The organism is Pseudoalteromonas sp. CH_XMU1449-3, from assembly GCF_037027245.1.
In the GTDB taxonomy this organism is placed as follows: Bacteria; Pseudomonadota; Gammaproteobacteria; order Enterobacterales; family Alteromonadaceae; genus Pseudoalteromonas; species Pseudoalteromonas shioyasakiensis.
This window is the reverse complement of sequence record NZ_JAYMDY010000006.1, coordinates 1-115,343: the sequence shown is the minus strand read 5'-3', so window position 1 is coordinate 115,343 and position 115,343 is coordinate 1. Positions and strand designations below refer to the sequence as shown.

91 protein-coding genes, 1 pseudogene and 1 riboswitch (1 of these 93 running past the window's edge) are annotated in these 115,343 nt (G+C 42.1%); of the genes and pseudogenes, 51 read left to right on the top strand and 41 right to left on the bottom strand.

The genetic code is table 11. The features are described from left to right. Positions 1–1,710 carry the 3' portion of a winged helix-turn-helix domain-containing protein gene (locus WA256_RS09460; protein WP_335990807.1) on the top strand. Its footprint begins 453 nt before the window's first position, so the window shows 1,710 of its 2,163 coding nt (coding positions 454–2,163); the start codon falls outside the window, past its left edge; the stop codon is at positions 1,708–1,710. A 1-nt stretch (position 1,711) separates the two neighbouring features. Here the strand turns inward: WA256_RS09460 and mtnA are convergent, their stop codons facing one another. Continuing rightward, complete coding sequence (gene mtnA, locus WA256_RS09455) at positions 1,712–2,740, bottom strand: S-methyl-5-thioribose-1-phosphate isomerase (protein WP_335990805.1); 1,029 nt, start codon at positions 2,738–2,740, stop codon at positions 1,712–1,714. 145 nt (positions 2,741–2,885) lie between these two features. Here mtnA and mtnK point away from each other — a divergent pair, with 145 nt between their 5' ends. After that, positions 2,886–4,103: an S-methyl-5-thioribose kinase gene (mtnK, locus tag WA256_RS09450; RefSeq protein ID WP_269407817.1), complete on the top strand. Its 1,218-nt coding sequence runs from the start codon at positions 2,886–2,888 to the stop codon at positions 4,101–4,103. A gap of 51 nt (positions 4,104–4,154) precedes the next feature. Here mtnK and WA256_RS09445 read toward each other — a convergent pair whose 3' ends face one another. Both WA256_RS09445 and WA256_RS09440 read right to left on the bottom strand, forming a co-directional pair. Beyond that, positions 4,155–5,639 (bottom strand): FMN-binding glutamate synthase family protein, encoded by a 1,485-nt coding sequence (locus WA256_RS09445; protein WP_063527844.1) that lies wholly within the window; start codon positions 5,637–5,639, stop codon positions 4,155–4,157. Between the two features lie 112 nt (positions 5,640–5,751). Beyond that, positions 5,752–7,530 (bottom strand): DUF885 domain-containing protein, encoded by a 1,779-nt coding sequence (locus WA256_RS09440; protein ID WP_335990801.1) that lies wholly within the window; start codon positions 7,528–7,530, stop codon positions 5,752–5,754. A gap of 359 nt (positions 7,531–7,889) precedes the next feature. Here WA256_RS09440 and WA256_RS09435 point away from each other — a divergent pair, with 359 nt between their 5' ends. The 12 genes from WA256_RS09435 (at position 7,890) to WA256_RS09380 (ending at position 20,574) form a co-directional block, all read left to right on the top strand. Further along, positions 7,890–8,876, top strand: a complete 987-nt coding sequence (locus WA256_RS09435; protein WP_269407842.1) for a GGDEF domain-containing protein — start codon at positions 7,890–7,892, stop codon at positions 8,874–8,876. Between the two features lie 121 nt (positions 8,877–8,997). Next, positions 8,998–9,753, top strand: a complete 756-nt coding sequence (gene ubiE, locus WA256_RS09430) for a bifunctional demethylmenaquinone methyltransferase/2-methoxy-6-polyprenyl-1,4-benzoquinol methylase UbiE (protein ID WP_055020565.1) — start codon at positions 8,998–9,000, stop codon at positions 9,751–9,753. Between the two features lie 28 nt (positions 9,754–9,781). Continuing rightward, the gene (locus WA256_RS09425; protein ID WP_335990798.1) at positions 9,782–10,387 is read left to right on the top strand and encodes a ubiquinone biosynthesis accessory factor UbiJ; all 606 of its coding nucleotides are present in this window, start codon (positions 9,782–9,784) and stop codon (positions 10,385–10,387) included. Between the two features lie 17 nt (positions 10,388–10,404). After that, positions 10,405–12,006 (top strand): ubiquinone biosynthesis regulatory protein kinase UbiB, encoded by a 1,602-nt coding sequence (ubiB, locus tag WA256_RS09420; RefSeq protein ID WP_055198579.1) that lies wholly within the window; start codon positions 10,405–10,407, stop codon positions 12,004–12,006. 76 nt (positions 12,007–12,082) lie between these two features. Further along, positions 12,083–12,322: a Sec-independent protein translocase subunit TatA gene (gene tatA, locus WA256_RS09415; protein WP_054562924.1), complete on the top strand. Its 240-nt coding sequence runs from the start codon at positions 12,083–12,085 to the stop codon at positions 12,320–12,322. Positions 12,323–12,327: 5 nt separating this feature from the next. Then, positions 12,328–12,660, top strand: a complete 333-nt coding sequence (tatB, locus tag WA256_RS09410) for a Sec-independent protein translocase protein TatB (protein WP_054562925.1) — start codon at positions 12,328–12,330, stop codon at positions 12,658–12,660. A gap of 50 nt (positions 12,661–12,710) precedes the next feature. Then, complete coding sequence (tatC, locus tag WA256_RS09405) at positions 12,711–13,451, top strand: twin-arginine translocase subunit TatC (RefSeq protein ID WP_055198578.1); 741 nt, start codon at positions 12,711–12,713, stop codon at positions 13,449–13,451. Continuing rightward, positions 13,452–13,991, top strand: coding sequence for a hypothetical protein (locus WA256_RS09400; protein ID WP_062566300.1), 540 nt, complete (start codon positions 13,452–13,454; stop codon positions 13,989–13,991). Further along, positions 13,991–14,773 carry a TatD family hydrolase gene (locus WA256_RS09395; RefSeq protein WP_130167374.1) on the top strand — a complete coding sequence of 261 codons (783 nt, stop codon included), beginning with the start codon at positions 13,991–13,993 and terminating at the stop codon, positions 14,771–14,773. Before WA256_RS09400 ends, WA256_RS09395 begins: the two co-directional genes overlap by 1 nt. A 1-nt stretch (position 14,774) precedes the next feature. Further along, complete coding sequence (locus WA256_RS09390) at positions 14,775–16,631, top strand: sensor domain-containing diguanylate cyclase (RefSeq protein WP_082710960.1); 1,857 nt, start codon at positions 14,775–14,777, stop codon at positions 16,629–16,631. A 13-nt stretch (positions 16,632–16,644) separates the two neighbouring features. After that, positions 16,645–17,655: a porphobilinogen synthase gene (gene hemB / locus WA256_RS09385; protein ID WP_062566302.1), complete on the top strand. Its 1,011-nt coding sequence runs from the start codon at positions 16,645–16,647 to the stop codon at positions 17,653–17,655. A gap of 132 nt (positions 17,656–17,787) precedes the next feature. After that, positions 17,788–20,574, top strand: a complete 2,787-nt coding sequence (locus tag WA256_RS09380) for an ExeM/NucH family extracellular endonuclease (RefSeq protein ID WP_335990785.1) — start codon at positions 17,788–17,790, stop codon at positions 20,572–20,574. A gap of 85 nt (positions 20,575–20,659) precedes the next feature. Here the strand turns inward: WA256_RS09380 and WA256_RS09375 are convergent, their stop codons facing one another. The 13 genes from WA256_RS09375 to WA256_RS09315 form a co-directional block, all read right to left on the bottom strand. Then, complete coding sequence (locus WA256_RS09375; RefSeq protein WP_130167370.1) at positions 20,660–21,076, bottom strand: hypothetical protein; 417 nt, start codon at positions 21,074–21,076, stop codon at positions 20,660–20,662. Positions 21,077–21,509: 433 nt separating this feature from the next. Beyond that, positions 21,510–23,597, bottom strand: coding sequence for an elongation factor G (fusA, locus tag WA256_RS09370; protein WP_062566304.1), 2,088 nt, complete (start codon positions 23,595–23,597; stop codon positions 21,510–21,512). Positions 23,598–23,806: 209 nt separating this feature from the next. After that, entirely contained in the window at positions 23,807–24,535 is a 729-nt protein-coding gene (locus WA256_RS09365) for a response regulator (RefSeq protein ID WP_054552333.1), read from the bottom strand. A 37-nt stretch (positions 24,536–24,572) separates the two neighbouring features. Continuing rightward, entirely contained in the window at positions 24,573–26,195 is a 1,623-nt protein-coding gene (locus tag WA256_RS09360; RefSeq protein ID WP_062566305.1) for an ATP-binding protein, read from the bottom strand. 14 nt (positions 26,196–26,209) lie between these two features. Continuing rightward, positions 26,210–27,748, bottom strand: a complete 1,539-nt coding sequence (locus WA256_RS09355) for a tripartite tricarboxylate transporter permease (protein WP_054552331.1) — start codon at positions 27,746–27,748, stop codon at positions 26,210–26,212. Positions 27,749–27,751: 3 nt separating this feature from the next. After that, positions 27,752–28,216 carry a tripartite tricarboxylate transporter TctB family protein gene (locus WA256_RS09350; RefSeq protein WP_054562934.1) on the bottom strand — a complete coding sequence of 155 codons (465 nt, stop codon included), beginning with the start codon at positions 28,214–28,216 and terminating at the stop codon, positions 27,752–27,754. Positions 28,217–28,225: 9 nt separating this feature from the next. Then, positions 28,226–29,191 carry a Bug family tripartite tricarboxylate transporter substrate binding protein gene (locus WA256_RS09345; RefSeq protein ID WP_370316435.1) on the bottom strand — a complete coding sequence of 322 codons (966 nt, stop codon included), beginning with the start codon at positions 29,189–29,191 and terminating at the stop codon, positions 28,226–28,228. 12 nt (positions 29,192–29,203) lie between these two features. Then, a complete protein-coding gene (locus WA256_RS09340; RefSeq protein ID WP_054552329.1) occupies positions 29,204–30,445 on the bottom strand; it encodes an OprO/OprP family phosphate-selective porin in 1,242 nt (413 codons plus the stop codon). 227 nt (positions 30,446–30,672) lie between these two features. Then, positions 30,673–31,332, bottom strand: coding sequence for a 3-oxoacid CoA-transferase subunit B (locus tag WA256_RS09335; protein ID WP_054562936.1), 660 nt, complete (start codon positions 31,330–31,332; stop codon positions 30,673–30,675). A gap of 11 nt (positions 31,333–31,343) precedes the next feature. Further along, positions 31,344–32,051 (bottom strand): CoA transferase subunit A, encoded by a 708-nt coding sequence (locus WA256_RS09330; RefSeq protein WP_054552327.1) that lies wholly within the window; start codon positions 32,049–32,051, stop codon positions 31,344–31,346. 9 nt (positions 32,052–32,060) lie between these two features. Then, positions 32,061–32,822, bottom strand: coding sequence for a 3-hydroxybutyrate dehydrogenase (locus tag WA256_RS09325; RefSeq protein WP_335990776.1), 762 nt, complete (start codon positions 32,820–32,822; stop codon positions 32,061–32,063). A gap of 4 nt (positions 32,823–32,826) precedes the next feature. After that, entirely contained in the window at positions 32,827–34,014 is a 1,188-nt protein-coding gene (locus WA256_RS09320) for an E22 family MetX-like putative esterase (protein ID WP_335990772.1), read from the bottom strand. Between the two features lie 9 nt (positions 34,015–34,023). After that, complete coding sequence (locus tag WA256_RS09315) at positions 34,024–35,325, bottom strand: GntP family permease (protein ID WP_054562937.1); 1,302 nt, start codon at positions 35,323–35,325, stop codon at positions 34,024–34,026. Positions 35,326–35,620: 295 nt separating this feature from the next. On the opposite strand from WA256_RS09315, the gene WA256_RS09310 reads away from it, so the two are divergent. The 7 genes from WA256_RS09310 to WA256_RS09280 all read left to right on the top strand — a co-directional run bounded on the left by WA256_RS09310 (position 35,621) and on the right by WA256_RS09280 (position 46,032). Further along, on the top strand, positions 35,621–37,912 hold the full coding sequence (locus WA256_RS09310; RefSeq protein ID WP_335990766.1) for a TonB-dependent receptor: 2,292 nt from the start codon (positions 35,621–35,623) through the stop codon (positions 37,910–37,912). 112 nt (positions 37,913–38,024) lie between these two features. Continuing rightward, on the top strand, positions 38,025–38,687 hold the full coding sequence (locus WA256_RS09305) for a response regulator transcription factor (protein ID WP_054552322.1): 663 nt from the start codon (positions 38,025–38,027) through the stop codon (positions 38,685–38,687). 153 nt (positions 38,688–38,840) lie between these two features. Further along, complete coding sequence (locus tag WA256_RS09300) at positions 38,841–40,118, top strand: efflux RND transporter periplasmic adaptor subunit (RefSeq protein WP_335990762.1); 1,278 nt, start codon at positions 38,841–38,843, stop codon at positions 40,116–40,118. After that, positions 40,115–40,867: an ABC transporter ATP-binding protein gene (locus tag WA256_RS09295; protein ID WP_335990760.1), complete on the top strand. Its 753-nt coding sequence runs from the start codon at positions 40,115–40,117 to the stop codon at positions 40,865–40,867. The genes WA256_RS09300 and WA256_RS09295 overlap by 4 nt, the downstream gene beginning before the upstream one ends. Beyond that, the gene (locus WA256_RS09290) at positions 40,867–43,317 is read left to right on the top strand and encodes an ABC transporter permease (protein WP_063529423.1); all 2,451 of its coding nucleotides are present in this window, start codon (positions 40,867–40,869) and stop codon (positions 43,315–43,317) included. Before WA256_RS09295 ends, WA256_RS09290 begins: the two co-directional genes overlap by 1 nt. 57 nt (positions 43,318–43,374) lie before the next feature. Then, complete coding sequence (locus WA256_RS09285) at positions 43,375–44,751, top strand: sigma-54-dependent transcriptional regulator (RefSeq protein WP_335990756.1); 1,377 nt, start codon at positions 43,375–43,377, stop codon at positions 44,749–44,751. Then, positions 44,752–46,032 (top strand): sensor histidine kinase, encoded by a 1,281-nt coding sequence (locus WA256_RS09280; protein ID WP_335990753.1) that lies wholly within the window; start codon positions 44,752–44,754, stop codon positions 46,030–46,032. A gap of 1 nt (position 46,033) precedes the next feature. On the opposite strand, the gene WA256_RS09275 is transcribed toward WA256_RS09280, so the two are convergent. Then, positions 46,034–46,558, bottom strand: a complete 525-nt coding sequence (locus WA256_RS09275) for a DUF2569 domain-containing protein (protein ID WP_063529420.1) — start codon at positions 46,556–46,558, stop codon at positions 46,034–46,036. Positions 46,559–46,690: 132 nt separating this feature from the next. Between WA256_RS09275 and WA256_RS09270 the strand changes: the two genes are divergently transcribed. From WA256_RS09270 to WA256_RS09260, 3 genes are all read left to right on the top strand, one after another. Further along, positions 46,691–47,860 (top strand): DUF547 domain-containing protein, encoded by a 1,170-nt coding sequence (locus tag WA256_RS09270; RefSeq protein ID WP_063530479.1) that lies wholly within the window; start codon positions 46,691–46,693, stop codon positions 47,858–47,860. Positions 47,861–48,043: 183 nt separating this feature from the next. Continuing rightward, positions 48,044–49,153 (top strand): DUF547 domain-containing protein, encoded by a 1,110-nt coding sequence (locus WA256_RS09265; RefSeq protein WP_335990749.1) that lies wholly within the window; start codon positions 48,044–48,046, stop codon positions 49,151–49,153. 170 nt (positions 49,154–49,323) lie between these two features. After that, positions 49,324–52,296 (top strand): DUF3857 domain-containing transglutaminase family protein, encoded by a 2,973-nt coding sequence (locus WA256_RS09260; RefSeq protein WP_335990747.1) that lies wholly within the window; start codon positions 49,324–49,326, stop codon positions 52,294–52,296. Here the strand turns inward: WA256_RS09260 and WA256_RS09255 are convergent. Then, a complete protein-coding gene (locus WA256_RS09255) occupies positions 52,293–55,742 on the bottom strand; it encodes a PAS domain-containing hybrid sensor histidine kinase/response regulator (RefSeq protein WP_335990745.1) in 3,450 nt (1,149 codons plus the stop codon). The two genes, WA256_RS09260 and WA256_RS09255, sit on opposite strands and share 4 nt — an antisense overlap. 728 nt (positions 55,743–56,470) lie before the next feature. Then, the gene (ylqF, locus tag WA256_RS09250; protein WP_335990743.1) at positions 56,471–57,415 is read right to left on the bottom strand and encodes a ribosome biogenesis GTPase YlqF; all 945 of its coding nucleotides are present in this window, start codon (positions 57,413–57,415) and stop codon (positions 56,471–56,473) included. A 91-nt stretch (positions 57,416–57,506) separates the two neighbouring features. Here ylqF and WA256_RS09245 point away from each other — a divergent pair, with 91 nt between their 5' ends. Continuing rightward, entirely contained in the window at positions 57,507–58,043 is a 537-nt protein-coding gene (locus tag WA256_RS09245) for a YaeQ family protein (protein ID WP_063529591.1), read from the top strand. 8 nt (positions 58,044–58,051) lie between these two features. Then, the gene (locus tag WA256_RS09240; protein WP_062566321.1) at positions 58,052–58,657 is read left to right on the top strand and encodes a PGAP1-like alpha/beta domain-containing protein; all 606 of its coding nucleotides are present in this window, start codon (positions 58,052–58,054) and stop codon (positions 58,655–58,657) included. 4 nt (positions 58,658–58,661) lie between these two features. Here WA256_RS09240 and WA256_RS09235 read toward each other — a convergent pair whose 3' ends face one another. Further along, on the bottom strand, positions 58,662–58,871 hold the full coding sequence (locus WA256_RS09235) for a hypothetical protein (RefSeq protein WP_054562952.1): 210 nt from the start codon (positions 58,869–58,871) through the stop codon (positions 58,662–58,664). Between the two features lie 377 nt (positions 58,872–59,248). Here WA256_RS09235 and WA256_RS09230 point away from each other — a divergent pair, with 377 nt between their 5' ends. Further along, positions 59,249–59,722 (top strand): Dps family protein, encoded by a 474-nt coding sequence (locus WA256_RS09230; protein WP_054562953.1) that lies wholly within the window; start codon positions 59,249–59,251, stop codon positions 59,720–59,722. A gap of 58 nt (positions 59,723–59,780) precedes the next feature. Here the strand turns inward: WA256_RS09230 and WA256_RS09225 are convergent, their stop codons facing one another. The 5 genes from WA256_RS09225 to WA256_RS09205 all read right to left on the bottom strand — a co-directional run bounded on the left by WA256_RS09225 (position 59,781) and on the right by WA256_RS09205 (position 67,817). Next, the gene (locus tag WA256_RS09225; protein WP_063529592.1) at positions 59,781–60,182 is read right to left on the bottom strand and encodes a hypothetical protein; all 402 of its coding nucleotides are present in this window, start codon (positions 60,180–60,182) and stop codon (positions 59,781–59,783) included. Between the two features lie 66 nt (positions 60,183–60,248). Beyond that, on the bottom strand, positions 60,249–62,327 hold the full coding sequence (locus WA256_RS09220) for a S9 family peptidase (RefSeq protein ID WP_335990733.1): 2,079 nt from the start codon (positions 62,325–62,327) through the stop codon (positions 60,249–60,251). Between the two features lie 275 nt (positions 62,328–62,602). Continuing rightward, on the bottom strand, positions 62,603–63,172 hold the full coding sequence (locus WA256_RS09215) for a hypothetical protein (RefSeq protein ID WP_062566323.1): 570 nt from the start codon (positions 63,170–63,172) through the stop codon (positions 62,603–62,605). Between the two features lie 107 nt (positions 63,173–63,279). After that, a riboswitch (cyclic di-GMP riboswitch) is annotated at positions 63,280–63,363 on the bottom strand. Between the two features lie 134 nt (positions 63,364–63,497). Beyond that, a complete protein-coding gene (locus WA256_RS09210; protein ID WP_335990729.1) occupies positions 63,498–66,635 on the bottom strand; it encodes an efflux RND transporter permease subunit in 3,138 nt (1,045 codons plus the stop codon). 9 nt (positions 66,636–66,644) lie between these two features. Continuing rightward, positions 66,645–67,817 carry an efflux RND transporter periplasmic adaptor subunit gene (locus WA256_RS09205; RefSeq protein WP_054562957.1) on the bottom strand — a complete coding sequence of 391 codons (1,173 nt, stop codon included), beginning with the start codon at positions 67,815–67,817 and terminating at the stop codon, positions 66,645–66,647. Positions 67,818–68,082: 265 nt separating this feature from the next. Between WA256_RS09205 and WA256_RS09200 the strand changes: the two genes are divergently transcribed. Beyond that, a complete protein-coding gene (locus WA256_RS09200) occupies positions 68,083–70,593 on the top strand; it encodes a zinc-dependent metalloprotease (RefSeq protein ID WP_335990725.1) in 2,511 nt (836 codons plus the stop codon). Positions 70,594–70,637: 44 nt separating this feature from the next. Here the strand turns inward: WA256_RS09200 and WA256_RS09195 are convergent, their stop codons facing one another. Beyond that, a complete protein-coding gene (locus WA256_RS09195; RefSeq protein WP_130167355.1) occupies positions 70,638–71,252 on the bottom strand; it encodes a PQ-loop domain-containing transporter in 615 nt (204 codons plus the stop codon). A 271-nt stretch (positions 71,253–71,523) separates the two neighbouring features. On the opposite strand from WA256_RS09195, the gene WA256_RS09190 reads away from it, so the two are divergent. Beyond that, positions 71,524–72,663, top strand: a complete 1,140-nt coding sequence (locus WA256_RS09190; protein WP_335990720.1) for a tetratricopeptide repeat protein — start codon at positions 71,524–71,526, stop codon at positions 72,661–72,663. Between the two features lies 1 nt (position 72,664). On the opposite strand, the gene WA256_RS09185 is transcribed toward WA256_RS09190, so the two are convergent. The 5 genes from WA256_RS09185 to WA256_RS09165 all read right to left on the bottom strand — a co-directional run bounded on the left by WA256_RS09185 (position 72,665) and on the right by WA256_RS09165 (position 78,873). After that, positions 72,665–75,487, bottom strand: coding sequence for a TolB family protein (locus tag WA256_RS09185; protein WP_335990719.1), 2,823 nt, complete (start codon positions 75,485–75,487; stop codon positions 72,665–72,667). An 85-nt stretch (positions 75,488–75,572) separates the two neighbouring features. Then, complete coding sequence (locus WA256_RS09180) at positions 75,573–75,815, bottom strand: hypothetical protein (RefSeq protein ID WP_054562962.1); 243 nt, start codon at positions 75,813–75,815, stop codon at positions 75,573–75,575. Between the two features lie 79 nt (positions 75,816–75,894). Continuing rightward, complete coding sequence (locus WA256_RS09175; RefSeq protein WP_335990717.1) at positions 75,895–77,427, bottom strand: PH domain-containing protein; 1,533 nt, start codon at positions 77,425–77,427, stop codon at positions 75,895–75,897. Then, entirely contained in the window at positions 77,420–77,953 is a 534-nt protein-coding gene (locus WA256_RS09170; RefSeq protein WP_335990716.1) for a PH domain-containing protein, read from the bottom strand. Before WA256_RS09170 ends, WA256_RS09175 begins: the two co-directional genes overlap by 8 nt. Positions 77,954–78,021: 68 nt before the next feature. Next, positions 78,022–78,873, bottom strand: a complete 852-nt coding sequence (locus WA256_RS09165; protein WP_335990714.1) for a D-hexose-6-phosphate mutarotase — start codon at positions 78,871–78,873, stop codon at positions 78,022–78,024. A 329-nt stretch (positions 78,874–79,202) separates the two neighbouring features. Between WA256_RS09165 and WA256_RS09160 the strand changes: the two genes are divergently transcribed. The 12 genes and pseudogenes from WA256_RS09160 (at position 79,203) to WA256_RS09105 (ending at position 89,930) form a co-directional block, all read left to right on the top strand. Beyond that, positions 79,203–79,688: a MarR family winged helix-turn-helix transcriptional regulator gene (locus WA256_RS09160; RefSeq protein ID WP_054562966.1), complete on the top strand. Its 486-nt coding sequence runs from the start codon at positions 79,203–79,205 to the stop codon at positions 79,686–79,688. A gap of 105 nt (positions 79,689–79,793) precedes the next feature. Continuing rightward, on the top strand, positions 79,794–81,113 hold the full coding sequence (locus tag WA256_RS09155; RefSeq protein WP_335990711.1) for a porin: 1,320 nt from the start codon (positions 79,794–79,796) through the stop codon (positions 81,111–81,113). Positions 81,114–81,268: 155 nt separating this feature from the next. Further along, entirely contained in the window at positions 81,269–81,739 is a 471-nt protein-coding gene (locus WA256_RS09150) for an RNA polymerase sigma factor (protein WP_062566333.1), read from the top strand. Positions 81,740–81,750: 11 nt separating this feature from the next. Further along, a complete protein-coding gene (locus WA256_RS09145) occupies positions 81,751–82,695 on the top strand; it encodes a FecR family protein (protein WP_335990708.1) in 945 nt (314 codons plus the stop codon). 77 nt (positions 82,696–82,772) lie between these two features. Continuing rightward, a complete protein-coding gene (locus WA256_RS09140) occupies positions 82,773–85,406 on the top strand; it encodes a TonB-dependent receptor plug domain-containing protein (protein ID WP_335990706.1) in 2,634 nt (877 codons plus the stop codon). 69 nt (positions 85,407–85,475) lie between these two features. After that, positions 85,476–86,066, top strand: coding sequence for a biliverdin-producing heme oxygenase (locus WA256_RS09135; protein WP_335990704.1), 591 nt, complete (start codon positions 85,476–85,478; stop codon positions 86,064–86,066). Further along, positions 86,063–86,452 (top strand): YbaN family protein, encoded by a 390-nt coding sequence (locus tag WA256_RS09130; protein ID WP_058586044.1) that lies wholly within the window; start codon positions 86,063–86,065, stop codon positions 86,450–86,452. The genes WA256_RS09135 and WA256_RS09130 overlap by 4 nt, the downstream gene beginning before the upstream one ends. A 329-nt stretch (positions 86,453–86,781) precedes the next feature. After that, complete coding sequence (locus WA256_RS09125) at positions 86,782–87,360, top strand: biliverdin-producing heme oxygenase (RefSeq protein WP_335990700.1); 579 nt, start codon at positions 86,782–86,784, stop codon at positions 87,358–87,360. Continuing rightward, positions 87,360–87,749: pseudogene (locus tag WA256_RS09120) on the top strand (YbaN family protein); the annotation flags it as partial. The gene WA256_RS09125 and the pseudogene WA256_RS09120, both read left to right, overlap by 1 nt. Before the next feature lie 196 nt (positions 87,750–87,945). Beyond that, positions 87,946–88,578, top strand: coding sequence for a PepSY-associated TM helix domain-containing protein (locus tag WA256_RS09115; protein ID WP_274167910.1), 633 nt, complete (start codon positions 87,946–87,948; stop codon positions 88,576–88,578). Continuing rightward, positions 88,578–89,078 (top strand): DUF2271 domain-containing protein, encoded by a 501-nt coding sequence (locus WA256_RS09110; protein ID WP_055198551.1) that lies wholly within the window; start codon positions 88,578–88,580, stop codon positions 89,076–89,078. Before WA256_RS09115 ends, WA256_RS09110 begins: the two co-directional genes overlap by 1 nt. 9 nt (positions 89,079–89,087) lie before the next feature. Next, positions 89,088–89,930, top strand: a complete 843-nt coding sequence (locus WA256_RS09105; protein ID WP_175079643.1) for a DUF4198 domain-containing protein — start codon at positions 89,088–89,090, stop codon at positions 89,928–89,930. A gap of 26 nt (positions 89,931–89,956) precedes the next feature. Here WA256_RS09105 and WA256_RS09100 read toward each other — a convergent pair whose 3' ends face one another. Further along, positions 89,957–90,493, bottom strand: a complete 537-nt coding sequence (locus WA256_RS09100; RefSeq protein ID WP_335990694.1) for a hypothetical protein — start codon at positions 90,491–90,493, stop codon at positions 89,957–89,959. A 128-nt stretch (positions 90,494–90,621) separates the two neighbouring features. On the opposite strand from WA256_RS09100, the gene WA256_RS09095 reads away from it, so the two are divergent. From WA256_RS09095 to WA256_RS09085, 3 genes are read left to right on the top strand one after another with little or no spacing between them, the layout of a single operon-like run. Beyond that, on the top strand, positions 90,622–91,047 hold the full coding sequence (locus WA256_RS09095) for a DoxX family protein (RefSeq protein ID WP_054562973.1): 426 nt from the start codon (positions 90,622–90,624) through the stop codon (positions 91,045–91,047). A gap of 60 nt (positions 91,048–91,107) precedes the next feature. Next, the gene (locus WA256_RS09090) at positions 91,108–91,974 is read left to right on the top strand and encodes a pirin family protein (protein WP_335990691.1); all 867 of its coding nucleotides are present in this window, start codon (positions 91,108–91,110) and stop codon (positions 91,972–91,974) included. Positions 91,975–92,028: 54 nt separating this feature from the next. Continuing rightward, positions 92,029–92,916: a LysR family transcriptional regulator gene (locus WA256_RS09085; RefSeq protein ID WP_054562975.1), complete on the top strand. Its 888-nt coding sequence runs from the start codon at positions 92,029–92,031 to the stop codon at positions 92,914–92,916. On the opposite strand, the gene WA256_RS09080 is transcribed toward WA256_RS09085, so the two are convergent. From WA256_RS09080 to WA256_RS09065, 4 genes are all read right to left on the bottom strand, one after another. After that, a complete protein-coding gene (locus WA256_RS09080) occupies positions 92,911–93,795 on the bottom strand; it encodes an SMP-30/gluconolactonase/LRE family protein (protein WP_304635948.1) in 885 nt (294 codons plus the stop codon). The two genes, WA256_RS09085 and WA256_RS09080, sit on opposite strands and share 6 nt — an antisense overlap. A gap of 27 nt (positions 93,796–93,822) precedes the next feature. Then, on the bottom strand, positions 93,823–94,530 hold the full coding sequence (locus WA256_RS09075; protein WP_062566342.1) for a sulfite exporter TauE/SafE family protein: 708 nt from the start codon (positions 94,528–94,530) through the stop codon (positions 93,823–93,825). A gap of 128 nt (positions 94,531–94,658) precedes the next feature. Beyond that, entirely contained in the window at positions 94,659–95,438 is a 780-nt protein-coding gene (locus WA256_RS09070; protein ID WP_054562977.1) for an SDR family NAD(P)-dependent oxidoreductase, read from the bottom strand. 45 nt (positions 95,439–95,483) lie between these two features. Further along, entirely contained in the window at positions 95,484–96,206 is a 723-nt protein-coding gene (locus WA256_RS09065; RefSeq protein ID WP_063527568.1) for a FadR/GntR family transcriptional regulator, read from the bottom strand. Positions 96,207–96,467: 261 nt separating this feature from the next. Between WA256_RS09065 and WA256_RS09060 the strand changes: the two genes are divergently transcribed. After that, positions 96,468–98,096 (top strand): sodium:solute symporter, encoded by a 1,629-nt coding sequence (locus tag WA256_RS09060; protein ID WP_055020596.1) that lies wholly within the window; start codon positions 96,468–96,470, stop codon positions 98,094–98,096. Between the two features lie 43 nt (positions 98,097–98,139). On the opposite strand, the gene WA256_RS09055 is transcribed toward WA256_RS09060, so the two are convergent. Beyond that, positions 98,140–99,168: a glycoside hydrolase family 43 protein gene (locus WA256_RS09055; protein ID WP_130167342.1), complete on the bottom strand. Its 1,029-nt coding sequence runs from the start codon at positions 99,166–99,168 to the stop codon at positions 98,140–98,142. A gap of 103 nt (positions 99,169–99,271) precedes the next feature. Between WA256_RS09055 and WA256_RS09050 the strand changes: the two genes are divergently transcribed. Then, complete coding sequence (locus WA256_RS09050; protein WP_442961425.1) at positions 99,272–100,276, top strand: arabinan endo-1,5-alpha-L-arabinosidase; 1,005 nt, start codon at positions 99,272–99,274, stop codon at positions 100,274–100,276. A gap of 83 nt (positions 100,277–100,359) precedes the next feature. On the opposite strand, the gene WA256_RS09045 is transcribed toward WA256_RS09050, so the two are convergent. From WA256_RS09045 to WA256_RS09030, 4 genes are all read right to left on the bottom strand, one after another. Beyond that, the gene (locus WA256_RS09045; protein WP_054562982.1) at positions 100,360–100,785 is read right to left on the bottom strand and encodes an FKBP-type peptidyl-prolyl cis-trans isomerase; all 426 of its coding nucleotides are present in this window, start codon (positions 100,783–100,785) and stop codon (positions 100,360–100,362) included. 10 nt (positions 100,786–100,795) lie between these two features. Beyond that, positions 100,796–103,240 (bottom strand): glycoside hydrolase family 127 protein, encoded by a 2,445-nt coding sequence (locus WA256_RS09040; RefSeq protein ID WP_269408177.1) that lies wholly within the window; start codon positions 103,238–103,240, stop codon positions 100,796–100,798. A 77-nt stretch (positions 103,241–103,317) separates the two neighbouring features. Next, positions 103,318–104,655, bottom strand: coding sequence for an MFS transporter (locus tag WA256_RS09035; RefSeq protein ID WP_063528792.1), 1,338 nt, complete (start codon positions 104,653–104,655; stop codon positions 103,318–103,320). 272 nt (positions 104,656–104,927) lie between these two features. After that, on the bottom strand, positions 104,928–107,744 hold the full coding sequence (locus WA256_RS09030; RefSeq protein ID WP_063528794.1) for a TonB-dependent receptor: 2,817 nt from the start codon (positions 107,742–107,744) through the stop codon (positions 104,928–104,930). A 598-nt stretch (positions 107,745–108,342) separates the two neighbouring features. On the opposite strand from WA256_RS09030, the gene WA256_RS09025 reads away from it, so the two are divergent. The 5 genes from WA256_RS09025 to WA256_RS09005 all read left to right on the top strand — a co-directional run bounded on the left by WA256_RS09025 (position 108,343) and on the right by WA256_RS09005 (position 115,098). After that, positions 108,343–109,305: a glycoside hydrolase family 43 protein gene (locus WA256_RS09025; RefSeq protein WP_054562986.1), complete on the top strand. Its 963-nt coding sequence runs from the start codon at positions 108,343–108,345 to the stop codon at positions 109,303–109,305. Positions 109,306–109,659: 354 nt separating this feature from the next. Next, positions 109,660–113,079: a LamG-like jellyroll fold domain-containing protein gene (locus WA256_RS09020; protein ID WP_335990674.1), complete on the top strand. Its 3,420-nt coding sequence runs from the start codon at positions 109,660–109,662 to the stop codon at positions 113,077–113,079. Positions 113,080–113,131: 52 nt separating this feature from the next. After that, a complete protein-coding gene (locus WA256_RS09015; RefSeq protein ID WP_335990672.1) occupies positions 113,132–113,629 on the top strand; it encodes a hypothetical protein in 498 nt (165 codons plus the stop codon). 465 nt (positions 113,630–114,094) lie between these two features. Further along, positions 114,095–114,529 carry a DUF4019 domain-containing protein gene (locus WA256_RS09010; RefSeq protein WP_335990670.1) on the top strand — a complete coding sequence of 145 codons (435 nt, stop codon included), beginning with the start codon at positions 114,095–114,097 and terminating at the stop codon, positions 114,527–114,529. Between the two features lie 173 nt (positions 114,530–114,702). Beyond that, positions 114,703–115,098 (top strand): DUF4019 domain-containing protein, encoded by a 396-nt coding sequence (locus tag WA256_RS09005; RefSeq protein WP_335990668.1) that lies wholly within the window; start codon positions 114,703–114,705, stop codon positions 115,096–115,098. Positions 115,099–115,343: the final 245 nt, after the last annotated feature.

The window sequence follows — 115,343 nt, the reverse complement described above, 5'->3', positions numbered from 1 at the left end:
CGCTGGCCATGGCCTTTTGCAGCGTTAGTGCTTGGTTTATTGATTACTGCTATTTGGTTATTTTCACAACAGCCTAAAGCAAATGATGAAGTACAAAACGAAGCGCCATTTTTAGACCTGCAAGCTGAAACCATTTCATGGCATAAAGGCTCTCACTATCGTTTAATGCTAAGCCATGACAAAACTAAGCTTGCTTATATTCTAGAAAATGATGGTCAAAGTCTTTTTGTCGTCGACCTAACTACTAAAAAAGAATACGTGATTGCCTCTGGCAATATCTTTTTACAGGGTTGGTCTGAGGATGGAGAGAGATTATTTTACGGCTCTTGTGAAAACAAAGACTACAGCGATTGCATCACTTGGCAAGCAAGCAACCTGTTATCAAGTGAAGCGTTAATAAAGCCACGTATCAACCAATCTTTACTTAATTCTCAGCCAAGTCAGTACATTGAAGTGGGTGATGTCGCAATTTCAAGGCGTAATAATTACCGTGGCTTAACTCATTTATATGCTTTATATGCACAAGATTTAAAAACCGGTGAAGAAATTCGCATCAGCACACCCAATATCACTGGCACTGGGGACTTTATTTTAACAACTATAAAAAACCCGAGCCGCATCATCTTTGAGCGCCATAATGTTGGCCAAGTAGAGATATACATGGCGAATTTAGATGGCAGCTCGCTAAAGCTTTTAACTACCAACGATTACCGTGCATGGGTAGCCACATATGATGAGCAGACCAACTCACTAATTTGGTATAGCCGCGGCACCTCAACTATTGAATCATTTTCTTTTGATAGTATGAGTCGACAACCCGCTATAACAGCGCCAGTAAAACGAGCAAATTATGCTTACCCTTTAAGCAAAGAAAGTGTGTTGATCAGTACTGACCTTCACGATAAAGATGCCGCAGTCTTTGACCTTAATTCAAAAACAATGAGCTACATCGCCACAGCGAATAAGCATGAAGACGACTTAGTCGCATTAGCCAATAATGATGTGTACTTCTCTGACTTTGAGTTTTCAGAACGACAACACTGGCTCAGAAAAGCAAACCAATACATCAATATCACTGGCAAAATTGGTGAAGATAGTTCAGTAATTGCAGCAAATAGTGACAGTAGCCGACTTGTTAGCTTCAATAAAGCCGATCAGCAATTAACATTATTAAATGCTGCTGATTTCTCCGAAATTAAGCACTGGACACTTCCTGGTAGTACCAAGCTGGCAGCTATAAGGGGTAACAAGATTGCCGTGCTATATACCGATCTTAGCAATCAGCTAAATCAAATAATGATTCTTCACACCAACAGCGATGAAGTGATTAAAAGCACTATAGATACACCCCTAGCTATTGCATGGTATGACGATACACAGCTGATTGTGCATTCTAAATACGATAAATACCTGCTTTTAGACAGCGATAACAACACCTATAGTGAGCTGACTACACCAGACAAACTAACTGAGTTAAAGCCTTCTATTGTGTCGATGGCAAGTAACCTACATAGTTTGTATATCGCCACTGATACTGAAGTTTTCAGAATTAATTTAGCCACAATGCAGGGCGTTGAGTCAGTACTTCAAATGAAGCCTTCTCACTATATATCGCGCCTTAATGCTAAAAACGACAAGCTGGCAGTGACCTTCTTAACTGCCAACAATCAAAATAGCATTGAGCTCTACACTAAAAAAAGCGCAGAGTAATTTACGACTTTAACTGTTTTAGAATACCTTGCTCGATATCGGACTGGTTATAAACGCCGCTATCGAGCACCCAGCCTGTGACTAGGCTCGCCGGTGTCACATCAAATGCCGGGTTATAAACCTTCGCGTTAGTCGGTGCCCACATCGCTTCACCAAAACTACCACTAACACCGCGCACTTCATTAGGACTGCGTTGCTCAATTTCGATATCTGCACCACACAACGTTTGTGTATCAAGTGTAGTAAGTGGCGCAACGACATAAAATGGAATGTTATGGAAATGCGCTAACACAGCGAGATTATAAGTGCCGACTTTATTGGCAAAATCACCGTTTGCAGCAATACGGTCTGCCCCTACAAAGATTTTATCTACTTTGCCCGCAGCCATTAAGCTCGCCGCCATGTTATCGCAAATCAAGGTATAAGGAATTTGCCAGCGCTCAAGCTCAAAAGCCGTTAAGCGGCCACCTTGCAGTAACGGCCTTGTTTCATCAACCCAAACATGAATGTCACCATGGCGTTGCTGAGCTTTATAAATAACCCCTAATGCAGTGCCGACACCCGCAGTCGCTAAAGCACCGGTATTACAATGGGTTAAAATATTATCTCCCTTATTTACCAAAGCCGCACCACGTTCTGCCATGCTATCGCAAAGGGCAATATCTTCTTTAAATAACTGCTCAGCAGTTGCGACAACAGCTGCAACATAATCAGTCTCTGTTAGCGCTACGCGTAACTTGGCCATGCAGTGCATAAGGTTTACCGCTGTTGGGCGTGTTGCTTCTAGTTCATCTATAGCAACCGCTAGTGCTGATTGACTCATGCCCTGCTCGGCTAGGTGTGCAACCAATAAGCTAGCACCTAAGCCGATTAAAGGCGCTCCCCGGATTTTCAAAGTCAAAATCAAATCTTTCATCGTTTCAACATCGTTACATACATGCCAATGCTGTTGATGTGGCAACAAATACTGATCAAGCACGGTTAGCGTACCTTGCTGATATTTAATACTGCTGGCGATGAGATCTTGCATACTGAATCCGAATAACTAATGAATAACTAATTTAAGTGAATAGTTATTTTACATCAGTTTTGACAACTAACAAGCTAGATGTATGGACATCTAAACGGTTACAGGTATAGAATGCTCAAAGTTAATTGTATTACGAGATAGAGCCATGGCTAAATACACTGCCTTTAATGCAGAGCATGCTGTTGATTACATTAAAGAACTTGTTAAAAGTGAACTAATTTCAGTCTTCCCTGCTGATGCAACACTGACTGCATACGAGTTTGGAGACGGAAACTTAAACTTAGTTTTTCGGGTTGCTGATCAGCACAACAACAGTGTAATTCTAAAGCAAGCACTCCCTTATGCCCGCTGCGTAGGTGAGTCATGGCCATTATCGTTAGACCGCGCCAGAATCGAAGCCGAAGTATTGATTAATCATGGTAAGTTGTGCCCAGAGCATACCGTGGCGATATTGCATCACGATGTCGAGCTGGCATTAACCGTGTTAGAAGATTTAGGTGAGTTACAAATTTTACGTGGTGCACAAATCAACGCAGAGCAATTTCCATTATTGGCCAGCCATGTTGCGCTGTATTTAAGCCGTACAGGCTTTTATAACTCAGACTTTTACTTATCTGCTGAAGATAAAAAAGCCAAAGTCAGCCAATTTATTAATCCTGATTTATGTAAGATCACAGAAGACTTATTCTTTACTGATCCGTACATTGAGCATGAGCGCAATAATTTCCCAACTGAGCTTAGTGAGCACGTCGAAAGTATTCGAAATAATGATGGTTTAAAACTGGCCGCAGCGAAATTAAAAGCTAAATTTTTATCTTGCCCGCAAACTTTATTGCATGGCGATATGCACAGTGGCAGCATTTTTGTTGATAGCAAAACCACTAAAATGATCGACCCAGAGTTTGGTTTTTTTGGCCCTGTTGGCTTTGATATCGGCTCATTTATGGGTAACTTGCTACTAAATTACTGTGCCCAAAACGCCCGTATTACAGAGCAAGCAAAACGCCGTCAGTATCAAACCCATTTATTAACCTGCTTACAAGACTGCTATAGCCAATTTGAGCAACACTGGCTAAACCTAGCAAGCAGCGAAGCAACTGATATTAGCTTTGCAAACCGCGCCTTTAGCGAAGATTACTTACGACACGTATTGCGTGATGCGATTGGCTACTGTGGCGCTGAACTTATTCGCCGTACTATTGGTTTAGCCCATGTTGCAGATATAGACGGTATTGAAGATGCACAAGCTCGTTTAGCAGTACAACAGCAAACGCTCGTACTTGGCGAGCAACTGATGCTCAATGCCACAAGCTGTAACAATAAAGACGAGTTCTTTTCTTTATTAATCAGTTTATTAAACTGATAGTCAAAAAGTAAAAAGGCGCTCAATGCGCCTTTTAATTATTCAACAAGATTATTTATTGTAGTGCTCATACATTTTATCGAGCGGCTCTGATAAACCATTTTCTTGTACCACTCGCACATGCTGGCGAGCTAACTCGCGGGCACTTGATACACCACATGAATGAGCAATCAGCCCTGCACCATAATGAATAAACTTATTATAATTAGCGACACGTTGTGCCTTATCGGTCACATCTAGGCCTCGCTGTAAGCGTTCATTATGAGTCGTAATACCGGTCGGGCAGGTATCTTTATTACATTGTAGAGCCTGAATACAACCAAGCGAAAACATATGACCACGCGCCGACACAATAAAATCAGCACCCAATGCAAGTGCCCAAGCCACTTTTGACGGTACGATTAGCTTACCTGATGCAATCACTTTCACTCGTTCTCTGAGACCATGTTTTTTTAGCAGATCAACAACCAAAGGCAGGCTCTCGCGCAGCGGTAAACCAACTGAATCCATCAAGGGTTGAGGAGCTGCGCCCGTACCGCCGTCGGCACTATCAATAGTGATGAAATCAGGCGCTGATTCAATACCACGATTATTAATTTCACTGAACAAGGTTTCGAGCCAAGTGTATTCACCAATCACCGCTTTAAAACCGGTTGGCTTACCTGTGGTACTGCGTACCGTTTCAATCATATCGAGTAAATCTGCTGGGCATTTAATTTCTGGATGACCATTTGGACTAATCGAGTCATGCCCTTCGGGAATACCCCGAATTTTTGCAATTTCAGCGGTCACTTTGCGCCCTGGTAACATACCCCCTTTACCGGGTTTAGCACCTTGACTCATTTTAATTTCGAACATTTTAACTTGTTCGTGATCAGCAATCGCTTTGAGTTTTTCGGTGCTTAATTTACCGTGCTCATCTCGAACACCATATTTTGCCGTGCCAATCTGAAACACAATATCTGCACCACCTTCAAGGTGGTAAGGGCTGAGCCCTCCTTCACCTGTATTCATCCAACAGCCCGCTAACTTTGCACCTCGCGATAGTGCGCGCACCGCTGGCTTAGATAAGGCACCAAAGCTCATGCCAGAAATATTAAATAACGAGTTTGTTGTATAAGGAGCTTGGCAATAAGGCCCTAACGTGACTTCGCTCGGGTCGAGTGCATCTTCATCTAAAGTTGGGAACGCACAGTTCATAAACATCACAGTGCCCGTTGCTTCAAGACTCTGGGTTGAACCAAAGGCCGTAGTGCGGTCAACATTTTTCGCAGCGCGGTAAACCCAGCTTCGCTCAGCACGATTAAATGGTAGCTCTTCCCTATCCATGGCAAAAAAGTATTGTCTGAAGAATTCACCTTGGCGTTCAAAAAAATAACGAAAGCGGCCGATCACCGGGTAATTACGGCGAATCGCCTGCTTAGATTGCGTCACATCACTAATGTAAAAGCACACAATCACCAGCAAACCTATGCCGAGTGCAAAAATAAACAAGCTGGCAAAAACATCGATACTAAAAATTATAAAATCACTCATCCAAGGCCCCTTTGTGAAATGACATCCTTCAAAGCATATAAGGTGTTTATATTACGTGCAATAAACAAAAAAGGCGTGATGTAAGTCACGCCTTTTCGTTTCTTTTATGCCGCTATGCTGCTCGTTTGGCTAATTCAGCTTTAATATAAAGTTGAATTTGCTCTTCGAGCACTGACATTGGCACTGAGCCATGACGTAATATTTGATGGTGGAATTCGCGAATATCGAAATCTTGACCAAGTGCTTGCTCAGCTTCGTGGCGTAAACGTTTAATTGTTAGCTCACCTATTTTGTATGACAACGCTTGTGCAGGCCATGAAATATAACGGTCGGTTTCGGTCTTCACGTTATGTAATGAAAGCGCGGTATTTTCGCTCATAAACTTCATTGCGCGTTCGCGGCTCCAGCCATACATATGCATACCTGTATCAACCACTAAACGTGCTGCACGCCACATTTCATAGGTTAAACGACCAAAATCACTGTATGGGTCTTGATAAAAGCCCGCTTCGATACCTAAAAACTCCGAATATAAGCCCCAACCTTCACCAAATGCCGACAAATATGCATTACGGCGATAACTTGGTAATGACTCAAGTTCAGCATTTAGCGAGATTTGTAAATGATGCCCTGGTACAGCTTCGTGCAAAGTTAATGCTTCAAGTACATACAACGGGCGCTTATCTAACGCATAGGTATTAACCCAGTAATAACCCGCTTGATCATCACGGCGAGAACCTGAGTAACGGCCGGTTGTATATTTAGGGGCAATACTCTCTGGCACTGGCGCAACACCGTACGGCATTCTTGGCAAGGTGTGGAATAACTTAGGTAACTGCGCATCCATTTTCTTGGCGATGTAAGACGCTTCTTTTAGTAAATCTTTTGGTGTTTTTGCGTAAAATTGCGGATCAGTACGTAAAAAGTGCACAAAATCAGCAAACGAGCCTTCAAAGCCTACTTTCTCGATAATTTTTTCCATTTCTGCACGAATACGCGCGACTTCTTGAAGGCCCAGCTCATGGATTTCTTTTGGCGTCATATCTGTGGTGGTGTAGTACTTAGCGCGATTTTCGTAAAACGCTTTGCCATTCGGCGTACTTGAAATACCAATATCTGTACGTGCACCCGGTTGATACTCATTGTTAAAGAAAGTTAAGTAACCTTGATATGCCGGAATAACTTGTTCTTTGATAATGGTTTGCGCTTGCTTTTGTAGCGCTGCAAACTCGCTATCACTTACACCTGCAGTGTTATTTAAAAATGGTTTGTAAAATTCAGACTGTGTCGCATCATCAACAATATAAGCCGTGATTGAGTCTTGATAGCCCTCTAAAACAGCCTTTGGTTGAGTTAAACCTACTTCAAGACCTTTACGCATCCAGCCGATATTTTGCGAAAAATAGCGGGGAATTTGCTGTAATTTAGCAAGATATAGCTGGTAATCTTGTGGTTTTGTGTAATCTGAGCTTGATATCATAAATGATAGACTAGAGTGGAAACCATACTCAGATGTCAGCGGCATATAGTGCGCATTAAACACATATTCATCGACACTATTTTGCACTTGGCCACGCAAAATAGTCAGGTTAATGCGATTTTCTTCCGATAACTTATCACGGTCGATTGCGTCTAGCTCGGCAAGTAACTCAGTATTCTTCTTGTATTTTTGTTCTAAAAATTCAGCCGATAGATTTTCTAATAAATAACCATCAACGCCATTTTCTTTACCATATGGGCTGATGCTTTGGCGGTAATTAACAATATTTTCGGCTACTTGAGTAAATTGCTGATCAGCATCAATATTTGTTACCTGACAAGCGCTTAAAGTACAAGCTAAAGCAACCGCAATAACAGAACGGTTTAAAGTTCGCGACAGTGTTTGTTTCATAGCATTCTTTTTAGTTTTAATCAGTATCGCTAAAGTAGCGCAGCACTGGCTAAAACCCAAGCAAATGCGACCAAGCTCAGGTTAAATACGCTCAAATTAACAGCGTTGTGTAAATAAGAATGAGCAAGGTTTAAGCAATTTTTAATTACACTTGTTAAAGTTGTTGAGAAAATCAGCTAATAGACACAAACGAAACAAATTTAAGTTCCAAAATTAGCGATTTTGCTTTTAAATAGACTGATTACAGATTACTGTAGACTCAGTATTTATGCTTGGAAGCAAATAAACTTTACGGAAGAGATGATTAATTGGTTGATATGCGTATTTAGTGGTATTGAAAAATGATGTTCCATGATCCCATGGCTATTGCTCAAGAAAAAATGACAAAGGTATGTATCTTTTTAGAACATCATGCATTACCGCCGTCACCACTTAACTACCAAGTTGTTTACACCTACGTCAGTCAGTCTAACCCAAAACTTAACGCCGCTATTGACCGTGCCATCGCACAAAGAAAAACCATCGATTGTGTCTATGTAGAACAGCTTTATTTCGATTTTATAGAGCAAGGCCATAAAATGAAAACCGCCATTGTTCGCAACGTTGACTCAGTAATTAACACTCTTTCGCGTAATGCTAGCAATAACGAACAAAATATTGTGCGCTTTGCTGATCAAGTTAGTGACTGTGTGCATTCAATCGATGAAAACAATATTGAGCAAACGCGTCACGCATTAAAAATGCTCAGTAAACAATCAGAAGTACTGCTCAGCCAGCATCGTCAATTTAAGCAAGAAATAGCAAAAGCCAAATCGCTGCAAGAAAAAACTCAAAAACAACTCACTCAATTACGCAAACAACACATTACCGACCAACAAACTGGCTTATATAAGCGCCACTATTTGAATCAACAAACCCAACTCTGGGTCGGCCAAAATAAAGCGGTTTGTGCTATCTCTATTCACATTGAGAACTTAAATCATTTTATTGAAAACTATGGCGATGTCATTGGTGAAGTCATTTTGAGTAAAGTCGCCAAGCAAGTGCAAAAGTACGTACAAGAAAGCGGTTTACCTGGGCGCACAAGTAAAGATGAATTTACCATCTTACTTGCTGATATAGAGCCTGAAACTGCAAACTTAATTGCCGAAAAAGTACGAAATGGCGTAGAAAAGCTGCGCTTTGTCAGCTCAAAAAATGGCACCAAACTTCCTGCTATCACTCTTGCTTTAGGGATCGCTAAACATGAAGGCGATGGCGACTTTAACAGTTTAGCCCGTAAAGCCTCTTTAGCAGCCGCTAAAGCCAAGTCGCTAGGGCAAAGTAGTTTTATTGCCGGCCAATAAAGTTTAAAACTGCGCTAAGTCATGAAAAGCCACGCTAATCTGATGATTTAGTTATAATCAAATTGCACCCCACAGCTACAATCAAGTACACTAGTCTTTATTGCCACGATAGAGATTAATCATGAACGAGAATCAAGAAAAGACCACGCATTTTGGCTATAAAACCGTTGCTGAAAACGACAAAGCATCAATGGTTGCAGATGTATTCCACTCAGTCGCTGCAAAGTATGACGTAATGAATGATCTTATGTCGTTCGGTATTCATCGTTTATGGAAACGCCAAACTATTGCAAGTTCAGGTGTTCGCAAAGGTCACTATGTATTAGATCTTGCCGGCGGTACAGGTGATTTAACCGCTAAATTTAGTCAGCTAGTGGGTGAAACCGGTCAGGTTATCTTAGGCGATATTAACTCTTCAATGCTGAAAGTTGGCCGTGAGAAACTGCGTAACCTAGGTCGTGTTGGCAATATCGAATATGTTCAAATGAATGCCGAAGCATTACCATTTCCTGATAACAGCTTTGACTTAATTACGATTGCCTTTGGTCTTCGTAACGTGACCGATAAAGATAAAGCTCTGCGTTCAATGTATCGTATTCTTAAGCCAGGTGGCCGTTTACTCGTGCTTGAGTTCTCAAAACCAGAACAAGAAATATTAAGTAAAGCCTACGATTTCTACTCATTTAATATCTTACCTAAGATGGGTGAGCTGGTTGCGAATGATGGCGAGTCTTATCAATATCTTGCTGAATCAATCCGTATGCATCCAGATCAAGAAACATTAAAAGGCATGATGGAAGATGCTGGTTTTGAACAAACCAGTTATCAAAACCTTACTGGCGGTATTGTTGCCCTTCACCGTGGTTTTAAATACTAAAAATTCTGTAAATTAAGTAGGTAACGCGATGTTAGCAAACGCTCTGTTATCACTAGTCGAACGAATCATTAATCAACTGCTGCAGTTAGACCCTCAGTTAAAGGGTAAGCTTGCAGCAATTGCTGATAAACAGCTGTTGATTGAGATACGTGATTGGCAACAGTCAATTTTGTGTGTTTACAGCGACGAGAAAATTCACTTATACAGTACGCAAGAGCGTAGTTTTGGTTGCATGATCAGCGCCGATATCGACACCTTGTTGGCGCTTAAAGATCCATCAATGCTCACGCAACTCATTCGCCAAGATAAGCTCGACTTACAAGGCGACTTAAATCTTGCACAAGGTTTCAGTAATGCCTTTGCTGAGCTTGATATTGATTGGCCAGAACATTTTTCTCGGTACATTGGCGATGCCCCAGCACAACAGTTGTGGCTCTCTATTCAAGCTTTAAAGCGTCGTGGCTCACAAACGAAAAGCAAGTTAGAAAACACCTTAACAACGCTTTGCCAAGATGAGTTAGCAGTGACTATACACCCTCTTGAGCTTGCTGAATTTAAACAGCAAAACCGCCAATTAAAAAGCCAAGTATCTCAATTAGAGATGCGAATTAACGCGCTGTTACAGTCTCGCTAATGCGCTAAGGAACTTGTGTGTCGTCTGCTCGTCTTTATTACATCACTAAAACCCTACTGAGCTATGGCTTAGACGAATTAATTCCACGTAAACGAGTGCCTTGGTTTGCCAAACTCGCCCGTGGCAGCTTATTTTGGTTACGTAACCAACATAAAGATAAACCTGCAGGTATGCGCTTACGACTTGCTCTGCAAGAGCTTGGCCCTGTATGGATCAAGTTTGGCCAAATGCTTTCAACACGCCGTGATTTACTCCCTCATGATGTCGCATTAGAACTTGCCTTATTGCAAGATCAGGTTGAACCTTTTGAAGGTGAACTTGCCCAGCAGCTTATTGAAAAAGCGCTGGGTATTAATGATATTAGTGAATTGTTTAGTGATTTTTCGCAAACACCTTTAGCATCAGCCTCAATTGCACAAGTTCACACGGCAACCTTAATTGATGAGCATGGCGCACCACAAGATGTGGTGATTAAAGTCATTCGCCCTAACATTAAAGAGCAAATTGATGCCGACTTAATGCTAATGCAAAAAGTCGCACGCTTAGTGGCTAAGTTATTAAAAGAAGCGAAACGTTTACGCCCTATTGAGGTAGTAAACGAGTACAAAAAAACCTTGCTCGATGAGCTCGACTTAATGCGTGAAGGGGCGAATGCGATTCAGCTACGCCGTAACTTTGAAGACTCAGATTCACTCTACATTCCTTTTGTTTACAGTGACTACAGCCGCAGTAACGTATTAGTAATGGAGCGCATTTACGGTATTCCAGTATCTGATACCGAAGCATTGCTGGCACAAAATACCAATATGCAGCTACTAGCTGAGCGTGGTGTCGAAGTGTTTTTCACACAAGTATTTCGTGATAGTTTCTTCCACGCTGATATGCACCCGGGTAATATTTTCGTTTCTCGCGAAAACCCTCATAACCCAAAATATATCGGTATTGATTGCGGTATTGTTGGCACCCTTAATCGTGAAGATAAGCGCTATTTAGCTGAAAACTTTATTGCCTTTTTCAATCGTGATTACCGCCAAGTAGCACAGCTACACGTTGATTCTGGCTGGGTACCCGCCGATACCAGCATTGAAGAGTTTGAATTTGCCATTCGTACTGTGTGTGAGCCAATTTTCAATAAACCACTGGCCGAAATCTCGTTTGGCCATGTGTTAGTCAACCTGTTTAATACGGCTCGTCGCTTTAATATGCAAGTTCAACCGCAATTAGTGTTACTGCAAAAGACGCTGTTGTATGTTGAAGGCCTTGGCAGACAACTGTATCCACAGCTTGATTTATGGAAAACCGCTAAACCTTTTCTAGAAGATTGGGTCAAAGAACAAGTTGGTCCGCTTGCAGTAATGAAAAAAATGTATGCGAACTTGCCATTTTGGGCAGAAAAAATGCCTGAATTACCTGATTTAATTTATCAAAACTTAAAGCGTCAACAACAACCTGTACAATTGCCAGCGCCGCAATCTGCTAAACCTTTGTTACTCAGCATCTTTGCTGGCAGCTGCTTGATTGTTTCAGGCTTATGTTATTTGCAGCATGACTTAGTTGCCAGTGCAATTACCGCAGGCTTTGCTGTAGCAGGCTTTATTGCAGCATGGCGTAGCGCATAAACTAAGTGCTATTTATGTTTTGGTGAGTATAATCGAGACAAGTCTATTCGATAAATTTGAAAAAACGGAGTAACCCATGGGTTTTGGTGGTATCAGTATTTGGCAATTAATCATTATTTTGGCAATCATCGTGTTGTTATTTGGCACAAAAAAACTTCGTGGCATCGGCGGTGATTTAGGTAGCGCAGTAAAAGGCTTTAAAAAAGCCGTGTCTGATGATGACCAAGCTAGCGCTAAAAGCGAGCAAATAGAACAAGCTTCTAACACGCAAAACAAAGAAACCGTAGAGAAAAGCAAAGACGACCATAAGGCTTAATCAACATGGGGATGTGGGAACTTGTTGTCGTACTGATCGTGGGTCTAATTGTATTAGGCCCAGAGCGCTTGCCTGTGGCAATTCGCACGGTTAGCCGCTGGGTAAAAACCTTAAAGTCAGTCGCCAACTCAGTGAAAGCAGAAGTGAACGAAGAACTCCGTATCCATGAGCTTCACGAAAACTTAAAAAAAGCAGAGCAACAAAACTTGCAAGAACTATCTCCAGATCTGCAAGACTCTGTAAACGAACTTCAAAAGGCTGCTCAGTCAGTCACCCACAGTTACAAAAAAGACACGCCTGAAAAAGCAGAAAGTAACAATAATGACGAAAAAAAGTGAATTTAATCTCTGCTTTTGTGGTCAATAACAATGATGATGAATAGTAAACTATGACCGAGCAAGCTCACACAGGCTTTGTTGGCCACTTAATTGAGTTACGAAATCGACTCATGAAAGCTTTGTTAAGCATTTTGCTAATATTTATCGCCTTGGTGTACTTTGCCAACGATATATATAGCTTTGTTGCAGCACCACTTATTGCAAACTTGCCTAGCACTGCCACCATGATCGCAACGGATGTAACGGCACCTTTTTTTGCACCGTTTAAACTCACCTTATTTGTGGCGTTATTTGCTGCTATTCCTATGATACTGCACCAAGTTTGGAGCTTTATAGCACCTGGCTTATATCAACATGAAAAGCGTATGCTAATGCCAATTTTGGCCTCTAGCATCTTGCTATTTTATAGTGGTATCGCTTTTTGCTACTTTGTGGTGTTACCTATTATTTTAGGGTTTTTCACTAACACTGGCCCTGATATGATGACATTAGCGCCTGATATTAGTAGCTATTTGAGTTTTGCTTTAAAACTGTTTTTTGCTTTTGGTATTGCGTTTGAAATACCTGTTGCCATCATGCTGTTATGCTGGAGTGGCGCAACAACAACGAAAAGTTTAAAAGAAAAACGGCCTTATATCGTGGTAGGTGTATTTGTAATTGCTATGTTCTTAACACCTCCTGATGTACTGTCACAAACATTACTAGCATTACCCATGCTGTTATTATTTGAATTAGGTTTAATTTTGGCTGCATTTTATACCGCCAAACCTCAACAGGAATCAGAGGAATAAATGAAAAAACAACTCATTCCATTAGTTGCACTGTTAACGATTACTGGCACTGCACAAGCAAACGAAGTTAACTTACAAGCACTACAAGCGTGTACTTTTGTTGAAAATGATTTTAACCGCTTACTTTGTTACGACAACGTGATGGCAGGTAAATCACTATCAAAGCCTGCGACAAAAAAACAAATTGAACAACCTGTTGCAAGCTCAGCTGCAGCTGCTTCCCCAGCACCTGTTGCCGCAGCAGGAGCTACAAATGAACAAATCGTAAGAACAAAAAATGAAGACTTTGGTTTAGAGCATAAAGAAGTTGCTAAAGTAAACGATGACCAAATTAGCGCTAGTGTAAAAAGCGTGAAAAAAGCCCCTTACGGTGAGCTCATCATCGAACTTGATAATGGTCAACAATGGCGTCAAGTTGGCTCTGATAGCTTACGTCTAAAAAAACAAGATGTTGTGGTTATTGAACGTGGCGTTTTCAATTCTTTCCTTTTAAAAGTTGAAGGCCAAAACCGTTCGATTCGTGTTAAGCGCACTAACTAATGAGCATTTCGCTGGTTGATGCTGGCGTCAACTTAAGCAATCATCAATTTGATGATATTCATGAAGCTGTGTTACAACGTGCCGCTGAGGCAAATGTAACGCAGCTGCTTCTTATTGGCTGCGATCTGCAAACTAGCCAAGCCTCTCTTAACCTAGCCAAAAAATTTAAGCAATTTTGCACTGCAGGAATTCACCCTCATGATGCAAAAACCGCCGACGAACACCTTGAAGAACACTTAACAACGCTTAGCCAAAACCATGAAGTAGTTGCTATTGGTGAATGTGGCCTCGATTACAATCGTGACTTTTCTCCTCGGGACGTTCAGCGTAGCGTTTTTAGACGCCAACTGCAGCTTGCTGAGCAGCTGAATATGCCAGTTTACTTGCATGAGCGAGATGCTAGTGAAGATATGCTCGCAATTTTAAGTGACTTCAAAGTACGAGGCGTATTGCACTGTTTTACGGGGGATGAAAAAGCGCTCCAAAGTTACCTAGCAATGGGGCTTTATATCGGTGTTACGGGTTGGGTCTGCGATGAACGCCGCGGTGAGCAATTACAAGCCTTAGTGCCATCAATCCCTTTAGAACGCTTGTTAATCGAGACTGATGCGCCTTTTTTAATGCCAAGAAATATTAGACCAAGACCGAAGTCTCGTCGCAATGAACCTCAGAACCTTCCTTATGTGTGTCAGCAAATTGCTGATTTAAAAGGCTGTGAATTTACTGAAGTGGCAAAACAAACTACACTAAACTTTCAGCAATTATTTTCCATAAAGGGTTAAGATGAAGCGCCTATGGTCACTTTGTGGCGTACTCTTCGTTTTTTTATTTACTCCTTATTTATTGGCTAACCCACTTATTGTTAGCTCACAATTTAAGTCTCAACATACGCTAAATGTTGAGTACACCCTTGATCCTATTACTCAACAACAAGCATTTAGCAATGCTAATGTAAAATGGCTGAAAAACCGAGGTGAAACCTTAAATCTAGGCATGACTTTAAAGCCTCTGTGGCTCAAGCTATCGATAAAAAACACCTCATTAGATGATGTACCGCTGATATTATCGATAGATAACCCTTTACTCGATGAAGTGAGCGTCTTTCACCTGCAAGGTGGGCATGTGTTATTTAACACAAAAATAGGTGACGCCGTTCCTTTAGCCAATCGGCAAATTAAAAATGAATCGCTGCTAGCCTCATTAACTATTCCAAAAGCCAGTCATTCCGAAATCTACCTAAAAATTAAAAACAACGGTGGCCTAAGAGTACCTCTAAGCCTTTGGAGCCCCTCTGAATACCTAAAACATAAAAGTAAGTTCAATTTATTGTACGGCTTATTAGTCGGTTTTATTTTATCGCTCGCACTCACTAATTTAGTACTTTATGGCTTTTCTAGACGCCGCTATTTCGCCTACACTGGGTTATTACTTACCTTACTTTGGTTGTCGCTAGCCTACCTTTATGGCTATGGTTATCGTTACTTACAACCGAGCGGTTCATCGTTTCAACAACTCACCATACCGAGCCTATTTTTCATTTGTGGTGCGTTATTTGTGCCCTTGCAAGGCTATATATTCGGCTTTACCAAATCTCGCTTAAATCGCTTTCAGTATTGGCTAGCGTGGGTCGTAGTGCTTGTCACCGTAATAATGTGGCTCTTACCAATTCATATTGCAATTACACTTTGCTTATTAAGTTTACCTGTGGTGCTTATCATCTTTGCAAGTATTGCTCTAAAGCAGTTTAACCGTGAGTATAAACAGCCTTGTAGCGCTTTTCTAATCGCCCTATTCGCTTTCTTCTGCGCCATTATTTACAGCGCACTTGGGGTATTTAACCCGTTTAATTTAAATATCGGAGTGCTGTCACTTACCTTTATTTGCTTTTTGGTTTGTAGCTTAAGTTTAAGCTATGCAGTTATAAAACTGTTTTTGATGCAGCGCGATGCTGAAGTTGCAGCACAACAAAATGCCTTAGCTGAGAGCAAAGCTAAAGATACTTTAATGCGCGAGCGCCTTGAACTGCAAGAACAAGCTCGCCAAGACCTTGAAGCGAATATCGAGGAGCGTACCTTTGAGTTACAAGTGACATTACGCGAGCTTGAAGAGAAAAACCGAGAGCTTGAACAACTCAATATGGAAGACGCGCTGACAAAAACCAAGAACCGCCGTTACTTCGATAAAAAGCTACTAATGGATATTCGTCGCTCGCGACGTGAACAAACACCTTTAGCCATCATCATGTTAGATATTGACCATTTCAAAGTAATTAATGACACCTACGGTCATTTAACCGGTGATCAAACCATTCAATCAGCTGCCGATGTCATTAAACAGCACCTGAAACGACCTCTTGATGAAGTGGCGCGCTACGGAGGCGAAGAATTTGTCGTGCTGTTGCCTAATACGCCACTGACAGGTGCATTAGAAATTGCCGAACAAATACGCAAAGCAGCCCAAAATACTGATATAATAGTTGCCGGAACAACGATTAAATTTACTTTGAGTGCAGGTGTTTACAGCGCAATTGCTGAAGACATTAATAACCCAAGTTTATTCACTGACTATGCCGACAAAGCCTTATATCATGCCAAGCAAACAGGTCGAAATCGCGTAGTGAGTTATCCTCTACCAGACTAGGAGTATACAAAGCATGGCCCAATCAGGACTCGACCTTTTCCCTTATACACGTATGCGCCGCATGCGTCGTGATGACTTCTCTCGTCGCCTAATGGCTGAAAACCAACTAACTGTTAATGACCTTATTTTTCCTGTATTTGTGTTAGAAGGTAAAAACCGCCGCGAAGCTATTGAGTCTATGCCTGGCATTGAGCGTCTTTCTATCGATTTACTACTTGAAGAAGCAAAAGAGCTTGTTGAATTAGGTGTCCCTGCTGTGGCAATTTTCCCGGTAACACCGAGCGATAAAAAATCTCTACTTGCTGAAGAAGCCTATAACCCAGATGCATTAGCACAACGCACTGTCCGCGCGCTTAAAGAAGCTTTTCCTACACTAGGTGTGATCACAGATGTTGCACTTGACCCATTCACCGTTCATGGTCAAGACGGCATTATCGATGAAGACGGTTATGTGATTAACGATGTAACAACTGAAATTTTAGTTAAACAAGCGCTATCGCATGCCGAAGCGGGTGCGGATGTAGTTGCACCATCAGACATGATGGATGGACGTATTGGTGCAATTCGTGAAGCACTCGAAGCCGAAGGCCATATCCACACTCGTATCATGGCTTATTCTGCTAAATACGCCTCTAGCTATTATGGCCCATTCCGTGATGCGGTAGGTTCTGCAGGCAACTTAAAAGGTGCCGACAAAAAGACCTATCAAATGGACCCTGCGAACTCTGATGAAGCAATTCGTGAAGTAGCCCTCGATCTGCAAGAAGGTGCAGACATGGTGATGGTAAAACCAGGTATGCCTTATTTAGATGTAGTACGCCGCGTAAAAGATGAGTTTGGTGTACCCACTTTTGCTTACCAAGTAAGTGGTGAATATGCCATGCATAAAGCAGCCATTGATAACGGCTGGCTTGCAGAAGAAGCAATAATCATGGAATCTTTATTAGCATTTAAACGTGCTGGCGCCGATGGCATCCTGACTTATTTTGCAAAACAAGCAGCTATTTGGTTAAAAAATAACTAATCTAAAGTAAATGTTCTAAAAATTGGTAATTATTCCTATTTTATTAACATTTTGTATTTAATTTGTCATAGATTTTTCTTAAAGTACTGTGTCCCATATTGGGACTTTTATAATACATACACGGGAAAAATAATGATAAATACAAAATTAACGCCGCTCGCGCTTGTGATTGCAAGCCTGAGCGCACCTGCTTCTGCCAACCTAATCATCTCTGAATACGTTGAAGGAAGCTCTAACAATAAAGCGGTAGAGCTTTACAACACTTCTGGTGCTGAGCTATCGCTTGACGGTTACACCATCTCTTTATACTCAAATGGTAACGGCGATCTAGCAGACCCGAATAACAGCTTAGCTTTAACCGGTACTCTTGCAGCAAACGCAACTTACGTTATTGTTAATGCAGGCTCTGCAGATGAGTTAAAAGCCAACGCGGACACTGAATCAACAATCACTTATTTCAACGGTGATGACGCATTAGTGCTAACTAAAGACGGTGCAATTGTTGATAGCTTTGGTCAACTGGGCGTAGATCCAGGTTCAGCATGGGATGAAGGCGGCGTTTCAACACAAAATAAAACACTTCGCCGTAAAGCTACAATCACTTCAGGCCGTACTGATGCAACCTCAGCGTTTAATCCAAGCGATGAGTGGGAGCAATTCGACCAAGACGATTTCAGCAATATAGGTCAATATGGTGAGAGCACAGAGCCAACGCCTGAACCAGAACCAGTTACTCCTCTTGAGTGTGGTGCAGAAAAAACCTTAATCAGCGCAATTCAAGGTGAAGGCGGCGACAGCCCGCTTATAGACACTGAAGTAGAAGTTGAAGGTGTTGTTACAGCTGACTTCCAAGGTGATGACCAACTAAAAGGTTTCTTCATTAGCTCACTTGCTGCTGATATTGATGAAAACCCACTTACTTCTGAAGGTGTATTCGTTTATTTCGCAGATACCGACGTTGCTGTTGGTGACCATGTGCGTGTTAAAGGTAGCGTGGCTGAATACTACAGCGCAACACAACTAGGCGATGTTAGCCAAGTTGAGATCTGTGCGACAGGTTTATCTACTGACGCAACCGCTATCACTTTACCAGTTACTGACGTTGCAGACCTTGAAGCTTATGAAGGCATGTTAGTAACCATAGATCAACCTTTAGTCGTTAATAACAACTACGGTCTTGGTCGCTATGGTGAAGTTGACTTAGGTACTGAGCGTTTATACCAAGGTACTCAAATTGCGCTACCAGGTGATGCTGCAAATGCTGTTGAAGCTGAAAACCTGAAAAAACAAATCTTAATCGACGATGGTTCAACAAAGCAAAACCTTGATCCTATTGCCTACCCAGGTACCGGCCTTGATGCCTATAACACGTTACGTTTAGGCGATACTGTTAATACAATTACTGGTGTAATGGGTTACAGCTTCGACCGTTACCGTATTCACCCTACAGTACAACCTGAGTTCACTGCGACTAACCCTCGTACAGATGCACCAGAGCTTAACGAAGATGCAGACCTACGTGTAGCAAGCTTCAACGTATTAAACTATTTCAATGGTGATGGCCAAGGCGCAGGCTTCCCTACTAGCCGTGGTGCAGATAGCGAAGAAGAGCTGATTCGCCAAGAAGCTAAATTAGTTAGCGCAATTACAGCTATTAACGCTGACGTTATTGGCTTAATGGAAATCGAAAATGACGGTTTCGGTGAAAATAGCGCTATTGCTAGCCTAGTATCTGCACTTAATGATGAAGATGCAGAAAATACCTACGCATTTGTTGATTTCGGTGTTGACCAAATTGGTACTGATGCAATCACTACAGCACTGATTTATCGCTCAAATAAAGTATCTGAAGTTGGTAAGGCTGCTCATACTACAGTAGAACCTTTCGATTACAGTAATCGCCCGCCAATTGCACAAAGCTTCCAATCTCTTGAAAGCGAAGAAATCTTCACTGTTGCCGTTGCCCACCTAAAATCTAAAGGCGGCTGTGGTAGCGCTGAAGGTAATAATGCTGACTTAGGCGATGGTCAAGCATGTTGGAATGAAATCCGTGTTGCGGGTGCAAATGCATATGCTGATTGGTTAGCAACTTACCCAACTGAAGTTGAAGATGAAGATATCATCCTAGTCGGTGATATGAACTCTTATGCGATGGAAGATCCTATTCGTGCATTTGCAGATAAAGGTCTGAAGAGTGCGGTTGCTGAACTAGACGGCGACACATTAGGTTACTCTTATAGCTTCTCTGGCCGCATTGGTAGCCTTGACCACGCACTAGTCTCTGAATCTATGCTAGCTAAAGTTGTTGCTGCTACGGATTGGCATATCAATGCCGATGAGCCAATTAGCCTAGACTACAACCTTGAGTATAAGTCATCGACACAACAAGCTAGCCTATACGCTGACAATGCATACCGCGCATCTGATCACGACCCAGTAATTGTTGATATTCAATCTGCAGAGCCTATTCCTGCAGAGCAGGCACCAGTAATCGAAGCGAGTCAATCATTCGAAATCGTAGAAAATAGTGAAATTGGCGCTGTGATTGGCCAACTAGTTTTCTCTGATGGTGATGCTGATTACACCCCAGTAGTAAGCTTTAGCATTGAAGGTGAGCATGCTGATGCAATTGCAATCAGTGCTGCAGGTGAAATCACAGTGGCTAAAGAGCTAGACTTCGAAGAAGAAGACAAGCTTACGCTGATGATCCGTGCAGAAGATAGCGCTGGTAACCTATCAGAAGCACAACTGCTATACATCAACATCACAAACGATGAAGCTGATGATGAAGTAGAAGATGTAGCTGAAGAAGTTGAAGAAGAAACAGAAGAAGAGTCAAAAGATGATGATTCTGGTTCATTTGCTTGGTTAAGCTTACTTGCTTTACCGTTTGCACTTCGTCGTCGTATGAAAAAATAAACGACACTGCATATGAATAAGGCCGCATTTCGCGGCCTTTTTTATTTCAGTTCACTTAATTTAGCATTATTGAGGCTTGCTAGTATTAGGCTTTACATTGCAGATTAGGCTTTATGGCACAACCTGCTTTTGACTTATAGAGCTTAGCAATGTCAATCTGTTGCTGCTCATCAATCTGCCAGTTCATAAACTGGTGTGTTTTACCATTCGCTAAGGTAATTTTAAATACTGTGATAAATGCCATTGGGTTAAATTCAACAGTGACAATATCTTCAGCGTTGATGTAACGCTTACCTAATCCTCGCGAATAACAAATCCCCGCCTTGTAACAGTGTAAGAAGCGCAATTCTAAAAAATTTAATAGAGTAATAAATAGCAGAACAGGTAACAATAGCATCAAAATTGATGCTCCTAGCAAAGTAACGCTTAATGCAACAAGAATAGCCAGTGCTATCTTGCTTCCCTGTAGAGTCCAATTAGGACTTAACTTAATCGTTTTCATGAGTATATTTCTATAGTTGTAATATTTAATAAGCAGACGTTTAATACAAAATGATTAAAAAATCATTCGGGCGCCATTTTACATAGACTAAAAAAGGTACACAAGGTACAAAAAAGCACTTTTTTACTAGAATAAAGTAATTAGCTTACAACTTACTAATAACCTTATATATTTCTTGAAAATGAAATTTGTATTAAAATCGTACAATTTAAGAGCAGCAGCACTTAAATCGTATTAGCTATTTAGAAAATACTTTAAAAGTGCGATACCTGTACCGGTACATTAATAACTCAAAGCTGAATGGTTAATTAACATACAAAGGAAAGAAATGATTACTTTGTAATCGAAAAAATTACGACAATATATTTACGATTTTTAGGCAATAAAAAACCCGCAGCATGTGCGGGTTTTTTTAAAAGAATTAAACGGCTAATTACTTAGCAGCTTTTTTCTCTTTTTCTGCAGCGATTACTGTTTCAGCAACGTTTGCAGGACATGGTGCGTAGTGTGAGAACTCCATAGAGAACTGACCACGACCAGAAGTGATAGTACGTAAGTGGCCGATGTAACCGAACATTTCAGAAAGTGGTACATCACCCTTGATGCGAACGCCCATTGCGCCAGCTTCTTGGTCTTTGATCATACCACGACGACGGTTAAGGTCACCGATTACGTCACCTACGTTGTCTTCCGGAGTGAATACGTCAACTTTCATGATTGGCTCAAGAAGTTGTGCACCCGCTTTAGGGATAGACTGACGGAAAGCGCCTTTAGCAGCGATTTCGAACGCGATTGCTGATGAGTCAACTGCGTGGAAAGCACCGTCGAAAAGTTCAACTTCAACGTCTAATACTGGGAAGCCAGCTAGAACACCTTCTTGCATCATTGATGCGAAGCCTTTCTCAACTGCAGGCCAGAATTCTTTAGGTACGTTACCACCAACAACTGATGAAGAGAACGTGAAGCCTGAGTTTTGCTCGCCTGGCTTGATGCGGTAATCGATCTTACCGAATTGACCAGAACCACCAGATTGTTTCTTATGCGTGTAGCTATCTTCGATTTCTTTCGTGATAGTTTCACGGTAAGCAACCTGAGGTTGACCAACAACTAGGTCTACGCCGTAAGTACGCTTAAGGATATCTACTTTGATATCTAAGTGAAGCTCACCCATACCTTTAAGGATGGTTTCGCCTGAATCTTCGTCAGTTTCAACTTGGAATGAAGGATCTTCTGCAACCATCTTACCGATCGCGATACCCATCTTCTCGTTACCGCCTTTGTCTTTAGGAGCAACAGCGATTGAGATTACTGGATCAGGGAAGATCATCGCTTCAAGTGTACATTCGTGCTTAGGATCACAAAGAGTGTGACCAGTTTGAACGTTCTTCATACCAACAACAGCGATGATGTCACCCGCTTGTGCTTCAGTAAGTTCGTTACGCTCGTCAGCTTGCATCTCAACCATACGGCCGATACGCTCTGTTTTACCAGTTGCTGAGTTAAGGATTGTGTCACCTTTCTTCATGCGACCAGCGTAGATACGGATGAACGTAAGTGCACCGAAACGGTCGTCCATGATTTTGAACGCTAACGCTTTAAGTGGCTCATCTGCAGAAACAGTTGCTACTTCACCAGTAGGCTCACCTGTTTCAGGATCAGTTAGAGGTTGTGGGTCAACTTCTGTAGGCGAAGGTAGGTAATCTACAACCGCGTCTAATACTAACTGCATACCTTTGTTTTTGAATGCAGAACCACAGTATGTTGGGAAGAACGCAAGATCACGAGTACCTTTACGGATACAACGCTTGATGTCTTCTAGAGAAGGCTCTTCACCTTCCATGTAAGCCATCATTAGGTCTTCGTCTTGCTCAACAGCAGACTCAACAAGCATCTCATGGTATTCGTCAACTTTGTCTACCATGTCAGCTGGAACGTCTTGTACTTCGTAGTTTTCAGGAAGACCAGTCTCGTCCCAAACGTATGCTTTTTTCTCAAGTACGTCTACAACACCAGTGAATTGGTCTTCGATACCGATTGGTAAAGTCATAACTAGTGGGTTAGCACCTAGTACTTTCTCAACTTGACCTACAACGCGGTAAAAATCAGCACCCATACGGTCTAATTTGTTTACGAAGATTACACGTGCAACTTCTGATTCGTTCGCATAACGCCAGTTAGTTTCTGACTGCGGCTCAACACCACCAGAACCACAGAATACACCGATACCACCGTCTAGTACTTTAAGTGAACGGTATACTTCTACTGTGAAGTCAACGTGTCCCGGAGTATCGATAACGTTTAAGCGGTGGCCTTTCCACTCACAAGTTACAGCTGCTGATTGGATTGTAATACCGCGCTCAGCTTCTTGTTCCATGAAGTCAGTAGTAGACTCACCGTCGTGTACCTCACCAGTCTTATGAATTTTACCCGTAAGCTTAAGGATACGCTCAGTGGTGGTAGTTTTACCCGCGTCAACGTGGGCGAAAATACCAATATTTCTGTACTTCGATAAATCTGCCATTATTTTACTCTTAATAAAGTCGAAAAATTATTCGGCGGGAGTATAGCATTACTTAAAGCGAACATCACCATCGAAGTCGCTTAAAATGCAATCAATTTTATAAAATTTTTCTATGCTCAGGATAAGCGGCACTTTTTAACGTGCCGAACAGTGAGTTTATGCTACTAAAATCGCTAATTTAGCACTGATTTGGCTATTAAATGATGCGATTAGCTACTTGTCATTTTATAACAGCGCTCAGGTCGCCCGATACTTCCATAGCTCTGATCAGCACTGACTTGCTCAGCTTCAAGCAAGTATTCGAGGTAACGACGGGCTGTTGAGCGGCTTACGCCGACTAAATCACCCATTTGCTGAGCAGTAAAAGCCGTGCCAATATTCGCTTTAAAAGCTTTTAAGATCTTTTGTAAAGTAAGCTGATCCACCCCTTTTGGCAACCTGACCGGGGCTTTTAACTGTTCTTGCGATCCAAATAAAGTATCGACCATAGATTGGGTTACTTCATCGGCATCTGACAAACATTGCTGCCTTGCTTCGAATCGCGCCAGCGCTTGATCTAAACGATTTAGCATTAATGGTTTTACTAAGAAGTCACAGGCACCAAGTTGCATGGCTTTTTCAAGTGTTTCTACTTCTTTTGCTGCGGTTAATAGCATTACTTCGCTTTTCATTTCTTCGCGGCGTAATTCATTAAGTAAATCAAGACCATTGCCATCGGGCAAATGAATATCGAGCAAAATTAAATCGGCATTAATCGCCGATAATAGCGCTTTCGCAGTGGCAAGATTGCCTGCAATACCAACAACCTGATATTGCCCCTGACGTAGAGTTTGCCGTGCCCCTTGTTGGCCAGCAACGCCATGAGGAAGTAATAAGTATTGCGCCAATAATTGGGCTACTTCAACTTCGTCTTCAACAATGACAACTGAGTAAGTCATGTTCTTTACCTTTTATTTATAGGCTGATCATTTTTTATTATTTTGGAATGTAGACACTTAAGCGTGCCCCCATCAGATCAGACTCACCTATTTCTAAACTACCACGGCACGAATCTAAGTTGGTTTTAACTAAATAAAGGCCGATACCATGCTCAGCCCCAGACTTTGAACTGTATTGTGGTGTGAATATCACATCCTTGTCATCGCCTAATCCAAAGCCGCTGTCTTCAACATCAAACAATAATGTTTTACTGGTTTCATCAACCGTAACACGAACTTTAGGGGTACGTGTATCGCTAGCTCGAATAGCAGCTTCAATTGCGTTATCAATCAAATTGCCAAGTATCGAGACAACCCGTTCAAGCATATCTTTACGGGTGATCGATCCTAATAAGCTATCTGGATTAAGCTCAAGTATCACGTTTAATTCACGGGCTTTATGGTATTTACCAACCAATAAACCTGCTAGTACCGGATCTTGGATCCTTTCGAGCAAATGATGGATCTGCGCTTGCGAGCCTTTACTTTCTTGACCAATTAACTCAATCGCCTGATCCGTTTGCCCCATCTGAATTAACGCACCAATTAAGTTTAGCTTGTTCGAGTAATCATGCGTTTGCACTCGTAATAACTCAGCAAAGGCTTGCACTTTGGTTAATTGCTGCGATAAATATTCAAGTTCATCCGCAGGGCGCATACTCAACAAAATACCATCAGCCTGACCTTGCACTTGCAATGCATATCGCGACAACACAATGCGTTTATCGGCGGCAAATAATTCAAAACCAACAATCGGACGCTGTTGGTTATGCATTAAAAACTCGCTATGTTCAGGAAGTAAGTCTGCAAGTTTAAGTGGTTGATGAATACAGCTGGTCGGTTTACCAAGGATTTCGCAGGCACGTTGATTTAAGTTACGTACATTACCTTCAGGATCGAGGGCGATAATGCCGCTACGAACAGTATTCAAAATAGCATCTTGCTCAGAGAACAACCGTGCTATTTCGTCAGGCTGTAACCCAAAAATAGCATTACGAACCCGTTGACCAATATACACCGCGGCCAAAATACTTAAACCTACTAACAACAAACCCCAAAGCATAATTTCAGCACTGCGAGCACGAATAAGCGGTTCAATTGATTGCACTAAAAAGCCAACCGATACCAAGCCGATGACTTCGCCTCGCTCTGAGAGCACAGGGACTTTGCCACGAATAGACTCACCCAAACTCCCTTTTGCAATTGACACATACCGCTCACCACGCAGCGCCGCTTTACTATCACCACCCACCATCGGCTTACCTAGCTTGTCGGGATCTGGGTGAACAATGCGGCGGGTATTCTTATCGCCAATCACGATAAAGCTAGCTGCGGTGAGTTCACGAATATGCTCTATTTGCGTATTTAACTCATCAAGCCCTTGCTTGGTTTGCAATGCATTTTGCACGTCATCCCGTGAGGCAATACTGGTTGCGAGCGCAAGCGCTTTATCACCCATGTGGTTATGTAAGCTTTCTGCGGTGATTTGATACACCAATGCGCCAAACAATACAGCCTGTAAAACACATAGACCGGTAACCCAAATAATGAGTCGCGTTTCTAAGCGCTTGGGTTTTTTAACCACATGCTGAAATGGGTTTAGCTTATTGGTGTATCTCATATCAGTGCCTTGTTCTACGCATGTTGCTCTGCTTGCGTAGCTGCTTTTTCTTTACGACGTTGGACAATATAGTCTTTCAGTGGGAACAACAACACTAAGATCGAAATCACAAAAATACTCAGTGTTAATGGACGGTCCCATAAAAAGCTTAGTGAACCATCTGAAATCATCATGGCACGGCGGAAGTTTCGCTCAATCATATCACCGAGGATAAAGCCAAGTAATAAAGGCGCCATCGGGAAAGCTAACAATCGAAGCACCAAGGCCACCAGCGCAAAGCCCACCATCATAAATAAATCAAAGGTGTTAAATGACACTAAATACACACCAATTAAGCTGAAGAATAAAATCATCACTGTCAGCACAGATTTAGGCATTGCCAACACTTTAGCGAAATATGGGATCAACGGCAGATTCAAAATCAGCAGTACAATATTGCCAAAGTACATACTAACAATGACAGCCCAAAACACGCTTGGGTTTTCTTGCATTAACATAGGGCCCGGCTGAATACCGTAGGCAATTAATGCACCTAGCATAATAGCTGTTGTACCAGAGCCTGGAATACCTAAAGTCAGTAATGGTACAAATGAGCCCGTACAGGCAGCATTATTAGCCGACTCAGGTGCCGCCAAACCACGCATTGAGCCCTTACCAAATTTATCTTTCAGCGCCTTTGGAGCAAGATTACGCTCAGTGGCATAGGCCATAAAGCTGGCAATGGTTGCCCCTGCGCCCGGTAAAACACCGACAATAAAACCAAGTAAAGATGAGCGGCCAACCACAGGAGCCATGTCTTTTACTTCTTCTTTGGTTAGCTTTGTTGAACCAATTTTTGGCGTATCAGGATCATCAATTTTTTTATCTGGTTCAGCTTCAGGGCGTGCCACATTAATCAGCGCCTCAGCCAACGCAAACGTTGCCATTGCTACTAATAAAAAACTAATACCATCTAATAAATCAGCTTGGCCAAAAGTAAAGCGCTCGGTACCTGAAGAGGGATCAATACCTACCGTTGCCAGCATCAAACCAAATACCGTCATCATCATAGCTTTTAAAAATTGCCCTTTATTAGAGAACGCGGCAATGGCCGTTAAGCCTAAAAACATCAGTACAACATAATCAGGCGACTGAAAACTTAATGACACTTTCGCTAATAATGGCGCAGCCACCATCAATAAAATGGCGCCAATCGTCCCGCCTATAAAGGATGAATAAGCTGCAATCGCAAGGGCTTTACCAGCCTTACCTTGTTTTGCTAGCGGGTAACCATCAAACGATGATGCTACCGTCCCCGCCACACCCGGCGCATTAATCAAAATTGAAGAAGTAGAGCCACCGAATATAGCCCCGTAGTAAACACCGGCCATTAAAATCATGCCCGAATCAGCACCGATGCTGTAAGTGATCGGGATCATCAACGCAATCGCGGTAATTGGACCAAGACCCGGTAGCATACCTATGAACGTGCCAACAAAGCAGCCTACGATCACATATAACAAGTTGTTCCAGTCGAGTACGGTCGACAAACCTAACATAATTCCATCAAGCATAACTTAACTCCACAGATTGCCAGGGACTAAGTAAATGCCCAGTACTTGTGTCATTAAAAACCAAAAAACCACGGCCACAGGCACAGAAGCAAACAACAACACTGCCTTACGGCGTTCGCCCATAATAAAAAAGCCCGTAATTAAAAAGGCACTGGTGGCAATTAAAAAGCCGAACGGTTCAAGCATGGCGCTATAAGCAACCATTAATACCAACAGTGCAAAGGTACGCAGTAAGTTACCCTTACTGAGTAGCTCTGCTTTTTCTGCAGGCGCTTGCTTTAATAAGTTGGCACCAATCGAAAGTACACACACCACAATACCGAATACCGCATACACTTTTGGTAAAGTTGCTGAAGTAACGCTTTCGTACTCTTCAAATGGCATAAGTGGAATTTGCCAAGCCACAAGGGCATAGAGGGTAAAGAGGACCAAGAATAAACTTGGTCCAATTAGTTCACGGTTTAACATCGTCTAACCTTAGCCTCGGATAAAACCAAGTTCTTTCATTACAACGCGTAATTGCGCTTCTTGCTGCTCAAGCGATTTAATAAACGCTTCTTTTTCTTGAAATAGATTTAGCCAACCATTGCGGGCACGAACCGCTTCCCATTCAGGGGTTTGTTGCAACTTACGTAGCTTTTCTGTGTACTCGGCAAGTTTGTCTGCTGGTAAATCTGGGGTTGCAAAAAAGCCGCGCCAGTTTACGAACTCCATGTCGTAACCTAGCGACTTTAAGGTTGGAATTGCTGGGTAATCTGGCAATTTATCTGCAGAAGTCACCGCTAAAATACGTGCCTGACCACCATTCGCGACTTCGAGTGCTTCACTTAAGCCTGTTGAAAGTAAGTTGACCTCACCCGACAATAAACCAGCTTTCGCTTTACCACCGGCATCGTAAGGAATGTAACGTAATCGACGACCATCAAGACCCGCCGCTTTAACCGCTTGTGCAGCCACTAAGTGATCCATGCTGCCGCGCGCAGAGCCACCTGCTACTTTTACAGAGCCTGGGTCTTTTTTCATTGCATCAATAACGTCTTGCCATGTTTTAAATGGCGAGTCATTACGCACCACAAATGCACCATAATCAGCAATCATGCTTGCAACTGGTGTTAAATCGCGATAGCTGTAAGGAATTTTGCCTGATAATGCGCGCAGTACGATAGGCGTTGAGTTAACCATCAACATGTCGCCTTTTTTAGTGCCCGACTCAATCAAGTAAGCAATTGCACGACCACCGCCGCCGCCCGACATATTCTGAAACGATGCATTATCTTCAATGCCCGCTTTTACCATTGCTTCACCGACACCACGTGCTGTGGTATCCCAACCGCCGCCTGGGCCACCCGGTACCAAAAAGTGTAAGTTTGCTAATGCCAGTGGGCTGGCTACTAATAATGAAGCTGCTAAAACAGATCTTTTTAATGATTTAAACATAGTCATAATGCACGACTCCTAAAATAAGTACTGCATACGAGCACTGATGCCCATACCTGAATCTTCATCACCTACCAGCGTAGAAGCACCGGCACCATCAACATCGCTGTAAATCAGGTTGCCCATAAATTTGATATCGCTGCTTAGGTAATATGATGTGCCTAATGTATAAGTGGTTACGTCGGTACCTTGCTGTTTGCTGCTAGCATTCATTTGTGACACACGGGCAACAAGCTCCCATGCATCTTTAATCCCTTTTGGTTGTACAAATAGCGCTGAACCTGCTTTGTAACGGCGCTGCTCACCGCCTAAGAAGTAACTTGCCGAGACATGAAAGCCATCAAAACGCTCACCATCAAGTTCGTTACTACTATCTACCGTATCAAGGTAACGGCTGGCATATTCAGCCTCTAGAGTGAATGCATTTGCTTGGTAGGCAAATTCAAGACCGCTTTGTGACATGCTATTTAGCGCTGCGGTTTCACCACCGACTGCGTAATCCACTAAGCGAACATTGGTTTCACGCACTTCACCACGGGCAAAACGAGCGCTTAAATCATTGTCGCCCATATCACGATAAGAGTGCCAAGCACCTAAATGAATCACATCACCCGGCGCTGCACTTGACCAGGTTAAGCGACCTGTTACAGCCAATGTCAGTTTGTCATCTTCGTCATGGCCCGATGCACCAAACGCATCGTTTTTGTAAACACCCACGGCGTAACGTAAGCCTGAATCTTTAAAGTATTGATAAGCCGAGATACCCCAACGGAAGAAAGGCGAGAAGGTGTTAGCAAGGGTGCTACGCTCAATAGTATTAATGTGTTTAGAACTGGTTAGCGCATTGAGCGACATGTCTTCACGAATTTTACCGGCTTTTACTTTTAAGCCGTTGTCGAATGCATAACGTACCCGCGCTAACACGATTTCAGCCGTGCCTTCAGAAAATTCGAGTAGTAATTTGTGATCCCAGTTGCCATGTTCACTTTCAACATAAGTACGGATACGACGTGGGAAGAAGTCGCTGCCTCCAGCGCCATCATTGTCGGCATTGTAAGCACCGTCGAAATAGTTGTAATCAAGTTGCACGCGACCACCAAATTCTAGGTTGAAGCCGCTAGATGTTTTTAATGAATCCACTTCTTTTTGAAGTGCATCGAGTTGTTGCTGTAGTTGTTCAGTGTCGCTTTGTGCGAATGCTGATGTACTTGCTAACGCCGCTGCAACGGCTAAAGCGAGCTGTGTGTTACTTGCTTTCATGAATTACTCCACACCAGATTATAATTATTTGTTGTCGTTGATCGGCCTACTGCAAATGGCGATCTGGTTTGGAGCATAGTGTTAACGATAGATTAACGAAATGTTTAGGGGGTAAGTTGCATTGATGGTGATAAATGGCTTTTTGTTCATAAAACTCATGAACAAAAAGCACATTACTGGGGGTTAGTATAAAATCTAGGCAAATTAGCTGCTTAAAAGTCGCAAAACTAGCTAAAAGTCATCTCAGGAACGTCACCAGAGACAATAAGTTTGCCCTGTGTCTTAGCAATAATTTCATCAACCGAGACACCTGGAGCACGCTCTAATAAATGAAATGCACCGTCTTTGATTTCTAAAAGAGCCAAATCGGTGATCACTTTATTGATACAACCAACACCCGTTAACGGCAAACTACATTCGGTCAGCAGTTTTGATTCACCATGCTTGTTGGCATGGGTCATAGTACAAATAATGTTTTTAGCACCGGCTACTAAATCCATCGCACCGCCCATCCCTTTAACCAACTTTTTCGGGATCATCCAACTGGCAATGTTGCCGTTTTGGTCAACTTCAAACGCACCCAGCACGGTTAAATCAACGTGGCCGCCGCGGATCATGGCAAAGCTTTCTGCGGAGCTAAATATAGCCGCCCCCGTTGCAGCGGTGACCGTTTCTTTACCTGCGTTGATCATATCGGCATCAACTTGGTCTGCACTTGGGTATGGCCCCATACCGAGTAAACCATTTTCTGATTGCAGCATCACTTCGATGCCATCAGGGACATAATTAGCGACCAAGGTTGGAATACCTATGCCTAAGTTAACGTAGTAACCATCCTGTAGTTCCATCGCCACGCGTTTAGCGATTTGTTCTCGTGATAATGCCATCAGCGTGCTCCTTATTGATTCTCTTGCTTAGTGGTAACTTTCTCGATGCGTTTTTCAAATTCACCTTTAATCACTCGGTCAATATAGATACCCGGCGTGTGAATTTGGCTTGGCTCTAGCTCCCCTGGCTCAACAATTTCTTCAACTTCAAGAACCGTAATTTTGCCTGCGGTTGCTGCCATCGGATTAAAGTTCATCGCCGTATGACGATAAATACAGTTACCGTAGCGATCTGCTTTCCACGCTTTAACTATCGCAAAGTCGCCAGTAATGCTTGGCTCTAATAAATAATCGCGACCATTAATATTGCGGGTTTCTTTACCGTCAGCCACCGGTGTACCGACACCCGTTGCGGTATAAAATGCAGGAATACCCGCACCACCAGCACGCATTTTTTCAGCTAAAGTGCCTTGCGGTGTGAGCTCAACTTCAAGTTCACCATTTAATAGTTGCTGCTCAAATAGCGCGTTTTCACCGACGTAAGAGGCAACCATCTTACTGATTTGCTTGTCTTCAAGTAGCACTCCTAAACCAAAACCATCAACGCCACAATTATTCGATACCACAGTTAAACCACGGGTGCCTTGACGTTTAATTTGCGCAATTAGTCCTTCAGGAATACCGCATAAACCAAAACCACCGGCTATCACTGTCATGCCATCTTCAAGGCCAGCCATTGCTTCGCTATAACTTGTAACTACTTTATCAAAACCTGCCATTGGCTCCTCCTACTGTGCAGTCCAACCGCCATCAATGGCGATTGCTTGGGCGGTAATATTGCGTGCTGCATCGGCCATTAAAAAGCTAACGGTATGCAGGATCTCATCTAAGCCGATAAATGCTTTTTTCGGCATCGGTGCTAACATAATTGTGTCGATCACTTGTTGCTCTGAAATGCCATGCTCTTTGGCTTGCGAGGCAATTTGTTGCTCCACAAGCGGTGTTTTTACATAGGCTGGGCACACAGTATTAATCGTGATGTTGGCATCACCCGTTTCGAGTGCCATGGTTTTAGCAAAGCCGATTAAGCCATGTTTTGCAGCGATATAAGCAGACTTATATTTAGACGCCACCATCGCATGAATTGAGCCAATATTAATGATGCGACCAAAATCTTGCTCACGCATGCGAGGGAGTACTGCCTTGGTCATCATCGCTGGGCCAACGAGCATAACTTGCTGTAAGAACTGCCACTTATCAGCCGGAAAATCTTCAAGCTTTGCCACGTGCTGAATACCCGCATTATTAATAAGTACATCAATTGGCTGATTAAGCTCAGTGAAAAACTGCTCTATTGCATCACAGTCTGCCACATTAAGTGCATACCCTTCGGCGCTACCACCTTGCTCAACAATGCCTGCTGCCGCTTGTTGTGCTGCTTGCTGATTTAAATCAGTCACAATAATAGTGTGACCTTGCATCGCCAGTTGCTGGGCAACATATAGACCAATACCACTGGCTGCACCGGTAATTAAAACTGTTTTGCTCATCGGGCTACTCCTCTAAAAACTCACTGATAAGCTGCGCTTTAGGGGCGATTGAGAAAATGCCATCAAGGTGTCCCCAACTCCCTTCAATTTCTGAAATCTCAACGTCTTTACCTGCCGCTTTCATGGTGTCAAACACAGTACGCATGTTTTCAGGGCGAAGAAGTAAGTCGTTCGTTGCGGGTAGTAATAATGTTTTGGCAGAGACATTTTTAAGCGCCGTTGTTAAATCACTTTGCATGCCAGCGGTAAATAGTTGTGATGCCCGGACCAAATAAAGTACATGGTTGGCATCTTGCGTTTTCGCTCGTGCCATTGCGCGCTGAGCGAGTACTTGGTTTAACTTAGGCAAGGTACGAATATCTTTTAATGCGCCTTCATCTAGTACATTAAAGTCAGGGAAGCTCGCGTTATAAATAATTGGATGCATCGCATCTTGCGTAATATTAAGCATGGTTGCTGCTAAGCCATCTAGCGGGCGCTCTTTGCCGTAGTAATTACCTTGCTGCCAATTTTTATCCAAACGAATTGGTAACGCCCATTTTTCAAGGGCCGCGACTGTCCATGCATCCATAGTTGCAGCGCCAATCACATGAATTAAACGCTCTACTTTATCTGGATAACGTGTTGCCCACTCAAGTGCTTGAAACGATCCCATTGATGCGCCCATCACAGCATGTAATTTAGTGATACCTAGGCTGTCGAGTAAGCGCTTTTGCACATTCACAAAGTCAGTAATCGTAACCACAGGAAAATCTAAACCATAAGGTTTGCCTGTTTTTGGATTAGTTGACGCAGGGCCTGTCGTAATTACATTTTCATCATGCCAGTTGGCATTCACTAAAGTATCTGAACTAATCACATAATATTTATTGGTATCGATAGCTTTACCTGGGCCGATAATCGCATCCCAATAACCCGGTAGGGCATCATCCGCTTTATATTTACCTGCGGCATGAGAAGTACCAGAGAAGTAATGGGTAATTAAAATCACGTTATCTTTATTGGCGTTTAGTTTTCCGTAACTTTCCCAGCCAATGTCCACTTGCTCTAAAGTCACACCAGACACAGTGGTAAAATCTTTTGTCGTAAAATGCTGTTTTTCCACCAGCATGGTGTCGGCTTTGTTGGCAGCGCCAAACGCAGTGCTACTAAATACAACCAGCCATAGCAAAATTATTAATTTGGTTTTCATTGCTGTTCCTTAAAAGATAATAAAGAGTCCAAGTGCCAAGGCGACACCGATAAGCGGAATAACCGCAGTGAGCGCTGCCATTGACCAATACGCTCGTTGATGCGTTTCTTTACAGATAGCGCGTATTGTAGTGACCACATAACCATTATGCGGCAAGGTATCGAGGGCTCCAGAACTAATTGCCACTACACGATGCAGTTGTTCAGGGTTGACACCCATGTCTAAATAACCTGGTGCGACAAGGGGTAATGCAATAGCTTGCCCGCCAGAAGCAGAACCAGTTAAACCAGCAATCACACTGACCGCAACAGCAGCACCAACCAACTCATTCCCCGGCATATGGGTCATCACATCGACAGCGGCGGTAAATGCTGGTGATACTTTCGCCACAGCGCCAAAGCCAACCACAGCAGCGGTATTACCGATTGCCACTAAAGCGCCAGTTGTACCAACATTAATGGCGTTACCCATATCGTGAAAATGTTTGAAGTTAATAATCACAATACTCAGTACACCACCAAGTAAGGCAACAATAAGCGCTGTTTGCTGTAGTACATCATGTAGCGTAAATGATAAAAGTAGCACCACGATTAGCGGGATCACACCCGTAATTGGATGCGGACGACGACGCTCAATAATGACAGGGTCATCATCACGCGCTTCAAAGGTCTCGCCGTTAGCAACGGCCTTTTTGATCATCTTGTTTAACCAAAAGTAACCTGCTGTCGCCATGAATATAGCCACCACTAAGCTCACTTCCCAAGCCGCATAGGGTGACGTACCAAGGTGTTTAACCGGGATCCAGTTTTGAATTTCTGGCGAGCCTGCCGAAGTCATGGTAAAGGTCACCGAACCAAATGCCAGCGTTGCTGGAATAAAGCGGCGCGGTAAGTTTGCATCTTTAAACAGACTTAATGCCATTGGATAGACAGAAAACGCAACAATAAAGACGCTCACGCCACCGTAGGTTAAAACTGCACAGGCAATCACAACCGCAAGAACGGCGTGCTTCATACCTAGTTTACCCACAATGTAGCTCGCAACACTGTCTGCAGCACCGGTGTCTTCCATGAACTTACCGAATAAAGAACCCAGTAAGAACATAAAGAACCATGCGCTTAAGAAGCCTGCAAAGCCATCCATATAGGCGTTAATAAAGTTTGTATCTGCCGATACAGGGAAAATGGCCATGCCACTACTAAGTGCAACTAACAGTGCACAGATTGGCGCAGCGATAAATAAATTTACCCCACGCAGCGTTAAAATGATCAGCAGTATTAAACCGCCTAACAGTCCTATCATGCTCAGCATAGACATTCCTATAATTATTGTTATTACACAGATGAGGTGACATCGGAATAATGCTTTCAGTCTTACCCTAAGCGTTAAAAAAATACATAACACTAAGGTACTATCTGCTTTAAAAATAGCTTAATTGCTTGATAAATAAAGGGCTGTGGCGGGTATAGCACTATGGTACTAATTCAATTTTTGCAACTATCTTCTACATTAACTGACAGGTGACACGGGCAAATCTTATTAAGTCTTCGGCAACATCAATGTGAGTGGCCATAAGACTAATGACAACAATAACAAGGAATACAACATGATAAAGCTTAACCCAAAAGTCGCGCCACTTACTCTGGCTGTATCACTTGCTTTGGCAGGTGTCAGTGCTCAAGCGGCAGAACAAGCCGAACCTGCAGCAAAAAAAGGTGAACTTGAACGTATTCAGGTAACAGCACGTAAAACTGTTGAAAACCTGCAAGAAGTTCCTGTTGCTGTAACCTCAGTGGGTGCTGAAGAACTGGCAGAAAATGGCATCGTCGTTATGACCGAAGTTCAACAGTTCTCGCCAAATACCACCCTGCAAGCAAGCCGTGGCACTAACTCTACAATTACCGCGTTTATTCGTGGTGTAGGTCAGCAAGATCCTCTTTGGGGGTATGAGCCAGGTGTAGGTATTTATATTGATGATGTTTATCTTGCTCGCCCTCAAGGTGCCGTGCTTGACCTTCTTGATGTGCAACAAATCGAAGTATTACGTGGTCCACAAGGGACGCTTTACGGTAAAAATACCATCGGTGGTGCCATTAAATACGTCACCAAAGAAATGAGCGGTGATGCTACCTTAAATATTCAAGGCACTGTAGGTAGCTATAACCAGAAAGATTTAAAAATCACTGGCCAATTACCGATTGTTGACGAAAAACTTTACGTTGGCTTTGGTTTTGCGACGCTTAACCGTGATGGCTTTGGCGAGTTTTTAACATCGGCTCTTGATAACCAAGACCGCGAAAACTACAACAAAGACGTAACAGCAGCACGCGTTACACTCGAATACACTCCGACTGACGACTTATTCTTCCGTTTCGCGTGGGATAAAACAGAAGACAAATCAAACGCAAAAGGTGGTTACCGTTTACTACCAAGTATTCTTACTGATGCGCCAGTTCCAGACAGCGTGTATGACTCTTACACCAGCTTACCAACATGGAATAAAGTTGAACTAGAAGGCTATAGCCTAACTGCTCGTTGGGATATGACTGACAGCACTAGCATTAAATATATTGGTTCAAGCCGTGAGAGCTACTCACCGACTAATATCGACTTTGATAACACGTCAATTCAAATTTTCGATGTACCTGCTATTTACGATGATGAACAAACCACTCATGAGTTACAGCTAAATCATCAAGGCGATAACTACAAATTGGTTTCGGGCCTTTACTACTATGATGGTGAATCTTGCGGTCAATTTGAGGCTATTTTAGGTATCTTAGGTCAAAGCTTAGGTGCCCCGGGTCTGACTCGTGAAGTAAGCGGCTGTAGTAACTCAAACAGTAAAGCAGCGTATATCCAAAGCTCAATTGATTTAACCGATAAATGGTCAATGACACTCGGCGCGCGTTACACCAAAGACAAAAAAGAAGCACAGGTTAACAATGGCCTAATCTTTGACATTGTTTATCCAGAATCAGGTTGGGTACCAGGTTACACTCGCCCAGAAGGCCAACTGGTTCCAACAGTACTCGATGATGAAGAAGAATGGTCACGCTTCACACCACGTGCAGGTGTTGAATACCAGTACAATCGTGACATCATGTTCTTTGCTAGTTACGCGCAAGGCTTTAAGTCAGGTACTTTCAACCCACGTGCAACCACTGCAGAGCCAGCAGCAAAACCAGAAATCGTTGATTCATTCGAAATCGGTATGAAGAGCGAGTGGAACAACAACTTACGTGCAAACGTCACTTTATTCACCCTTGACCATAAAGACCGTCAATACATTTCGGTATTACCGGGCGATAGCGCAGCAGATCTAAACCAACGTTTAGGTAACATTGGTGAGTCAACATCAGATGGTATTGAGCTTGAGCTTAACTATGTTGCAACAGAATCACTCAGCTTTGATGCATCAGTAGGTTACATCGATAGTAACTTCGATAACGTAATTGATTACGACCCAGAAACCGGTGAAGCATTCGATAAATCAGACCGCTTTACGGTATCAAACACACCTGATTTAACCTTTAACCTGGGTGCAACGTACCGTATGTACACAGAAATGGGTGACTTTGTTGTCAATGGTAACTACTACCACAGAGGCGACTACGCGCTATTCGAAGAAGATAGCCTATTAACGCAAGATGCTTACGGTATCTTTAATATGGGTATCACTTGGTACAGCACAGATGGTCACTGGACTGCAGGTCTTTACGGTAAAAACTTAACGGATGAAGAGTACATGATTGGTGGTTACCAATTCGTGGCACCTGATCCAACAGACCCAACAGATATCAGCAAATACACCCCAGGTTTAGGTGGTGATAATACCCTGATTGGTTACTACGGCGACCCTCGCACTGTAGCCTTCACTGTTGGTTACCGTTTCTAAAATAGAATCTAAATCCTTGTGTGAGAAAGGTTTGTCTGAAACTTCCCCTCAGGCAAACCTTGTTTCAAAGCGCAAAATCACTTATAACATAACGCATTGGAGAATCGAGGGAATGTCTTTAGCTGTGAACACCATAATCGCCGATGATCACCCGTTATTTAGAAGTGCGCTGCGTCAAGCTGCCGCGACATCAGTGCCAGAAGAACATATTAAAGAAACCAGTGACATTGATGGTTTGTTTGCACTGTTAAGCGCTCACCCTGAGATTGAACTAATATTTTTAGACCTTACGATCCCAGGTGCAAATGGCCTACAAGCCCTTTCGCAACTGCGTAACCATTACCCTGATATCTTAGTGATTATGGTCTCTGCCAATGAGACACCCGCCATAATCAAACAAGCGATGAGCCTTGGCGCTGCAGGCTATATTCCAAAGTCATCTTCTTTAGATGTCATCAGTGAAGCAATTAGCCATGTACTCAACGGCGACACTTGGTTACCACCTGAAGTAGATTTAACCGATGTGGTGATCAACGACGAACAAAGCGAATTTGCTCGTAACCTCGAAAAACTAACCCCACAGCAATACCGCGTACTAGCGATGATTGCCGACGGTTTATTGAATAAACAAATCGCCTTTGAAATGTCGATTCAAGAAACCACAATCAAACAACATGTGTCAGCGATTTTACGCAAACTCAATGTTTATAACCGCACCCAAGCAGGCATTTTGTTTAATCAGCTTTCGCAAGTTGGCAAAATCGAAGAAAGCTAATTTAAGCATTCACTCCCAGTTTTAAAACTCGCTTTCCCAGTAGTGGGAAAAGCTCACGTTCCAAAAAACAAAAAGTCATTATTTTTCAATACCTTAGTTTTTGGCGCAAAATTCGCCTTAGCTATTCCATGATTATTTAAATTTATCAGTATCATGGATTTAGACAGCACACTAAAACGCAAACCTCAGCAATCAAAAGCTAAAAAATGGCTTATGGCTGCAGCCATTGGCGTGTCGGCTCTTGGCGCTTTAATGGTGTATCAATGGGCGACACCCACTGTAGTTGCTGCAAGCCAACTGCAAATAGCAACCGTAGAACAAGCCGATTTTGTGGTAAAAATACGTGGCTTTGGTCGTTTAAAGCCAAAGTATCAACGTTATTTAACCAATACCGATACTGCAATGGTCGAAGCTATCCATGTTTACCCCGGCACTATCGTTAAAAAAGACACTGTGATTTTAAGCCTCGTCAACCCACAGCAAGCGCAGCGTTTATCGGTCGCTCGGTTAGAACTTGCTCGCCAAAAAGCCAGTGTTAATGAGCAAAGAATTAACCAACAAAGTGAGCTACTTGAGCGCCAAGCAAATCTCGCCATATTAAAAAGTGAGCTGCAAAGTGCAGAGCTTAGAGTCGATGCTGAAAGCAAACTGATCGAGCAAGGGATTGTTTCAAGCCTCGATTACAAACGAAGTATGCTAAACGTTGCACAGCTTACAGAGCGCGTAAGTATCGAGCAGCAACGCCTTGCACAGCTTAAAGAAATGCACTTACAACGTAGTAAAATACAGCAAGAACTATTAAGCCAATTTGAGCTTAATTATCAAGTTGAGCAACACGCTTTTGATCAGCTGCAAATAACGGCAGGTATCGATGGCATGCTGCAAGAGTTGAATGTTGAACTTGGCCAAAATCTCGTGCCCGGTACCCGCCTTGCGGTGGTTGGATCAAACAAAGCACTCAAAGCAGAGCTAAGCGTTAAGCAAGCAGATGCCGAAAAAGTGGCACTCAATATGGCAGCGAAAGTAAACACCTTTAGCCAAGCAGACCACAGTGAAGTTGATGCCAAAGTCACCCGAATTGACCCTATCGTTACCGATGGTCGAGTTATTATCGAACTTGATTTACAAGGCACACTGCCTGCTAATGCTCGACCCGATTTAAGCATTGAAGGCTATGTGGTTAGCAACATTATTCCCGATGCGTTAACCATTAACGTGCCGCAAAAAGCACAAGCAAATAGCGAAGCCACGCTGTTTAAACTTAATCCAAACACCCAGTTAGCAACGCCAACCAATATCGAATTTGGTACACTCAGTGACAATCAAATTCAACTTTTGAGCGGTGCCACCGTGGGCGAACAGCTGATCATTTCAGACCTTTCTAAATGGCAGCATTTGGCAACAATAAAAATCGAACAGGACAGTTTATGAAAACCAATACGCTTATCTCATTAAACAAAATCGCCAAAGTTTATCGCGGCCAAAATGTTGAAACCTATGCATTAAAAGACATCAGCCTGAATATTAACCAAGGTGACTATATCTGCATTAGCGGCCCATCTGGCTGTGGTAAATCGACGCTGCTGTCATTATTAGGCTTACTCGATAGCCCAACTGCTGGCGACTATTTCATTAAAGAAGTCGACACAAAAACCCTTGATATGGATCAGCAAGCTGAACTTAGAAACCTTCACATTGGTTTTATATTTCAGTCGTTTAACCTAATTGATGAATTATCGGTGTTTGACAACGTAGCACTGCCGCTCACATATCGAGAGCCAGCCATGAGCCCGAGCGAAATTGAGCTTGCGGTAAAACAGGCCCTTGATGAAGTTGAGATGGCCCACCGCTCTCAGCACAAACCAAATCAATTATCTGGTGGTCAGCAACAGCGTATTGCTATTGCCCGCGCACTGGCTGGCAAGCCAAGCATTTTATTGGTGGATGAGCCAACTGGTAACTTAGATTCAAAAAATGGTGATGCCGTCATGGACTTGCTTGATGAGCTGAATAAAAAAGGCACCACGATTTGCATGGTAACCCATGATTTACGTTATGCCGGACGTGCTAAAACGCAACTTAAATTGCTAGATGGTGAAATTGTTTCCTACTCTGAAGCACGCCAAGCACCTAGCAGCGACACTGCTGAGCAAGTACTCGAAAGCGCCGAGGTGATGTAATGAAATTAACCAAAACACGCGCCCAACTAAGCTTAGCGTGGGCATCATTAATGAATGCACCGGGCTTTGTGACAGCGGTTATCGCAACGCTTGCTTTAACTCTTGCCACCTTATTTGTGGTGCTTAGCCTTGTTAACAGCTACTTTTTAAAGCCCCTTGATGTATACGATGAAAGCCGCATGGTAGTGGTTGAGCAATCACTTACTTATGATGACTACGATGCCACCGGCTTTCAAAGCTATCAATCGATGGTGCATTGGCTTAAGCATAATCAAAGCTTTGAACAAAGTATGATGATCAATGCGGGTGAGCAAATCTTTGCAAACCTAGATGGCGAACCGAAAGAGCCTGTGCTGTATGTTGGCGGCAACTATTTTGACTTATTAAACACACCATTTTTAATGGGACAAGGTTTTGACCTTGGAGAAACGCTAGAAACACCTGATGACCGCGTTGTTATATCTGCCAATTTTTGGCGCAAGCATTACAACAGCGACCCGAACATTATTGGTAAAACACTCTCAGTCATGGCGGGTGAAACCGATTATGTTCACCGTATTGTCGGCGTTGTTGATGATTCATTCAGCCCACCTTATATGTTTAAAGCAAGTGATGTTGAAGTATGGTTTCCATCAAGTGCGGACCGTCGCTTCTTTCACAATGACGATTGGCAAAGCCCATGGACAAACACTTTTAAAAACCTAAAACTGATTGCAGTTTTAAAGCCAGGGGTCACCATAGACCAAGTTAAAGTCGATTTAAAACAACAAATTGATACGGTTAAATCAGAGTGGCTAAACAATGGTGGTATCACCGATGTAAAACCTGAAGTAACCTCGTATCGTGATGTTGAGCTGGGTAATAATGATGACTTAAGCTTAATGATGTTAGCTGGTGCAGTAGGGCTACTGATTATTGCAGTACTTAATGTAAGCACTTTGTTTTTCTCACGCGCTCTTGCTCAACATAAAACCCTCGCCTTGCAGGCGGTTTTAGGCGCTAAGCGCAGCACGTTATTTAAAAGTATCTTTTTACAGTCACTGATTTTAATGACCTTATCGGTAAGCATTGCGCTGTTTTTATCGGTATGGGGCATACGTTTATTTAAAGTATTGGCAGAAGGACGATTACCACTGGTTAACAGCTTGGCGGTTGATAGCACGTTGGTCATTGTTGCCATCATACTGTGTATTGCTCTTGCTTATATTTTCTCTGTAATTACAGCGCGTTTGGTAAATTACAAAACCCTAAATACGCAAATGCAGAACAGTGGTAAAGGCGGAGTTTCGCAGGTATCTGGCCGTACAGTGCGTATTTTAATTGGCTCACAAATGTTTGTTGCCGCGCTGCTTGTGAGTTTTTCGGTGATGGTAGTGAGTAAAGCCATGGGCACGATTAACCGCCCACTCGGCAGTGATACCGAAAACCTGTATTTTGCCAACCTGTTCCAGCCAAATAATCAGATGTCATTGGCTGAGCGCTACGAACATATGCTGCAATACAAGCAGGTTTTGCTTGATAGCCAAGGCATTGATGATGTTGCCCTGGGTCACAGCCCTGTTTCGCAAAGACAAAATGCCAACACCCTGACAGATGTAAACGGTAAAAGCTCAATTTTCTTCCCTAGTCAGTGGGTAGGGCCTGATTACTTTGCGTTAGTTAACACCAAAATTCTCGCTGGCCGCACCTTTAGCGAACAAGCTATACGTGGTGAAACCAACGAGATACTGGTATCAGTTAGCGTTGCAGAGAACTTATTACCAAGCCAAGACTATCGAAATATCATCGGCAAGAGCTACCAAGGTTTAGAAGAAAAGATGTATGAAGTGGTGGGTGTAACCGAAGACTTTAATCACCCTAAATACTACGATGAGTCGTTTGGTCGTCACATTTGGTGGCCAGCAACACCGTATAGCTACATGTTTACTATCAAAGCTTCTGAAGGCGTTAAGCTGACTAATAAACAAATACTTAATACGCTAAAAGAAAAGAACAGCGACTTAACCATGTGGCAATTTAATGACCTGCAACAAGAGTACGACAATTTACTGTATATGAGCCGACTGACCGTGGTTCTGTGTAGTACCTTAGCGCTATTTACTCTATTATTAGCAGCAATCGGTATTTTTGGGGTACTGAGCTACAACCTGGGTCTGCGCCGCTATGAGTTTGGTATTCGTATGGCATTAGGTGCGAAAAAAGCACGCTTATTCAAGCTGATGAGTGTTGAAGCTATTATCCCTGTGCTCATTGGTTTTGCGGTTGCTCTCGCCGCGGTAATAGTGGGTTTTTACATGTTACAAGGACAGCTAATGTCTTGGCTGATACTTGATGTAAGACTGCAATTACTCGCTTGGAGTATTACCTTATGTATTGCGCTATTCGCTTGCTTTAGACCTTTGGTTTTACTGCTTAAAGCAAAACCTATGGCCGCACTACGTAACGATTAACAGCACAAAATGGTGGCTTAAATTTAAGCCACCTCAACAGGATAATAAGAAAACATCATGGACAAAATCTTAGTCATAGACGATCAAGCTGATGTACGTCTGGCTGCTACTGTTGCATTACAACAATTAGGCTTACACTGCCTTGAGGCCGAAGGCCCTGAACATGCTTTTGAGTTATTAAAATCAGAGCACATTAGCCTGATTTTGCTTGATATGAACTACAAGCTCGACACGACCTCAGGTGAAGAAGGGTTACGCTTTTTAAAGCAACTAAATCAATTAGGTTCGACCATACCTGTCATTGTCATGACCGCATGGGCCAGCATTGATGTTGCCGTTAAAGCCATGCAATTAGGGGCTGTCGACTTTGTTGAAAAGCCATGGAATAACTTACGCTTAACCGCCGTTGTGCGACAACAACTCAAGCTCAAGCAAAGTAATCACGACAATGCTTGCTTAAAGGCGCTTACCAGTGACACACAAGCACATTACATAGCTCAATCAGAAGTCATGCAGCTGTTGCTTGCCAAAGCTGAGCGCGCAGCTAAAACCGATGCCAGCATTTTAATTACCGGCGAAAATGGCACTGGAAAAAGCTTATTGGCACATTATATCCACCAGCACTCGCTCAGAGCTGATAAACGCTGTGTAAGCGTGAATGTTGGCGCCATTGCCCCGACGCTATTCGAAAGCGAATTATTTGGCCATAAGAAAGGCTCTTTTACTGATGCCAAAGAAGACCGCCTAGGGCGTTTTGAAATTGCCGAAGGCGGCACCTTATTTTTAGATGAAATTGCGACTTTAAGCCTTGAGCTACAAAGTAAAATGCTCCGTGTGCTAGAAAGCAAAGAATTTGAAGTGCTAGGCTCAAGCCAAACCAAAACCGCCGATGTTCGCATTATTTCTGCTACCAATAGTGAATTAGCTACGGCCATTGAGCAGGGTGAATTCCGCCGTGACTTATTATTTAGACTCAATACCATTGAACTGCACATTCCACCGCTTCGCGACAGAAAAGACGACATAGCTCCCTTAGCTGAACACTTGTTGTTAGTGCATGGTAAAAAATATCAACGAGCGAATATGGCGCTCAGTGATGATGCCCTAAAGGCGCTAAAAAATTACAGTTGGCCTGGTAATATTCGTGAGCTAAGCCATTGTATTGAACGCGCGGTGATCATGAGCGATAACAACAATATTCAAGCCAATGACCTCATTTTAGATCAACCAAGTTGCGAGCAAACAAATAGCAATGCCGAACAGGCTTTGCCACTATTGCCCCTTGAAGAGCTTGAAAAACAGATGATTCAAAAAGCACTGCTGCAATTTAATGGCAATGTTATCGCCGCAGGAGAATTTTTAGGGTTAAGCAAATCGGCGATTTATCGTCGCATTGATAAACATCAGCTCGATTTAAAAGAAGTAGAACGCTAAATGAGTAACAAGCTGTCGTTAGAGCAGCGTATTCGACGCTATTTTTATATGCTTGTAGCGGTGCTATTAACGCTTGGTATTGCCCTTTCGCTCAGCTTAAAACTAGATTGGTTTGCCAGTATCAGCCTATTATTGCCGTTTATCGGGATAAGCGCTTTTGCTTTAATTAAAAGCTACCGTACGATCACCGATGTGGTTGAACGCTTTGGTCTGCAACTAGATGCACTGGCAAATGACGAAAGTAATAGTTGGCATTTAGCGTCTTATCAAAGTGGACGAGTCGCAGCGCTTAAGCAAGATTTTGCCAAGCTCAGCAATAAAATAGCCAAGAACAAACGCCATTATATGCAAACAGAAGAGTTTGTTTTTGAGTTTGCCAGCATGCTGGACTTACCCATCGTTATACTAGACCCCCATGGCTTAATTTACTTTAGTAATAAGGCGTTTATAAACAGTATTAGTCATCGCCGAATTGAAGGTAAGTCGGCCAGCGACTTAGGCATTGCTCTGCATGATGGCGAATGGCAACAAAACAGTGACTCACTGTTTAAACAACGCTTTAAAATCTCATCGCAGACTTTTTGGCGGACCGGCAGAAACTTTGAATTACTCACCTTCTTTTCAATTGAGCAACAGCTTCGCGATAATGAACAACTTGTTTGGCAACGGTTAATTCGCGTGTTAAATCATGAAGTACGTAACTCACTCACGCCGATTTATTCAATGAGTCAATCATTGCAAACCCTTAAGCGCCAAGGGCAAATTAGCAGTCACGATGATCTCGCCCAAGATATGCTGCAAGTTATAGAAAAGCGCGCTCAACACTTGCTTGATTTTGTAGCCAGTTACAGTGCGTTTGCAAAGCTACCACCCGCACAAAAGCAGGCAATCAGTAGCGAGCAATTAAACACACGTTTAAGTGCTATTTTTCCTGAACTAGTAATAAATAGCAGCGAAGAATTACATGTTAATGCCGACTTAGGCCAGCTAGAACAAGCGTTGATCAACCTGATAAAAAATGCCTTTGAAGCAGGCAGCAATTCTGCCCCTAGCCTCACTTGGTCAAGGCAAGGTGATAGCTTAAATATTGCAATTAGCGACCAAGGTTGTGGCATTCAAAACCCCGATAACTTGTTCGTGCCATTTTACTCAACCAAGGCAAATGGCACAGGTATAGGGCTTGTGATCACCCGAGAACTTGTGCGCAACCAAGGCTTTGAATTATCAATAAACTCAAAACCCCAGCAAGGCACAGAAGCTACAATTACGGTGCCCAGATAGCTTATTTTACAAATGTGGCTTTCACACGCTTAGATAAAAGCATATAAGGTCCCCAGATCACAGCTTGAATAAGCCCTCTGATAATCATAGTTCTAACTTCATCGTCGAACACATCGACATCGGGCACAATTAAACTAACCGCATAGGCATCTAGAGCAATAAACGCTAATCCACCAAATAATATCGCTAAGTACCAACTTACAAATGCTTTCTTATGCTTAAAAAACAACACAATTAAATAAAGCGAAGCTAAAAATAGTGCTGCATTAAACACCATTTCAATGATCAGTAAAGGCTCCCAAAGTGGATGATACATATCACCAAATTGCGATGTTAAGCGTTGCCACATCTCGGTCGTGAAAATGGGTTTAAAGGTATTAATTGATTCGATAAATACTCTAAAAGGGCTGAGTACCACACCTATCGCCACTAGAATAAGCCAACCTTTTATGCCAACTAAGTCATCATTTTCGGGGCTTTTAGCTTCTGGTGTTTCGATTTGATTTTGTTGTTTTGCTTCTTCCATGAGTTGTCCTTATTATTTTTATTTCTTCTACTATACGCTTATTTTTTAATAAAATTTACAAAAACAACAGATTGTTGCGCTTTCAGAAAAACCACGCTATGTTTATTTTTTAAACTACGGAAGGTAATAAAAATGAAAAACGCTATAAAACCCATCGTATTAGCAACATCACTTATTCTAGTTACAGCCTGTAATTCAACGACTCCTATTAATAAAACAGCAACGACAGCCATAAACCAAGAAAAATTTAGCCAATTTCATCAGTACGATGAAAAATCAAATATCACCCTTGAGTACACTGACTACGGGCAAATATTAAATGCCTCGGTGATTGATTTAGGTATGTCAGACCGCTATCGCATTTCACAAAACACAACCAAAATTGGCACCCGGTTGTCGTCGAACCCAAAACCGTCGACTGCAACAGAAGCAAACCGCTTTTATTATGATTCGTACAAAAAGAATCCTCAGATGAAGCAAGACTTGCAAATAGTGCAAGAAAATATGGCCGACCTGCCAAACAAAATTAATTTAAGTAACTTACCAAAATCAGAGTTACTCGCTTACTGGCTCAATCTTTATAACGTGACGGTACTCAATGAGTTAGTGCAGCAGTACCCTGTTAAGAACCTGACCAAGTTATTAAATGAAGAGCCAAGTTTTTTTGATAAGCCACGCTTTAACTTTAACGGTAACCAGTATTCATTAAACGACATTGAGTACAACATTGTTGCACCGCTATTTAACAATGACCCGCTATTAATATATGGCTACTACCGTGGCTACATTGGCAGCCCAAATTTGCTTGACCACCCATATACAGCAAAAAATGTGTTTACCGCCCTGACCACCAACGCAGTGCAATTTGTAAATTCAAACCGCGGTAGTGTGATAGGTAACCATAGCACTCGTGTTTCTTCGTTATACCTTGAAAAGAAAAACTATTTTCCTAACTTTGAAGAAGACTTAGCTGACCACCTTCAATCGTTAGTAATTCAAGAGCCAGATAAAGAGCAAGTTGTACAAAACCTCTCTTTTAGTATCGATAACTACGACATTACCGATATTTTAGGCAGTGATGTGGAATATGGTGGAGGTAATGCGACAGTCGCCGATCCGAGTATAGTCGCAGAGGGCTTTGATACTAGATTTGTTACTTATGGTGCAAACTTAACTAAAGAAGTCGGCCATGTAAGCCCGTTACGCCGCGAGATTTTGCAAAAAATCACGCAAAAATACTATGAAGCAAATACTCGCGTTGAAATAAAAGACTTACCAGCTAAAGAGTCTGAAGATAAATAACATAAACCTAAAGCGGCTCGCTATGAGCCGCTTTAATACCCCCCTTAAATACCCAACTAAAACACTTAGCAAAACCGCAATAGCCAACTTTAAGTCTTATTATTTCTGTGTTAATTACCTGGATATTGCCAATTTAAAGCAAAAGTAATATGTTTATTTTTTGTACTAAGGAAGGTGGTAAAAATGAAAAGCGCTATAAAGGCCATCGCATTAACAACATCACTTATTCTGGTAACAGCCTGTAATTCAACGGCTCCTATTAATAAAACAGCCATCACAGCAATTAACCAAGAAAAATTTAGCCAATTTCATCAGTATGATGAAAACTCAAACATTACTCTTGATTACGCTGGCTATGGGCAAATATTAAGTGCTTCGGTCATTGATTTAGGCATGTCTGACCGCTACCGCATCACCTCACACACCACGACGATTGGTACACATTTATCATCCAACCCTAAACCTTCAACAGCAACAGAAGCAAACCGCTTTTATTATGATTCATATAAAGACAATCCTAAAATGAGGCAAGCCTTGCAGGTCATACAAAAAAATACGGCCGACCTGCCAAATAAGATTAACTTGAGTAACTTGCCAAAGTCTGAACTGCTCGCTTACTGGTTCAATCTTTATAACGTGACGGTACTCAATGAGTTAGTCCAGCAGTACCCAGTAAAAAACTTATCTAAGCTAATAAACGAAGAGCCAAGTTTTTTTGATAAGCCACGCTTTAACTTTAACGGTAATCAATATTCATTGAACGATATAGAGTACAACATTGTTGCACCGCTATTTAACAATGACCCGCTATTAATATATGGCTATTACCGTGGTTATATTGGTAGCCCAAATTTACTTAACTACCCATATACAGCGAAAAATGTATTTACCGCCCTGACTAACAATGCAGTGCAATTTGTAAATTCAAATCGAGGCAGTGTTATTGATACTCATAGCACACGTGTTTCTTCGTTATATCTTGAAAAGAAAAACTATTTCCCTAACTTTGAAGAAGACTTAGCTGACCATCTTCAATCATTAGTTATTCAAGAACCAGATAAAGACCAAGTTGTGCAAAACCTCTCTTTTAGTATCGATAATTACGATATTACCGATATTTTAGGTACCGATGTTGCTTATGGTGGAGGTAATGCAGTTGTTGTCGATCCTAGTATTGTGGCACTGGGCTGGGATAAAACATTTACGACCTATGGTAACCACTTAACTAAAGCTGGCACTGTAAGCACATTGCGCCGCGAGATTTTGAAAAAAAATCACGCAAAAATACTATGAAGTAAATAGTCGCGTTGAAATAAAAGACTTACCTGATAAAGAAAGCACTGAAAACTAGCGCTTATTGAGCATTGGACCTAAAAAGAAGCATTTATATTGAATTTTATTTGGCTCATGCCGTGAAATTCAGTAATTTGTCATATAAAACTAAACGTAATTAGAAAATAACAATGAAATGGATGCACTTACAACTTAAGGTACTGGCTGTTTTTTTATTCTTTGTGAGCTGCTTTGCAGCCGCTGAAGACTATCAGGTTGCACCCGCAGCTAACTGGGTAAAACACCATGAGTTACTTACCCCTGAGATACCTCGAGACCAAATACGAGACGGGACTTTCTACCTGATGCTCGACACTCAGCTTCAGGTATCTGAGCAAGCCCCACAGCAACGCTTTAATCGCACCGTAATGCAAGCGGTCAATCAGTCTGGGGTTGATTATATAAGCCAGCTGAATATTGATTTTGACCCAAATTATCAATCTCTTACGCTCAATAGTTTAGGCATTATTCGTGACGGCCAATATATAGATAAACTAAATAGTGCCGAGCTTCAGGTGTTACAACGCGAGACCGACTTAGCAAGTCGTATATACAATGGCACCTTAAGCCTAAATGTCATTATTGATGATATGCGGGTCATGGATATTTTAGATTACAGCTATACGGTTTCGGGGAGTAATCCGGTTTATCAACACTTCAGCACCATGCGCACACTAAACTGGTCGGTGCCGATAGTGCAGCAATTTATGCGGGTAAAGTGGCAAAAGCCTTCGCCCTTATATATCAACTTTATGAATGGTGAGTCGCCAGTTACTAAAACCAAGCTCGATACGGGTTTTGACTACCAAATTAGCCAACACAATGAGCCGACCATTCGCTCTGCAAGCGAAGTACCGCATTGGTATTCACCTTACAAAGAAGTGTATTTTTCTGAAGTAAATAATTGGCAAGAGGTAGTCAATTGGTCGTTACCTTTATACCAATCGGCCATCGAAGTAAGCCCTGCTATTGAAACAATTGCCCGTCAAATTAAGTTTCAACATACCGATTTAGAGTCTCAAATTGTTGCAGCCCTGCGCTTTAGCCAAGACGAAGTACGTTATTTAGGCCTAGAAATGGGCACTAACTCGCACCAGCCTACTCCTGCATCAGAAACCTTGGCATTGCGCTATGGCGACTGTAAAGACAAAACCGTCTTGCTCATTTCTTTACTTAAAGCGCTCGGCGTAGAGGCTCATCCAGCTTTAGTTAACACTGAAGACAGAAAGCGTACTGCCAGCTTACCGGTCTCTCCTAGCTTGTTTGACCATGTGATTGTCACCTTAGAGCACCAAGGTAAGCGCTATTGGCTTGATCCGACCATTTCATACCAGCGCGGCGATTTAGCACATTTAGCTCAACCGAACTACGATGTAGCGTTAATCATAAAGCAAGGTGAGACAGGCTTTACTGATATGTTCACAGAGCCTGCCCTAAAACGCATACAGGTTTTTGATAGTTATCAGATCCCAGAAGGTATTGATGAGCCAGTTAGTTTCTCAACTCAATATAAATACGGCGACTTTGAAGCAATTAGCCGCCGCAGTTCAATCGCTAAAAACAGCTTAAAAAGCGTAGAAGATGATTACCGCGAATATTATCAAGATACCTACAAGGGCTTACAAACAGCCAAACCTATGCTGGTTGAATCTCCAAAGGGCACCGGTCAGCTAATTACCAATGAGTACTATACTATTGATGACTTTTGGCGACCTGAGGGTAATGATTTTCAAAACGACTTTTACGCCAGTGAAATTCAAAACTCAGTTTATAAGCCAGAACAGCGAGAGCGTAACAATGCACCAATGTGGTTTCGTTACCCAAATAATATCGAAACAACCATAAAGGTTGCGTTTACGGACTCTAATTGGCAGTTTGATGATGAGCAGGTCACAGTCGACAACCCATTTTTTCATCTCGAGAAACGCGTGACATTTAAAGACTCGGTGTTGACCTTATACTTTGATTACAGCGCTAAGCAGGATCATATTCCAGCCGATCAAATAGACCTTTACCTAAGCGAGCGCAAAAAACTCAATAACGCGACCCATTTCGGCATCATTAAATACGGCACAAATAGCTCAACAACCACACCAGCGGATGACGAAACCAACTGGTATAGCGTTTTTATTTTAAGTTACTTGGCGGCAATCATCTTTTTCATCGCGGCTTGGCGTATAGAAGCAAGTAACCGCCCAGTTTTTGCTGAGCAACAGTTCTACCCTGTCAGTAACAGTAAGTTTGTTATTTACAGCTTATTGAGCTTAGGAATATTCATTCACTACTGGAGCTATCGCAACTGGAAAGCGATAAAAGAGCAACAACAAAGCCACATTATGCCTATTGCTCGAGGGATATTCGCACCTCTGTTTTTTATTCCGTTGTTACTTGAACTTTGCAAGCACAGCGAGCAAACCTTTGGCAAAAATAAGATCATGCCCGTTGCGGTTGGGTTCGTGTTATGGCTGGCGATTATCATTTCTGAAGTCGTAAGCTATAACTGGGAATACGGTACTTGGCTGTTTTTAGTTATACCTATTCTATGGTTGCCACTGGTTAATTACATTCAAAACCTCAAGCAACCAGAACAGGCTCTTGAGTACCACTCTCAGTGGCGAGCGAGGCAGGTTATCATTTCGATATTCATGTTGCCTTGGTTATTTTATGGCTTAATTTATGAGCTATATTTGTTGCCAAGCTCAACCATAGTAACCGGCGATAAGCTTTGGTCCTATCAAGTTAACTTTTTAAAAAGAAAAGAAATTATTCCTGCCAACGAGAATGTGCACTATTTTTATAGTGACGCATTTTTCGATTTTAAAACTGATGGAAACGGCATCACAGAAAACACCATTTTTAGTTACTGGGAAAATGAGCAAGGTGTGCTCGAAAAAGATCAACGCCGCTTTAGTGACATTAAAGAGCTCAACGTTGATTATGCTAAAAGCGCCCTACTAACCACCACGGTAACAGTAATCGACCATAATGGTGATGAAATGCTGTTATTTTTGAGCCATGAAGATGACTTAGATAAGAAGTTTGTCGCTGAGGTAGAGCGCTTAATTAAAGCCAATACCCCAGCAACTGAGCAAAACGCAGATTAAGTCAGTCGCTTAATCATGCGTTTTAAGGCGGGCGCTTTCAGAGGCTTATAAAGTAATGGATAGCCCGCATCGAGCACTAACTCGCGTATGCCTTCATCATGATTCGCGGTATTCACTATGGCAGGTAAGCGTGTTAGTGCCGCTTGTTCAATCACTTCAAGTCCTGTTACCCCATCATCAAGCTGATAATCAATAATCAACAATTGCGGCAGGGCTTGGCTTGCCTTTAACTGCTCAAGCTCCGCTAAGTTAGTGGCTGTTGAAATTTCACAGCCCCAATTTTCGAGTAGCTGCTTTAATGCCTCTAACACGTTGCGGTCGTTATCAAGCAACCAAATACGCAATTGCCCCAGCTCTGTTTCTTGTGATGCCTCAGCACCTTTCGCTTGCGCTGGCGCATTACTCACTCTACAAGGCAGAGTTAGGGTAAATTGCGTGCCTTTACCAAGTTCAGACCCCATCACTAGCGGTATTTTAAGTAAGTCGCATATACGTTTAGTGATTGCCAACCCTAAGCCTAACCCCTCGGCGCTTGGCTTTGCACCAAGCTGTTTAAACTCTTGGAAAATAGTTTGTTGATCGCTCGATGCAATACCAATCCCTGTGTCTTCAACAATGAAGGATACATGATCATCGTCGTACTGCATTTTTAAGCGCACTTCACCTTGCTCGGTATAACGAATCGCATTACTCAAAAGGTTACGCAGCACTCGTCGCAGCAGCGCTTTGTCGGTATGCAAGCGTACATCGCAGGTTTCAATAATAAACTTTAAGCCTTTTTCGCGGGCAAGGGCTTCGTAGTCATTACGCAATGGTTCAACCAACGAGCTGGCAGCAAACTCGCTCATTTGTACTTTAAACGAGCCCGAATCGAGCTTGGTTAACTCTAAAATACTCGATAACAACTCTTCGGCGCTGCCCAATGAATTCTTAATATTCATCGCCAGCTCTTTAAGTTCGGTGTCTTGGGCTTTTTCATTCATTAAAGAACAAAACAAGCTCGCGGCATTGAAAGGTTGTAGCAAATCATGGCTGGCAGCAGCAAAAAAGCGCGTTTTACTGACCGTTGCTTGCTCAGCCACTTGCTTTGCCATCGACAACTCTTGGTTTGCTTGAGTCAATGCCAAGGTGCGTGCTGCGACTTTTTCTTCAAGGCTAACATTGGCTTCGGTTAACGCTTTTTGTTGTTTTACGAACTCGGTGATGTCGGTATAGGTTGTTACAAAACCGCCACCTGGCAGTGGGTTACCTTGCATTTCAAACACCCGGCCATCATTGTGCGAGCGCTGATATTTATAAGCGCTGCCTTGGCGTAAATAGGCTAAGCGTTTTTCGACTTCACTGGTCATGCTCTCGCCGCTAAATAAGCCACGCTCGGCATTAAAACGAATAATGTCGGCAACAGGGCGGCCTATGTAAAGCGCATCATCTGGGTAGGCGAACATGGTTTTGTAGCCTTGGTTCCAAGCTACCAAACGCAGCTCACTATCAACTACACTGATCCCTTGTTGAATGTTTTCGATTGTTGATTGCAGTAAATCACGATTAAATTTAAGTACTTGGCTTGCTTCATCAACAAACTCAGCAACCTGCTCTAGAGGCTGGCGCTGCTCATTTTTCGCTACATCTAAAATAAGCCGTGCCGATGCGCCGCCGATCACCGCAGACATCTCGCGCTCAACTAATAGCTCTAACTCAACATTGGCAGGACGTTTCCACTTACTTTTATCATCAGGAAAGTAATGATTTACCAAAGACTGTGCCGCTTCTTTTTCGGCAAATCGTTGCAATAGTGCACCTAGGTCATGGTAGCTCAAAGGCTGTAGATGATTGCTTACCTTCGAATCATTCAGCTGCGAAACAAACTTATTACTCTGTAAGCGTTCAGCCAAGGTTGCACGACTAAATAACGGCACTAAGAAATACACTAAACAGTTCGCACCTAACGATAGCAATAGAGCTTGGCTAATGCTTTCCATGCCTAATGAGAATAAATCGGTTGGTGCTAACCAGCTTATTCCCCACGGTCCATTCACAAGCCATAAGCTATCGCTTCCTAAACCTCCGGCGATATTCGGCAGTAAAAGTGTATAACCCCAAATAATAAAACCGCTTAAAATCCCTAATTGCGCACCGCGACACGATGCTTGTCGCCACCATAAGCCTATGATCATGGCCGGCGAAAATTGCGCGACTAAGGTGAACGACATCAAACCCACATTGGCAAGGGTTGTACTTTCGCCTAGCACTCGGTGAGTGAAGTAACTAAGCAATAAAATCAATACGATAACTATTTTACGCGCATGTAAAAGGTTATTTTTATCAAGCCCGCGACTACTCGATGTAAGTTGCGAGCGGCGTAAAATAAACTGGTTAATAAAGTCATTAGTGATCATCACTGAAAGCACAATTGATGACACAATCACCATACTGGTTGCCGCTGAAAATCCACCTAAAAAGGCTAATAACGCCACAAAGGCATCATCAGCTGCCATAGGTAAAGCCAATACAAAGGTGTCGTAGCCGACTTCTTGACCTTGAAAGTAAATTAATCCGGCGTATGCAATCGGTAGAATAAACAGGTTAATAAGTAAGAGGTAAATCGGAAATAGCCAACGCGCCGAGGCCAGCTCTTTATCGTTATTTTTTTCGATAAAGCTCATGTGGAATTGTCTTGGCAAACATAAGGTCGCCAAAATACCAAGCAAAGTATGAGCAACATACACATAGGTTGGACTTTGTGTGGCCGCCACTTGCTGATCAATATTTAGGTCATGCGCTTTTTCAAACAGCGCCACTGGGCTATCAAATAGTGCAAAACACACATACAAACCCACCGCTAAAAACGCCAACAACTTAACCACAGACTCAAAGGCAATACTGGCTATCAAACCTGGATTATGTTCGCTGGGCTTTAGCCGCCTCGCGCCGAATAAAATAGCAAATAGTGCCAATACAATCGTGATGTAAAAAGTGCTATCGGCCCATACTTCATGGCTTTGTGTGGCAGCACGATCGGTAAGTAAGTTGATACTTTGTGCCGTTGCACTCAGCTGTAAAGAGATATAGGGCACAATGGCAATCACTGAAATCAATGAAATGAGCCCAGACAAACTCGACGATTGACCATACCGAGTCGCAATGAAATCTGCCATTGAGGTTATTTTTTGCTGCCGACAGATATGCGCTATGCGGCAATAAACTTGCCAGCCAAAAATGAATAACAAAATAGTACCGGCATAGGTCGGAGCCAACCACCAACCGTTGTAAGCAGCTTGTGCTGTGGTACCAAAAAACGCCCAAGAGGTGCAATACACCCCAAGTGATAAACCATAGGTTAAGCCTTTAAAAGGCAATACTTTTCTTTTATCAGCCCAGCCTGCAACCGCAAATAAAATTGCCAGATATACAATTGCAAGAAGGCTTATTGACCAAATTGAGAACATCGCATGTGATTATTTTAATTGTTATAGCCCCAGCATAGTTTTTATTGCACGTAATTTACAGCCTAACTTTAGTGCTAATGCATTGTATTACGGAAGTTTAAAAAACAAACACAAAGAAATGAGAATTATTTTCAATTGAGTGTTGACAGATATGCAAATCTAATTGATAATCACTATCAACAAGACGATAAAGTACTTGTTCGGAATAAACTGATTTGTTTCTCGACCCTGAAACACGTGTGGCCCACGATAAAGCTAAGATCGCCTGTTGCTAATCGCAACGCCCCTTGATATTGGCAACAGGTGATCGCCCTACTATTTTACTTGCTACATTGCTCATATCGGTGACGGTAGATATGAAACTAAAAAAGCCCTTACAGGGCTTTTTTTATGTCTAAAATTCGTACCAAATCTGCAAGCCAAACTAAATGAGAATTATTTTCAAAAACATATTGACAGCATCGCAAACCTAATTGATAATTAATCTCAACAAGCCAAGCGAAGTATGATGACTTGTTCAGATTGAATTTGTTTCTCCCCAGAAACGCGTGTCGCCACGTTAAAGCTTTAGCTTATATGTTACTAATGGCAACGCCCCTTGATATTGGCAACATATAAGCGACCCTACTTATTTTACTTGCTACATTGCTCATATCGGTGACGGTAGATATGAAACTAAAAAAGCCCTTGCAGGGCTTTTTTTATGTCTAAAAATTAATGTGTTAATTTTATCGACGGTTCTTACGTGCACGTGCACGGCGTTGCTTTTTCTCTTCTTCTTTAGCGGCTTTTTTCGCCTCTGCAGCAGCGCGAAGTTCAGCAACCATTTGCTCTTCTTCTTCACGCATTGCCGGTGTTTCCATGGTAATACGACCAATAATACCATCGCGTAATTCGTTGATAAGAATTTCAGACATTTTGTAAGTATCAATTTGATTACCACCGCGGATACAACCACGCTTTTTACCTGCCATTTCAACAAACTCCCAGTCAGACTCTGGTAGCTCATCAATTTTATAGCGGCTTTTTAAAAGTTCTGGGTATGCTAGCAATAAATATTCAGCGGTGTAACTTGCCACTTCTTCGTAGTCGATAGCGGTATCACGAATAGCGCCAGTTGCCCCTAAACGATAACCTGAGTTTTCGTTCTCTACTTTAGGCCATAACATACCCGGCGTGTCGTAAAGCATAATGCCATCGTCAAGCTTAATACGTTGCTGCGCTTTGGTTACCGCAGGTTCATTACCTGTTTTTGCCACGATACGGCCAGCTAAGGTATTAATAAGCGTTGATTTACCAACGTTTGGAATACCCATGATCATGGCTTTAATTTGTTTATCAGCGCCTACTTTATGCGGCACTAACTTTTTACAAAGCTCATTAATACGGTGCACTTCACCCGCTTTATCATTACCAAAATCAATCGCTTTTACGCCACTTTGCTGCTCAAAGTAGTCTTTCCAAGCTTGCGTTAACTTAGGATCAGCCAAGTCCGCCTTGTTCATGATTTTGATCACCGGCTTGTCGCCACGCAGCGCAGTAACCATTGGGTTTTCACTACTATAAGGAATACGGGCATCAAGTACCTCAATGATCACATCCATCTGTGGCATGATTTCTTTAATTTCGTTTCGGGCTTTGTTCATGTGACCCGGGAACCACTGGATGGCCATTTTTAACTCCTACAAGATAATTTCACGGTATTTTAACTGGCTCGGCAACGAATTGCGCTATAATGACGCAAATTTTTTCAAGTAAGCAGTTATGGCTCTTAAATCAACCATTATTAAAGCGCAATTATCGTTAAGCGATATGGACCGCCACATTTATCAAGATTTCAATTTAACACTGGCACAACACCCATCAGAAACCGAACAACGCTTGATGATCCGCTTGTTGGCTTTTGCGCTAAATGCCCGTGAAGGCTTAGAGTTTACTAAAGGCTTATGCGCCGATGATGAGCCTGAGCTTTGGCACATTAACTATAGCGAAGAAATTGAATTATGGGTTGAGCTTGGGCTACCAGATGAAAAACGCCTGAAAAAAGCCTGCAATAAGTCGAAGCAAGTTGTTTTATATACCTACGGCGAAAATAACCAAGTGATTTGGTGGCAAAAACATCAACCTAAGTTGTATGATTTTAAAAACTTAAGTATTTTTAGTCTCGATTATGCCGCGACTCAGGCATTAGCCGACTTAGCTGATCGCAATATTAAGCTCACTATTACCATTCAAGATGGTGAAGTATGGGTTAGCTCAGATACAGCAAATATCGAAATTAAACCGCAACAGTTAATGTAAGGAACGCGATGGCAATTAGGCAGGTTGTAGTATTACACGGACTTTATATGTCAGGCTTTGTGATGCGCCCATTGTGCGCGCGTCTTGAAAAGTCAGGTCTAAAAATACTCAATTTGACCTATAACACGCTCTCTCCCGATAGAGCGGCAATTTTCGATAAGATTGATCGCTTTATCGGTGGTAAACCTACCGCCTTAGTTTGCCATTCGATGGGTGGCTTAGTTGCTCGCGCTTACTTAGAGGCCAATTCTCTTCAAAGTCGCCATGTCGAAAAGGTGATCACCTTAGGCACCCCGCATAAAGGCAGTCATATTGCTAAGCAAATGCAGCAAAAGGGCTTTGAAATGCTGTTAAAAAATAGCGTGGAGTTTTTATTATCTGAGAATGGCGATTGGCCGTTTAATGCCAAGCTTTATAGTATTGCTGGTGACTTACCAATAGGGCTAATGCCACTGATTGCTAAAGGCAGTGTCTCTGATGGTACAGTTTTGATAGATGAAACCAAACTCAATGGCATGGCAGAACATAAGGTGTTTCATTTGAGTCACACCAGTATGATCTACTCACGCCAAGTGATGGATTACATTATTAAGCTTATAAATCAAAGTGAGTGATACTTTAATCTTCAGCACTTGCAGCCACTTTATATGAGATTAAAACAATGATCCCTAAGATCAATGGTACAGGTGCAGCAATATAGCCAAAGGTATCAAAGTTTGCGAAGCTAGCACCTGCTAGATGACCTACCAAACCGATAACAAATGCAAGTAATGCAATCACTACAACAACTATTTCAGCTTTGCTTTCTTTAACTGTTTTACCGTCCATTTTTCTTCTCCTGGTTAAATGCGGTAAAGTCATTATGCGCTTATGGTTCGTTGTTTTTTTGACCTAAATCAAGTTCTAAATCGGCCAATTTATCAGCGAGTACAAACCTTGTTTTAGATCATACTTTCTGCCTAATTTTTGAATATTTGAAAAATAAGGTAGATTTTTTGCTCAGTTGCCCCAAGTCTATATAAAAGTAATTCAAAGTTATGTTGAAAGTTATGTTGATAGTGCACAAATGGACAAAACCAGCCTTTGATAGCTAAAACCTATCACTGTGTTCGAATTAAACCATTTTACAGATTAACCACGATGGCTAATACTTAACACCAAGCACTAGCAAGTAAACACTTAACGGTTTTTTTAAGGAGCAATCTATGTCACAGGTAAATGCAATTGGTTTAAACAGCGCAAAAAGTGAAGACATCGTAAATTCACTAAACTCTTTACTAAGCTGCTACCAAATCCAATACATGAACGCACGCGGCTTTCATTGGAATATTAAAGGTCGTAACTTTTTTGAATTACACCTTAAGTTTGAAGAAATTTATAACTTACTACTTGAGAAAGTAGATGAGATTGCAGAGCGTATTTTAACGTTAGGCGGTACACCGGTACATGCATTCTCTGAGTACATCGAAGATAGCAAGATCAGTGAAGCTAAAAATATCACTGAAGGTACTGCTGCAGTAGAAAACCTTTTAGCAGGTTACAGCACGCTTATTCAAATGCAGCGTGAAATCCTTGCACAAGCCGGTGATGCAGATGACGAAGGTACAGCATCGCTAATGGGCGACTACATTAAAGAACAAGAGAAACTTGTTTGGATGTTAAAAGCCTACCTTGGTTAATATTCAGAATTGACACGAAAAAGCCCTCAAATAAGGGCTTTTTTATATTCAGAAAGTATTACCTTAACCACTTTCTTAAATTATCGTACTCGGGTCTTGCTTGAAAAAAGCTTTCAGCATCTGGGTGAAAATTAATATCCATTTCTACACCAGACCAAACTGTCTCTAATAAATTGCGAGCAATGATATTCGCTTTAATATAATCAACACGTTTATAGCCCCGCGCTTTGACAGCCTGAAAATAAGCCTTTGCGCTTTCAATACTATCGGCAGTTGCTAATTCAAATTGTTCCAAATTAACCACAGCATACTGAATTGAATTTTCAGGGTATTTCATAATTTCTTGACCGACTTCAATACTAAATGAAGCAACGGCTTCTTTATTAAAGCTGCCACTAATTTCCACATAAATCACTGGCGGCTCAACAAAATAACGCCAATCACCATGGGCTTTAAACATGCTCACCCCTTTGAAATACAACTTAAGTTTACGCTTATAAAATTTATTTACTTATTTATCTAAGCCTTAATTCGGTAATAAAGCAATAAAAAACGCCATTTCTAATGCCTTTTCCTCAAGGCTTTTAAAGCGACCCGATGCGCCACCATGGCCTGCATCCATGTCGGTTTTAAATACCAAAATGTTGTCATCGGTTTTAAGTTCACGCAGCTTAGCAACCCACTTCATTGGCTCCCAGTATTGCACTTGAGAGTCATGGAACCCCGTGGTAACAAGAATATTAGGGTAAGCCTGCGACTTGATATTATCGTACGGCGAGTAAGCCTTAATCACATCATAAAACGCAGGATCATTTGGGTTACCCCACTCGTCGTATTCATTGGTCGTCAGTGGAATACTCTCATCAAGCATAGTGGTTAGCACATCTAAAAATGGCACATGACAACCGATACCTAAATAAAGCTCAGGTGCTTGATTAACAACAGCGCCCATTAATAAACCACCAGCACTGCCACCAGACGCGAAAACTTTTTCTGGGTGTGCATAGCCTTGCTCAGTAAGCGCATGAGTAACATCAATAAAATCGCTAAAGCTATTTTGCTTATATTGCTTTTTACCTTGCTCATACCAATGACGACCTAGCATTTCACCGCCACGAATATGTGCAATCGCATAAACAAAGCCGCGGTCAAGCAAGCTTAGTGAGCTGCTTGAAAAGCTTGGATCGATGGTAATACCGTACGCGCCATAGCCGTATTGCAGTACTGGGTTAGTACCGTCTTTATTAAATTTATCAATACGATAAACCAAAGAGACAGGTACTTTCTCGCCATCCCTTGCAGTAACCATTAAACGTTCTGAGCGATAATGCTCTGGGTTAAAATCACCCAACACTTGCTGTTGTTTTAATAAGGTTTTGTTACCTGTTTTTAAATCAACATCATACAAAGAACCTGGTGTCGTTAAGCTTGAATAGTAAATACGCGCAGAGCTCACATTCGGCTCAGGGTTCATGGCAATAGCAGCATAATAACAAGGGTCATCAAACTCTAAAGTAAGACGCTCTGCTTGCTGATCCACCACCACAAAACGTGTTTGGCCAAGCTCTCGCTCGGTGAGGATAAGGTAGTCATTGAAAATTTCGACCCCTTCTAACAATACGTTTTCGCGATGCGGTGTATGCTCCTGCCAAAGACTTTTATTGGCAACGGTGCTTTGCGTCGCGGTCATTAAGCGAAAGTTTTTCGCTTGCCAGTTGGTAACAATGTAAAAGGTATCACCTAGCTTATCGACATCGAATTCATGGCCTTCTTCGCGCGGCATTAAGGCGCTAAATTCACCCTCTGGGTTATTCGCATCAAGCACCCAAGTATCGTTTGTTTCTGTGGTCGCAAGGTCAATAATAATAAGGCTTTCATCGCGGCTTTTGCCAAGCCCCATAAAGAAGCTTTTATCTTGCTCTTCATAAACAAGTACGTCATCAGCTTGCGGGGTGCCTAAAACATGGCGGTAAACCTGAAAACCCAATAAGGTTTGCAGGTCTTTTTTCACATAAAACACCGTTTTGTTATCATTAGCCCACACCACTTGGCCTTCGGTGTTTTCCAGCACATCACTAAACATTTCACCGCTGGCAATATTTTTAAAACGCACAGTATATATACGGCGACCTTCGGTGTCTTCTGAGTAAGCAAGTAGCTGCTCGTCAGGGCTAATTGCAACTTCGCCTAATTCATAAAATTCGTAATCGCCGGCTAATTGATTTACATCTAACAACAAGGTCTTATCGCGCGCTTCTATTGAGCTGCTGCGATAATGGCGTGCATATTCATCGTCGCCACGTACTTCTGAGTGATACCAATACTGGCCATCTTTTACTGGTACCGTGTTGTCGTCTTTAACAATACGGTCTTTTAGCTCATTAAATAGTTGTTCGCGCAGTGGTTTTATATCGGCTAATTGCTTATCGCAATAATCGTTTTCGGCATTTAAATGCGCTAATACATCTTCATTTTCACGCTCATCATCGCGCATCCAATAATAATTATCGGTGCGCGTCAGTTGATGTGTAGTTAATTGCTGAGGGTGTTTTTTTGCAACAGGAGGATGCGCTAATAAAGACAAAGAATACGAATTTGACGACACAAGAAAAAACCAAAATAAAAAACGAATTGCTGGCAGTTTATCACAGAATTATACCAATCAGCTTAATTAAGTAGTCTATTTTGAGGCAATGAAACCTCGTTGATAACAAGGCAAAAATTTCGTTATTTAGTTGTTCTAAATGAGAAATTTATAACGCAGTTAGCGACAGGTTTAATCCCTCAAAATGATTAAGTATTATTGCGGGTTGGTATTAAAAAAGCCCACTCAAATTGAGTGGGCTAAGCAATGCTAAAATAGCATTTAGGGGGAAACTGTTAATGCGATACTTGCTGCCAAGCCATAGCCCAGCTTTTTCCTACACCTGGCTCAAACAGTGGGTTGTGTGAATCTTTAACACGACAAAACTCGCTAAATGGCCACGGTTTGCACATATAAATATGGCCCGTTTTTGGCTGCAGTACTTTAACACCTGCACTGTAATCGCTGCATGCTTGTGGGTATATATAGTCATAATCTTGCAGACTATCTTGCACTCGCTCTTTACATTTTGCGATGCAATTAAACGCCACTTTTACATGCGTAATGCCCGAACCTTCAAGGGCATAAATTTGGTTTGAACGGTACGCAACCACTAAACCTTGTTCAGTCATTTTGCCCGCTTTTACCAGCGGAACATGCACGTTTATATGCTCGGCAACAGAACGTGGCCAATTATGAGGCTCACCCTGATCGGAACTACTGATCGGGTATTCGAATGATAAATCGACTAGCTCTCCTTGCATGTCATAAAAGGTTACAATCACCCTATCTCCAACAAACAGTTGGGTATGATGATTTAAGCAACCAATCGGCAACCACTTCCCGGAGGCCATTGACGTATGCATAAACAAAATATCACCCTAAGAACAACTAATAGGCATTATCTAACAACCGAACAAAATAAATACTTTTAGTTTGAGGCAAGTGAACCAAAGCACTAGATTATGTGCTTATCAGCGGTCCCGCTATCATAGTTTAAAACCTTAGACCGGAAACTTTGCGTCCTAACCTTTCAGTTAGTTTGCCAAAAACAAGACTGAGTATAATCGTGACCGAATCACAAATCAAACAAAAGAATGTAACCAAACGTCTTATATAGCAAATAGTTACTAGCAAATGCGTTAGGTACAAAAAAGCCAACCTCTTGGTTGGCTTTTCGCGAATGGGCTGTTAATCCCTTGCTAGCTTTCTTCTGGTCGCGACTCGGTGCCCTGCACGGAATACATTCAAGAAGCCATTACCCACATCACTCATTACAATATACAAACAAGGTACTAGTACTAAAGTGATTAGAGTTGCAAACATAACCGCAAAACCAAGTGCTACTGCCATTGGAATTACAAACTTAGCTTGCAAGCTGGTTTCGAACATAATCGGTAGTACACCGGCAAAGGTTGTAATTGATGTCAGGGTGATTGCTCTAAAGCGCGCACAACCTGCTTCAATAACTGCTTGGCGAGTTGAAATACCTTCGCGGCGTGCTTGGTTTACAAAGTCGGTCATAACTAACGAGTCATTAATTACAACACCGGCTGCGGCAATCAAGCCAAAGCCCGACATCAAGCTAATATCTAAACCAAACCAGAAGTGACCCCAAATTGCACCGGTTAAGCTAAATGGAATAACCGACATAACAATAAGAGGCTGCGAATAGCTCTTAAGCGGCACTGCAAGCAAGATATAAACTAAGATCATACCGCCGATAAAGAACATGATTTGCTCGTTAGCTTGCGCTTGTTGTTCTTCAATAGAACCACCTAGCTCAGTTTTAACTGAAGGGTATTCCTCTTTTAACTGTGGTAATAAGTTCTCGTCCACTTGCTTAACCACTTCACCCGGTTCAATCGCTTCTTCATCGATACTGCCGTAGATATAAACAGTACGATAGCCACCTTCACGGCGAATATAGCTAATACCTGGTTTTTCGTTCAGTTCAACAACATCACCCAGCATCACCTCTTGGCCTTCAGGCGTTGTGATAACGGCGTGCTTTAATGATGCAAACGCTTCACGTGTTAGTTTCGGGTAACGAACCATAACTCGCACTTCTTCACCGCGACGAATAACACGCTGAGCTTCACCACCGTAAAAGCTTGCGCCCACTTGGTTAGCAATGTTGGCAAGGTCTAAACCTAGATCATATGCCACAGGTTTTAAGCTTAATTGCACCTCTTTGCTCGCCGGATCGATAGTCGAACTAATATCAAATAAGCCTTTTTGCTGTTGTAGTAGTTGGATAAAACGACGACCAGCCTCATTTAAGGTATCGATATCTGGGCCGTAAAGTAAGTAACCAAACTCACCATCCATACCACCGCCATTTACATCATCGTAAATTTGCAGCGATTTCACACCTGGGATACTTGGCATTTGTTCACGCCAACGACGAGATAGTTCGAATGCGTTATACGGGCGAAGCTCTTCATCTACCAGCGGAGCAAGTAATTGTGCTTCAGTACGACCTTGGTTGAACACTAAGATATCGCGAATTAGCTTTTGACCAAATTCACGTTCGGTCTCTTGGTCTACCTTGTTAACCATGGCTTCGATTTCACGAATAGCATTAATTGTTTGCATATCCGAGGCATTTTCATTCATTTCTAAACGAATTTGCGGAAAGTCATGAGGTACTTTTGGTGTTGGTACCACACGCACTTGGTTTGATGAAATTAAGCCAAACGTCAAAATCAATAAACCGATAAACGCAAATAGCACAAACCAACGCCACTCCACACACAGCTCAATAAAACGCTTATATGGGCCATTTACAAAGTTAAAGAAACGTTTGTTAAAACGCGCTCGCCAGCTATTTGGGTTAATTGGCGGAAACTTAGTGTGGGCAATGTGTGCCGGTAAAATAAGTTTCGATTCAATCAAACTGAATACCAGACACAGAATAACCACCACGGCGATACCGAAGAAAAATGCACTCTCTGGGCCACTTGATAGTGTAAATGGTGCAAATACAGCAATTGTTGTTAAAACACCAAATGTTGCTGGGGTAGCAACGCGTTTTGCGCCATTTACCACGTTTACAACACCACCGCCTTTTTTCTCAATTTCGGTGTAGGCACTTTCCCCTATGACGATGGCATCATCGACCACGATCCCCAGCACCATAATAAAGGCAAATAACGACACGATATTAATACTGATACCAAATAATGGCATCATCATCATTGCACCTAAGAAACACACAGGTAAACCAATCATTACCCAAAGTGCCAACTTAAAGCGCAAGAATATAGACAACATAATGGCAACCAAGATAGCCCCTTGGAATAGATTGCTTTTCATCATGTCTAAACGGGCATTGAGGTAGTAAGTCATGTCCATTAATGGCTCAAGACGCAGGCCCGCCGGTAGCTCTTTATTCTTTTGCTCAATAAACGCTTTAACTGAATCAGCAACCGGGATCATGTTTTGTTCTTTGGTTGCTTTTACTGATAAATAAACGGCATTTTCGCCATTAAATTTAAAGTAGCGTTCACCTTCTGTGAATTGGTCTTTAATCACAGCAATGTCGTTTAAAAGCACTTTCGCGCCATTAGCACCAATTTTTACAGGGATCTGGCGGAACTCATCACCGCTGTAGTATTGATTTTCAACACGTACCGAGATAATACCTGCGTCAGTACGTAGTTGACCTGCCGAGATATTCGCAGAGTAACGACGTACTGCACTTGCCACCTCACTTAAAGTAAGGTTGTATTGACGCAGTGAATCAGGGTCAATTTCAATCGCAATCTCATCAAGTGGTACATCATTTTGTACCAACGACACATTAGATAATTGCAGTAACTCATCTTCAATTTTATTTGCTACTGGCTTTAACTCAGTAAGTGGAATATCACCTACCAGCGTCATACCGATTACATCTTGGCGAAATTCAACCTGACTAATCGTCACCGGCTCCATTCCCGCAGGGAAAGTCGCAATACTGTCTACCCGTAGCTTCACTTTATCGAGTACATCAGTAAGTTCTGCATCTGTGTTGATCTCTAAACTTGCACGGCCACTATTTCGAAATGAGCGATATACACCACGTTTAATCTCGGTTACATCTTTTAGTGACTCTTCAATCTTGATCAGAATACTTTCTTCAATTTCCTGTGGTGAGGCCCCCGGATAATTGGCTTGTACTTCAATATAGTTAATTTCAACATTTGGGAACATCTGGCGCTGAATAGTGAAATAACTAATGATCCCCATGATGATGATAAACACCATCATTAAGTTTGCAGCGACCGAGTTATTGGCAAAATAGGCAATAAGGCCTGACTGTTTTTCTGTGTTTGTATCAGTCATAGTGCTACCTTAAAGCTTTTCAACCGCTGCAGTTTCTGCATCGCTTGTCATTTCTTTCATTCCAGCAACCTTCACTTCCATACCCTCTTGCGGGTATTCAGGTAGCGTAAGAACCAACTGGTCATTCACTTCAAGGCCATCACTAATGTAGAAGTACTCACCTTCTTCGCGTACTACCGTTACTTTGCGTGGTTCAAGTTTATTCTCGTCGTTCACAATCCACACCGTTTGGTTATTCACTAAAGACTGCGGTAAACGGTAGATATTTTGTAGTGTTGCACCGGCAAAGCTCACTTGTACGTAAGCACCAAATTTAATAGGTTGTACGTCATGCTTTAAGCCGTATGGGTCATCAACACGAACAACTAAATTGCTCATACGCGTCGCGTTATCAACTACGCCTAGGTCACGGTCAATTTCGGCTTCACGAGTAAAGCTATTTAAGCCTTTATTGATGATGGTCGCTTTAACGCCTTTTAAGCGTTTTGGCAAAAATACACTATCGAAACCAGCAATTGGTACAATGATTTCCGCACTTTCAATATTATTAATTTCAGCAACTTGGCTGCCTACATTAATGTATTGGCCGACACCAATTTCACGGCTTATCACCAGCGCATCGTAAGGTGCTTTTACCTCACAGCGAGCAAGGTCACGTTCGGCACGTTTTAATGCCGCTTGCGCTGATTTAACAGCAGCTTGCGCGCTTAAAACTTGAGGTTTACGTAGGAATAAGTCTGTGCGCTCACGTTCTGGGTAACGTCTTGCTTCATCCTCTGCCACTTTAGCTTGTGCTTGCTCTTCGATCAGTGCCGCTTGAGCACTAGCAAGTGACGCTTCAGCTTGTAGTACAGCTGCTTCGTAGTTATCTTTTTCGATGGTAAATAACACTTCACCACGCGCTACGATGCCACCAGCAACAAAATTTGGATGCCAGCTTGTAACTTCACCAGCCACTTGCGAGGCAAGTAAGGTACTTTCAAGCGGTTTCACTTCGCCGTAACTATTAATAATCACTTGATGATCATCACTTGCTACTGGCTCAACCTGTACTAAAGGACGCACATCAACTACATCCTTGTCTTTAGGCTCTTGAGCAATCGCGTTGATTGCTTTAAAACCAGCAACACCAACGATTAATGCAACAAACGGTAATATCCATTTTAATAAACTTGTGCGCATAACTTACACCTATAATATTTTCACTGGCCCCATCATACCAAAGCTGACAGAAACATTAATGTGACATTTGTAAGGAACTGTTACAAAAACAGATAAATTGGCAACACAAAAACCTAAACTTATCTAAGAACAATTTGTTACAAACAAAAGCCACCTAATATCAAAAGCTTACAAAACCACCTTCACACTTGTTAACAAACAGCCTTTTATCAAGAGGTTAATTCATTAAACTTGGTTGAGAAATAATGAAAGGAACGAGTTAACAATGAAAATAACAAACATTGCGCTGGCACTAAGCTTAGCGTTTGCCATGAATGGCCACGCCGCCGAAACAAAAAAAGAAGAAAAGAAGCCAAAAACACTGGCTGAAATGATCAAAGATAAAAGCGAGTTTGCTGGTGTTTTCAGCATTTACCAAGATGCAAAAACCGGCGATAACTTAATGGTGATCGACCAATCTCAACTTGATACACCATTTGTGTACTTTGCTCACACCGTTGATGGTGTTACTGACGCAGGCCACTTCAGAGGGGCATACCGCGAGACAAAACTAATTGAGTTTCGTAAATATTTTGACCGCATTGATATTATTAGCAAAACACCACGCTATAAATTTGATGAAAACTCAGCCTTAGCACGCTCTGCCGATGCCAACATCAGCGAAGCTGTGCTTGCGAGTATTAAAATCGAAAAAGAAGAAGACGGTAAAATTGCTTTTAAAGTTGATAAGCTCTTTTTAAGTGAAGCACTGCATAAAGTGTCACCTTGGGCAAACCCAAAAGATAAAAATGCCAGCAAACGCTTTAAACTTGGTAAGTTAAACGACAAAAAGTCGCGTATTGTTAAACAGCGCCCTTACCCAAATAACCTAGATGTTGTGGTGGATTATGTATTTTCTAATGCTAACCCAACAGTACGAGGTTCAAAAGCCGTAAGCGATCCTCGTAACGTTTCAATTAAAGTACAGCATTCATTTGTCGCGCTACCGAAAAATGATTATCAAGCTCGCCAAGATGACGCGCGTATTGGTTATTTCACTAACGAATTCGACAATATGACATCAGCGGATTGGGCACCTTATGAAGATGTCATCAAGCGCTGGGACTTACAAAAGAAAGACCCATCAGCTGCACTTTCAGAGCCAGTTAAACCGATTACTTGGTGGATTGAAAATACTACCCCGGTTGAGTGGCGAGACACTATTCGTGATGCCGTGCTCGCGTGGAATAGCTCATTTGAAAAAGCGGGCTTTAAAAATGCCATCGAAGTAAAAGTACAACCTGATGACGCCGATTGGGATGCGGGCGATATTAACTACAATGTATTGCGTTGGACTGCATCACCGCGCCCTCCATTTGGCGGTTATGGTCCTGCCCTTGCGAACCCATTAACCGGTGAAATCTTAGGCTCTGACATCATGTTAGAGTATGTTTTCATGAAAAACCGTTGGATGTACGACACCTTATACACTCAAGGTGCAGCCACGCTTGAAACTAGTCAAAGCAGCACAGATTTACATTGCTCACTGGGCCACAGCATTCAAGAAAACATGCTACTTGCTAAAGGCTTAGGCACAGGTGCGAGCATTGAAGACAAAGAGATTTTACGCCAAGGCTTAACTCAGCTAGTTTTACACGAAGTGGGCCATACCCTAGGTCTTAACCACAATATGAAATCATCTATTTTGTGGGATGAAAAAGAAGTTCACGATAAGAGTAAAACGCAAGGTATCGTAACGGGCTCAGTTATGGACTATGCACCAGCAAACATTGCCCCTATTGGCATGCAACAAGGTGATATCTTCCAAACAAAACCTGGCCCTTACGATGATTGGGCGATTGAGTACGGCTACAGCCAAGCATTAGCAGATAAAGCCGCTGAGCAGCAGCGCCTTGAAAAAATTCTCGCTCGCTCATCTGAGCATGCTTTAGCGTTTGGTAATGATGCTGATGATATGCGTGCCCCTGGCCGCCATATCGACCCACGTGTAATGATTGGTGATATGTCATCTAATCCTGCCGCATATGCTGATGACCGTATGGAACTTATCAATAAGCTGTTTACTGAACTTAAAGACAATGCCACGGTTAATGGTGAGTCATACCAACAGCTGGTTACCTCAGCGAATATTTTATTTAGAAGCTACAGAACACAAGCAGGCGTGGTATCTCGTCAAATTGGTGGTGTTTATGTAGAACGTAATGTGGTGGGCGATGACAAAAATGGAGCACCATTTACGCCAGTGCCACTTGAGCGCCAGCAACATGCTATGCAAGTGTTAGCCGACAAAGTATTCTCACCAAATGTACTTTCAAGCATGCAGCCACTGTATAACTACCTGTTACAGCAGCGTCGTGGTTTTAATCATTATGGTAAGAACGAAGACCCTAAACCACATGGCATGATTTTAGGCATGCAAAAGCTGGTACTTGCTCAGTTGTTACACCCAGCGGTCATGCTGCGTATTTCAGACAGTGCAATGTATGGCAACGAGTATTCACTTAACCAATTTATGAATGACTTAACAGCAAGCATTTTTGTAGACAGCAAAAAAGCAAATACCCTAAGTCACAATCTACAAGTTGAATATGTGAATCAGCTAATCGCGATTGCTGGTTTAGGCAAAGCGAGCAAGCACGATAACTTAGCCAAAGCTGCCGCGCTTTATCAGTTAAATCAAATTGCTGATTTGAGCGTGCCATGGGGTGCAGACACCGCAGCTAAAGCACATAAGCAATATATCGATCGCTTAATTAGTAAAGCACTTGAAGCATAAGTAAAACTACACAAAAAAGGCTGCCACTTGGCAGCCTTTTGTTTTTAAGCCATTGCAGGGCGCGATTTATAATACTGAATACACCCTAGTTGTGCGGCATTAGTCAGTAGAATCATTACAAAGGTCAGTATGTGAGACACACTCGGTGTCGTCATAGCAAGCTCGGCAGCAAGGCCGCAGCTTCCAGCAACAAACTGTAGGCTAAAGTAGCGCGCACTTAAATTACTAATATCACCACTTTTAATGGTTTTATAAGTCTGCGGCATAACACGAATAGAGCTCATGACTAAACCTACATAGGTTAGCCAGTTAAGCACTGTTGCTGTTTCATAATGAGGGTTAAGCAACAAACCAAAAGGCACGACCGACATGGCTAATAACCCAGCTAACTGCATGCGTTGCTTTCGCGCAGCGTTGTAACGAACAAAGTAGTAAAGAATCACACCACTTAGCATGCCGGTAACAACAAACGGCAAAACCATGTAAAAACGCTGAAAAAACAGGTTAAAGGTGATGAAATATAAACTTTGCGCAACACCAAAGCTCATCATTAACAGCGAAACGCCCGACACACTGCGATTTTTACGGATCTTATTTAAAAGCGGATAAAAGCTAAACGCTAAAATAAAGCATGAAATAATCGGCAAAAAGTGCGCCAAAACAGACCTCTCTCGTTACAATTTAGTTAATAAGTTAGCAGTTTATAAATCACCAATAAAATTACAGTAAACACCTGTTTTTAAAGCGATTTAAAAGAGCGCGGCATTGTAATGAGAGCGTTTTAGAATGCAATAAAGAATAAAAAATAAACAACAGTCTATTGGCAAGATATCCGTACAAGCTGTTTACAGCTGATGACACTAACGACTAACTTGAATAATTAATGTGATCTGGGTACATTGATTAAATAGTGCTCAGGAGGGTTAAGCCATGAAGTCAATTTTATATGCGCTTGTTTTAAGTACTTTTTTAGTTGGATGCAAGAGTACAAAACAACAACCAACGCCACCACCGAGTGTGGCCAGCTTACTCAATGCAGCACACTTTAAACACGTTGAACTTAGCGACCCAGAGCTTTTTACGCTCCCTGCAGATGAGAAGAAACGTTTTCTTGATTATTTTACCAAGCGTCAGGGTAGTGATTTAAGAGATGACCAAATCCTATATCGCTATTTAGAGAATAAGCTCACCAATTTTAATTACTTTAGCGCCACACTTAATGCCCAGCAGACTCTTCAAGGTCATCAAGGTAACTGTATTAGCTTAGCAATTTTAACCCATGCTTATGCTCAACTAGCAGGACTTCAAACAAGCTTTCAAGCGGTCTCCAGTGAGCCTGTTTATAGCAAACAAAATAACATCGTGTATGTATCGGGCCATTTTCGCACCAAAGTCTACGCCCCTTTAAATGAGGACGATAATTACTTGGTGCCGCCAGGCACAGTAATCGATTACTTTCCTGCTCGTGGTAGTTTTTACTCTGGCCGCGCTGAATTAAAAGACTTAATTAGCCGTTATTACAGTAATTTAGCTGCAAAAGCACTGGCCTTGAAACAATTCGACTTAAGCTATAGTTATATATTAAAAGCCAATGAATACACCCCAAATGCAGCAGCACTTTATAATCTAGCTGCCGTTTTACATCGCCAAGCGGGTGATTTAGCTGGAGCAAAACATATTTATCAAACAGCAATGCAGCATGGCTTTAGCGATACAAATTTACTACATAATTACGCAGTGCTGGCCGAGCAACTGAATGATCAGGTTTTGGCAGAGCAGCTCAATTCACAGTTAGCGATGTTAGAGCAGGATCCATTCGAGTTACTAGCAACGGCAATTAACGCCCGTAACAATGGCAAGCTTTACAAGGCAAAGCAACAACTTGAAGATGCTATTGCATTAGCCCCTTATTTATCTGAACCCTATATAGAATTAGCGATTATTAGTTTTCAGCAAGGTAATGAGCAAAGCAGTAAGGAATGGCTAGAAAAAGCCATTGAGATAGAAAATAAAGACGAAAAACTGGCGCTATATCACGCCAAGCTTTTCGCCTTAAAAGACCAACACTAGGCTATAACGAGTAATAGAAGCTTAGCCAAGCCCGTAAATCATTTTCAAAGTCGTCGCCTTCTACCCGGGCGACGCCAAAATCAAGGTTTACATCGTTTAAACCAGCGGGCCCCATACCAAAGCTAAAGTCTCCTCGCCATTTTAGCCCGTAACTTTGTGCATAGACTCGGTTATCAACTTGATGCTGTTGGTAATAAAGCCAAGGTAATGAATCTTTGTAACTAATGCCCCCGCCATAACCTTTATAGCGGTTACCTGATTGACTAATAAACGGCAACTCAGGGGCAACAACAAAGCCGCTTTGCGTGTCATTATTAATTAAGTTTGACTCATAACCGCCAAGTGCAAGAATACTGTCATCGCGATATTGCTGTGCAAAATTAACATAAACAGGAATATCAAAAGCATAACCGCTCAATACGGTGGCAAAGTTATAGCCCTGCCAATTATTCGAGTTAGCATCACCGGATAACCACTGAGCACTCACAGAATGAGCAAAACCGTATCGCTGTCTATCATGTTGCCATTTTTGTTTAAGTCCAAGGGTTAACCATTGATCATCCCCCTTACTAAAATCACTGTAGTTATAGCTCAAACTCGGTGTAATACTAAGCTGCTGAAACTGCAACGGGTAGCTCATGGCTAAATGCGCCCCAGTGTTACTTATATTCACCGGTATTTGTGAATGGTACTGTTTTGCTGATTCAAGGTCGTAATCAAATAACAGCGCTTTAAATTTTAAATCAAACGCTGAGTACTTAGCGGCCGTGAACACCCCTTCCAATGCTTTGTCATGTAAATCAACACTGTAGCCTGCTTGTAAATCAAGCTGCTTTAAAAAGTCGTTACTTTTGACCCCAAGGGTAAGCAGCGAAGATGATGCCGAGTAATACTGAGATGCCAATGAAAAGGTGGGTTTTTGCTGCCAAATATCATAATCGGCTGGCTCAGTTGGGCTTTGCGGGTAGATTTTAGCCTCAGGTAATACTTCGCTCGTTACCTGACCTCGTGGTGGCTCCGCACTTTTAGCAAATTCAACAACCTCTAATCCTTGTGGTTGCTCAATAAAATGCTTGATATTCGGCCCTTCAGCTGTGATCGATAAATACAAAAGTTCACCATTATTCATTGCCATTGGGTGTGCAACAGCTTCTTGGCCTTGCGTTAATTGTCGTAGTGAATTGCTTTGTATATCATAATGATATAAATCGAGAGCGGCATTTTTACCGGCAACAAAATAAAGCCCTTTGCCATTGGCTTGCCAATTAGGTTGTGACACATACTGATAACCATCAGGCATAGGCACTGCTATTGATTGCTGAGAGTTTACATCTTGTATATACAACTGCCAATTAGCATTCAATGTCGCTTTTAAATAGGCAAGTTGTGTTTTATTAGGGCTTAGTAATGGATAGTCATAAACCGTTTCTAGGCTTTTCTCAAATAAAGGCGTAGCGACACCCGTATTGAGGTCAAGGCGCACTAGCTCCGAGAAACCATGCTTCGTTTGCTCAGCATAAACCGTTTGCCCGTTATCACTGATACTAAAGCGGCGCAGCCCTGCATGATGGGTCAAAGCGCTCACTTTACCTGTGTCGATATCATAACGGTATAAATCAGAAATACCTTGAATGGAGCCTTTAGCAACAGTTGTTGTGGCGGTGAAAAACAATGTATTTTCGTCTAACCACTGCGGGTTTTTTATACCCTGCCTATTAATTTGGTGAAGCACATGTTTTTGCTTTCGTTTAAAAACACTGGGGGCTTTATCTGCAATATCAGCAGGGTCATCATCGAGTAACGCTTGTTGCTGCTTTGCAAAATCATCGGCAGCCTGTTGATTGTCATCAGTGCTATAAATGACTAAACGGGTTTCGTCATCTTTGTTGCGCTCGACAATGGCAAGCTTACTGTTATCTAAACTTAAAACAGGGTTCGAAGCGTATAGATCAAGCTCCAACCAAAGCTTACTTGTAAGTGTTTGCTCACTTACCTCTTTAGCCATTGCTTTATAAGTATATTCTGCAATAAAACGGCGGTAGAGGCGTTCAGGTGAATCGCCAAATACTCCGCTAAAGGCCTCATTAAAATCACGCGCTTTAACCGCTTGCATGCGCGTCCAAACTGCATCAAGGGTTTGCGCTGAATAGTTCTCTTCGAGCCAAGCAAGAAAGCGAGATCCCATTAAATACGCCATTGAGCCAGCTAAATAGCCCCCTTCGGTACTACTTAATTGGCTATATTGTGGCAATGCACCTTGCTGGGCAAATTCAACCAGTATTGCCTCTGAAAGGTTATCGTATAAACGACCCCGCCCTGTCATTTTCGACTCCAGCAGCGTTGCATACCCTTCAGCAGCCCAGCGAGGCATTTCGCCTTCAACTAAGTCGTAAATATCCCAACTATTACGAATAGCTTGGCGCACGTCACTTCGAGTAGGCTGAGCAAGGTGCACCAAATGAATATATTCGTGCAAAATTAATAACTGCTGCCAACCATCGGTGTTAGAAATCACCGTGTCGGATTGTGGAGGCGTGGTAAACAAAGCCATTAGAGGTTTGTTAGTCACCGGCAAAGCAAAGCCATTGGAGGCGTTAAATGGGTCAAAAACCAGAACATCGACCACTTCATCAAGAGCACGGTTTTGCTGTTTTAGTACCTTATCGCGAACAATTTCAAGCTCTGTTGCTGCTGAACGGGCCCATTGCTGATTCTCAGTACTAAAATGCACATTAAAGTGCTCGGTATGAATAGTTTGCCAAGTCTCTTGGCTTGAAGCGTGGCTAGCAGCAAGTAGTGCCGCAGTTAACAGGGCTTTTTTCATCACAATCCTTGATTAGCAAGTTACTTAATTTAAGGATTAGTATGCGATGCTTTTTAAAAAGGCTGAAGTTAAAAAGTGTAAGAAATTACTCGATTTTAAGTGGGCGAACCAAGCCTAGTAATTGATAAATAATAAAAATAGTCACGGCAAACATCAGGCTACTTCTTAATGCACCGAGCCCCGCAATGACCAAAGCTGCGGTTACGAGTAAAGCAATTGCTGTAACGGCAACACTCACACATAAGCCCTTACACTCCTGCTGCGAACGTGCATAACAAAGTAAGGCAACAACACCTGAAATAGCTAAAATAGGTAGTAAATAAATCATTGCGCACCCGTGATTATTGACGTTGCGCTAGTATACCTCGATATTAAAATGAGTCAATGATATTGAGAATTGTTTTCATTTAAAACCAATTCCGCTCAACACCTTCTATTTCATATAGGGCGAAATCAGCAAACTGCTCAGCCAGCTCTGCTTTTAAGTAAGGCATTGATACAGAACCAGAAGCTAGTTGTATATACAAGCTTTTAAGCTGTGATCGGCGCATTAAATAAGTGCTTATTGTAGTGACGCTTTGCGCTTTATAGATTTCAAAAACACGATACTGCACACCCAGCATACCGGTTTTAAATACGGCAAAAAAACGACCGTCATGTTGATACATAGCCAAACCCGTTTTTTGATAATTCAAAAACACACCGATCATCAAAACTAAGCCTACGACACTGCTCCACAGCATCGTAACAGCATCAAATAAGGCGTTGAAAATTAAAGCAGAAAATACAGTTGGCAGGATCACATAGAAAAACGTATTTTTATAAAGTAAAGCTCGCTCAGGCTTAATAAAGTTAAGCTCTGTTAAATCAACAAACCATGGAAATAACCAGCCACACACGGCTTGCACTTGCTCTTTAGTGATTACTGGCATCACTAACGTTTGTTTATTTTTATGTGCCGCAACCCCCGCAGCCATACCACCACTACTCACTTGTGGGCAAATTAAGGTATAGCGATTAAGGAGCCTAGCAATAATATTTTGTTTGATTTGCACACTTTGAATTTTCGACACGCTGATCGAGAGTTGCTGGCGCTCAAATAAGCCTGCCACACGCTTAAACTTATCGTCCTGAAAATACAGCTGAAAGTTAAAAAAGCGCACTAAGGCCATGACAACAGAAAGTAATATGGCACATAAAACAATGGCAACAACCATAATTAACACAGCGATTGCGGCAGCACTACCAACAAAAGCAGCTTGCTCATTCAGTATGGCCTCTAGGCGGTTTATGATGGTTTTTTCGAGGTACTCAAAAATCACATTCATAAATGGAGCAAGTGCGGCCAATGCCAATATTGCCATGTTCGACATCAAACCAAACTTAGCAATTTCAGCATTGCTGATCGTTAAGGTTTTCGGTTTATCTGTTGCTTCGCTCTGCTCAACAGGTAGCTGCTCTTGCTGTTGTAACTGAGCTTTAAATTCCATAACTTGTTCACGAACTTGCTCGGCATAGCTAAGCTTAACTCCCGGGATCACAGCTTCTTGAGCACTACTACCGGCGGCATCGAAAATACAATTAACTAAATTAACTGGCTGAAAATAAAAAGGCTCGGCAATGTTTACGTTCTGTACTCGAGCAAATTTTAGGGTTAGCCGCTCTTTTTTAAATACCCCTTTATTGAGCAGTATTTCGTGACCATCTGTTATGCGGTATTTAAAATTTTGATAATAAGCAAAGGCATACAGCACTAAAACTAAAGAGGCTACGGCAACAGCTATTTGCCCCCAAAACAGCTTTTGCTCAACTTGCGTAACAAATAACACCAAAATTGGCAGTAAATTAAGTAGCCCATCTTTTATGAAGCGCAGTGCAAAGTGAACAATAAAATACAGTAGCGCCCATGGCGACACACGTTGCCATTGTTGATCACTCATCGGCAAGCTCATTTTCTTGAGTTGCTGCATTATCACCATAACTTTGCACGAACTGGCGAACATCATTGCATTGTTCGTCCGTTAACCCACTGATATGTAAATCAGCACTCATACCACCCGCACTGTAAAGCCTGAGTGTTGCGAGTCCTAACTTTCGCTCAATTGGGCCGCGATGAATTTCGGTGTGTTGCACGCGAGAAATAGGCAATAAGGTGATTTGTTGCCAAATTAAACCTCGCTTAAAGGCAATGTCATGCTCTCTTACTGCCACCCCTTTAGCGCGAACGCTGTAAAGGTTGTAAACCATCGACAGTATTACCAACAACGGCAAAACCAGCAGCCAAGGTGTGGCAATAGCTTCGCTAACGGCAGGATTAAAGTGCCGTACAGCAATAATCACGGCCATTAGAGGCACATAAAACAAAAACCAATTTAGTTGTACATGCCATATCGCATTATCTGCAAGTGGTTGAAATTGAATCGTTTGATGCTTTGGAAGGGTTTCTATTTGTTGATTACTAAACACGGTAATTCCTTGTAAAGGCCAGCGGTGCCGGCCTTACGTGCTAACACTGAGTTGTTATATGTTATAAATTATACCCAGCGTAGTTTTGTTGCAAGTGTATGGCTTGCTCCAGGTGCAAGTTCAACACTATCATCAAGGACATTAGCCGCTTCTAAACACAGCATGACGTGATATTCATCATCAGCAAAATTAGAAAGACGTTTTGATTTATCTATCCATGGGTTCCAAAGTACACAGGATGTTGAATTTTCGCGGCCTACTTCAATAATGCCATCAGGTGTAATGATACGCTGAGTGTCTTTTGCTTCGGTGTAAACCATATCTGTTTCACGCGCGAACGACACTAATTCATTTTGCTCAAATGGACCTTCAGCAAATTCAATGTATTTCGCGCCTTGCAGACCATCTACTTTTGTTTCTTCAATTGCTGGTGTTGGGAAGTACGTGTGCAGTGCTTGAGTAAACTGTACTGTTTGGTTATCTAAGTTCGTGGTTGTTAAACGCATCTCTAAGCTAGAGGTTAAAATAAACTCAGCCAATAACTTAGTTTTATAAGGCCAATACTTTTCATCAACTTGCGTCATCGGCAATGACAAACTGATATAAATAGAATCGTCTTGTTCTTTCACTTCTTCTGCGCGCCATAAACTTGTGCGAGCAACACCATGAGCTGGCCAGCCTTCATGTTGGCTTACTCCGAACCATGGCCAACAAATCGGAATACCGCCTCGCACACCTTTGCCTTCTTGGTAATCTTCTAATTCTGAGACCCATAATAGTGACTTTTTATCGGTTGGCGTGAACTCAGTGATCTGCGCACCTTGCAGAAAAATAGTTGCGCTACAAAACTCACTAGCAATTTTAATAAATTCAAGCCCGGTTTCACTTTGCTCAATCGTAACTGATGGCGATAACTTCATAATTCGTCCCATTTAATGAAAGAAAAATCCACCTTACCCAATGCAGTGGCTTTTAGTAAATAATATTTAGTTATTTGTATAAATTGTTTTACTACAAAGTGATGGTGTCACCTCGTAGTTGCATTTTAAGTGTTAACAACAATTACTCTATCTAAATTTTAACTTTTGCTTTTTAATTTCTGCTCTAATTATTTTAAAAGCATAAAAACAACCTTTATGGCCATAAATTATAAGCAATATAGTCATTATTTATTTGAACTCAATTTATTAGATGTGTAAAATTTTTTGATTGCGGTTGCTCCACGCCGCCTTATTTAAGAGACAGAAACATGCAAAAGTATGACGAGCTACTAGTGTCGCTGCGTAAAGTGATCAGAGCCATCGACCTTCATTCAAAACAGCTCAATAAAACCTCTGGCTTAACAGGCCCACAATTACTGATTATGAACGAGGTTGCACAAACCGATGGCATAACCGCTAGTCGCATTGCACAAAATGTAAATCTAAGCCCAGCGACGGTTACTAACATCTTAGACCGTATAGAAAACCGTAACCTGATCACTCGTGTACGTAGCCAATTAGATAAACGCCGAGTTAGTTTGCATCTCACAGAAGCGGGTAAACAGCTACTAGATCAAGCACCTCAGCCTCTGCAAGAACACTTCATTGAAAAGTTCTCAGCACTCGATGAGTGGGAGCAAAGCTTACTACTTTCATCAATGCAACGTATTGCCGCAATGATGGATGCAGATCAGCTTGATGCTTCACCTCTGCTTGAAGTTGGCGCAATCACCAAGACATTAGAACCACAGTAAAAATTAAAACTGATTGATTAATATTAATTTTCTGTGTCTAGTCTTGGGTTCAGCATGATTATCAACTATGCTTGGTAGTACCCATTCCAACACTAGCGAAAATTCATGCTTAAACTATCAAAGTTAGCCCTCGCAATAGCCTTGGGCACAACTTCAAGTCTTAGTCAGGCATCTGAAATTGATGACCTTCAAAAGCAGCTGCAATTGCTGAAACAGCAAATGCAACAACTGCAAAGCAAACTTGATGCTGCCGAAGAAAAATCGCAGCAACAAGCCGAAAAACAAGCGCAGATTGATGCACAAGTAGCAAAACAGCAAAAGCAACTTGAGCAACAAACAGCAGCTGTTGAAGCTCCTAAAAAAGAATCTGGCATTAAGGTCGGGGGTGCAGTACGTACCAACTTCAGCCATACATCTTATAACGATGGTAATAAAAACCGCGGTGGTGACTTTGATTTTGACATCTTCAGGCTAAATTTTGCAGGCGATGTCGGTGATGTGCAGCTTAACGCTGAGATCCGTTTTTTCGATTACATGACTGCAGTTAAGTATGCCTATGCAGCCTATGACTTCGCCGAAGACTGGCAGGTACAGGCAGGTATTACCAAAGTGCCCTTTGGTAACTGGCCTTATAACTCACACAACTACTTCTTTGGCACCACTTACTATATTGGTCTTGAAGATGACCACGATCTGGGTGTGCTATTCAAGCGCAAAATTGCTGACAACTGGCAAATTGATCTTGGCTTTTTCAAAAATGATGAGCTAGGTGGTGTTGATGGTTACGTAAGCGACAGAAGCGACCGCTACTCATATGATGTTGTTGGTTTCCGCTCAGCTGATGAAGGTGTATATGCCGAACCAACCAATGCGATTGGTGAGTACAACACCTTCTCTGGTCGTTATGGCTATCATTTTGAGCATGACGGCGGCACCACCGAGCTAGGTATTTCTGCGTTATCGGGTGGCTTGCATGACGGTGAAGATAAAGCCGGCGATTACTACGCTTGGGCTGTGCACTTAAACAGTACTATTGGTCCATGGAATTTCCAGCTCCAGCATGGTGAGTATAACTACGATATCGACAACGTCGACCGTATGGCCGTGGGTGCTTATGCGTTTTACGATAGTATTGCCGCAGAAGCGACCATGACTAATGCTAATATCGCTTACAGCCTGCCTGTAGAGTGGGGGCCGGTAACAAACCTGCAGTTTTATAATGACTACGGCATCATTTATGACAAGTCAGATAACAGCGAAGATACATGGATGAATGTAACCGGTGTATCTGTTGCCGCAGGTGGCTTATTCACTTACTTTGATTTTGTACAAGCGAAAAACCAACCATTTGTTGGTGGTTCAATTGCTGGCGACAGCGACGAGACTGAAACCCGCTTCAATATCAATATAGGTTATTACTTTTAGTAACCCTATTGCTCCATACACCTATTTAGCCCAGCCTTGCGCTGGGCTATTTGTCACACCTCAAACCAGTTACAAATGCAAACGAAAACTATTGCCATTTAGTTGGCTGACAGCTAGTATCCTTTTCCTTTTTAAATTACCTAAAAAGGTGACTTTTGGAACGCTATTACGCTGAAGTTTTAAATTACATTTCACGCTCCGTTGGCTGTAAAGAAAAGGCGCAAAACATTGTACAAGAAGCCTACTTAAGGATACTGAATCATAAGAAAAACAATCCAAATCATGATTCAACCCAGCAGCGTGCTCTATTTTTTACTACAGCAAAAAACATTGTTATCGATCAGTATCGTAAAAAGCGAAAAGTAACCGAAGAGGTTGAACTAGATCTTATTGCTCCCGCTGACTTTGAGCCAGAATCAAAACTCGCGGCACAGCAACAACTCAAGCAACTTTACCAATGCATTGAACAGCTGCCGCAAAAAACAAAACAAGCCTTTGTACTTTATAAGTTTAAAAATCTTAGCCAACATCAAATTGCATCGCAAATGAACATTTCTGTTAGTATGGTTGAAAAGCACCTAGCAACAGCCATGATGTTATGCCGTGAAACACTGAATAGAAAATAGGAAAGTATACAATGGACCGTCAGCAAACATTATTGCAAGAGCAAGCAAATAAGTGGCTAGAACAGCAAAAGTGTGGCTTTACTACAGAACAAGAAGAGCAATTTCAGTACTGGCTTTCACTAAACCCTGATCACAAGGCTATTTTCGAAGAAAGTAAACAAATAGACGGCTTGTTAGCACAGTTTTCAGAACAAGAAATCGAGAACCTATCTACATCAAAAGTCTTTCGTTTTTCACAAGCAAATGTATGGATGGCAACAGCAGCATGCTTAGCGATATTCATGATAAGCCTGATCAGTTTCACATTATTGCCCCATACTGAAAGCAGCGATTACAGTGCTCAATATAGCTCAGCAGTTGGTGAGCACCTTAAAGTAAACCTACCTGAAGGCTCTAAGCTATATTTAGATGCACAAACAAACCTAAACATTAATTTTAATGAGCACATTCGCTCTAATACCTTAGTAAAAGGGCGAGCCTTATTTGATGTCACGACAAACCCCAAGCGACCATTTATCGTCAATACAGATACCACTAAAATAACCGTGTTAGGTACTAGGTTTACAGTCGATAAAAAACCATTAAACACTCGCATTCTCGTCTCGCATGGTAGAGTCAAGGTTCAAAGTAATCAGCATATCGTTGAACTAATACAAGGTCAGCAAGCTTATGTTAATGAGCAAGGTATCTCTGTTGAAAATATCAACCCAACTCTTATTGATGCATGGCAACATGGGCGACTAATTTTTGACAACACACCTCTCAATGAAGTTTTTGTAGAGTTCCACCGATACCATAACAGAGAATTTAAATTTGCCAGTAATGAATTGAGCCAACTACCTTTGTCTGGAACATTTAATGCCTCAGAATTGGATAATTTTTTAAAATTATTACCCCATGTAGTTCCTGTTAAAATAAAAACAGAAAAAGATCAGATAATTATAAACAAACTATAATTTATAAAGTTTTTATTGAGGGATTCTCATTCTCATTCGTTTTCATTTTAGTTAGTTAATTACTTGGATGTAAATGAATGAAAACCCCTTACTCTTTAACCACTAAATTATCACCTTTGGCATTTGCACTTGGGTTAGCCCTAAGCGCTCCCCTTGCCGCTCAAGATAGAGCGGTATTTACTTTTAACATTGCTGAGCAATCATTAAGTAACTCACTTAACCAGCTAGCACAGCAAGCGAACATGAACCTTATTGCTGATGCAAAAATATTAGAAGGTATTGTCGCTCCTTCAATACATGGCCAAAAATCAGTATATGATGCTTTAGAAGTCGCTCTTAAGAATACAGCTATTCGAGCAGAAGTAATCGATAACAGTATTGTTATAAAGTCGACCAATTCAAAAAACTCAACCTCTTCTACTACCGGTAAAGACAGCGCTGTCTCTAATGATTTAACAGAAAAACAAAAAGATATAGAAGTTATCGTAGTAAAAGGTACGCAATTAAAAATAACTCGAGAAGAGATGGACCGCACAAGCGGCCTTTCAAACTCTGATATTTTTTCAACTTTTTCAGGAATTGAGGCGAATAATATTCGTAACGAAGCAGGTGCATTAGACGTGGGCATCCGAGGCGTACAGGGTGAAGGCCGAGTTCCCATTTTTATTGATGGTAGCTTACAGTCTACTCACACTAACCGCGGTTATATGGGCACCTCTGATCGCACTTACATTGACTCAGACCTGATCAGTACAGTGAATGTCGAAAAAGGCCCTACGGCAAAAGCCTCACCATTTAGCGCAGGCGCTATCGGTGGCACAGTCAGTATGAGCACTTTAAATCCTGCTGATATTTTAAAGGAAGGTCAAAATTTAGGCGCATTAGTAAAACTAAAAACATACAACAACAACTCCATGCCAAAAGTAAGTGATGACCCTGTAGAGCAAGAGTATTACCAAGTAGCGCCAAGCCATAACAGTACAGACTTTGAAAACGGGTCAATGGTTCTAGCTACAGCTTATAAAAATGATGACTTCAGCGCAGTATTTGCTTTTAGTGACAAAAAGGTCGGCAACTACTTTGCTGGTAGTAATGGTTATGAAGATTTTGTTGAAGTTGTTGAGGGTTGGCTGAGTACTTTTGAAATTCACCCTCCGGTATCACCTGGCGCAGAAGTCGTTAATACGAGCTTTGAAAGTGAATCTTACTTAGCTAAATTTAGTTATGAGTTTACCGATGAACACACTCTCGAAGTCAATACCCGCCATCATCAACAAGCCGCAGGGGAAATGCTCGCTTCTTATTGGCACAAATATGAAGAAGGTGATTACCGCCGCCTACCTGACGGCACATGGGAAGAAATTCCTGCAGGTGAAGAGGCAATGCCACAATGGCAACTTGGTACAGCACATGTAAATAGTATCAGTGCTATTTACCACTACTTACCAACGAACAACTCACTTATCGATTTGAAAGTGAACCTTTGGAACACGCATGCAAAATTAGATCAATACAATGCATTGGCAAGCAACCTAGGTTCAAACGCATTACAATATACCCACCAGTATGCAAATACTCGTTCAGGCTTTAGTGCTTATAATGTATCAAGCTTTAAAATTGCCAGCCAGATCCCTACAACCTTAACCACTGGCTATGCGTGGCAGTCTGAAGAATTAAAACCAAAAGAAGGTTATGAAGACACCTTCTATACAAAATACCCTACATCACGTGATGGTAAGCGAACCTCAAATAGTTTTTTTGCTAATGCGCAATTAGATTTTAATGACTTAGAACTACTACTAAACATGAACCTTCATGATGCCAAAATTGAAGACCGCCAAGCTGAATTAGAGCATAACTTTGATGCTAAACTAGATTTAACCTTGCAAGCTTCATATCTTCTGATTGGCAACACATTTGTATCTGCTAAGTATAGTAAGGCATATCGAATGCCGAGTTTATACGAGGGAACCGTTTCTAATGAGGTGTTTTCTTTCTCACCCGGCTACCCAATTACTCCTGAGCGAACAAATTCATACGAATTGAATATTGAAAGCACATTTAGTGACATCATCGCAACCAATGATAACTTTACTTTCAATTTCAGCCTATTCCACACTGAAATAAAAGATATGCTTGCTACGGCGAACCTAGCCAACAAGGATCCTGAAGCGTATTCTTGGCAACGCACCTATGCATTTACAAACTATGACTCATTCACCCTTCCCGGTATCGAGTTAAAACTAGATTATAAAAGTCAGTACCTCTATGCATCTGCATCAATGATCAATTACCAAGACGTAGAGATGTGTTCAAATGAATTGGCAGATATTGGCGGTGCTGAACGTTGTAATAGTGAAGGCTTTTTAGGCAGTTTAACCCCGTTGCGAATTCCTCCAGAAAAGAGTTACATCGTCAATATCGGTGCAACCTTGTTTGAGGATTCATTAGATACAGGTTTTATTTATAAAAAGCATACCGATAAGCGCCACCCTGGCGGCTTCTTATCATCAACAGGTGTTGATGCACTTGAGTATATCCCATCTGGTTATCAATTAGATTTTTACCTTGATTACACGTTCAACGAAAGCCTGAGTGGCTATGCATCTGTAACTAATCTAACTGACCAATATAAAGTTTCAACGGGTTCTATTGTCGCCATGCCCGAGCCTGGAAAGACCATTACTCTTGGCCTAGAAATCAAACTTTAAGTTCTTATTTTACCTTATACATTGCAGCGATCATTTTTCACTGCAATGTGCTTTATCTATGGAGTAAACATGTCTCTTACCATTACTGAACATTCTCGATCTCAAGCACTAAAAACAGCAACGACTGATGTGCACAATAATGTCGATAAAAGCATCATGGCCCAAAACCCATTTGCCGATACAAGCAGCTATCTATTATTTTTAAGTTTACAGTACAACTTCTTGAAAGATGTTAGTGCATTATACGAACACCCAGAACTTGCTAAGCATATAAATGATCTAATCGCACGTCGTCGCTTGTCTTTATTAGAACAGGACTTTCAAGACCTGAAATACGCATTACCAGAAACCCCTTTAGAACCTTCTATCACCCATGAGACAGATTTTGCTACCGCTTTAGGTTGGCTCTATGTTGTTGAGGGCTCAAAAGTTGGAGCTGCTATGCTTGGTAAGCAAGTAGAGGCACAGCTAAACTTCGATGCTAACCATGGCGCTCGATATTTGAAAGGACCTGGAGCAGGTCGAGGAAGTGCATGGCGAGAACTCACACAACTAATAGACACGTTAGAGCTAACACAAGACCAAGAAGCTGCTCTAATTGAAGGTGCTCGCCAAGCCTTTGCACGTTTTCAACAATTTCAAAGCCAAGTGTATTCATGAAATTTAACCTTCGACTAATAAGGTACAAACAAACCACACTAAAACTAAGTGGGTTTACTTTAGTAGCTCTAGGAGTTGTAGGTATGGCTTTGCCTATTATGCCAACAACGATTTTTTTTATACTTGCCCTAGTGTGCTTTAGTCATGCTTCACCAACACATGCAAAGCAGTTACTTAACCACCCTCGCTTTGGATTAACATTGCGTTTATGGCAAGAAAACAAGGTAATACCTGTCAAAGCAAAGCTCATGGCAGTAACGTGTATATGTTTTAGTTTCTCATTATTAGCCTTAGCAGAACCCGCTCTATGGCTGGTTTTCATGATTGGTTTTATAAAGATTCTTATTGTGACATATATCCTTACACGACCATCAAGCATCGCTTAGTACATACTATAAAGCATGTTGGAACTAAACTTCACAGTCAAACACCTCCATGCTTTTTTACTTTTTAACAATGTAGCTTTGGAATATTGATAAAACGTTACAAACACAAAACAAAGAATATTCAGGTCCGATCTGTACCTTTAGTAAAAACATTTTCTGGATATACAAATGAAAATCATTATTATATAACATCATTCTAAGCCCGATTTATTGTTAAAAGCTGTATAGCAGCTTTGCCTGATTATCACTTAGAAATTATGGGTATAACCCTATGACAACATCAACTACCCCGTGCATTTACTCTATAGACGTTGCAGAGGAACATATTCATGCCAATACTCGAGCTACTTTCTCGAGCTGAAAAGCTAAAACAAGCGATAAGCATCATAACCGATGACATTGATCATCATTTATTAGCGTTAGCGCCTAGTGCTGATTTAGATAACTATAAAAAGTTTTTAACCTTACAGTATGTCTACCAGTTAGAATTAAAAGGCCTCTACGAGCATGCTGGTTTACATCAATATATAGATAACTTACATGATCGTACGCGATTATCTTTAATTGAGCAGGACTTAGATGATTTAAAGCACCCATTACCAAATCATCAACAGCACCCCTGCCGCTTTCAAAATGCCGACTTTGCCTATGTACTTGGTTGGCTGTATGTAATTGAAGGAGCGCAATTTTCTGCAGCTACATTAGGCAAACAGGTGGAAGCTGAGCTAAAGTTAAATAATCAACGTGGTGCACGCTACCTTGCTAAAGCCAGTGAATACTCTAAAGGCTGTCAACTAACTCATCTTATTGATAACCTTGAGCTCTGTGAACAGCAACAAGCCACCTTGATAGAGGGTGCTGAGCAAGCACTGCAACGATTTAAGTTTTATCAGGCTCAACTTTATTGATGAATGTGAGAGCGGCGTTTACCGCCTATAAAAATGGCTGCTATCAATTACTCGGGTTATTGATGGTGGGTTTAGGTATCATAGGTATTGCATTACCTGTGATGCCTACGACTATCTTTTTTATACTAGCATTGGCGTGCTTTACCCGCTCATCACCCAAGCTTTCTGCTTGGCTACTAAACCACCCCAGATACGGCCAACCGTTAAGGTTTTGGCAAGAGCATAAGGTTGTCCCTACCCGTGCTAAGTTATTAGCAGGTTTGGGGATGACTATCGGATATGCTTTTTTACTACAAAGTGCCGCGCCAATTTGGGTGATGTATTTAGTAGCAGTGATTGAATTGAGCGTATTAGCCTATTTAATTAACCGCCCATCTGAGCCCAATAAACCAACCCTAATTCAAGTTAATATAACCACACAGATGCGCTTGATGTTGCTCGCTTGTTTTCTCAGCTCGCAACTAGCAGTTATGGCTTACCTCGCTATTCATTTCTAGCACAAAGAAATGTAAAGAACGTAAACCTGCTTGTTATCAGTAATACAAATCATTATCATATTTGTATCTTTAACGAATAAACCGCATTATGTTCTCATTTAACAAACGCAGCTTTTATAGCGTTAGCCGCGCCTTACACATATACCTTTCAACGGCCTTATTCTTTTTGCTTATTTTGTTTTGTGTCAGTGGCATCATTCTTAACCACGTTAGTTGGCTCGAAAATGATAAACATAATGGTCAGAACCAACTACTTGTTTCTGCTGAGTTATTTGAAAAAGCGCAAACAAACCTCGACACATTACCAAGCCTTTACCCTGAAATAGAGCAATACATGCAACAGCAGTTTTCACTCAGCAATGTAAAAAGTATTGAGTGGGAAAAAGAAGATGCCTTGGTAATGCTCGACTACCCGCTTCCGGCTGGTTTTGCCTACGCCGAAATCGATTTTCAAACCGGTGAACTTAATATTGATTATCAAACTGGTGGCTTTATGAGCCTGATAGGCGACTTACACAAGGGTCGCCATACAGGCGAAGCATGGAGCTGGGTGATTGATATCTCAGCTGTTTTGATGATTCTGTTTGCTATTACCGGATTATTTATCCTCTTTCAAAACCGTAAAAAACGTGCCGCAGGTCTATGGTTAACGCTGCTTGGTGTTGCCACGCCTTTGGTTATTTATCTAGTTTGGGTGCCTCAACTTAAAGGAGTATCTTAATGAAAAAAGCCCACTTACTCGTTGCTCTACTAATTGGCTGTTTATTCAGCCCACTGAGCTTTGCAAAAGATCCCAACCTCACCGTTGAATTTACCTTACCTGAGCTAGATGTTTCCCCATATCATCGCCCTTACGTGGCGTTATGGCTAGAAACACCTGAACGTAAACACGTTACCACTATTGCACTTTGGGTCGAAAAAGCTGAATGGTTTAAAGACTTACGTCAGTGGTGGCGAAAAGCAGGTCGTAGCAACGACAGTTTTGATGGTGTAACAGGTGCAACAAAACGCCCAGGCACTTACACCATTGAGTGGCAAGGTAAAGATTTAAAGGGCAACCCAGTTAAACCTGGTAGCTACCTACTAAATGTTGAAGTTGTACGTGAAGAAGGTGGCCGAGATTACACCCGCGTTGAAATCGACTTAACGAAAGACGGCAAAGTCACAATTAAAGGCGAAAAAGAGTTCGCGACTAGCTTTGTTACCATTACCAGTAATTAAGGACAAACAATGAAATTAAAATTATTAAAAACGGCGCTGATCGGCGCCGTGACCTTCACAGCAATTGCATCTGGCTATGCACAAGCACATGCCCGTTGGTTAATGCCATCTCACACTTCTTTATCTGGTGAGAAAACTCACTATGTGATGATCGATGCCAGTATTTCTAATGAGTTATTTAGCCCAGATAAAGCATACCGCCCAAAACAAAAAGGCGCAGAGTATGACGACAACTTATTAATTGCCCTTGCTCCAAATGGCAAGCCGGTTGAAGAAACGATTCGTGCATACTATTTAAAACGCAAAAACTCAGCGGCAGTGAGCTTAACGCAAGACGGTACTTACCATATTGCTATGCAGCAAAAGCCAATGCTAATGACTTTCTATAAAGATAAAGACGGCAATCGCGGCCGTGTTTTCGCAGGTAAAAAAGAAGCAGACCTACCAGCAGGCGCAACCGACGTGCGCACTGTAAAATCAATCGCAACTGTTGATACTTTTGTTAGCCGTAATGGTACTTCTAAGCCAACATTGCTTGGTCAGGGCTTAGAAATTTCAGGCCCTACTCACCCGAACGATCTATTTGCTGGTGAAGAAGCTAAGTTCCAATTACTAATGGATGGCAAACCAGCTGCTGACGTTGAGCTTGCTATTGTTCGTGGTAGTGCTCGCTACCGTAATGAGCGTGACGAAGTTAAAGTAACAACCGATAAAAAAGGTTTCTTTACTGTGACATTCGCTCACGCCGATATGTATTTGATTGAAGCATCTGTTGATCAAAAACCAGCAGAAGCAGATATCGATAACGTTCGTTACTCATTATTCACAACGCTTGAAGTAGCGCCTGAATAATATGCTGATTAGGCCTTAGCAAAGGCCTAATTCGACTTTCGAGGAAAGCTGTAGTCAACCGTGTGATCGCAGCTACCGTCTTTCTCGCAATCATTTACCCCATCACCATCGACATCCCAGCTTGGGTGCATGTCTTTTAATGTATTTTTTAATACCGTGATATCGGCTGTAAATTCACTTTGCTCATCACGGCGCGCAGCATTGCGCATTAGAAACACTCGAATCACATAATCGCCATTATTAGGAATTTTAACCTCGGCATGATCACCTTTTGCCGGGCCAACAAACAAAGCAGTTGGGTTGCCTTTTGGTAAAATATTAAAGTAGTTGCTTAAATTTGATGGAGAAAAATCAACCTTTAAAGTAGTGCCTTTATTAAGGTTAATTTGATATTCCAGCATCTCATAACCTTTAATTGTGTCTTTAACTTGCCAGCTTTGCTGCACCGCAATATCTGAAGCTAGCAACTCATAATGACGACTATTTGGTAAATTTTGTTCGGCAAACACTAAGCTACTTGTAGCCACCGAAAAACAAAACCCTATTAATAACAACAACTTCATATTCAACCTCCTTTTAAATTCTTTTTTAAAGAATGATAAACGCTAATTATACAATTTTTAATTCTTTTAAAGTGAACTTATAGTTACTCCATCGCAGACACACTGCTTAACTAAACAGGATACCTACTATGAAACTTTTTACTTTAATCTCAGCTCAACCACACTTACAAAATATTAGCACTTTATTGGCACGTATTGGTTTATCGGCCATCTTTTTACTAACCGGCTTTAGCAAAATAGAATTCTTTGATGCAACAGCACAGTACATGGCATCAGTAGGTTTACCAGAGTTCTTACTGCCGTTTGTAATTGCCTTTGAAATTGTTGGCGGGTTATTTATTTTACTGGGCTTTTTAACACAACTTACCGCTGTCGCTTTTGCTGGTTTCAGCCTAGTTAGTGCTTTGTTATTCCACTTTCAGCTTGATGATCAAATGCAATTTTTAATGTTCTACAAAAACATTGCAATGGCAGGCGGCTTTTTAGCATTAGCCAGTGTTGGTGCAGGCAAAATCAGCCTAGATCAACTAGTGTTAAAACGTAGTCAGGCATAACATTTATCCCAGCCAATAACCTAGGTTGTTGGCTGAATTTGTTTTTAAGAGGGCGCGAATATGGCAACGTTATTAACAGCAACCAGCCATGATATTGGTGGGCTCGATGTAAAGCGCATCTTGCCTCATTTTGACAAAAAAATGGTTGGCCCATTTATCTTTTTTGACCATATGGGGCCAAATCACTTTCCTCCCGGTGAAGGCATAAATGTGAGGCCTCACCCTCATATTGGCCTATCAACGCTCACTTATTTATTTACTGGCAGTATTTACCATCGCGATTCGCTAGGTAATAGCCTGCAAATAGAACCCGGCGATGTTAACTGGATGACCGCAGGTCGCGGTATAGTGCACTCAGAAAGAGAAAGCCTTGAAGTGCGGGCGAGCGAGCACGACATTAATGGTCTGCAATGCTGGGTTGCTTTACCTGAGAGCATGACCGAAATAGCACCACGCTTTGAGCATATCAAAAAACAGCAGCTGCCTGAGAGAATCGAAAAAGGCGTGCTGATGCGACTCATTGTCGGTGATGCTTATGGCTTAAGCTCCCCTGTGAAAAGCTACTCACCGATGTTTTATGTAGATACTGTAGCCGAGCAAGGTAGCCATATAACTAAACCGCACCCTCATCATGAAACCGCCGTGTATGTTATTTATGGTGAAATTAGTGTGGGTGATACCCGCTATACCCAAGGCGACTTTGTACTACTTGATGACAGTGAACACGAAGTAACGACTCTGGTGCACAGCCGCTTTATTTTACTCGGTGGCAGTAAATTTAATAAAGTCCCGTATTTACATTGGAATTTTGTCGCTTACAGCAAAGAGCGCATCGAGCAAGCAAAACAAGATTGGCAAGCACAGCGCTTTGCTAAAATTCCCGGTGATGAGCTTGAGTATATTGAGTTGCCCTCACCTAAAAAGTAAACTTTTTCAGCATTTACAGGTACTATTAGGTAGTTAAGTAAGCAAAGGAACATCATGCTAAGAATTACGCTAGAACAGTGGCGCATGTTTCGTGCTGTTGTTGAATTTGGAGGCTTTAACCAAGCCTCACAAGGTATTCATAAAAGCCAATCGAGTATTCATAATGCAGTTGGCAAAATTGAATCTGCACTCGATGTAAAGTTATTCAGCATTCAAGGCCGTAAAACCGTGCTCACTGAAGCCGGCGAAATGATGCTGCGCCGTGCTAATTACTTACTTGATGAGGCAGCTAAAGTTGAGGCCATTGGGCAAACCTTGGGTGAAGGTATCGAAAGTAAGTTACGCATTGCTGTTGATGCTATTTTCCCACAACAACTGCTTTATAAAGTACTTAACGACACGTCATCGCAATACCCGCAACTGCGTATTGAGCTGCATGAATCTGTGCTAATGGGGGGCAATGAGCTGCTCGAAAACGATCAGGTTGATATTGCCATTACCGGCTTTCCAATTGCAGCAAACTTTCACGAAGAGTTATGTGATATCGAGTTTATTGCTGTAGCACACCCAGATCACCCCTTGCATGAGATAGAGCGTGAAATCACACTCGAAGATTTAAAATCACACCGCCAAATTGTTGTTCGCGATTCAGCGAATAAGCACAAACAAGATGGTGGCTGGTTAGGTGCCGATCAACGCTGGACTGTTACTCATTTACGCACTTCAATTGATATGATCAGTAATGGACTGGGCTTTGCGTGGTTACCAAAAGTCGCGATAGAAAAACAACTTGCGGCAGGGCAAATGAAAGCACTTAATTTAACCCATAACAGCAGTCGCAGCGCTAAGTTACATTTACTCTTTAAAGACGGTGACAAACTGGGTCCTGCAGCACGCTCGTTTATTGGCGAGTTGCGTTATCAAGTAATGGAAAACCTATAGCTTCAAGGGCGTTTCAGCAATACCTTTAACGCCCGGCTCGAGAATAAACACGCCACCACTGTGCGGGTAATCAGCGAGCACTGAGTCTTCTAGCCCTACTGCCGCAGTTGTCACTGCCAGATGCGTGAGCTCTTCACCTACAAATGCGACACTCGTAACACGCGGTGCGGGTAAGCGAATAAACTGTACTTGCTCACCGTTTGGGGCAAAACGATACACGCCATAACCATTCCATGCAGCAACCCACAGATGATCTTCGCTATCGACGGTCATGCCATCAGGAAAACCCATATTGTCAGTAAAGCGAATAAACTCTTGTTTATCAGCAAGCTCGCCATGCTCATTCAGAGTGAAGCGGTAGATTGTTTGTTTATCTGAGTCTGTAGAATATAGAAACTGGCCATTTTTACTTACCGCAGGCCCATTGCTAATGGTGTAGTCATGATCAACTGCTGTCGGAGCCTGACCATGACCAAAACGGTATAACTTGCCACTATTGGTTTGCTCTTGAGAGTCCATTGAGCCAAAAAAGCCAAAGCCTTGGCGAGACGTTTTACCATCGTTTAAGCGGTTTTGTGAGGGTTCGTGATCGATTGAGTAAAGAAGTTCGCGGCTAAAGTCTTCACTATTAAGCTTATAAACGCCTTTAGCAAAGCCTGCAACTAACTCTGCTTGCTCGGTTTCCATCACCCAACAAATAGGTTCTGGCATAGTAAACTGGCTAACGCGCATCGATTGACACTGCAAACGAAACAAACGCTGCCCTAAAATATCGACCCAAAATAAACAGTTATGTGCCTTAGCAAAATAGGCACCTTCACCTAATTGGCATTGGCTAGAAATGATTACTTTAATGGTGTCATCGAGCATAGGCTTCATTACACAAACTGCTGAACTATTCTCATTCTATCTGTGTATGAAAATAAGTGCTAGACCAGATAAGCCCGCAACCAGCAAGATGATGCCGCGAATGGCCTTTTCATTGAGGTTATTGTTGATCACAAACGACAAGCCCCAGCCAATTAAAATAGCGGGTAAGCAGAAAAAGAACAGCTTTACATCAGCCATATCGGCTGAGCCTGTCAGCATCAATACAATAATGCCAAACAAGTTTATAAATACAAAAAAGGCACTCAGGTTTGCTTTAATTTTGTCTTTATCTTCAGCTTGATAGAGTAGCCCCATCGGCGCGCCACCGGCTGACGTTGTAGTACCTAAAAAGCCCGACGACATTGACGCGAGTAAGCTTGTAATGGTGGAAATTTTCGGTTTCATACCTATGATAGACAATGCCACCACTACCAAAATACTCACTCCTAGCAAGAGTTGATACTGCTTAGCATTGACATACCACATCACCACAGCAGCAAAGATAACTCCCACTGCACCACCAATAATGGAAATGCCTGTTTGTTTCATGTCTATCGCGCCGCGGTGTTTAATCATTAACACCGACGTTAAAAACAGCGCATTCAGAATCATTGGCCCAGGCACCAGCTCTGGCATAAGCCAGTAAAGCACAGGCACACATAGCATGCCTAGACCAAAGCCAATAACACTTTGCAGGCAAGCGCCAATAATCAGAATTAAATAAACAAGTACAAAGTCGGTCAAACTTTCTTACCACCTTCCTAAGTATGAGCTCTGTTGATTCTATAACCCATATTTTATTATTATAGTATCATTTGAATTATGTAAAAATTTTTATTGCAAGCTAGTTTTTTTGCGATTGTTTCGCAAAATTATGTCCAACCTGCATCCACTATCAATGATTGTGCTGTCATCATTCGGCTGTCATCAGCGGCCAAAAACAATGCCGCATTTACCACATGGTCTGGTTGAATTGTTTCGTTAATACACTGACTTAAACGAACATCTTCAATCATTTCTGGGGTTAGCCAATGAGTGATTTGGCGCTCTGTCATCACCCAACCCGGAACCAGTGAATTCACACGAATATTGTCTTTACCATATGAAGCAGCTAATGAACGGGTTAAACCTTCAATCCCCGCTTTGGCAGTTGTGTAGGCAGGCATACCTGTTTGCTTAATACGCCAACTAACCGACCCCATATTAATAATGCTACCACCACCTAAACGCTGCATCTGTTCAACCACAGCTTGCGATGAAAAGAAACACGGGCGCAAGTTAACTGCAAACTTGTCTTCCCAATATTTCACATCCATATTTTCAGCGGCATGACGGGTGTCATCGGCTGCGTTATTAATTAACACACCTATGTCACCCTGTTGCTGACGAGTTTGCTCAATGGCCGCTTTTAAGGCTTCAACATCACGAATATCGCAATGGATAAACTGCGGATCAAACTCATATTTACCAGCTAATTTTGCGCATAACGCATCGCTTTGCTCAGTTGCAATATCAACAAAGGTGACTTTCGCGCCCTGCTCGCAGAACCGCGTTACCATTACTTCACCAATTCCCGATGCACCACCAGTAATAAACACACTCTTACCAGCAAGGCTTGGGTAAACTGTTTTTAGCTCGTTCGAATTTGGCATGATAACCTTTTGTTTTAAAGTAATTACAACGTCAAAAAGTGATACTTATTGAGCCGCTTCTTTTTCGGCGATTTCTTTTTCAATAAACGCCATTGCTTCATCAATCATGTACGTCATCATGTTTTTAGCACGCTCAGGGTCGCCGCTCGCAATCGCGTTATACACTTTAAAGTGCTCTTCAGCGATTGCCTTTTTATTGCCCTTAGCAGGTGTAGTATGCTGAATACTTACATGCAGAGCCGTGCTAATAAAATCACGTAATTGATAGAAAAAACGGTTACCACTGGCATGCAAAATAGCCGTATGGAAAGCAAGGTCTGGCTCATGCATTACGCCTTCTGGCTCTTCTGCTGCCGCTTGCATTTTATCTAGTGCCATTTTAATTTCTGCAATGGCTGCTTGGTCGCCTTTTCTTGCTGCAAGTGCTGCTGCTTGTGGCTCAATCGCCAAGCGCACTTGTAGAAATTCTTTAAGTACGTAAAGTGATGGGCTGCTTTCTAACAACCATTTTAATACGCTTGTGTCGTATAAGTTCCAGTTCTCCGCCGACTCAACACGAATACCTTGTCGTGGACGAGAAGAAATCAGTCCTTTTGCAGCAAGCATTTTCACTGCTTCACGAACAGCTGTGCGGCTAATACCATACACTTCACAAAGTTGTGCTTCGGTTGGTAGCCCCGTTTCAGTGTTATAATCACCAACAATAATTGCTTTACCAAGCTCATTGGTAACTTGTTGTGATAGGTTTAAATTTTCTAAACGCGCCATGTGTGTTCCTCAAAAGATCTGAGTAATATGATACATCTATAAAGCTATTCCGTCATCCTGGAAATAATTTATTAAAATCAATAACAAGCAAAAAACAACCTAATACAAGTGTCTATATTTCGAACAACATAGTCGCCATTTCACCTACAGACTGTCACCTTATTTTAACAAATCTCTTTCACTTAACCTATTTATAATATAATATTTTTATTCAACAACTAAAAAAGCAAAATTCTCTTTCAAAATTAGGTGGAACACACGATGGTCGAACTAAGTACCTTAGACTGGGCAGTGCTAGCAGGATTTTTTGTCCTGTTACTAGGCGTTGTCGTGATGTCTATGCGACAAAAAGAAGAAGACACCGCTGATTACTTTTTAGCGGGTCGTAATGCAAGTTGGTTAGTGATTGGTGCCTCTATTTTCGCATCGAACATTGGCTCGGAACATTTAGTGGGCCTTTCAGGTTCAGGTGCACAATCGGGTATGGCACTGGCTCACTGGGAGATGCAATCGTGGATCATTCTACTGCTCGGTTGGATTTTCGTACCTTTCTATTGGAGTAGTAAAGTCTACACCATGCCTGAATTCTTAGAGCGCCGCTTTAACTCTAAATCACGTACCTTCTTATCTGTTATCTCATTGATTAGTTATGTACTAACCAAGGTTGCGGTAACGGTTTATGCCGGCGGTATCGCATTTAAAACAATATTAGGTATTGAGAGCATTTGGGGCATCGACTTCTTCTGGATTTCAGCGATTGGCCTAGTGGTTATCACCGGTATTTATACGGTACTTGGCGGTATGAAAGCCATTATGTGGACCTCGGTGTTGCAGACCCCTGTACTCATTATTGGCTCCTTAGTCATATTAGTTGTTGGTCTAGATAAAGTAGGTGGCTGGGCAGAAGTTGAGCGTATCAACGATGCTAATATGCACCTTATTCGCAGTGCTTCAGATGCTGAGTTCCCATGGCCTGGCATTGTATTTGGTTCATTCATTATTGGTTTTTGGTATTGGTGTACCGACCAATACATCGTACAACGTGTTTTATCTGCAAAAGGCATTAAAGAAGCGCGTCGCGGTACCATGTTTGCTGGTTACCTAAAATTACTTCCTGTATTTATCTTCTTAGTACCAGGCATGATTGCATACGCATTGAATGTTAAAGGTATTATTAGCTATGAAAGTGCTGACCAAGCTTTCCCAACTTTAGTTGCTGAGCTATTACCAGCCGGCGTTAAGGGGATTGTAATTGGTGGTTTAGTAGCAGCTCTTATGAGCTCTTTAGCATCATTATTTAACTCATCAGCAACCTTATTTACCATTGATTTCTATAAGAAATTCAAACCAGAATCATCTGAGAAGCACCTTCTGAAAGTAGGCCGTATTGCCACTATCGTGATTGTTGTATTAGGTCTTCTGTGGATACCCGTCATGAGCTTAATTGCCGATGTGCTTTATGAATATCTGCAAAGTGTGCAGTCTCTTATTGCACCAGGTATTGCTGCGGTATTTTTACTAGGTTTATGTAGTAAACGCATCACTCCAACAGCGGGTTTTGTGGGCTTAGTATCAGGTTTTGTGCTTGGTATGATCCGCTTAGTATTACTGCCATTTAAAGATGATTTAACAGGTTCATCATTTGCGTGGATCACCACAATGAACTGGTTATATTACTGTATTCTGCTATTTGTCGTGGTCGTTGCGATTATGATTGTGGTAAGTATTTTCACCAAACAAGCAGACGAAGAACAATTGAAAGGTCTTACTTTCTCAAGCCTAGATAAAGCAACTATGAAAGAAGTAGCTGCCGGCTTAGATAAGTGGGATTACATTCATACCGCGGGTATTATTGGTATTACTGCCTTTATTTACTACCGCTTCTGGTAATCGTTCGTTCCCAAAGTTGTAGGGCGCCAATTGGCGCCCTTTTTTAATCAGCGAGTTCTGGTGAAAACACAGGAAAACCGTTTTTATCCCACGTAATAATGCGTGCTCGCGCATGGCGGTTTGGGTCTGTAAGCGGTGTGCCTTTGAGCTCTTTATAGTCACGACTGTGATAAATCATTAAATCGGTTACACCATCTTCAGCTTTTACAAAACTGTTGTGCCCAGGGCCAAAACGACCTAGCTCAGCATTGGTGGTGAACACCGGCTCAGCCTTTTTATGCCAGCTAGCAGGGTCAAGTAAGTCAGCATTCACATCTGCCCATAGCAAGCCCATCGCATATCGATGATCGGTGGCACTGGCTGAATAAGTGACAAATATTTTATCGCCATGGGTGATTACTGCAGCACCTTCGTTCACCTTATAGCCTTGCACTTCCCAATCAAGGGTTGGCTCAGTAATCGCGATAATGGGTTCTTTAATTGATGTTGGAGAGTCCATTTCAGCTAACCATAAAGCTGAGTTATAAGTTGCAGGCTGGTTCTGCTGCGCCCAAATCATGTAACGCTTACCATTGTGCGTAAAACTTGTGGCATCAAGCGAAAAACTATCAAGGTGGCTAGTTACTTGCCCCATTTCTTGCCACTCACCTTGCATCGGATTAGCACTGTCGTTTTTAAGTGCATACATGCGAATACTGAACGGCTTTTCGATATCACCTGCGGCGAAGTAGATATACCAACTGCCATCTATCTGATGTAGCTCAGGGGCCCAAATATTGACACTCATTGGGCCTTTATCACGCTTTTGCCAAATAACCTTCGGCTCAGCTAATTTTAAATCGTTTAAACGACAAGCTTGGCGCAGCTCAATTTCATCAAATTTCGGCGAACTACCTATAAACGTGTAACAGCCACTTTTATCATCGCGAACTAACCAAGGGTCAGCACGTTTGAGTACAATGGGGTTATCAATTGGCGCTAAAGTCTTGCTACTATTAGCATCAGCAAGGGCTGACAATGGCGAGGCACTTAACGCACTAAGAAGCGTTAGCCGAGATAATTTTTTGAGCATAATGTGTCCTGTATTTCGTCTCGATTTTATTGTTAATATTGTATTACATATTATATAGTAGCTGAATGAACACAAGAGTTAAAACAACAAAAGGTATTCAAGCATGAGACCCGTAAGTAAGGTGACACACGCAATGAAGTGGCTTTCAACAGGGCTACTTTTTTCTGCCGCAGTCGTTTCTGCAAAGCAAGTTGAAGTACACGATCCGGTGATGACCAAAGAAGGCGAGACGTACTATGTATTTAGCACAGGCCCGGGCATTACCTATTATGAATCGAAAGATTTAACCAACTGGAAACTCACAGGCCGCGTCTTTAAAGATGAGCCGAGTTGGGCAAAGCGTATTTCACCAAGCTTTGATGGCCACTTATGGGCACCTGATGTGTATGAGAAAAATGGTAAGTTTTACCTTTATTACTCAGTCTCTGCATTTGGCAAAAACACTTCGGCAATTGGTGTAACGGTTAATGAAACCCTTGACCCATCATCACCTGATTACAAGTGGATTGACTACGGCATAGTGGTTGAATCAGTGCCTGAGCGAGACGATTGGAACGCTATCGACCCTGCAATAATCGAAGATGAGAATGGTACACCGTGGATGAGCTTTGGTTCGTTCTGGGGCGGCCTTAAACTAGTAAAACTTGATGATGACATGGTGCGCTTAGCAAAACCTGAAAAATGGCATCACATTGCGAGTCGTCCAAACACGGAACATGGCCCAATTGAAGCACCTTATATCTTTAAAAAGAACGGCTATTACTACCTATTTGTTTCGTTTGACAAATGCTGCCGTGGCGTAGAGAGTACTTACAACGTACGCGTAGGTCGCAGCAAAAATATCGAAGGCCCATATTTAGATCAGCAAGGTCGCTCTATGGTTGATGGTGGTGGCAGTTTAGTTATTGAAGGTAACAAAGATTGGGCTGCTCTTGGCCACAATGCTGCATACACCTTTGATGGCAAAGACTATTTAGTATTACACGCCTACGAAACCGCCGACAACGGCGTGCAAAAGCTACGTATTTTACCTATGAGCTGGAAAAACGATTGGCCGGTTGTTAACCCAGCCGACCTAAATAAGCTTAAAACCAAGCTTAAAAAGTAATTATTCAACACACAAAAAACCTGCAAAATTGCAGGTTTTTTATTTGCTTTAATGACCTCGTTTGAGGTTGAAAGTAGGTGTTATCAACTAAAATCAACCAAGGTAATATCAACGAGCATGGGGCTTTGGCAGCCTTGCTGATGCTTTTCTTCAATAAATGCGCTGTACACATCACGCGCCAAATGCGCAGGTATTAGCACCTCAAAGCGGCTGCCTTTATTCATTAGTTGCAACGCTTCTTGCAAGCCCACAATCGCCTCTGCAATTTCGTACTCTACAGCAGCACCTTGCTTTCGAGTATCAAACAACACCCGACCATTTGTAAGGGTAACGCGTTGATGCACAGTCACAGTGGCATCCCAACTAGGTTTATCCCCCTGACCTTGCTCAATCACTCTATAACCGAGCCCTGTGGGTGTTTGGTAAAAACTGTGTTGCTCAGCGCTGTTATCTAAAAGCGACGGTAAAACATGCTCTTTAGCCGTCGCAAACACATTGTTGCTTAACATAGCCAACTCTTTATTGTGCATTGATTAAACGAATACCATAGATACCACCGGCAACAGAATCTTTGTCGGCAGCAAAACGTAAGGTAAGGGTTTTCGACTTTTTCATTGCCTCTGTTAATGGGTAATCAATGGTGTAGAACTCATCCGTTGGTTTACCTACAGGCAAACTAACCGCAGCTAATTGCTCGCCATTTAATTTAATAGAGAAATGACGATCTACATCGCCAATAAAATAGCGAACACGCAAAGCAACCGCTTTTTGTTCTGGGTTACTAAGCTGATACTCAAACCAACCTGTCGCATCGCGCCAGTGATGACCATTATTAACACCTGCGCGGGTTCCCTCACCTTTAAAGTCGTGTTCGACTTCAGGTTGTTGTTCACCCGGTGTAATTTGGTCAACGGTTAATAAACGAAGCTGTTCTTTCGCTTGCTCAGCCGCTTTTGCATCGGCAACAAATTGCGTGAACTCTGCTTCGCTTTGCTGCGGCCAATACACTTGATAGCGACTATCGTGTAAGCGGAAGAACGGAATTAGCTCTGTGCTTTTAGTGTTATCGATGCCTTGCTTGGCAATCGCCACATTTTTATCGGCGATAAATGCAAGCTCTTGGCCCGGTTTACGAGTAAGATCGGCTATAAATTTTTCTGGCTCACTCAGCATTATTGGTAGAGCCTCTGGCGGACAAGTCGGCCCTGCGGCGATGTGGCCCATGCGGCTATTATCAGCAACAAAGTTAAGCTGTTCATTTGCAAATGCTTGTACTTTGGTAGCCATTACAACAGGCCCATACATCACAGAGTAATAATGCTGGCCATCAGGTAGCTGCTCAGTATAAAGCTTAGGACTAAGCTCAAAGGCAAGCTTGTCACCGCTTTGCCAAGCATGGCTGATACTGTAATAACCGTCTTTTTCGGTTGCGCTTACAGCTTGTCCATTTAAAGTAAAGCTCAGCTCACCTTGCTGCCAAGACGGTTTACGAATATGAATTACCGACTCATTGCTTTGCCCCTCAGACAAACGATTCACGGTCAGTGAAACCTTGTTATCATCTGGAAATTGGCTGTCTTGCGTGATCTGCAACCCCTGCTGTTGCCAATTTAACGTGCTTGGAATAAACAAGTTCACCCATAGCTCTTTACCGGTATTGCTATAAATCAGCTCACCATATTTGCTGTGATTCTCAATACCTGAGCCTACGCAGCACCACATTGAATCTTGCACTGACGAATACATGCGGTAATGCCCAGGGCGCATTGAGGTAAAGTAAACAAGACCGCCATGCTCTGGGTGTTGTGACGATAAAATATGGTTATATGTGGCGCGCTCATAATAGTCTAAATAACGCGTATCACCGGTTTTTAAGAATAATAACTTACTCAGTTTCATCATGTTGTAAGTGTTGCAGGTTTCTGGACCTTCAACATCTTCAACCATTGGCGTGAAGTCACTTTTATCATGAAAATGCTCACGTACTGAGTTACCGCCAATTGATACTGAGCGCTCTTGGCTGACTGTTTTCCAGAAAAAGTCAGCACCTTGCTGCCATGCTTTATCATCGCTGGCATTTGCTACTTTCAACATGCCAATAATTTTTGGAATTTGCGTATTGGCATGCAGGCCAGTTAACTTATCTTCTTTGTGTAATAAGGGTTCAATAATGATGTTATGAGAGAACTGACGCGCTAGTTTTAAGTAACGCTCATCATCACTAATAAAGTACATATCAGCAAATACATCATTTAAGCCACCATGCTCTGAATACAGCATTTGTTGAACTTGTTCATCAGTTAGCTTGGCAGTGGTCGCTAAGAACCATTCGCCTAACTTAAATAGCATTTGTTTGGCTTTATCACTGCCTGCTACGTCGTATGCATCACGCAAGCCATGGAAAATTTTATCTATGTTATAAAGCGGTACCCAGCGGTCATTTAAGCTGAATAAATCGGCTTTGATTTCACCTTTTTCAATCTGCTGCCACATTTCATCGCCATTTGGGATACCGCCTAAGTAACCACCAGTGGCTTGCTGGGCGCGATCCAGCTCGCTTAGCATATAATCTAAACGCTGCTTTAATTCTTCGTCACCTGTGGCTGCCCACGCAAGGCTTAAGGCTGAAAGATAATGACCGCCAATATGGCCATCAAGGCCAGTGCTTTCCCAGTTGCCATAGTTAGGCGCTTTTGGCTCAAGACCTGCTTCACGCAGATAAGGAGCAAGCAGCTGATCAGGATGAAGTGCTAATAAATAACGCACATTAGTTTGCTGCGCATGTAAAAACGGGCTGGCGCTTAAACTTACTTGATTTAGGGCAAATAAATGTTGTTCGCTGGTAAGTTCAGCATGCTCCACAGCAGCTGTTTGTTTACTGTCTGTTGGCTGCTCACTGCAACCGGTCACAGTTAAAATTGCAGCGCAAACGCTTGCTAAATAGCTAACCTTGAATGTGTTCATACTGTTGTCTCCCAGCGAATTGTTATTTTAAAGAGCAAAGCGCACACACTTATTTAGTGTGTGCGTTTAAAGAGTGGTTATTTTGGTAGACGCTTATGAATAACCATATCCGTATAGTACTCATCGGTAATTTTGTATTTTTTCAAAATCAGACCTAGTAAGGCGTGGAAAACACCCGGAATGATAGTTAGCATCAGTGCTAAGCCCATAAGGGTAAATTCAGTTTGCTCAACGTTAGGCTTGTACTCAAAAAATGCCAGTAATAAACCACCCGCTAAGCCCGCTAAACCACCCCCGGCTTTTTGGCAGAATGAAATACCACCAAACGATAGACCCGATGCACGAACGCCGTCTTTAATTTCACCGTAATCAACGGCTTCAGCAATGGCAGACCAGAACACTGGCGCATGTAAATCAACCACAAATGACAAGATGATATAAAGCACAAACGCCGTCACCACATCGCCAGGTTGCACCACAAAGTACATTAGTAATGAAATAAATAGCACGGCAATTTGTGATTGACGGAATAGCTTCATTTTACAGTAACGCTGGGTGATCCACGTACTTGCCACCATTGAGACAATAGATGCTGCAATACCCGCACTGGTAAAGGCACCTGCTAAATCTGGTACACCTAAGTAATAGGTTGCGTAATACATAGCAACACTGCCACGAATCGCATAACCAAGCGTACCAAGCACACATGCTGCACACAGTAGTAACCATTGGTCGTTTTTAATAAGTACTTTTAATTGCGTAAGTACACCTTCGGTTTGTGGCTCATGGGTAATACGTTCGCGAGTAGTAAAGAAGCAAAACAAAAATAGTGCTACGGCACATGCCGATACCAATGCCATTGCCAGTTTATAACCATACGACAAGCTGCCATCTCCCCAATATGAGGCAAGTAGCGGCACTGAAAATACGATCACTACATTGGCAATCTTAGCGAAGAACATACGGTAACCATTAGCTGACAAACGCTCTTTAGGATCGGCAGTTAATACACCAATGTAAGAGATATAAGGAATAGCAACACCGGTAAACATCAAGGTCGCAAACAAGTACGTGGCATAAGCCCACGCTAACTTCATGTTGTAGTCGAAATCAGGCGTGGTAAATAACAGTACGACCGATAAACCATAAGGCACAGATAAAAATAAGAACCAGTGACGGAACTGACCCCAACGGGTTTTCACTTTGTCGGTGATCACCCCCATTAATGGATCGGTAAAGGCATCAACAAAACGCGCCACTAAGAACAACACACCCATATCAACCGGATCAAGTCCGTAGATATCGGTGTAAAAGAAAGACATAAAATAGAATAACGCTGCAACCATGACATTTACTGCCATGTCGCCGGCGCCAAAGCCGACCTTTTCTACAACGGATAACTTTTGAGATTCCATACAACAACACCCTAATTGGTCAATAATGAGCCGCCGCTCACTATTTCAAGCAATGCTAAAAAGCTTTCAACATTGCGTATCAAATAAATTTATAGCCCTAGATATTACACAGCTTGGCCATTGCGTTCGTTATTTTTGTAAATTTAATGCTAATCTAATTAATAGTATTATCATACTTATTAAATCGCAACTCTTTTCGACCGATGGTTTGGTTTATAAAAACCAATAAAAAACCCCAGCAAAGCCGGGGTTTTTAGGTCTATAAAAGAAATTTAGAAAGAATAACGTGCGCCTAGTGCGAATGTACGTGAGTAGATACCGTTACCAAAGTTAAATAGGTTGTCGTTACCTTCACCGTAGTAGCTCTGATATACGTCATCTAGGATGTTCGTTGCATCAAAGGTTACAACAAAGTCATCATTCACATTGTAGCTAAATTGGAAATCTAAGCTTTGCTCAGGACGATTCCAGAACTGAATTGGGTTAGCAAAGATTGCTGCTTCGTTCCCTGTGTAGAACTCAGAACGCCATACATAAGATAAGCGCATGTCGAATGAATCACGCTCGTAGATACCTACGATGCTGTAAGATTCATCAGAAACACCTGTCATTTGCGAATCTACATAACCAGAAATTTCACCTAGCTCATTGAATTCTGGTGTATCTTGTTCTGAATCAAGCATCGTGTAGCTTGCTTGCACACCAAAGCCGTTTAAGTACTCTGGTAGGTTTTCAGGGAAGTAAACTAAACCAACTTCTAAACCAGACAGTTCACCGTTTGAAGCATTCACTGGTGCACTCAATACGTATGGACGTGTTACGCCATCATCGCCCTCGCGCACAACTTGCTTACGACCTGCAACAACTAAGCCTTCGATTTCACGGTAAAAGTAAGCCGCGTAAAGTGAGCTTGTATCTGCGAAGTACCATTCAAGTGATACGTCATAGTTCTTTGACTCTGTTGGTTTAAGCTCTGGGTTACCACCATTACCTGTACCGTATGTAGCACCTTCTGTTAATGGATCGTACCAGTATTGCAGCGCGTTCAAGTCAGCAAAGTTAGGCATACGTAATGTTTCTGTGTACGCAACACGACCCACTACATCATCAGTGATGTTCCAGTTAAGTACTAAGCTTGGTAGTAATGCGCTGCTATCTGCACTTGCTGAGCTTTCTTCAAATACATTTGAGTTCATGCCACCAGACTCAGCAACAAAGTCCATGTCTTGCTCGTAGCTTACATAACGTAAACCAAACTCACCGCTAATATCTTCCGTTAAGAAGAAGTTAGTTGTTGCATACAGCGCGTATGAGTTTTCTTCGATATCAAATGTTTTGTATACATCTTCAGCTTCAAGGCCGTATACGCTACGAACAGCATCACCGTTATCTAGCATGTAACCACCGTCAGCAGTTACAAAGCTGTCAAAGACGTCAGCACGGCCATCGAAATAATCATCAACTTGGAACACAATACCAGAACCATCACCAGATGCCCCAGCTGCAGCTAATTGCTCAATTAAGCTAGCTACAGATGTGTTGGCAATACCAGTATCTTGACCACGTGTGTACTCTTGCGCAGTTCGTTTTTCGTAGCGACCACCGAATTTCACTTTATCAAAATAAGTACCACCAATTAGGTATTCAGCATCAAATGTGAAAGTTAATGCATCACCCGCGTTACCGCCGCCATTGTCATAAATAGTGCCAGCATTCCAGTTTTCGATAGCAGCCATATCAGCTTCGTTTACCGCTGTGTTTGGATCATCCCAAAACGCGATGCCTGGTACGCCGTCTTTATCATTAAAATCAACGTCAAGACCCGTCGCTACACGATCAAAACGCATTGCGAAGAAATCTGTTTCGTACTCACTGTCTTGGTAAACAACTTCTGTATTAATAGTTAGGTAATCGCTTGCTTGCCACTCTGCACCTAGCGCATATAAGTAGCTATCTGTTTTACCATATGAAAAGTCACCACTTTGGAAACCGCCAGCGCCAATCGCTTGCTTTTCTTTAATTACATTAGTGCCATCAAACACAGTTGGTGTTTCAATAAAGCCGTTACCATTTTCAAACGTATTTGAGAACCACATCGCGTTTTGCGATTCGTTTTCGTAACCTGTGTAGAAACCTTCAGCTGTGATTTCTAGGGTTTCATCTGGTGCCCACTGTAAAGATACAGACGCAGCCGGGCGCTTACGAAGACCTGTATATGAAGTACCAAAAATAGCATCACGTGCAAGTAGGTATTCTGTTGGCTCGCCATTTACGTCTAAAGTAGAACCAGCCGCAGTAGGTAGACCTAACTCAGTACCTTGAGTCCAGAATTCATTTGGAACACGTGAATACGGTGAGTAGTTGTATTGTGGCTTATCAGTAAAGAATGGGAATGCAGCACCCGCTGTGATGGTGTCATCGCGGTAATGTGTTTCAGCGTATGAAAGATTAACTAATGCACCAAACTCACCTGCGCCGTCAATTTCCCAGCGGTTAGAGAGTAATGCACTGATATTTGGATCAACTTCATCTGGTTGATCTGAGTAAATCGCACGTGCCGCTAAAACAACTTTTTCACCTTCGAAGTTGAAAGGACGGTGAGTTTTAATATCAATCGCACCTGCGATACCGCGTTCGATTTGGTCCGCCGAACGGGTTTTATAAACTGTTACGCCTGAAAGTAAACTTGCAGGAATGTCTTGCAGCGCCACATCACGACCCGCACCTGTAAAGATAGCGCGACCATTAACTGTGGTATTAACATCAGTAAGACCACGGATTGAAACCGCGCTTACTTCACCAGCACCACGGCCAGTTGTTTGTACACCCGTTACACGTTGTAATGCTTCAACTACGTTATTATCAGGGAATTTACCAATATCTTCAGCAACAATTGCATCCACGATTTGAACGCTTGCACGTTTTTCATCTAACGCTTTGTTTAAACTGCCGCGAATACCTGATACTTGAATAACTTCCATCTCATCGACGTTATTCTCAGGAGTGTTTGGTGCTTCCTCCTGTGCAAAAGCAAATTGACAGGTAAATGCCATAACTACAGCACTGGCTATGTGTGTTCTTTTAAACATAAGCGGTGTTCTCCAAATTATAGTTATATCGGTCCGCTGAACTTTCCCCATTCAGTTACCGAAGAGTGACCACTGCATTGTGCATCGTGTGTTGTCAAAACGGTGCGCGAGTGTGTCTATATTTTTATGTTAATACATTGCTGCCTGAACTTTAATCATATTGTATGATTATTTAACAGTCAACTCAAAAAGCTAAATTAAAATAACTGCCATTATGTTTACAAAAAACGTTGCAATTATAGCATGTTACAAACTCAAAGCATGCTGCGTTTTTGTTTTGGGAATTTATTAAGACCCATTATTATCAGCCACTTAGCGATTGTTCGTTTGCTTATTTAATTTGTCTTTCACTCATCCAGAGCAACAAAAAAGGGCTAACAAGTTATTTACCCAGCGTATTTTGATGCTACTATGATTAAAATACAATAATACAATATAGAGTTATTTTTTGCTGCACTTTTACTAGTTTGTTTCGATGTAAACAATCAGTTACTCAGTATAATCAGGCGTACACAGTGTATTATCTGGTCACTTAGAGAGAGCTCTGGGTCGAAAAAGCTGCAGTTCAAACAACAATTATTAGTTACTAAGGACACTCATGAAGAAATTGAAAGCGTTAGCGCTACCATTACTTTTTTCTAGCAGCTTAGCTGTTGCACAAAACCCATTATTTACCGATGTATTTACTGCAGACCCTGCTGCACTTGTTCACAATGACACCGTATACCTTTATACAGGCCATGATGAAGCACCTAATAATGACGTGTTTTTTGAAATGCATGACTGGTTAGCCTTTTCATCAACAGATATGGTGAACTGGAAAAAACACGGCCCAATCATGAAAGCAACAGACTTTAAATGGGCTAAAGGTGAAGCATGGGCTTCACACATGATTGAGCGTGATGGCACTTTCTACTTCTTTACAACCGTTCGTCACAACGACACAAAACCAGGTTTTGCAATTGGTGTTGCAACTTCTAAGTCACCAACAGGTCCATTCAAAGATGCGATTGGTCACGCACTGGTTACCGATGACATGACCAAGCATACACCAAATGATTGGGACGACATCGACCCTGCTATTTATACAGAAGAAAACGGCGATACTTACATGTTCTTTGGTAACTTAATGCCAAAATACGTAAAGCTAAGCGACGACTTGCTGTCTCTTGATGGTGAAATTAAAACGCTAGACTTACCTAACTTTACCGAAGCGTTATGGGTTCATAAGAAAAACGACAACTACTATGTATCGTACGCATGTGAGTTCCCTGAGAAGATCTGTTATGCCATGAGCAAAAGCATTCATGGCCCGTGGGAATATAAAGGTATCTTGAATGAGATCGCAGGTAACAGCGAAACCAACCACCAATCAATTATCGAATACAAAGGTAAAGACTACTTTATTTACCATACTGGTGCCGTACCACCAATTGATGGCAAACCAAGTGGCGGGCGTTTTCGCCGTTCAGTGGCGATTGAGCCGCTTTATTACAACGAAGATGGCACACTTAAACGTATTATCATGACCACTGAAGGTCTAAGTAAACAAGACAAGTAATATTAAAAAGGGCTCTTTAAGAGCCCTTTTTAGTGCTCAAATGTAATACAAATAAACAAATTTACCGGAAAATCCTCACTTGCAGATCAGCAAAAAACTTCCCTAATAGAGCAAAAATAGCGAAAAAAACACTAAAACTGGCAACTTGAAAAAATTAAAATCACGCTGTACATATTGTAAACACTGACACTTCGTGTTTACATATCAATTACCTTTGCAAAAGTATTTGCACATTTTAAATCGTACTATAAAATTACAATACTACGTTCTTATTAGTTTGATATAGGCGCGCGGCAATTTTATTGACAACAATCGAATAAAAAAATGAATCCCAGTTTCAAGAGGACACATAAAATGAAATTAAATAAATTAGCCATGGTCATAGCCTGCTCTTTGGCTGTTACAGGTTGTGGCAAAGAAGATGGTACTAAGCTTGACACAGCACCAGCGGTTGCCGACCCGCAAAGTGCGAAACCGACAGTAAGCAGCAGTGTTGAATACACTGAATCAGGTAGCGTAATGGTTACCAATGTAAGCGTGCACGATCCTTCTGTCGTTAAAGTTGACGACACTTATTATATTTTTGGTTCACACCTTGCTGCCGCTAAATCAACTGATCTCTTGAACTGGGAAATGATTTCTAGCCTTTCAGCTAACGCAGCCGTTAATGAAAGCCCATTATTTGATTACAACTACACAGGTGAAATTGCCGAAGGTATTGAATGGACAGACGGTTTTACAGGAAACTGGGCTGCCGATGTAATCAAAGCGCCAAATGGTAAATTTTGGTTCTACTATAACCACTGTGCACAAGATAACCCAGATACACCAGATGTTGTTGATGAAGTATGCTGGAACCGCTCTTATCTTGGTTTAGCTGAAGCTGACAATATTGAAGGTCCTTATACAAACAAAGGTATTTTCTTACGCAGCGGTTATCGCACAGAAGCTGAGTTTGCAGCTTACCCACTTGATAATGGCCAAACAACATGGAATGGTGCCGTTGATCCTAACGCCATTGACCCTGCAGCCTTCTATGATGCTGATGGCAAACTTTGGATGGTTTACGGCTCATACTCTGGCGGTATTTTCGTGCTAGCAATGGACGAAGAAACAGGTATGCCAGAAGCAGGTCAAGGCTATGGTAAAAAGCTAGTAGGCGGTGACTTCCGTGCAATGGAAGGTGCATTTGTAATGTACAGCCCAGAAAGTGAATACTACTACCTATTCTTCTCTGTTGCTGGTTTTGATCTTAATGGTGGCTACAACATTCGTGTTGCTCGCTCAAAAACACCGGATGGCCCTTATCTAGATAACGCAGGTAATGACATTGCAGCTATCGGCGGCCTGGAGGTCGGCGAAAAACTAATGGGCGGCTTTGAGTACACGCAAGAACTTGGCGAAACAGCACCAGCATGGGGCTACCAATCACCGGGCCATAACTCTGCTTACTACGATGAAGCGACAGGTCGTCATATCTTAGTAACGCATACACGTTTCCCGCAAACATCGACTGAGTTCCCAACCATTTCAGAAGCGCACCAAGTTCGCGTACATGAAATGTTTATAAACTCATTAGGTTGGCCTATGGCTTCACCGCAGCGCTATGTACCGCTTGAAGGCGACAACATGGTTGTGGCAGATGAACTTTATGGTTATTACAAATTTATCAACCATGGCAATGATGTAAATACAGATGCTATTCGCTCAATGCACATTGCTTTAAACGAAGATCACTCAGTAACCGGTGATGATCCAGGTATCTGGTACATGATTGATGACTCAAATATTAAACTTGAGTTAGATTCTGGTACTTACTTTGGCGTGGCTAAATGGCAATGGGATGATGCAACTAAAGCAATGGCTGTAACTGTATCAGCTACATCAAGCGAAGGCGCTACCATTTGGGCAAGTAAACGTGATGAAATCACAGACACGGCTAACGTGCTAGGCACTGTTCAAGAAGCGCTAGATATTAAAACTGAATTATCAATCGCTGACGAAGGCTACTCATTACCAACCAAAGGTAAAGATGGTGCTGCAATTAACTGGGAAAGCAGTGATGAATACTACATCACCAGTGAAGGCTCAGTATTCATTCCAACGCCAGATCGCGGTGATAAAGCGGTTACTTTAACGGCTAATATCTCTTTAAACGGCGAGAGCACAACCAAGACATTTAATGTAAATCTAGAAGCGCGCCCAGAGTTTAAAAATGCGATTGCACACTATGCATTTGAAGATTCACTCAGTGATGGTTTAGGTAACCTAGATGATGCGGGTGTAACAGATAACAACATGTTAAATGTGGGTGCTGGTACAGCTGCATACGCAGAAGGTCAAACAGGTAAAGCATTTAACTTTGACGGTGCAACGGGTGTACGTTTACCTGATGAGTTAGTAACAGGCGATGAGTACACTATTTCGTATTGGTTTAAGCCAACAGTACTAACTAACTTTACGCCTACATTCTTCGCATCAACGTCTGATGCACGTTGGATGAGCTTGATCCCAGGTAGTACACACTTTACGTCAACACCAATGCTATGGAGCCGTTATTTAGCTGATGATGGCACTGATATGTGGAACCAAATCATTTCTGACTCTCCAGCGGTAATGGATTGGAATCATATTGCAATCACTTATGCTAATGGCACTGCAACACTTTATCGTGATGGTGTACGTGCAGGTTCGATGCCTCGCCCTGACTTCTTTAGCGAACAAACAGGTAACTTTGCCCTTGGTGTGAACTACGGTTGGGACTTACCTTTCCAAGGTCAAATTGATGAATTCATCGTTTATGACTACGCGCTAAACGGCCTAGATATTAATGGTGCGGCTATCAATAACCTGACAGATCCGACTAAATTTGAGAGCTTCATTACTGATGCGCTTGATTTAGGTGATGTATCGGCAGTACGTGAAAGCTTTGAGTTACCGCGTGTAGGTCCATTTGTATCTGGTATTAGCTGGACGTCAAACAACGAAGAGTACTTAAAACCGGTTAATGGCACAGCTGTTGTTACTCAACCTAGCGCCTCTGCTGGCGACCAAGTAGTGACATTAACTGCAACTATTAAGTACAAAGACTTTACTGATACTAAGTCATTCGATGTAACCTTAAAATCACTTGCACCTGCTGAATACAGCTTCGAAGGTGACCTAAGTGCATTAAACGGTGCGTATGCAGCGGGTAAACCAACGGGTGGTTTCATCAACAACACTGGTGGTAACGTAACTTTTGTTGACGGTATCATGGGTCAAGCAGTATTCCTTGAAGGTTCAGGTGTTCGTCTACCGGATAACTTAATCACGACCAATGATTACTCAGTATCTATGTGGTTAAAACCTGAAACCTTCACTGATTACACTACAGCGTTCTTCGCAGGTGCAAGTGCAGGCTCTTGGTTAAGTTATGTGCCATCTATGGCAGGTACAGGCCTAACTCGTTTATGGGCAAATAACGGTGCCTTCTTCGATAATGCAGAACTAGATAGCCGTATTCCTGCAAAAGAGTGGACACATGTTGCTTTCACTGTTGATGGTACGAACGGTGATGTACTGAAGATGTATGTTAACGGTGAACTACAGCTAGAAACCGATGGCTTCCCACGTGTATTCACGGTTCCTGGTGAAACAAATGAGTTTGCTCTAGGTGTTAACTACTGGGATACGCCATACCACGGTGCTATCGATGAATTGAAAATTTTCAACGGTGCGATTAGCGCTGAAGAAATAAAAGCACTCTTTGATGCAGCTGCTGCACAAGAGTAACAAAGTGAGGTGAGCTGCCTCACCTCAACTATTTGTTGTCTGGAAAGGCCGGGTGAAAACCCGGCTTTTTTCTAAAGCTTCAGTACCTTTTGCCGATACATACATATCATTCACTTTCATCGCTCTTATTATGGCTATTAACTCATTAGCAACTGCGCTAACTATCTCAAACGCAAGCACAGCAAGCAGTAATACCCACTCAAAAGTAGGCTACAAACTTAGCAGCCAAGAGATGAATAAACTCTCTGGTCGTGAAGTAGAGCCCGCCCAAAAAGAAGAAGTATCTAGCGAACTCCCCGCACATATTCGCAAAATGGTTGAGCAACTCGAAAAGCTCAAAGAACAACTCGAACTTGCCAAAGAGCAATTAGCCAAACTGCAAGCACTCAAAAACCAAGAAGATGAAGCTGTAAAAGTGCAAGTTGAAACACAGACCAAGATGGTTATGGAAATCCAAACGCAAGTAATGACTCTTAGCCAATCAATTAGCGATGCGCTAAAAGAAGCTGGTATTAGCGACCCTGGAGTGCTAATGAGTGTATTGGTGTGATGGAAGCTGTAAGTTTTGAGCTATAAGCTTTAAGTCTCAGGCTTTACTCTTGTCGCTTTCATCTTGCTAACTCCCTTTCATGCTCACTTTACTCTTGCAACTTTACCCTCGCTAACTTCTCTCAAAAACCCAAAAAAGGGTCAAAAACCCAGTAACTATGCGGGCTCTGAAATATCGAGCACGCAAATACGAAACTTCCTTAGCAGTAAAAATAGATGTTATTTAGGGTCATTGTCGTTACATTTAGCAGCTGTTAAAACAAGCTAATTTGCTCAATAAATCAACAATATAAACTTAACAATTTAATCTACATCGCCACTTTAAGAACTCAGTTGCAAAGATCGCTCAAATAAAAGACAGCACTTAAATCCCACCAATAAGCCTTCCCTAGTACTTTTTCAGTATATAAATTAACCAACTCATTCGTATTATGAATTCACCCTATGAACGAAGTGAGGGCGTCTTATGCGTCAAATTTTATTACTTTCTGTAAATGGATTTACGCTACAAAAACTGTTTTTACTGGCATCATTATTGGTGTGCTTTTTCACCTCAGCTGAAGAAACAAGCCCTATTTCAGCAGCGAGAGCATGGTTAACCTTGGTCGATTCAGGAGAGTACCACGAGAGCTGGCAGCAAGCTGATCAGGTTTTTCAAAACACCACGCCCAAAGCTCGCTGGCAAACAGCCTTAGATCAAATACGCGTTCCTTTAGGCCGAGTTATGTCTCGCACCTATTTTGGCACAGCAGAATATAACTCATTACCCGGCCTGCCAAATGGTGAGTATTTAGTGGTCAAGTTTCAAACCGAGTTTATGAATAAAGAGGCTGTCGTTGAAACGCTCAGCCTTAGCAAAGCCGCCGATGGCTGGCATCCATTAGGCTATCTTATCGATTAATTTAGAGCAGCACAAAGCGCCTTGAGCTATGTGCTGTAAAACTTATCGGCAGTCAAAATGCTTATCTGCGGGAAAATAAACCGCACAATTGATGAATAGTATTTATTGTTCGTCGCCGTAACATAAAAACACTTCAAGACGAATTCAATAAACAACTAGTAAATGGAATTGCTATGAGAAAAACGCTTTTACTAATCATTTTTTTAAGCGGCTTTTGTGCAAATGCTGAAGAGCTCGAAGTTATTCATCGCGCTAAAAGCTGGCTTACGTTAATCGACAACGGTCAGTATCAGCAAAGTTGGCAGCAAGCAGACTCATTATTTAAACAAAAAATGCCTCAAAGCCACTGGAGCAAAGCGTTAAAACAAGTTCGAGTACCACTTGGCAAGGTGATTTTACGTAAGAATTTAAGCCTGATGAATTATGACTCTTTACCCGGAACACCTGATGGTGAATACGTGATCATTCAGTTTCAAAGCCAATTTATGAATAAAGAGCAGGCCATTGAAACAATTAGCCTCAGTAAAAGTAGTGGCCAGTGGCAACCTATCGGTTATTTTATTAATTAGGGGATTTGCAGAGGCTTAGATGGATTATGTTGGGTTTCGCTTCGCTCAAACCAACCTACCCGAAGAATGAGAAGGGCAAGTAATGTGGTAGGCGTCACGCTTGCTTAGCGCGTCATGAAATCAACACCCAAAGAGCAGACATACACATCACCAACATACCCCACCGCTCAGCTAAAAACTGACAGCTGAAGGCTGACAGCTCCTAAACAACGCGCGAAATAAATTTCACGCCTACAACAACACGT

Coding starts and splice junctions, on each gene's coding strand:
- mtnA (WP_335990805.1), bottom strand. CDS start 2,740: ATGCAAGATCTCATCGCCAGCAGTATTAAATATCAGCAAGGTACGCTA.
- mtnK (WP_269407817.1), top strand. CDS start 2,886: ATGGCTAAATACACTGCCTTTAATGCAGAGCATGCTGTTGATTACATT.
- WA256_RS09445 (WP_063527844.1), bottom strand. CDS start 5,639: ATGAGTGATTTTATAATTTTTAGTATCGATGTTTTTGCCAGCTTGTTT.
- WA256_RS09440 (WP_335990801.1), bottom strand. CDS start 7,530: ATGAAACAAACACTGTCGCGAACTTTAAACCGTTCTGTTATTGCGGTT.
- WA256_RS09435 (WP_269407842.1), top strand. CDS start 7,890: ATGGCTATTGCTCAAGAAAAAATGACAAAGGTATGTATCTTTTTAGAA.
- ubiE (WP_055020565.1), top strand. CDS start 8,998: ATGAACGAGAATCAAGAAAAGACCACGCATTTTGGCTATAAAACCGTT.
- WA256_RS09425 (WP_335990798.1), top strand. CDS start 9,782: ATGTTAGCAAACGCTCTGTTATCACTAGTCGAACGAATCATTAATCAA.
- tatA (WP_054562924.1), top strand. CDS start 12,083: ATGGGTTTTGGTGGTATCAGTATTTGGCAATTAATCATTATTTTGGCA.
- tatB (WP_054562925.1), top strand. CDS start 12,328: ATGGGGATGTGGGAACTTGTTGTCGTACTGATCGTGGGTCTAATTGTA.
- tatC (WP_055198578.1), top strand. CDS start 12,711: ATGACCGAGCAAGCTCACACAGGCTTTGTTGGCCACTTAATTGAGTTA.
- WA256_RS09400 (WP_062566300.1), top strand. CDS start 13,452: ATGAAAAAACAACTCATTCCATTAGTTGCACTGTTAACGATTACTGGC.
- WA256_RS09395 (WP_130167374.1), top strand. CDS start 13,991: ATGAGCATTTCGCTGGTTGATGCTGGCGTCAACTTAAGCAATCATCAA.
- WA256_RS09390 (WP_082710960.1), top strand. CDS start 14,775: ATGAAGCGCCTATGGTCACTTTGTGGCGTACTCTTCGTTTTTTTATTT.
- hemB (WP_062566302.1), top strand. CDS start 16,645: ATGGCCCAATCAGGACTCGACCTTTTCCCTTATACACGTATGCGCCGC.
- WA256_RS09380 (WP_335990785.1), top strand. CDS start 17,788: ATGATAAATACAAAATTAACGCCGCTCGCGCTTGTGATTGCAAGCCTG.
- WA256_RS09375 (WP_130167370.1), bottom strand. CDS start 21,076: ATGAAAACGATTAAGTTAAGTCCTAATTGGACTCTACAGGGAAGCAAG.
- fusA (WP_062566304.1), bottom strand. CDS start 23,597: ATGGCAGATTTATCGAAGTACAGAAATATTGGTATTTTCGCCCACGTT.
- WA256_RS09365 (WP_054552333.1), bottom strand. CDS start 24,535: ATGACTTACTCAGTTGTCATTGTTGAAGACGAAGTTGAAGTAGCCCAA.
- WA256_RS09360 (WP_062566305.1), bottom strand. CDS start 26,195: ATGAGATACACCAATAAGCTAAACCCATTTCAGCATGTGGTTAAAAAA.
- WA256_RS09355 (WP_054552331.1), bottom strand. CDS start 27,748: ATGCTTGATGGAATTATGTTAGGTTTGTCGACCGTACTCGACTGGAAC.
- WA256_RS09350 (WP_054562934.1), bottom strand. CDS start 28,216: ATGTTAAACCGTGAACTAATTGGACCAAGTTTATTCTTGGTCCTCTTT.
- WA256_RS09345 (WP_370316435.1), bottom strand. CDS start 29,191: ATGACTATGTTTAAATCATTAAAAAGATCTGTTTTAGCAGCTTCATTA.
- WA256_RS09340 (WP_054552329.1), bottom strand. CDS start 30,445: ATGAAAGCAAGTAACACACAGCTCGCTTTAGCCGTTGCAGCGGCGTTA.
- WA256_RS09335 (WP_054562936.1), bottom strand. CDS start 31,332: ATGGCATTATCACGAGAACAAATCGCTAAACGCGTGGCGATGGAACTA.
- WA256_RS09330 (WP_054552327.1), bottom strand. CDS start 32,051: ATGGCAGGTTTTGATAAAGTAGTTACAAGTTATAGCGAAGCAATGGCT.
- WA256_RS09325 (WP_335990776.1), bottom strand. CDS start 32,822: ATGAGCAAAACAGTTTTAATTACCGGTGCAGCCAGTGGTATTGGTCTA.
- WA256_RS09320 (WP_335990772.1), bottom strand. CDS start 34,014: ATGAAAACCAAATTAATAATTTTGCTATGGCTGGTTGTATTTAGTAGC.
- WA256_RS09315 (WP_054562937.1), bottom strand. CDS start 35,325: ATGCTGAGCATGATAGGACTGTTAGGCGGTTTAATACTGCTGATCATT.
- WA256_RS09310 (WP_335990766.1), top strand. CDS start 35,621: ATGATAAAGCTTAACCCAAAAGTCGCGCCACTTACTCTGGCTGTATCA.
- WA256_RS09305 (WP_054552322.1), top strand. CDS start 38,025: ATGTCTTTAGCTGTGAACACCATAATCGCCGATGATCACCCGTTATTT.
- WA256_RS09300 (WP_335990762.1), top strand. CDS start 38,841: ATGGATTTAGACAGCACACTAAAACGCAAACCTCAGCAATCAAAAGCT.
- WA256_RS09295 (WP_335990760.1), top strand. CDS start 40,115: ATGAAAACCAATACGCTTATCTCATTAAACAAAATCGCCAAAGTTTAT.
- WA256_RS09290 (WP_063529423.1), top strand. CDS start 40,867: ATGAAATTAACCAAAACACGCGCCCAACTAAGCTTAGCGTGGGCATCA.
- WA256_RS09285 (WP_335990756.1), top strand. CDS start 43,375: ATGGACAAAATCTTAGTCATAGACGATCAAGCTGATGTACGTCTGGCT.
- WA256_RS09280 (WP_335990753.1), top strand. CDS start 44,752: ATGAGTAACAAGCTGTCGTTAGAGCAGCGTATTCGACGCTATTTTTAT.
- WA256_RS09275 (WP_063529420.1), bottom strand. CDS start 46,558: ATGGAAGAAGCAAAACAACAAAATCAAATCGAAACACCAGAAGCTAAA.
- WA256_RS09270 (WP_063530479.1), top strand. CDS start 46,691: ATGAAAAACGCTATAAAACCCATCGTATTAGCAACATCACTTATTCTA.
- WA256_RS09265 (WP_335990749.1), top strand. CDS start 48,044: ATGAAAAGCGCTATAAAGGCCATCGCATTAACAACATCACTTATTCTG.
- WA256_RS09260 (WP_335990747.1), top strand. CDS start 49,324: ATGAAATGGATGCACTTACAACTTAAGGTACTGGCTGTTTTTTTATTC.
- WA256_RS09255 (WP_335990745.1), bottom strand. CDS start 55,742: ATGTTCTCAATTTGGTCAATAAGCCTTCTTGCAATTGTATATCTGGCA.
- ylqF (WP_335990743.1), bottom strand. CDS start 57,415: ATGGCCATCCAGTGGTTCCCGGGTCACATGAACAAAGCCCGAAACGAA.
- WA256_RS09245 (WP_063529591.1), top strand. CDS start 57,507: ATGGCTCTTAAATCAACCATTATTAAAGCGCAATTATCGTTAAGCGAT.
- WA256_RS09240 (WP_062566321.1), top strand. CDS start 58,052: ATGGCAATTAGGCAGGTTGTAGTATTACACGGACTTTATATGTCAGGC.
- WA256_RS09235 (WP_054562952.1), bottom strand. CDS start 58,871: ATGGACGGTAAAACAGTTAAAGAAAGCAAAGCTGAAATAGTTGTTGTA.
- WA256_RS09230 (WP_054562953.1), top strand. CDS start 59,249: ATGTCACAGGTAAATGCAATTGGTTTAAACAGCGCAAAAAGTGAAGAC.
- WA256_RS09225 (WP_063529592.1), bottom strand. CDS start 60,182: ATGTTTAAAGCCCATGGTGATTGGCGTTATTTTGTTGAGCCGCCAGTG.
- WA256_RS09215 (WP_062566323.1), bottom strand. CDS start 63,172: ATGCATACGTCAATGGCCTCCGGGAAGTGGTTGCCGATTGGTTGCTTA.
- WA256_RS09210 (WP_335990729.1), bottom strand. CDS start 66,635: ATGACTGATACAAACACAGAAAAACAGTCAGGCCTTATTGCCTATTTT.
- WA256_RS09205 (WP_054562957.1), bottom strand. CDS start 67,817: ATGCGCACAAGTTTATTAAAATGGATATTACCGTTTGTTGCATTAATC.
- WA256_RS09200 (WP_335990725.1), top strand. CDS start 68,083: ATGAAAATAACAAACATTGCGCTGGCACTAAGCTTAGCGTTTGCCATG.
- WA256_RS09190 (WP_335990720.1), top strand. CDS start 71,524: ATGAAGTCAATTTTATATGCGCTTGTTTTAAGTACTTTTTTAGTTGGA.
- WA256_RS09185 (WP_335990719.1), bottom strand. CDS start 75,487: ATGAAAAAAGCCCTGTTAACTGCGGCACTACTTGCTGCTAGCCACGCT.
- WA256_RS09180 (WP_054562962.1), bottom strand. CDS start 75,815: ATGATTTATTTACTACCTATTTTAGCTATTTCAGGTGTTGTTGCCTTA.
- WA256_RS09175 (WP_335990717.1), bottom strand. CDS start 77,427: ATGAGTGATCAACAATGGCAACGTGTGTCGCCATGGGCGCTACTGTAT.
- WA256_RS09165 (WP_335990714.1), bottom strand. CDS start 78,873: ATGAAGTTATCGCCATCAGTTACGATTGAGCAAAGTGAAACCGGGCTT.
- WA256_RS09160 (WP_054562966.1), top strand. CDS start 79,203: ATGCAAAAGTATGACGAGCTACTAGTGTCGCTGCGTAAAGTGATCAGA.
- WA256_RS09155 (WP_335990711.1), top strand. CDS start 79,794: ATGCTTAAACTATCAAAGTTAGCCCTCGCAATAGCCTTGGGCACAACT.
- WA256_RS09145 (WP_335990708.1), top strand. CDS start 81,751: ATGGACCGTCAGCAAACATTATTGCAAGAGCAAGCAAATAAGTGGCTA.
- WA256_RS09140 (WP_335990706.1), top strand. CDS start 82,773: ATGAAAACCCCTTACTCTTTAACCACTAAATTATCACCTTTGGCATTT.
- WA256_RS09135 (WP_335990704.1), top strand. CDS start 85,476: ATGTCTCTTACCATTACTGAACATTCTCGATCTCAAGCACTAAAAACA.
- WA256_RS09130 (WP_058586044.1), top strand. CDS start 86,063: ATGAAATTTAACCTTCGACTAATAAGGTACAAACAAACCACACTAAAA.
- WA256_RS09125 (WP_335990700.1), top strand. CDS start 86,782: ATGCCAATACTCGAGCTACTTTCTCGAGCTGAAAAGCTAAAACAAGCG.
- WA256_RS09115 (WP_274167910.1), top strand. CDS start 87,946: ATGTTCTCATTTAACAAACGCAGCTTTTATAGCGTTAGCCGCGCCTTA.
- WA256_RS09110 (WP_055198551.1), top strand. CDS start 88,578: ATGAAAAAAGCCCACTTACTCGTTGCTCTACTAATTGGCTGTTTATTC.
- WA256_RS09105 (WP_175079643.1), top strand. CDS start 89,088: ATGAAATTAAAATTATTAAAAACGGCGCTGATCGGCGCCGTGACCTTC.
- WA256_RS09100 (WP_335990694.1), bottom strand. CDS start 90,493: ATGAAGTTGTTGTTATTAATAGGGTTTTGTTTTTCGGTGGCTACAAGT.
- WA256_RS09095 (WP_054562973.1), top strand. CDS start 90,622: ATGAAACTTTTTACTTTAATCTCAGCTCAACCACACTTACAAAATATT.
- WA256_RS09090 (WP_335990691.1), top strand. CDS start 91,108: ATGGCAACGTTATTAACAGCAACCAGCCATGATATTGGTGGGCTCGAT.
- WA256_RS09085 (WP_054562975.1), top strand. CDS start 92,029: ATGCTAAGAATTACGCTAGAACAGTGGCGCATGTTTCGTGCTGTTGTT.
- WA256_RS09080 (WP_304635948.1), bottom strand. CDS start 93,795: ATGAAGCCTATGCTCGATGACACCATTAAAGTAATCATTTCTAGCCAA.
- WA256_RS09070 (WP_054562977.1), bottom strand. CDS start 95,438: ATGCCAAATTCGAACGAGCTAAAAACAGTTTACCCAAGCCTTGCTGGT.
- WA256_RS09065 (WP_063527568.1), bottom strand. CDS start 96,206: ATGGCGCGTTTAGAAAATTTAAACCTATCACAACAAGTTACCAATGAG.
- WA256_RS09060 (WP_055020596.1), top strand. CDS start 96,468: ATGGTCGAACTAAGTACCTTAGACTGGGCAGTGCTAGCAGGATTTTTT.
- WA256_RS09055 (WP_130167342.1), bottom strand. CDS start 99,168: ATGCTCAAAAAATTATCTCGGCTAACGCTTCTTAGTGCGTTAAGTGCC.
- WA256_RS09050 (WP_442961425.1), top strand. CDS start 99,272: ATGAGACCCGTAAGTAAGGTGACACACGCAATGAAGTGGCTTTCAACA.
- WA256_RS09045 (WP_054562982.1), bottom strand. CDS start 100,785: ATGTTAAGCAACAATGTGTTTGCGACGGCTAAAGAGCATGTTTTACCG.
- WA256_RS09040 (WP_269408177.1), bottom strand. CDS start 103,240: ATGAACACATTCAAGGTTAGCTATTTAGCAAGCGTTTGCGCTGCAATT.
- WA256_RS09035 (WP_063528792.1), bottom strand. CDS start 104,655: ATGGAATCTCAAAAGTTATCCGTTGTAGAAAAGGTCGGCTTTGGCGCC.
- WA256_RS09030 (WP_063528794.1), bottom strand. CDS start 107,744: ATGTTTAAAAGAACACACATAGCCAGTGCTGTAGTTATGGCATTTACC.
- WA256_RS09025 (WP_054562986.1), top strand. CDS start 108,343: ATGAAGAAATTGAAAGCGTTAGCGCTACCATTACTTTTTTCTAGCAGC.
- WA256_RS09020 (WP_335990674.1), top strand. CDS start 109,660: ATGAAATTAAATAAATTAGCCATGGTCATAGCCTGCTCTTTGGCTGTT.
- WA256_RS09010 (WP_335990670.1), top strand. CDS start 114,095: ATGCGTCAAATTTTATTACTTTCTGTAAATGGATTTACGCTACAAAAA.
- WA256_RS09005 (WP_335990668.1), top strand. CDS start 114,703: ATGAGAAAAACGCTTTTACTAATCATTTTTTTAAGCGGCTTTTGTGCA.